The following is a 115,343-nucleotide window of genomic DNA, read 5'->3' on the forward strand; positions in this document are numbered from 1 at the left end:
CCGGCACGGGACGTTCGCGGCCGGGCAGACCTTCTACAAGGACGTGAAGTCCCGGCTGGCGAAGTACGGCCGGAGTGACGAGTCGCTGAAGATCATGCCGGCCGTGACGGTGGTGGTCGCGGACACGGACGCCGAGGCGATCGAGAAGGCGGCGTACATCCGGGAGCAGCAGGTTTCCGGGCCGACCGCTCTGGTCCTAGCGGAACTGCTGTGGGGCCGCGACCTGTCGGCGTACGACCCGGACGGGCCGTTGCCGGCCGAGGACCCGGTCGTCGGGTCGTCGGTGACGCAGGGCCGGGTCGGGTACAACGACCCGTTCCCGATCGTCGCGGAATGGCGGGCGCAGGCCGAGGCCAACGGATGGTCGCTGCGGCAGACGGTCATCAACCAGCAGAACCGGCAGACGTTCGTCGGTTCGCCGACCACGGTCGCGGAGGCGGTCAACCGGCACGTCCAGGAAAATGCGGCAGACGGTTTCGTACTCGTTCCGCATCTCACTCCGGGCGGCCTCGACGACTTCGTCGACCGGGTCATCCCGCTGCTCCGCGAGTACGGCGTCTTCCGCTCGGAGTACAGCGGTACGACGTTGCGCGATCACCTCGGACTGTCGCGATGACGGTTTCGGAAATGCGTCCGTGGAAGGTTCCGCCGGCGACCGTGGTGTTCGTCGGCGGGGGTCCGCGGACGGTGGGGCTGCTGGAGCGGTTCGCGGCCGGCGCGGAGGAGCTGCTCGAGGGTCGCGACGTACACATCCATGTCGTAGATCCGTACCCGGTGGGTGGCGGGCGGATCTGGCGGCGGGAACAGTCGCGGCTGCTCTGGATGAACTCGATGACGTCCGACATCACGATCTTCACCGACGAGTCGGTGGAGTGCGAGGGGCCGATCGTGCCGGGTCCGGACCTCGCGAGCTGGGTCGCCGGTGAGGGCGCGGTGATCCTCGAGAAGGCCGGGCTGGAGCCGCCCGGGCCGATGGACTTCCCACCGCGGCTGGTGCAGGCGGAGTACCTGGCGTGGGTGTGGGAGCGCGTCGTCCGCGATCTCCCCGCAACCGTCAGCACGCACCGGGAGCGGGCCGTCGAGCTCACCGCGGACCAGCGGGTGATCCTCGAGTCCGGTACGGAGATCGCGGCCGACGCGGTGGTCCTTGCCCTCGGCTACCTGGATCGGTTGCCGACGGCATCGGAATCGGCGTGGGCCGCGCAGGCCGCGGACGCGGGGCTGACCTACATTCCGCCGGGGTACACCGCGGACGTCGACCTGGACGGGCTGTGGCCACAGGCGCCGGTGATCGTGCGCGGGTTCGGCCAGGCGTTCGTCGACCTGATGGTGCTGCTCACCGAGGGCCGCGGCGGCTGGTACGACGAGTGCGACGGGCTGCTCACGTACCGCCCGTCCGGCGACGAGCCGATCCTGTACGTCGGCTCCCGCCGCGGCGTCCCGTACCACGCGAAACTCGGCTACACCGTTGCCGGCACCAAGCCGGTCCCCACGCACTACCTGACGAAGGAAGCGCTGGGCGACGGTCCGCTCGACTTCGATCGCGACGTACTGCCGTTGATCGAGAAAGAGCTCGCCTACGCCCACTACAAGCAACTGTTCGGTGCGCATTCCGAACGAGTACGCATGCCTTGGGAGGAGTTCGCAAAGGCGCTGGACAGCTGGACGCCCGTGACAGCCCAGGACTGGGGGCACAGCGGATTCGATGTCGAGCCTGTTGCGGCGCCCTCGGCCGCCCCGCCACCGGCGCGCGGCACCACCGCAGCCCCGCCCTCGGCGTGGGGGCAGTTGACGGATGCTGCGTTCGCGGCGGTGGTTGCTGGGGCGGTGCCTGATCCGGTGGATCGGTTCGTTCGGCGCGAGGTGGATCGGCCGTTGGACGGACTCCGCTGCGCGGATCGGGAGCGGTTCGAGCAGTTCATGGTCGAGCTGATCGAGGACGATCTGCTGCGGCGGGCGGACCCTTCCTGCTCCGCCGATCTGGCGGTGTTCAACGCCTTGCTCAGCGTCTACAGCGTGTTGTCGCGGGCGATCACCGACGGTCAGCTGTCGGACGAGGACCGGGTGCGGAAGGTGGAGCGCGAGTGGCACGGGTTCTTCTCGTTCGTGGCCAGCGGGCCGCCGCCGCGGCGGCTGGAGGAACTGCTCGCGCTGCATCGCGCCGGGATCGTCCGGTTCGCCGGGCCGGACCTGGATGTTGCCATCGACAACGATGAGTTCGTTGCCCGGAGCCCCGGTGTCGCGGGTGAGATCCGTGCCCGCGCGTTCGTCGAGGCCCGGCTGCCGAGTCCCGACGTACTCGCGGCCTCGGATCCACTGCTGCGCGGCCTGCTGGGATCCGGCGCACTGGCCGCCGACGAGTTGTTCGCTTCCGACGGAACCAGCCTCGGCGGAGGCCAGCTCAAGGCCGACTCGCGGTCCCGCGCGGTCCGCGCCGACGGCTCGGTGCACCCGGCGCTGTTCCTGCTCGGGCCCTCGGTGTCCGGCTCGGCCGGATCGTCCGGGTTCTCTCGCCCGCACTTCAACGGTCCCGGCTTCCGGCAGAACGACGCCGTCGCGCGGGACCTCCTCAAACTGCTCGCCCCGACCGTACGGAAGGAAGAACGCCATGCCAGTTGAGTTCCTGGGCATCGCCGGCACCAACCCGGCCAGTGAGGTCACGCCGCGGACCGGCGGCCCGCTGGACCTGGAGTACACCTCGAAGCTCGCCCGCGCCCACGAGGACAACGGATGGGACCGGATCCTGTTCGCCTACCACTCCGGCTCGCCCGACCCCGCCCAGGTCGCGGCGTACGTCGCAGGCCGCACCGAGCGGATCAACCTGGTGGTCGCGCACCGGCCGAACGTCGCCTATCCGACACTGACCGCGAAAACGTTTTCGACGCTGGATCAGATCAGCAACGGCCGGTTCGAGGTGCACGTGATCACCGGCGGCTCGACCGCGGACCAGGCGGCCGAAGGCGACTACCTGGCGAAGGACGACCGATACGGACGGACCCGCGAGTTCATCCAGATCCTCAAGCAGGCCTGGACGTCGGACGAACGGTTCGACTTCGACGGAAACCACTACCGGTTCGAGCATTTCCTGGCCGACATCAAGCCGGTCCAGCAGCCGCGACCGCGGATCTCCTTCGGCGGCTCGTCCCCGGCCGCGTACGCCGTGGGTGCGGCCGAGGCGGACGTCTTCGCGCTCTGGGGTGAACCGCTGGCCGGGACCCGGGAACAGCTCGCGACCATCGACGCGGCGGCCGCCGCCGCGGGCCGGGCGGACCGGCCGACGATCCAGATCGCGTTCCGGCCGATCATCGCGCCGACCGAGGAACTCGCCTGGGCAAAGGCGGAAAACGTTGTCGGCCGCATCAAGGAAGCCCAGAACCCGCCCCTAGCTTCGCTCGGGGCCGAGGAGGCAACCGGCGGGGTTCGGGCGAGTACCAGGCTGCGCTCGAAGACCCCGGAAAACGCGGGATCGCAGCGGTTGCTGAAGGCAGTCGCGGCCGGTGAGCGGCACGACCGAGCGCTCTGGACCGCGCCGACCGGGCTGACCGGCGGCGGCGGAAACTCCACGGCACTCGTCGGAACGCCGGAAACCGTCGCCGCCGCCCTTCTCGACTACTACGACCTCGGGATCCGGATCTTCTCCGCCCGCGGCTACGACATCTACGACGACGCGATCGACTTCGGGCGGCACGTCATCCCGCTGGTCCGGTCCGAGGTCGCCCACCGCGAGCAGAGGAAAGCGTCATGACGGTTGTTTCCGACCTGGAGCAGGACTGGCACACCTGGCACACCGCCCGCGAGCACGACCTGGACACCGACTACGGCTGGCTGTCGATCGTCGCCTTCGACTGGCTGTCGCCGACGCCGACCGCGATCGAGGGTCTGCCCGGGCGATGGTGGGCCGACCAGCGCGCGTACGTCACGGCCGCCGGCGAGCTGACACTCGGCGGGGAGCCGGTCGAGGGAACGGTTTCCGCAACGGTTCCGGAAGCCGGATCTCTCAGCTGGCTGCTGTACGGCGACCGGCTGGCGGAGCTCGTCCTCCGGGGCGGCCGGTACGCGATCCGCCAACGGGATCCACGCGCCACGACACGCCAGGGCTTCGCCGGCGTACCGGCGTACCCGCTGGACGACGCGTGGATCGTCACCGGGTACTTCAGCCCGTACTCCAAGGCGCAGCGGGTGGAGGTGTCGACCGCGCGCGACGACCTGCGGCAGCACATCACCGCCGTCGGCACGGTGCACGTCGCGCTCGGCGGTACGGCGTACGAGCTGGTCGCGACGTCGGCGGGCGACGACCGGCTGAACGTGTCGTTCCACGACCGGACGAACGGCGAGGAGACGGCGCCGTGGCGGTTCGTCACGACCGGTCCGGTGCAGTCCGACGGGTCGGTGCGGATCGACTTCAACCGGACGATCAACCTGCCGTTCGCGTTCACCGCGTACGGGACCTGCCCGGCTCCGGTGCCGGGTAACCGCCTCGCGCTCCCGGTGACCGCCGGCGAGAAGCGGGTCAGATGAAGTTCTGTACGTACACGCTGATCGACAACTCGCCCGACCCGGTCAGCGGCGTACAGCTCTCGCCGGCCGAGCGGTTCCAGCACGTGGTCCAGCAGGCGCAGTGGGCCGAGGAGCTGGGCTTCGACGCGTACGGCGTGGGGGAGCGGCACGCACAGCGGTTCATCTCCTCGTCGCCGCCGGTCGTGCTGTCGTACATCGCCGCCGTCACGTCGCGGATCCGTTTGCTGACCACGGTGACGGTGCTGTCGTTGCTGGACCCGGTGCGGGTGGCGGAGGACTACGCGACGCTCGACCAGCTGTCGGGCGGGCGGCTCGACATCATCATCGGGAAGGGCAACGACCCGGACCAGAACGCGCTGTTCGGGTACGAGCTCGACGATCAGTGGGACCGAAACCGGGAGAAGTACGAGCTGCTCCGCCGGCTGCTGCGTGAAACCGGGGTCACGTGGTCGGGCAGCTACCGGCCGGCGCTGACGGACGCGACCACGCAGCCGCGGCCGTTCCGGGCGGACGGCATCTCGTTGTGGCACGGGTCGGCGTCGTCCACCGAGTCGACCGAGCTGGCGGCGCGCTGGGGCGATCCGCTGTTTTCCGCAAACGGTTTCCATCCGCTGGCGAAGTACGCCGGACTGATCCGGCACTACCGGGAGCGCTGGGAGGCGTACGGGCGGGACCCGGCGGATGCGGTGGTCGGCGCCGGGTTCAACGGGCTGTACGTGAAGAAGACCTCGCAGCAGGCGGTCGACGGGTACCGGCCGATCTTCGACGCGTTCATGGACTCACCGGGCGCCCGGCACAATCAGTTGCCGTTCCGGACACTGGAGGAGTTCCTCGAGGGCGGGTCCGTCCTGGTCGGGTCGCCGGAACAGGTGATCGACAAGTTCGGCAGGTACCAGGAAAGTTTCCGCCACGAGCTTTCCGGGATTTCCTTGGAGGTCCCCGGACTCCCGGCGGACGAGAACCGGGAGTCGGTTGAGACCTTCGTCACGGAGGTGCTGCCGACCCTGCGCTCGGCGTACCGCAGCCGGGTCTGGAACTAGCCGTACGTTGGCTCCTGCGGCCAGCCTTCGGGGGAGTCCTCCCAGTCCTCCTGGCGGCCGTACGGAGCCAGGTCGCTGACGGTCGTGCTGAACAGCAGCCGGTCGACGCCGCGCTGGCCGGTCGTATACGTCCGGTAGACGGTGTCGCCGTCGCGGAAGAAGACGTTCAGCAGGAACCCGCCGCCCGCGCCGCAGTCCGCGGAAAACGTCGTACCGGCCGAGGACGCGAACGGGACGTGCTCCCAGCCCATCTGCTTCCAGTACCCGGCCATCTGGTCGAGCGGCATGTCGGAAACCGTCGCCCAGGCGATGCCGTTGCGGGCCAGGCCGGAGAGGTTGGCGACGTTCTTGGTGAAGTACGTGCAGCCCGGGCAGAAGTGGTCCGGGCCGGAGTGCATGAACTGGTAGAGCGCGAGCTGCCGCTGGTCGCCGAAGAGCTCCCGGAGCGTGACCGGGCCGTCCGGCCCGGCGAAGGTGTACTCGCCGAACTCCACCATCGGCAGCCGCCGGCGCTGGGCCGCCAGGCGGTCCTCGGCACGGGTGGCCGCCTTCTCGGCGGTCAGCAGTTCGGCGCGGGCCCGTTCCCACTCCGCGGCCGGCACGACCGGGGGCATCGCTGTCTCGGACATGGTGGTTCCTTTCGTAGGTCCTGCCCTGATGACGAAGCGGCTCCGGGGTTCTCGACATCGGATCCGAAAAATGGTCCGGAGCACTGCTGTGGACCCGGTATGCTTTCCGGGACGGACTGAGGGGCCTGCAAGGCGCTCCTGACTCGATTTCACATCGGGCCGGGAGACCGTGTAATCTCTCTCCTCGGCCCGCCCCTTTAGCTCAGTCGGCAGAGCGTCTCCATGGTAAGGAGAAGGTCTACGGTTCGATTCCGTAAAGGGGCTCTGAGCACGGCATCCCATCTCCGGGTGGGATGCTGAACTCACCCGGCGGGGTAGCTCAGGTGGTTAGAGCACACGGCTCATAATCGTGGTGTCGCGGGTTCGACTCCCGCCCCCGCTACCTGGCAAGGCAGTATCTCGAGAGTGCGATCACCTCAGTTGCGCACTCCTGACAGAAGAGGCAGCAGTGGCCAAGTCAACCGACGTTCGCCCGAAGATCACGCTGGCATGCACGGTCTGCAAGGAGCGGAACTACATCACCAAGAAGAACCGGCGGAACGACCCGGATCGTCTTGAGCTGAAGAAGTACTGCGCGCGCTGCAACGACCACACCGAGCACCGCGAAACCCGCTGACCGTAGCTCCCCCGCAAGCCGCTCCGCACGTCGGAGCGGCTTTGTGTTGTGCTCGGGGAAAGCTGGGTGGTGGGCTCGCACCGTGAGACCCGCTGACCGTAGCTTTCCCGCAAGCCGCTCCGCATGTCGGAGCGGCTTTGTGGTGTGTGGTCAGACCGTGAGGATGGGGCGGCCGGACTCGTAGGCCGTGCGGCGGTCGGCTCTAGGGGTTAGGCAGCAGGAGCCGCAGAGGGTGCCGTTGCCGGACTCGCTCGTGTAGTAGAGGCAGCAGGTGTTGCGCAGGTAGACGAGCTTCCCGCCCGCCACCTCCACGTCGCCCAGCCGCCCGAGCCCGCCCGGCGCCTTCGCCGCGAACGTCTGCCACCGTTCGAGCAGGTACCCGGGCTCCACCGTCACCTCCTCACGCGTCGCCGCGCAGAACCCCATCGCGCACCCGGCCGCCACCCCGCCGTACACCTGCCGCAACCCCGCCCGCGTCCGCCGCTGCAGCTCCTCGGACAGCGGGAGCAGATGCTGCCGCAGTACGACGTCGTACAACGTCTCCAGCCCACCGGGGAGGAAGTCGGCCGACCGTACGGCGACCGCCGCGATCCCGTGGCCGTCGTGCGGCCGGACCCAGAGGTTCTGCGGGCGGATGTCGAGGACGTGGCCCTCCAGCGCCCACAGCAGCAGCGCGGTCGCCGGCGCCCGCCCGGCGTAGAACGACATCATGCTGAGCGCGTTCGCATGCGCCGTACGGTGGCGACTGGCCTCGTCGTCGCGCTTGAGCAGCTCGGTCAGCTCCGGGCTGCCGGGCTCCAGGATCCGGTCCACCCGCAGCCACTCGGAGCCCGTCGGCTCGCCGATCTCCACCCGGTACCGAGGCGCGTACTTCGCCAGCGCCGCCACAGCCGTCACGATCTACCTTCCGTCCGGAATCGTGGGCGGCGGAAACCCGCGCCATAGTCTGCCAGTAAGGTTGGCGGATATGACGATCGACGCCACGATGGTCGGCCGGAGCTACGCGGCCGCCGAGTCCTACCAGGTCGGCCGGGAGAAGATCCGGGAGTTCGCCGACGCGATCGGTGACGGTAACCCGGCGTACCGGGGCGCTGACGCGATCGCGCCGCCGACGTTCGCGTTCGTGCTCGGCAGCCGCGCGCTCGAGCAGCTGCTGAACGACAAGGAGCTCGGCCTCCGGCTGGACCGGATCGTGCACGGCGCGCAGAAGTTCAGCTACATCCGCCCGATCAAGGCCGGCGACGACATCGCCGCGACCGCCACCATCACCGCCGTCCGCAAGGCCGGTGACGTCGAGGTGATCATGTACGAGACCGCGCTGACCACCGTCGACGGCGAGCCGATCGCCACGTCGACGTCGACCATCTCGCACAACCGGGCGGACGCATGATCGAGCGGAGCGAGATCATTATCCAGCGCAGTTCGACTCGTGCCTCATCGGCGCCCGGAGTGAAGCGAGGACGTCGATGAGTCTGGCCGGCACCGAGCTTCCGCCGCTGACGATCACGCTGCGGCGCGAGGACCTGGTCCGGTACGCCGGGGCCAGTGGCGACTTCAACCCGATCCACTGGAACGACCGGATGGCCGCCGCGCTCGGGCTACCCGGCGTGATCGCGCACGGGATGCTCACGATGGCGTCCGCGGTGCGGGTGGTGACGGACTGGATCGCGGATCCGGCCGATCTCGTGGAGTACGGCGTACGGTTCACGAAGCCGGTCGTCGTACCGGATGACGACAAGGGCGCGACCGTGACGTTCTCCGCGAAGGTCGACAAGGTCACGGAGGGGCTCGCCGAGATCGACATCACGGCGCTCGCCGGCGAGGAGAAGGTGCTCGGACGCGCCAGGGCGGTCGTGCGGGTCCGGTGAACACCCACGTGTCGCTGGCCGGCTACACCACGCTGCGGGTCGGCGGACCGGCCGACAAGTTCATCGAGGTCACGACCGAGGCGGACCTGATCGCCGCGGTCCGGGACGCGGACGCCGCCGGGGAACCGGTGCTGCTGCTGTCCGGCGGGAGCAACGTGGTGATCGGGGACGACGGGTTCCGCGGGACCGTGGTGAAGGTCGCGACGTCCGGTGTCCGGGTCGACGCGGACGCCTGCTCCGGCGCGATGGTGCACGTCGCGGCCGGCGAGGACTGGGACGGCGTGGTCCAGCGGGCGATCGCGGAGGAGTGGAGCGGGCTCGAGTCGATGTCCGGGATCCCCGGGCTGGCCGGGTCGACGCCGGTGCAGAACGTCGGCGCGTACGGGCACGAGGTCGCGGAGACGGTCGCGTCGGTGCGGGTCTGGGACCGGAGCCACGGCACGGTGCGGACGGTCTTCGCGGCGGACTGCGGGTTCGCGTACCGGAACTCCCGGTTCAAGGCGGATCCTTCGCGGTACGTCGTACTCGAAGTCGCGTTCCAGCTCAGGCTGGGTGACCTGTCGGCGCCGGTCGGGTACGCCGAGCTGGCGCGGGTGCTCGACGTGGAGCCCGGGTCGCGGGCGCCGATGACCGAGGTCCGCGAGGCCGTCCTCGGCCTGCGCCGGAGCAAGGGCATGGTGCTGGACCCCGCCGACCACGACACGTGGAGCGCGGGCTCGTTCTTCACCAACCCGATCCTCGACACGCCCGCCGAGGTCCCCGCCGGCGCACCCCAATGGCCGCAGCCCGACGGCCGCGTGAAGACCAGCGCCGCCTGGCTGATCGAACACGCCGGCGTCTCGAAGGGCTTCACCATCGGCAACGCCGCCGTCTCCAGCAAACACACTCTGGCCCTCACCAACCGCGGCCAAGCCACCGCCAAAGAACTCCTCACCCTCGCCACCCACGTCCGCACCCAGGTCCAGCAGTCCTTCAACATCACCCTGGTCAACGAACCCGTCCTGGTGAACTGCGCCCTCTGAGCCTGTACCGAAGAACTGGCAGTGGTGCCGTTCTGGTTGAGCAGACCCGGCCGGCGCCGCCTACGCTGGTCGCGAGTCCGGGACCACTGCCCGTTCTTCGGTACCTGTGGACAACGCTGCGCACGAACCGGCGCCGCCAGGCAGGATGCTCGGATGACGTCCGTCGTGGAGGTACTGGCCCGGCTGGGAGGCTGGTCCACTGCCGCCGTACTGGTGCAGCTGACGTCGCGCCGGGCGTTGGCGGCGGCCGTCCGGCGAGGGGAGGTCGAGCGCTTGACTCGCGGCATCTACGGACTCCCGGGGATCGCGACGGATCTGGCAACGGCTGTCGCGTACGACGGAGTTCTGTCGCACCTGAGCGCAGCCGCGATCTGGCAGCTGCCGTTGCTGCACACTCCGGAGAAGCCGCATCTCATACTGCCGAGGAACAGGAAGGCCCGGGCGGGGCCGCCCGCGGTGCTGCACTGGGCCGATCTCCCCGGAACCGATCGACGTGCGCGCCGGACGTCACTGCCGCGCACGGTCCTGGATTGTGCCCGGATTCTTCCGTTCGGCGAGGCCTTGGCGGTCGCTGATGCCGCGCTTGCGACCGGCCTGATGAACGCCGACGAACTGGTCGCGTCGGCGGGCGCCATGTCCGGCCCGGGCCGGCCGAATGCGGTCCGGGTGGCCGCTGCCGCGATCAGGTTCGCCGAGAGTTTCCTCGAGTCGATTCTGCGGAGCCTGCTGATCGAGGCGGGCGTCGAGGGCTTCGAGGCGCAAGTGCTGGTGGAGACCGACGGTGGTTGGGTTCGCGTGGATCTCGGGAATCGGGTGGCCCTGATCGCGCTGGAGGCGGAGGGGTTCGAGTTTCATGGCTCAGCCGGGAAGTTCGCCGCTGACTGTCGGCGGTACGACGACCTGGTCGCGGTCGGCTGGCTGGTGCTCCGGTTCACGTATCAGCAGATCTTCGGCGATCCCCGATGGGTCGTGGCGACGGTCATGGGTGCGGTCGCGCAGCGGGTCGGCGTACCGAAGAACGGGTAGTGGTGCCGGCCCCGGCTGCGGCGGCAGGCGGGTCCTGGTCAGGAACCTGGCCTCAAAGCCGACCACTGCCCGCTCTTCGGTACACGGTTCGGGCCCTGAAAAACTTCTGCAGGGGGTCTTCCCAAGCCTGAGTGTGCTCGCTAATCTTTTGCGCAATCTGGTGGGAGGTGAGTTGTGAGGCGCAAAAGATTTTCTCGGCGGGAGGTTTTGGCCGGGGTGGGCGCGGGGCTGGCGGCTGCGGTGGTGCCGGGGTGTTCCGGTGGTGGGGGAGGGCGGTCGGAGGCGCTGCAGGTGTGGGGCGGGGTGCCGGCGGCGTCCGGGCCGGCTGATGTGGTGAAGGCGTTCCAGCAGAAGTTTCCGCAGTACAAGGTGGAGTACACGCGGTTCGTGAACGACGACCGCGGCAACCTGAAGCTCGACACCGCGCTCCAGGGTGGTGTCGACATCGACGTCTACTTCACCTACTCGCAGGGCGCGATGGCGCTGCGGGCCGGGTCCGGGCTGGCGGCGGACCTGACCGACCGGGTGCGGGCGGACCCGGAGCTCCAGGTGTACCTGGACACCGAGAAGCCGCGGTCGTACATCGACAACGGCAAGGTGAAGGCGCTTGCCACCGCGCGTGAGCCGTTCTTCGTGCTGTTCAACGAGAAGCTCCGGCAGCGGGCGGGCGTCGAGTTGCCGCACGCCTGGACGATCGACGAGTTCCGCGCGACGGCTCGCAAATTGACGACGGACAAGACCGTCGGCGTCTACACGGTCCCGGACGTCGCCCGGATCGCCCTCGGCCCGAACTACTGGTACGCCGGCGACCGTTCGAACTTCGGCGACCCGCACTTCGAGCAGGGTTTCCGCCTCGGCCGCGAGATGATCGCCGACGGTACGGCGTTCCCGTGGACCGAGGTGCTGTCCCGGCACCTCGACGCGTACCAGCAGAACGCGTTCCTCGGCGAGGAGTTCCACCTCTGGTCGACCGCGCCGTTCAACCTGCGCTACCTGTACGACGCGAAGAAGTACCCGCACGACTTCAAGGTCGCGTTCGCGCCGTCGCCGACGGTGGACGGCAAGGACTGGAACGGCGGCTCGTTCAGCAACTTCATCATGATCAACCCGAAGTCGCCGAAGTTCGAGGCGGCCTGGGCGTTCGTGAAGTTCTGGCTGACCGAGGGCGCGACGCCGATGCTCAAGGGCGGCAAGATGCCGGCCCTCGGCAACGTCACCGACGACCAGATCGTGTCCGGAATGCTCGGAAAGGAGCCGGAAAAGTACTTCGACCTGGACTCTTTCCGCCGGGTCGTCCTGACCTCCGAGCCGAAGCTCGCGACCGACACCAGGCTGACCGGGTTCCCGGAGATCACGCTCGCGGTCAAGCAGCAGCGCGACCTGTGCTGGATCGGCGAGAAGGACCCGGGTGCCGCGATCCGTGAGGTACGGCGGCTTGCCGACGCCGCGATCGCCCGGAACGAGAGGAGGCCCTGATGGCCACCGCCACACTTGTCTCGGCCGGTACGAAGGCCCGCGTCGAGCAGGGCCGCGGGATCCGCCCGTCCGGGTGGACCGGTTTCCTGTTCATCGCCCCGAACCTGCTCGGCGTGATCGCGTTCACGCTGATCCCGCTGATCAGCGTCCTGGTGCTCGCGTTCACCGACTGGAACCTGGTGTCCGGTATCGGCGGAATCACGTTCAACGGCCTCGGCAACTTCGTCGCGATCGCCCGCGACCCCGGGTTCTGGCACGCGATCGGCCTGACCCTGGTGTACGTCGTGGTGTCCGTCCCGCTGACCGTGATCCTGGGCCTCGGCCTCGGGATCGCGCTGAACCGGCCGCTCCCGGGGCGCGCCGTACTGCGGGCGATCTTCTTCCTGCCGTACATCGTGAACGTGGTCGCGGTCGGTATGACCTGGCTGATGCTGATGAACCCGAAGGCCGGCCTGGTCAACCAGGTGCTGGACGTGTTCGGGATCCGGCCGGGCTGGTTCGCGTCCTCGCACTGGGCGCTGCCTGCGCTGATCGTGATGGCGATCTGGGGCGGCGTCGGGTACTGCTCGCTGATCTACCTGTCCGCGTTGCAGGACGCGCCGCGGCAGCTGTACGAGGCGGCCGACATCGACGGCGCCTCCGCGTGGGCCAAGTTCCGCGTGATCACCTGGCCGTCGTTGCTTCCGACAACGATCTTCCTGCTGGTCACGCTGATCATCGGGGCGTCCCAGGGGTTCGGCCTGATCGCGCTGATCACCGCCGGCGGCCCGGGCGACGCGACCACCACGATCTCGTACTACATGTACCAGACCGGCTTCCAGTTCTACCGGTTCGGCTACGCGTCGGCGATCGGCCTGGTGACGTTCGTCGGCGTACTCGTCCTGACGCTGTTCACCTGGCGGGCGCAGCGAGGGAGGGCTCTGAATGACTAGGTCCAAGTGGCTCTGGGGAATCCCGTTGTGGATTCTCGCCATCGCTTTCCTGGCGCCGTTCGGGTGGATGATCTCGACCGCGCTGAAGCCGGACGTGGACGCGTACAAGATCCCGATGCAGTGGATCCCGCACCCGTTCCAGTGGGACAACTTCACGACCGTGCTGAGCGGTGCGACCTCGGTGCTGCCCGCGTTCGGCCGGTCGGTGTTCGTCGCCGTACTGCGGGTCGCGGGCGAGCTGGTCACCGCGACGATGGCCGGGTACGCGTTCGCGCGGATGTCGTTCAAGGGGCGGGACAAGCTGTTCCTGCTGTACCTGGCGACGGCGATCATCCCGGCGCAGCTGCTGCTGGTACCGCGGTTCATCTATTTCCAGAAGCTCGGGCTGTACGACACCTTGTGGGCGTTGATCCTGCCCGGAATGTTCACCGTGCTCGGCACTTTCCTGATGCGGCAGTTCTTCGTCAGCCAGCCGGCCGAGTTCGCCGAGGCGGCCCGGATGGACGGCGCGAACGAGTGGCGGGTGTTCACCCGGATCTACTTGCCGTTGGCAACACCGGTGATGAGTGCGCTCGGCATCCTGGCGTTCGTCTGGTCCTGGAACGACTACGAGACACCGCTGGTGCTGATCAGCAACCCGGACCGGTACACGCTGCCGCTCAGCCTGACCAACTTCGTCGACGAGCAGGGCCAGATCGCACCGGGCCTGACGATGGCCGCCTCGGTGATCTCGATCGTGCCGGTACTGCTCGTGTTCGTCGTCCTGCAGCGGCGCTTCGTCGCCGCCATGACTCATACAGGAATCAAATGACAACCAGTGTTTCCGGCGTTTTTCCGCATCTCGCCCAGGTCGGCGACTTCGGTCCGCCGCGCAGCGAACTGGGCGTCGGCTCGCTGATGCCGTGGAACGGAAAGCTCTACGTCCAGAACTACAACTCGCACAAGGCGTCCTCCGGGGGCGGCGTGAGCCTGCGCCGGATCGACGCCGACCTCTCGATGGAAACTGTTTCGGAAACCGTTGGCGTGGACGGGACATACACGAACCGGTTCGTGCACTTCCCGACGTCGAGGCTGGTGCTCGGGCCGCACGTGATCACCGCGGACCACAAGATCGTGACGATCCCCGAACTGCAGCCGCTCCGGGTCTGCGGTACGTCGCGGCACCTGACGAAGCCGGACACCCACGTCTACGTTCTCGCGATGGAGGGCGAGCTGTTCGAGCTCGACCTCACGACGTACGAGTGCACGCAGCTCTTCGACCTGAACGACGAGCTCGGCACCGACGGCGAGATGAAGGTCCACTACAAGGACTGCTACACGTCGTTCGGCCGGCTCGTCGTCTGCTCGAACGAGTACTCCGAGCCCGAGTGGTCGGGCGTCCGTTCGCGGGGACGACTTGCCGAGTACGACGGCACCTCGTGGAAGGTGCTGCGGGAGGACCCGTACACCGCGATCGGCGGGCGGCACGAGTTCGGTGGGACGATCTTCGCGACCGGGTGGGACCGGGCGTCGGCGATCCTCGAGGTGTTCACCGAGTCCGACCAGCAGTGGACGCGGTACCGGTTGCCGAAAGCGTCGCACTGCTTCGACCACAAGTGGCAGACCGAGTGGCCGCGGATCCGTGAGGTCGAGCACGAGCGGCTGCTGATGGACCACCACGGCATGTTCTACGAGCTGTCCCCGTGGGCGTACGGCGGCAGGATCTGGGGCGTGCGCCCGATCTCCACGCACCTGTGGGTGCTCGGCGACTTCTGCTCGTGGCGCGGAATGCTCGTCGCCGGTGCGGACAACGCCTCACCGAGCCACGGACTGAACCCGACGACCGCGGAACCGCAGTCCGGGTTGTGGTTCGGGAAGACCGACGACCTGTGGAGTTTCGGCAAGCCGGCCGGCTGGGGCGGGCCGTGGTGGGAAACACCGGTTTCCGCGGGCGTTCCGTCCGATCCGTACCTGATGACCGGCTTCGACGGGAAGTGCCTGCACCTGGAGAACTTCTCGGCCACCGCGATGACGTTCACGGTCGAGATCGACTTCCACGGGCACGGCCGGTTCGGCGCGGTGGAGACGGTGACGGTCGAGCCAGGACAGGTGCGTTCACACGTTTTCCCACCGGGTTTCAGTGCGCACTGGGTGCGGGTGGTCAGCGACACCGACGGTGTGGCGAGTGCGCAGTTCGTCTATACGTGACGATAACGGGATGGCAGACATGGAGAGAGCCGGTAGTCCGAGTCCGTTGCAGCTGGTCAAGCGGGCGCTGCCCGAGCTGAACGGGGCGATGCAGCGAGTCGCCGAGCACATCCTGGCGAACCCGGACGAGGTCGCCCGCGGCTCGATCACCAAGCTGGCCGAAGCCGCACAGACCTCGGCCGCGACCGTGACCCGGCTGTCCACCCACCTCGGGTACGCCGGTTATCCTGCACTCCGGGCCGCGCTGGCGATGGAGGTCGGCCGCGGCCTGGAGGCCGGCTGGACCAGCGACATCGGGCTGGCGATCGGGCCGGCCGACCCGCCCGAGCAGGTGCTCAACGTCCTGGCGTCCACCCAGGCGAACGCGCTCCGGAACGCGCTCGCCGCGATCGACCTGGCCGCGGCGACCCGGGCCGCGGACGCGATCGCGGGCGCCCGCCGTACCCACATCTACGGGGAGTGGGGGGACGCGATCCCGGCGCGCGAGCTGTACATCCGGCTGCTCCGGATCGGCATCCCGGTGTGGTTCTTCGATGGCCCGAACTCGTCGCAGATCGGCGCCGGGCTGCTCGGCGAGGGGGATGTCGCGCTCACCGTGAGCCGCTCCGGGCTGGACCCGACCACGCTGGCGTTCGTCCAGCGGGCGAAGGCCGAGGGTGCGCTGACGGTCACGATCACCGGCGTCGTCGACTCGCCGATCGGGCGGGTCACGGACGTAGTCCTCGACACCGGGACGCTGAACGGCACCGCGTGGACCGAGTTCTTCGCCGGGCGGGCGAGCGACGTACTCACCGCCGGGCTGCTGTTCGTGCTGGTGGCGCAGCGCGTTCCGGACCACCTCACCGCCAACCACCCGAACGGCCCGGGGCAACCGGTCGTGCACCCGGACGCCGTCGTCCGGCCGGACATCTTCGTCCAACCAGACTCCTGAAAGGCTTGTGCATGCAGCAGCTCGAGGTCCAGTCCGACCTGACCGTCGTCGGCGGCGGGCTCGCCGGGATCTGCGCGGCGATCGGGGCCGCGCGCCAGGGCAGCACCGTGGCACTGGTCCAGAACCGGCCGGTGCTCGGCGGCAACTCGTCCAGCGAGGTGCGGGTGTGGGTGTGCGGCGCGACCGCGCACGGCACCCAGAGCTTCGCCCGCGAGACCGGCATCATGGGCGAGCTGTTCGTCGAGAACCAGTTCCGGAATCCGCTCGGAAACCCCTATTACTGGGATCTCGTGCTGCTGGAGGCGGTTCGGGCGGAACCGCGGATAACGCTGTACCTGAACACGGACGTGCGTTCCGTCGAGGCCGAGGACGACGAGATCCGGTCGGTGACCGGCTGGCAAATGGGGTCCGAGAAGGAGATCCGGTTCGTCAGCCCGGTGTTCGTGGACTGCTCCGGCGACGGCCTGGTCGGCGTACTGGCCGGGGCCGACTTCCGCACCGGGCGGGAGCCGCGGTCGCAGTACGACGAGTCCTGGGCGCCCGACGTACCGGACTCGAACACGCTCGGCAGCACGATTCTCTTCTACAGCAAGGACGCGGGGGAGCCGGTCCGGTTCGTGCCGCCGGCGTTCGCGCGGAACGTCACGGAAACCGCGATTCCGGACCGCCGGGTGATCCGGACCGACCTGAACGGCTGCGCGTTCTGGTGGATCGAGTGGGGCGGCGAGCTGGACGTCGTCGACGACAACGAGGCGATCCGCGACGAGCTGCAGGCCGTGGTCTACGGGATCTGGGACTACATCAAGAACAGCGGCAACTTCGACGCGGACAACCTGACCCTGGAATGGATCGGATCGGTGCCCGGAAAACGTGAGTACCGGCGTTTCCTCGGCGACCACGTGCTGACCCAGCACGACGTGCTCGAGCAGCGCGAGTTCGACGACCGGGTCGCGTTCGGCGGCTGGTCGATCGACCTGCACCCGCCCGGCGGCGTGTACGCGTCGGAGCACGGCTCGAAGCACTGGTTCTCCGACGGCGCGTACCACATCCCGTTGCGGTCCCTGTACTCACGGAACGTGCGGAACCTGTGGATGGCCGGGCGGAACATCAGCGCGAGCCACGTCGCGTTCGGGACCACCCGAGTGATGGCCACCTGCGCCGTACTCGGCGAAGCCGCCGGGATCGGCGCGGCCGTTGCCCTGTGCAACGGCTTGACGCCGCGGGAGCTGGCGCGCGACCGGTTCGGCCTGATGCGGAAAGCGTTGACCCGCGCCGACGCGTCGGTCCTCGGCGTCGTCGACGACGACCCGGCGAACCTCGCAGTGACGGCCGCCGTCACCGCGTCGTCCACGCTCACCAGACCGGCCCTCGAGGTCTCGTCCGGCACCCTGCCGCTGACCACCGACCTCGGCATGGTGATCCCGGTCGACCCGGCACTGGACGGTTTCGAACTGCTCGTCGACTCGAACGGCGGCTCGCTCACCGTCGAGCTGCACGACCCGGTGAAGCCACAGAACTACCTGCCCGCCGAGCTCATCGACTCCTGCACCGTCGACCTCCCGGCCGGCGAGAAACGCTGGATCCGGATCCCGCTGTCCTGGCGCCCGTCCCGTCCGTCAAACGTTTTCGTCATCTTGCGGAAAACGCCGGACGTTTCCGTCCACACCGCACCGACGGCCCTCCCCGGCACAGTGCACTTCGCGCACCGCGAGCCGGCCGCGGACGAGCAGTGGACGGAACAGTTCCGTGCCTGGAAACACATCCTCCAGCGCTCCGGTCTGTGTCTCCGCCTGGGCGACACCTCGGCATACGCGCCCGAGAAGGTCCTCGGCGGCTACGCCCGCCCGTACGGCGGACCGAACCTCTGGTCCTCCGAAGACCTGGCCTGGGACCCGAACCCCTGGCTGGAACTCACCTGGCCCGAGCCGGTCGAACTCTCGGAGGTCGTGGTGGTCCTTGACGCCGACGTACAGGAAGACCTGATCAACCTGCACCACCACCGAACCCCCTTCGAATCCCTCCCCACCCTCCTCGCCGACTACTCCCTGGAAGCCCGCAACGGAGACGACGCCCCCTGGCAGCCGATCGCCCAGGTCACCGACAACCATCACCGCACTCAGCACCACCACCTACCAACCCCCACCCAAGCCACCCGCCTCCGCCTGACAGCCCACCGCACCAACGGAGCACCCAGAGCCCACGTCGTCGCGGTCCGCGCCTATGGCGCGCCGGGCTGAGCGCCTGGCTCGAACGGAATCGTGAGGTGCGGAGTCCAGTGGTACACGCGGTCGGTTCGGGTCAGGGAGAGGAGGGTGAGGCCAGTGATCGGGTAGGTCGTCGACCGTGCGGGGTAGGCCAGAAGACGAGCGGCGATCGGCGCTGCCGGGGCCTGAAGGTCGCTGTACGCGAGGGCGACGTGAGGGTCGAGTTCAGGCAGCCTGGGGATGGCTTCTTCGCCCCAGACATCGAAGATTGCGGCCCGGGTGAGGTCGCGGAGGTGCTGGAACGGTTCGATCGGACGGACCGGGAGCTGAAGGGATTCCGGGTCCAGTACGGCGGGTCCGACGCTCACCGGGAAGCTCGCCAGACCGGCCACCCGAAGCCGGGTGGCTTCGACGATGCGAGCCAGATCCGCGTCCGGCACGCGGTCCGTGAATCCGATGCCTTGCACGTCCAGGCGCAACCACTGCGGAGGCACCGGACTGAAACCGGGCAGCTCCTGGAGCAGCGTGGCGTACGACACCTGTAGTGCGGCAATCTCGGGGGAGTCGGCGAACGTGACGTGCCAGGAGTAGAAGGGACGGTCGGGACGGCAGCACCAATGGTCCCGCAGTTCTTCGAACACCGGTGGTTCCTTTCACTTGCCGGTGGCATCCCGGATGGCGGGGTGCCGGGTGAAGACCCGAATCGCGTCGTGCAGCTGCCGGGCCTGCGGGTCGTTCGCGTGCTGGCTCATGCGGGTCAGGGCGGCGACCTCGTTGATCCGGTGGATCAACGGCCGAACGCGGTACTCGACCGGGGTTGTCAGTACGACGGCGACGGCATCGGCCGCGGTACTGAGATCGCCGAGCTGCAGGTGCGCCTTCGCCTGCTGAAGCCTGGTCATGCGTTCGGATCCGAAGTTGCGGACCAGGTGCGGAGACGCCTCGAACAAGGCGATCGCGTGGTCCGCGTGCCGCCGGGTGAGGTGCGCTTCCCCCAATGACAGATGTGCATCGGCCCACATGCCTTCGGCGCGCTCCGGCGTACAGAAGAAGGGCCCGCCCAACTCCGGGACGTCGGCGCGGACTGTGGTGCGCTTGGCGATGGTCAACGCTTCGCGGGCTTCTCCGTGACGCCCGGAACGGGCCAGGTCCAGCGCGAGGACACTGGCCAGATAGAGCGACGAACTTCCGGTCGCGTACCGCAGCCCGTCTTCGGCGTACGACGCCGCGCGGCCGAAGTCGTCCTGCCAGAACGCGGCCCGGTGCTGAGCAGCCCGGGTCCAGGCGCGGACATCGTCCCGATCGGCTGCCTCGCCGCAGGCCCAGGCGGTCCGCGTGTGGTTCTCGGCGATGTCCGGCCGGCCGAGATCCACTGAGATCCAGGCCAGCATGTTCAGTGCCCAGCCTGCCACGGCGTACAGGTCGCGGGTCTGGTTCGGTGGCTGCCGTCCGGAGATCAGGCGGAACGCCCGGTCCCGGATCGCGCGGCTGCGCACGTACAGGGGTTTGGTCGGAGCGCGGAGGTAGTTCTCGGTGATGCGCAGGATGTCGGCCAGCAGTTGCTCGACGGTGAGATCGCCGACATTCGACTCCTCGGCCGGCGCGAGCTGTGCGATCGACTCGTCGCCTGCCTCCAGGAGCTCGTCCTCGATATCGACCACCGAGCTGACGCTGGGCTCAGGCTCTGCGGCGCCGAAACCGCCGGGTGGGACGAAGCCGAGTTCGCTGTCGTCCTCGACGTTCAGGACGTGTCGGAGGCCGGCCCGGTACGCTGCCCCGGGCCAGCGGACGGCACCGCGCTCGAGCTTCGCGAGGTAGTGCCCGTCGAGTTCGTACTTCGCCTCGGTCGTTTCCCACAGCCAGGTGCAGACAGCGTCCGCAAGCTCGGCCCTGGACATCTGCTCGCCGGGTGTACTCCGCGACGGCGTCCGCTCCCGCGCGGCTCGCAGCAGTTCATTGGGCTCTGGCATGCTGGTAACTGTAAGAGTGCGAACACCCGCTGCGACCTCGAATCCGGGCCTGGTGGACGATCTGCCCCAAGCTGCCCCGCGATGCCCCGCCGTGCCCCGGATTCTCTGCTGTGGAAGGGCTTTCCGGCATCGTCGAGCGGAATGACAACTTCGGCTCCGGGCAGATCGCGGGCCACGATGCGACACTGAGCGTGACCATCTGGGGCAGTTGCGGCCAGACCGGGGCAGGACGGGGCAGGAGGGCCTCGACATGGTCGATCGAGGGTGGGCGAATGCCCGAGGAAGCCCTGACGACCTCGTGTACCGGCCCGGATCGGCTCGGGCCGGCCGACGACGCGTACCCGCTCCTGCTCGAGGGGATTGCGCTCAAAAGCCTGCTCCGGACGAAGGTGCGCCGAGCGGGAGACCGGCGTACTTCGTCCACTCGTACTGGCGCTGATCGCGGGTGAGGTTGATCAAGCTGACGTGGGTGACCTCGGTCTTGGCGACACAGTTGCCCAGGGCGTTTACCTGCTGGCGGAGCGGCGCGGCCCGCGGCGCTCCGGTTCCAGTAGCCGAGGGAGACGTGCGGATCGAGCTCAGGCAGCTCGGGAACCGAGTCGCGGCCCCACACGTCCGTGATCGCGGCGCGGAGTTGGCCGCGGAGGCGGCGCAGCCGGTCGACCGGGGACACCGGCAGTTGCAGGCTCTCGACGTCGACGACCGCCGGGCCGAGCGTGATCTCGAACGGGCGGAAGTGTTCGAGCCGACGGTGCGCGGCGTCGATGATCGGGTCGAGATCCGCCTGCGGGACCTTGTCCACGAACCCGATGCCCTGCAGCGTCAGATGCAGCCACTGCACCGGGACCGGTGAGATCCCGGGCAGTGAACCGACCAGGTGCTGGTACCTGGTGTGCAGGTCGCCGAGTGCAGCGTCGTGGGGGAAGACGATGTGCCAGGTGTAGAACGATCGCCCGGGCCGCCAGTTCGGGCCCCAGCACCAGTGATCACGGACTTCCCTGATCATGTCAGCTCCTCTCGGACGCGGCGGCGGCCCGAGCTGCGCGGCGGGCCGGCAGCCCGGGACGTTGGGTGAACTCGGCGATCCGGTCCCGCAGCAGCCGGCCCTTCGGGCTCCGCGCGTACGGCGCGGTCAGCGCCGCGACCTCCGCGACGCGATGGACCAGCGGTCGGACCCGGAACTCCGGTTGCAGTTCGAGCACCGGCTCGACCGCCTCCATCGCGCCGTCGAGCTGACCGAGCAGCAGTCGCGCCTTCGCCTGCTGCAGGCGGGCCATGCGTTCGGATCCGAGGTTCCGGAGCACATACGGGACAGCCTCGAACAGGGCGACGCTGTGATCGGCATGGTCCGCAGTACGTCGGGCGTCGCCGAACGCCAGCTGCGTGTCCGCCCACAGTCCTTCGGCGCGTTCCGACGTACAGAGAAAGACTCCACCAGGCTCGGACTCCGCCGGGCGGACGGTGAACGTCCGGGCCATGTCGAGGAGTTCGCGGGCCTTGTCGGCGCGGCCCGCCCGGGCGAGGTCGACCGAGGCGGCGCTGGCGAGGAAGAGCCGCGAGGTGCCGCCGCCGTACCGCAGTCCGTCCTCGGCGTACACGGCGGCACGGGCGAAGTCCTCCTGCCAGAACGCAGCCGTGTGCTGCGTGGCGCGGATCCAGCCTCGCAGTACGTCGTGATCCGCGGCCTCGGCACATGCCCAGGCCGTCCGGGTGTGGCTTTCGGCGATGTCGGGGCGGCCGAGATCGACGGACATCCAGGCGAGCAGCGTGATCGCCCAGCCGGCTGCGGAGTAGAGGTCCCGGGACTGGCGCGGTGACTGGTTCCCGGCCAGCAGGGTGAACGCCCGGTCCCGGATTGCGAGGCTCTTCACGAACAGTGGACGGATCGGCGTCCGTAGGTAGGACTGTGCGATCCGCTCGATGTCCGCGTGCAACTGCTCGACGGTCAGGTCGCCGACGTTGGACTCCTCGGCGAACGACAGCAGCGCGATCGACTCGTCCCCGGCATGCACCAGGTCGTCGTCGTGGCCGGCCATCGAGGCCGGCGGGGTCGGTTCCGGCTCGCCAAGGACGACGCCGGCCGGCGGGGTGAATCCGAGTTCGTTGTCCCCGGCAACGCCGAGCACGTGGCGCAGGCCGGAGCGGTACGCCGCACCGGGCCAGCGGACGGCGCCACGTTCCAGCTTGGCGATGTAGTGGCCGTCGAGCTCGTACTTGATCTCGGTGGTGTCCCAGAGCCAGATGCAGATGGTGTCGGCGAGTTCGCTCCGGGACATGGGTTCGCCCGGTGCGCGACGTGATGGTGTGCGTTCTCGCGCTTCGCGCAGCAAGTCGTTCGGCCCTGACATGGCGGTAACTGTAAGACGCCGGACACCCTCTGCGACGGCCAAATCGGGGCCTGTGGATGATCTGCCCCACGATGCCCCGAGATGCCCCGAATCGCTGTGCGAAAAGGGCTTCTCGGGCGCAGCGGACCACCTTGTGACGGGCCGGCGGACACGAATTCGTGCTCGCTGAGCGTGAATTCACCGGGGCATTCTGGGGCATTCAGGGGCAGCCCCATCTAGAGTGGCCGCGTGCCCGAGGAAGCTGTCACCACGCTGCGTGCCGAGTTGGAGCGGTTCGGGCGGGCGGAGGAAGGGTTCGCGCTGCTCGAGGTGTTCCTGGAGCTGGCGCGGCCACGGCTCGGTGCGGTGGTGCTGGATCCGGTGGGGCTGCGGTTGCCTGCGGAGCTGACCGATGATCGGGCGCTGGTGCAGACGTTGATCGACGAGATCGAGCAGGAGTCGGTGGGGAAGTCGCGCGTCGTTGAGCGCGGGTACGACATGGAGGACGAACAGGCGCGGTGGGACTATGTTCGGCTTGCGTACAGCTCGAATCAGGCGACGGTGTGGAGTCGCCGGCAGCGCACGACGTACTTCGAGGTGACTGCGCGGGAGCGGGCGACGTACTGGCTTCCGGACAGCTTGAAGTCGGAGTACTTCGACGCGTTGCGCGGGCGTGGGTGGGCGATCCCGGAGGACTGGCTGACCGCGGTGGCCAGGCGGCCCAAGCCTTGGTGGAGGCGGGGGGGCCGCTGACCACTCAGCGGACGTCAGCCGTCGGTGCGAGGTCTCCCGGCCGAGCTGGGATCAGCTGAGGGCGGGGAGGCGGGTCAGGGCTGCGGCGACGGCGGACTGGATGTCGGCGTCCTCCCAGTTGCGGTCGATGATGGTGTTGGACAGGTAGGCGTTGTACGCGGCCAGGTCCAGGTGGCCGTGGCCGCAGAGGGCGGTGAGGATGACCTTCTCCTCGCCGGACTCCTTGCAGTGCAGGGCTTCCTCGACGGCGGCGGCCAGCGCGTGGGTGGGCTCGGGGGCCGGGACGATTCCTTCCGTCCGGGCGAACTGGACGCCCGCGGCGAAGCACTCGGACTGCGGTTTGGCGACGGCCTCGATCTCGCCGGTCTCGTACAGGTGGCTGATCAGCGGGCTCATGCCGTGGTACCGCAGGCCGCCGGCGTGGATCGGGTCCGGCACGAAGTCGTGGCCGAGGGTGTGCATCTTCATCAGTGGCGTCAGCCCGATGGTGTCGCCGAAGTCGTACGCATAGGTGCCCTGGGTCAGCGACGGGCAGGCGGCCGGCTCGACCGCGCGGAGCACCGGAGACATCCGGCCGGCCCACTTCTCCCGCAGGAACGGGAACGCCAGGCCGCCGAAGTTCGACCCGCCGCCGGTGCAGCCGACGATCAGGTCCGGGGTCTCGCCGACCATCGCGAGCTGGATCAGCGCCTCCTCGCCGATCACGGTCTGGTGCAGCAGCACGTGGTTGAGTACCGACCCGAGCGCATAGTGCACCTCGGGATCCTGGACCGCGGCCTCGACCGCCTCGCTGATCGCGATGCCGAGCGACCCGGTGGAGTCCGGGGTCTCGGCGAGGATCTTCCGGCCGGCCGCGGTCAGCTCCGACGGGCTCGGGTGCACGGTCGCGCCGAAGACCTGCATCATCGTCCGCCGGTACGGCTTCTGGTCGTACGACGCGCGCACCTGCCAGACCTCACAGTCCAGCCCGAACTGCGCGCAGGCGAACGCGAGCGCCGTACCCCACTGCCCCGCACCGGTCTCGGTGGTGAGCTTCCGGACGCCGGACTTCGCGTTGTAGTACGCCTGCGGGACCGCCGTGTTCGGCTTGTGCGATCCGGCCGGCGAGACGCCCTCGTACTTGTAGTAGATGCGCGCCGGCGTATCGAGCGCCTTCTCCAGCCGATGCGCCCGGTACAGCGGGCTGGGCCGCCACAGCCGGTAGACGTCGAGCACCTCACCCGGAATGTCGACGTACTGCTCCTGTGAAACCTCCTGCAGGATCAGCTCCATCGGGAACAACGGCGCCAGATCGTCGGGCCCGATCGGCTGCCCCGTCCCCGGGTGCAGCACCGGCGGCGGAGGCGTCGGCAGGTCGTGAAGCACGTTGTACCAACGCGTCGGCAGCTCGTCCTCTGGCAACAGAATCTTCGTCGGCATCATGTACGCAACGTACGACTCGCGCGCCACCCGGACAATGCCCCGAACCGGAACCGAGTCGGCACTTGTTCTGCCCCCCGGGCTGTCCGATCTCGCTCAGGACGGAGTGGTGGCCGCGGTTTCCATCCGCATGATCGTCTCGCGCTCAGGCCAGTGGGACCAGAAGGCGCCCTTGTAGCCGAGCTCGGTCAGGCGGAGGAGAAACGGATTGTCCGCGTAGTTGTTGTCCTCCTGGGTCAGGCCGGTGGCTGTAGGCAACATCACCCGGTGACGGTCCCGCTCGGGCACCCACTTCCACAGCAGCTCCAGGCTGGTCAGCCAACGGTCGCCTGGACCGATGTCGCCGCGCCCCTCTGGGAGGTCGGGCGAGAAGAAGTAGATGGGCCGGAAGTTGCCGTGCGCATCGAACATGAACTGCCGCTCGTAGTCGAGAACGCTCCTGCACCGATCGGCCGGGGTGAGGAGGATCTCCTCGGTCGCGGTGTTGGACTGGACCCCGGGAACGGGACGCACACCACCACTACCTGCGGCGAGACGCCTCCCCAACGGCGAGTACGGAAACGCGCGAATGCCGAGCGTGAACCCGACGACGGTGGCATCGAGTTCCATCAGCTTGTCCACGCATTCGTGCATGGTCGCCTCGGTCTCGCCCGGCATGCCCAGGAGGGCCTCGACCATGGTGAGCATGCCGTACTGCTTCGCCAGGCCGCACAGCTTCCCCACGTCGTCGGACGTGTAGAACCTGGTGCCCTTCCCGCTGACCTTCCAGCCGTCGAGAACGTCGTCGCGGACGTGATCAGGTGCCACGTTGATGCCTGCGCAACCCGCTGCGGCCAGCAGTTCGGCGTACTCCTGGTCAAACGGGGCCGGCTGGACGTAGATCCACAACCGGAGGTCGTGCAAGGGCGACGACGCATCGTTCGTCTTCCGCCGGACGATCTCGCGAAGCACGGCCTTGCTGTGGCTGATGCTGAGGTTGAACTCGCTGTCGGTGGTGTGCAGGTCACGCACCCCTTGAGCCGTCAGCATCTCCATCTCGTCGACAACCGCCGTCTCGGCGCGGCGGGCGAACTGTGTCCCCTTGGCGTCAGGTTCGACGCAATGGGTGCAGGCGTAGGTACATCCGTTCTTGGTCAGGATGTTTCCGAGACCTCCACGGTGGTAGTAGTCGAGGTTGTCCACCTTGTAGGGCGTGCCGGACCGCCGTGTGTACGGCGTCCTCCGGTTCACCAATGTCGCGCGGCCGACCGCGGTGAGCCGATCGCGATGCGGGACCTGGTGTACCTCGCCGTCGCCGTCGTTGATGATCAGACCGGGTACGTCCGACACCGGTGTCCCGGAAGCCAGCGCCTGGGCCAGGTCGACGATCGTCACCTCCCCCGGGCCTTTGACGCCGAATTCGATGTCGAAGAAGTCGACCAGTGCGAACGGCATCGAGGAGAACCCGACGCCACCGCCGACGACCGGTGCGGCGCAGTAGTGGCGAATCTCGCTGATGACGTCCCGGTGCGAGTCCAGGAAGACCCGCTGCTCCTGGGGATAGATGGTGTCGGTGTTGCGGATGGTAATGCCCACCAAGAGTGGTTCGCGGTGCTGGAAGTAGGACGCGATCGTGGTGCGCCAACGATCCCGGACGAGGGTCAGGTCGAGCACCTCGACATCAAATCCGGAATCCTCGAGCGAGGTCGTCAGAATGTCCAGCGCATATGGCGTGATCGGAGGATGAACAAGGTTCGGGTTCACCAGCGTTACGAGCCTATCGGTCACCACTGTCTCCTTCGTCCGAGTCGGATCGACGGTGAGATCGTGACAGCGGCGGCGACCTGGCGGCAGGGGCCAGTAGGTCCGGCACGGCCGGCGACGGGCGCGACCGGGCAGCGGTTCGCGAAGTGCACAGGACGGTGCGCATTGTGGATCGGCCGGATCACTCCGCGCTTCTAACCTGATTCTGAGAGTGAGGATCGATCCCGGTGAGGTCGATGTAGGAGCGTCATGGAGCACCAGGTGCTGGTCGGAGAAATGCTTCGGCAAGCGCGTCACAGACTTGGACTCAGCCAGTATGTGATTGCGGACGAGTTGGCCAGGGTCTCGGGAAACGACTCGCTGACCCGCGAGGAAGTAGCCCGCTGGGAACGCGGGAAGAGACTCCCAGGCCCGTACTGGCGGCGGTGGATCTGTGTGGTTCTGCGGCTGCCGACGAGTGACCTGGAGCTGGCGATCCGTTCCCAGCAGGAGGATCGGCGGCTCGCTCGTGAGCGGTTGCCTCACACGAGCGGCATCAGCGCCGCCGTGAAGTGACGCAAGGCCGACTCTTGCTCGACGATCCGGTAACCAGGGATCTGCGCAGCTTTGGCGGCCACGCCGGCTGCCACCTCCGAGACGTACTCGAGATGGCTCTTGGTGTAGACCCTGCGAGGTAGGGCGAAGCGTACGAGCTCACGGGGTGCCGCGATGTCCACACCGCCGTGGGGGTCGACCCGCCCGAAGGCCAAGGTGCCAAGGTCGGACACGCGCACGGCTCCGCTCAGGTAGAGCTCGTTGGCGAGTGCGGTAGCGGGCAGCTGCTCGGGACGGATGTGCGGCAGAAGTTCCGCGGCATCGACGTACACGGCATGGCAACCCGTCGGCTGCAGCACCGGAAGCCCGGCGTCGGCGAGTTGTTCGCCGAACCAGCGGGCCGTCGACGCCCGATACCGCAGGTACGCCGGATCGGTGACCTCGAGGAGTCCCTGCGCCAGAGCCTCCAGATCGCGGCCGGCCAGTCCGCCGTAGGTGGGAAATCCCTCGAACGCAATCAGTTGCTGCCGGCAACGGCGGGCGAGGTCGGGATCCCGTAACGCGATCATCCCACCGATGTTGGCGATGCCGTCCTTCTTCAGGCTTGCCCAGCATCCGTCCGCCAGCGAGAACACGGCCTGCGCGATCTCGCGTGGGCTCCGGCCGGACTGGCCGGGGTCGCGTTCGCTGATCAGGTAGGCGTTCTCGGCGAATCTGGATGCGTCCAGGAGGAGCATCACCTGATGACGGTCGCACAGTTCGCGGACGACGCCGACGTTCGCGAGTGAGACCGGCTGACCACCGCTTGCGTTGTTGGTAATGGTCAGTACCACGCAGCGCACCCGGTGAGCCTGCGTTCCGCTGAGCCATTCGGAAAGCCGACCGGGATCGATGTCGCCGCCGAAGGCCGACGACGTCTGGTCGACCGGCAGATCAACAGCCGAGGCGCCCTTGGATTCGATCGCCGCTCTGGTCGTGTCGAAATGCGTATTGCTGATGGAAAAATGTCCGGGCCCCAGCAACTCACCCAGCAGGATCCGCTCGGCAGCGCGGCCCTGGTGCACCGGTATTACCTCGTCGAATCCCGTCAGATCGCGTACGACTGTCTGGAAATGCTCGAACGAGGTCGCACCGGCGTACGACTCGTCGCCGCTGACCAGCGCCGCCCACTGCGCGGCCGACATCGCATTCGTTCCCGAGTCGGTGAGCAGGTCGATGGTGATCGCGCGCGACGGCACCCGGAACAGGTTGTGACCGGCGTCGACGAGCGCCGTACGTCGTTGCCCGGCGGTCGGGAAGGGGATCGGTTCGACGCTCTTGATCCGGAACGGCTCCATGAACGCGGGCACAGGCGTCGTCCTCCAAGTGGCGGGACCGGATGTCGGCACGTCAAGTCTGTGCACTCCCCGGCGCCACCGGAAGGGGCCAGTTGCCGAGGAGGGCGATTTCCACCGGCCGCCGCAGCACTGGCCCGGTCAGCCCGCGTGGGTGCAACGTTAACCAATGCCACCCGTCCTGTCCGGAGCTGTGCGGCGGCACGCGCAACTGATGCTGACACTCGGTTAAGCGGTTATCGTTTTTTCAACATCATTGTCAAAGGGGGTGTTGGCGCTCCGCGCGCGGACGGCCGACAGAAGATGCAACTACTGGAACACTACGAGCTGTTTCATTCACAGGATCTGGACGACGTTCGTGATTCGGTCGGACGCGTCTTCGTTCCACATCGCCTGGACCTGACACAGAAGGCCGGCCACCTGGACGCGCGGATGTGCACTCGCCGCATCGCGAAGGTCGCCGCGAATTACGTCAGCTACGGTGCGGATGTGTTGATCGAGCCGGGTGAGCTCGGCTCGTTCTTCGTCGTACAGGTGCCACTGTCCGGTCACAGTCACGTTCGCTGCGGCCGGGAGGAGGTCTTCTCCACGCCGAGACTCGTCTCCGTGGTCTCACCTACCGAGTCGCTCAGCATGCGCTGGTCGGCCGACTGCGCCAAGCTGATCCTCCGCGTCGACCGGCTCGCGGTGGAGTCGGAGCTGAGCGAGATGCTGTCCGCGCCACTGCCCGTGCCCGTGCGATTCCGCCCGGGCATGGACGTGAGCACCGGCTACGGCCGAAGCTGGCTGGCGATGATGCGAACCTTCGTCGACGAGCTCGACCGTGCCGACGACAGCCTCATCGACCACGCGCTGACGGCCTCCGGCTACGAGGATGTCCTGATCAGGGGTCTGCTGCTCGCCCAGCCGCACAACTACTCCGACAAGCTCGCCGGCACGAGCCAGCCCCTGGTGCCGTCGCGGGCGGTCAGCATGGCGCGGGACATCATCGAGAACCACCCGGAGTGGGACCACACCATCACGAGTCTGGCTCGTGAAGCCGGTGTCAGCCCCCGCGCTCTCCAAAAGGGGTTCGCCCGGCATCTCGGCGTCGCTCCCAAGGAGTACCTGACGTCGGTTCGCATGCAACGAGCACACAGCGAGCTCCGCGCCAAACAGCGTGACACAACCACCGTGCACGAGATCGCCAGCCGGTGGCGCCTGGGCCACGTCGGCCGCTTCGCCGGCGAGTACCGAAAACGTTTCGGTGAGCTCCCCTCGGAGACGCTCGCGAAGTAGGCGCTCACCCGACGCAACATGGATCGAGCGGGTCGTAAATCGGCCCGTCCTCGCACAGTTCTGCTCCGTAGTGTTACGGGTCTGGCGGAAGGCGCGTGGACAGTTGCGGAAGTGAGGCGTCGATGGACTTGAGCGGTCCCGCGACGGTCGGCGAACTCATCAGGAAGGCCCGCGAGGCGAGAGGGCTGAGCCAAACGCGACTCGCGAAAGCACTTGCAACGCTGTCCGGCAGGCACACCATCAATCGAGACCTGATCTCGCACTGGGAGCGTGGCGCACAGGTCCCCAGAGCCGAGACGCGACAGTGGCTGTCGGTCTTCTTCGAGATCCCCCAGGAACGCTTCGAGGAAGCGGCGGCGCTGTCGAAGCGCCGCATGAAGACCGGCAATGCCGTGGTCGCCCACAACCCTCCGGCGAGGACAGGCCCGGTACGGCGGGCTCAGGGCACCCCAGAGCTGCTGCCTGTACTGCGATCACGCGTGCAGGCCGGGATCCTCGCAACGGTGCTCCTCAACCCGGACCGCTGGTTCTCCCTCAGCGAACTCGGCGAGACGGCGGGCGCCGCGCTGGCATCCGTCGACAAGGAAGTCCAGCTACTGGAGACATCCGGAATAGTCAGCAGCCGAACCGAAGGCACGATGCGCCTGTACCACGCTTCTCACCTGGGACCGGGTCTCGCGCCGTTGGTCGACCTGATCCGTCAGACTTACGGGGTCCCCCAGGTAATCGGTGAAGAGTTCGGCCGAGTACGCGGCGCCGGGCGCCTTGTCCTGGCCGGCACCTGGGCGCAACGCTTCGCCGGCGTCCCCGGCCCGGCCCCGGAGAACATCGAGCTGATTGTCGTACCCAAACCGGACCAGCCCGCCGACGAAAATGAGCTCCGTCTAGCGGGAGATCGTGCTGAGCACCGCCTGAAACGACCAGTGCGCTGGCATGCGGGCGAGTACGGCCCTGGGCGAACGCTGACGACACCGAGCCACTGGGAAGGCCAGCCCATCGTCGAAGTCCGACTGGTCAGGTCCCGAGACCCGGCCGGCGGGCGCGAACGCGTCACCACGGGACGCGAGGCCATAGCCGAATTCCTCGAGTCAGGTCAGCTGACCATGACCAACGACCGCGACGCTCGTGCGGAACCAGCCCTGGACCTGGCCGAGAAGCACCTCGCTGCCGCCGATCAGATCGTCGATGGCGCCCCTGAGTCGGCGTACCTCCTCCTGGCAGAGGCCGGCCAACGCATCGCCGAAGGTCTGCTCGCCCAGCAAGGTCTCCGCGTCGATCTTGCAGCCCATCCCAACGCCGCCGGCGAGGCGGTCACCGCGCAGTTCGGTCACAGGTACTCGCACGTCGTCCAACTGCGTGAACGTGCGACGGCCCTGCACGTCCGCGCGAACGGCCTGACTCCCGAAGAAGCCCGGATTAGTACCGCGACCGTTCACGCACTCCTCGTCGACGCTCGAACCAGGGCCCGCGAACTTCCCCTGTACGAGCCATAGCGCTGACGAACTCCCGGAGACCGGCCCCGGCAGAACTCGCCACCTGGCACCTCACTACCACCTGACCAGACACTCAACAAGTAGCCCGCCAAAGCGAAAGGCCAAGCAGTGTCAGCAGATGCGCCAGACCCCCCAATTACGGTCATCACCGCCGACAACGCCGGGTTCGAGAACGCCGGCATGGTGACCGTGGACTTGGCCTTCGAATCGGTACGCAAGCAACTCGGCCCGGATGTCGGAGTCGAATGGCGCACTCTGCACCTGCCATCGGTGGCGCGGATGCGCGACTATCTCAGCGACGACGACCTGCCCTTCACGTTCCAACCGCTCGGAGATGCCGCTTCGCCGCCCGGAACGGTACGGGTCATCTGGGGCGACTTCCTACAGACCCGGCACTACATCGAACAAGATGCGACGATCAAGCTTCTCAGATTCTGCGGTGTCACGAAGCGCTCGGAAGCCAGAGATCTGCTGCACCGGCGGCTACTGCTACGGGACGAGCCGACGGATTCGCTGCGCCGCACCGTGCTGTACGGCGGCACGCTCCTCCACAACACACAATCGGACTACCAGGATTCAGGCTACTTCCGCGCGTTCTCCCGGCTGATGGCCGAATGCCACTCGATCTGGCTGCGAGATCCCGTCTCGGTGGCCAAAGCCGGCCACCTCCGCGCGGCCGGCCGGCCGGCGTTGTTCGGCGCAGATGCAGCCCTGCTGCTCGAGTCCGCCGAACTGGCCGGACTGGAGCGCACCGGCTGGGGGGAGGAGATCGTCGACGGAACAGCGGCGGGCGTCTTCGTCGGCGAACGAACCAAGCGGCCGCCGTGGCTGCCCCGATTCTGTGAGGAGATCGCGGCTCGTACTGGGGTTCGGCTCGACTGGCTGCCGTGGTCGGAGACTCAAGCAGCCGGCCAGTTGCCAGTGGATGTACGCCCGGGCCGGCCCCGGCTCGGCGATCTACTGGCGGCACTACCGAAGTACCGCTTCGTCATCAGCGACACCTATCACCTGTGCGTCAACGCTTGGCGGGCTGGCACTCCCGCGATCTGCATCGGCTCGCCGCAACCCGGTCCATCGCCGGATGGACTCCTGTCCCTGAACGACTGGAAGAAGCACGTCTTCTACGCTGCGTACGACGCCATGGACCTCTATCTGTCCACCAGCATGGACACAGAGGAAGTCACCAAGCAACACGTGGAACGCATTGCGTGGTTCATGGAACGTGGCGAATTCGAGCCAGTCGTGGCCCGGATACGCCAGCATGCGGCTCGGTCCCGGGCTGCGCTGACAGAAACCCTGCGATCCGTGCTGCGATGACCCTCGACGAGAGCGCGAAACAGGCGACTGCGCGCCGTCCTTGGATCGCGCTGGGCGTTCTCGGCCTGGGCGCGCTTCTGGTGTCGCTGCACGCCTTCGTGCTGCTGCTGGCCGTGCCGGCCTTGACGGCGGCGCTTGGGGCCAGCAGCAGTCAGCAGTTGTGGATCCTCGATGTGTACGGGTTCATGGTGGCGGGCCTGATGATCACCATGGGCAACTTGGGTGACCGCGTGGGTCGTCGGCGGTTGTTGCTGGTCGCGGCGGCGGTGTTCGGGTTCGCGTCGGTCGCGGCGGCGTACTCGGTCAGCCCCGGGATGTTGATCGGTGCGCGGGCGGTGCTGGGTATTGCCGCTGCGGCGATCGCGCCATGCACGCTGTCGCTCATCTCGACGCTGTTCCCGGACGAGCGGGAGCGGACGATTGCATTGGGTGTCTGGGCGGGCTGTTTCACGGTCGGCGCGGTGGTCGGGCCGATCGTCGGTGGTGTGCTGCTCGACCACTTCTGGTGGGGTTCCGCCTTCCTGGTCGGCGTGCCGGCGATGGTCGTGCTGCTGGTGGTCGGGCCGATCCTCTTGCCGGAGTACCGCAACGAGGAGGCCGGGCGGATCGACGTTCCCAGCGTTGTGTTGTCGCTGGCCGCGATCCTGCCGGCGATCTACGGCCTCAAGCGCCTGGCCGCGCACGGTGCGGGGACGGATTCGGTCGGGGCGCTGGTGGCGGGGGTGGCGTTCGGATGGATCTTCGTACGGCGACAGTTGCGGCTGACAGATCCGCTTGTCGACGTCCGGCTGTTCGTCCGGCGGACGTTCAGCGTGACCCTGGTCAGCATGCTGTCGTACTCGATGCTGTCGAGCGGGGTGATGGTCTTCCTCGCCCAATACTTCCAACTGGTGCGAGGGATGACCCCTCTGGCAGCCGGCCTCGCGCTGATCCCCGGCATGATCGCCTCGACGATCGCCTTCCAGTTGGCACCACGGCTGGCTCACCACATCCGCCCGGGAGTGCTGATTCCAGCCGGAATAGCGTTGACCGCCACGGGCTGCATCGCAATTGCGCTGACGACGTCCCCCGCAGTCCTGGTAATCGCGTTCGCTGTCGAGTGCCTTGGTGCCGCGCCTGTCGTCACGCTCGGCACGAGCTTGATCATCGGCTTTGTCGCGCGGGAGAAGGCCGGCTCGGCAGGCGCCCTGGCCCAGACGAGCAACGAACTCGGCATCGCACTTGGCGTCGCGGTCCTGGGCAGCGTCGTGACCGCGGTCTACCGCAGTCGCATGGGCGGTCGTGGCGGCAGCTCACTCGGGGAGACCGTCGACGCGGCTGCACCCGCGGTTCTGGACGAGGCCCGTTCCGCTTTCACCGCGGGATTTCAGGTGGTTGCCGGAATCTCGGCGGTGGGCCTGACGATCGTCTGCGTTCTGTTGGCTCGTGTCCTCCGTGGCGTGCCTGCACTGGCCACAGACGACGTCGACGGTCTCAGTTCACCAGGTCGACAAAGCGCTTCTTGAACGCTCCCTCGAGTGAGGTTGTCTTAAGGACGTGCAGGATCCGGACCGCGGCGTGGCCGTCGCCGTAGGGCGACGTACCGGCCGCAGCTCGGGCTCTGTGTTCCGGGGCGAGGGCCTGCTGGATGGCGATGAGGATGGCTTCTGCGTCGTCGCTGCAGCTGATGGTCGACTCCGAGATCGGCCTGCCCTCCTGGCGGGTACCGATGTTGACTGTCGGGGTGCCCAGGGCAGGGACCTCGATGAGCGCGCTCGACGAGTTCCCGACGACGACATCGGCATGCTGTGCCAGGCTGAGGTAGCCGGATTGGCCGAGAGACGGGCAGATCAGCATCCGATCGGAATGCCGCGCGACGAAGCGCTCAAGGTCGTGGCCCGTGGACGGTCCGCCGAGATCGACGTTCGAACCGGTGAATACCACCGTCGCCTGGTCGAGGCGGTCCAGCGCCGCCAGCAGGCCCCTGATTCCAGCCTCACTGCCCACCGGATCTGCCGTGGCCGGGTGGTAGGTCACCGCAATGGTCGGCGTGGCGAGCTTCATGCCCAGCTTCTGCGACAACGACAGCTTGTCCAGCAACTGGATGGTTCGTACCGTGTCCAGTCCAGGCGAGCCGACCGTGTACACCCTTCGCGGATCCTCACCCATCTGGACGACCCGGCGGCTGAACTCTTCGGTTGCGGTGAAGTGAAGGTGCGAAAGCTTGGTGATCGCGTGCCGCATCCCCTCGTCGGTCGAGCCGGCGGTGACTTCTCCACCGCAGATATGCGCGATAGGGATCCGCAGAAACGCCGCCGCCACGGCAGCGGCCAGCACCTCGTAGCGGTCGCCGAGAAGTACGACGATGTCCGGCGCGATCCGCTCGAGCGCCTCGGCATACCCGATGGCCCCGAGCCCGAACGACTTGGCGACGCCAGTGGGCGTGTCGCTCGCAACGACAACCGGAACCCGCTCGCTGATCGGATGGCCATCGTCCGCGATGACGTCGATGGTCATGCCCTGCTCAGCAACGAGGTGTGATCCGCTGACGAGCAGGCGGAGGTCGATGCCGGGCTCGTGGTTCAACGCAGTCAGGACAGCAGATAGTGGCCCGTAGTCGGCTCGCGAGCCGGTGAACACGCAGATTCGCCGTACCATCAGCCGGGCACCGTCAGCGCCGCACTCAGCCCGGCGGACACCCTGCGCTGTTGCTCGGTCGTCAGATGTGCCGAACTGGGCAGGGAAATCCCGAGGTCATGAAGACGATCGGCGATCGAGCCGTTCAGTCGATCAGCTGTGGCGTACGGTGGCTGTCGGTGCATCGGCCGCCAGACGAGTCGCGCCTCCACGCCGTCAGCCGCAAGCCGCGCGACGACGGTCTCCGGTTCCGAACGACTCGGATCGACAAGTACCGAGTAGAGCCAGAACGTCGGATCGGCCCACTGCGCGTGCGGCGGCAAGGTCAGTGGAAGTTCCCTGAGTTGCTCGGCGTAGTGCCGGGCGATCTGCCGCTTTCGGTGGATCCGCCCAGGGAGTTGCTCGAGTTGAGCGACCCCGAGCGCGGCCGACAAATTGCTGAGCCGGTAGTTGTACCCCACGTCGTCGTGCAGGTACGACGATGCCTGAACCTTCGCCTGGGTCGTGAGATGTTTTGCGCGCGCCGCGTCATCAGGATCGTCGGTGGTGATCATTCCGCCGGCCCCGGTGGTGATGATCTTGTTGCCGTTGAACGAGTAACAGCCGAATTCTCCGAGCGTCCCGGTCTGCCGACCGGAGAGCGGCCCGCCTGACCAGCCCGCGCCGAGGGACTCGGCGGCGTCCTCGACGATCCGGATTCCGAACCTCTCGCGCAGTTCCAGTAATGGTTCCAGGTCAGCCGGATGTCCGAGGGCGTGCACGACCTCTACGATGTCGGGCAGTCGGCCACCGCGCGTCGCCCGTCGGACGACGTGATCACGCAGCATTTCGGTGTCCATGTTCCACGTCCGCGGCTCGCTGTCGACGAGCAGCACATCGGCGCCGGTGTAGCGGATCGCATTGACCGAGGCGATGAAGGTGAAGTCCGACACCGCGACCAGGCGGCCGGGGGCCCTGCTCCGGCAACCTGCAAGGCCACGTGCAGCGCGGCTGTTCCGCTGGCGCAGGCGACTGCGTACTTGGCGCCGGTGAACGCCGCGAACTCGCGCTCGAATCGCTCCACGAACGGCCCGACGGACGACACGTACCCGCTCTCGAGGCACTCCTGCACATAGCGTCCTTCATTGCTACCGAAACTCGGCTCGCTCAATCGGATCACGTCGGACCCTCGCCTCTTGTCTGCGCACCCTGATCGATGAATCAGATTGCCAGAACCGAGAATCGACGTGCCAGGGGCGTATTACACCGTCATTCGGTGGAACCAGCCCACCAGTTGACGGATTGCCGAACATCGTCCGGCATTGCCAGACTCGCAGTCGAGCCGATTCCTCGTTGTTCCGTCAAGAGAGGGAAAACATGACCTTGGAATCACGAGAAATGCCTAAGGTCGGCGTCGTCGGGCTGGGCTACGTGGGCGTGACACTGATGGCCGCGCTGGCGCTCGCCGGGTTCGAGGTCCACGGCGTCGACGTTCTGCCGGCGGTGCTCGAGTCGCTGCGGCGAGGCAAGCCGCACCTCTTCGAGCCCGGCGTCGAAGAGGTCTTCAATCAGCACGTCGGCAAGAGTATCTTCGTGTCCACGGAGCTGCCCGAGGATCTCGATGTCGCGGTGATCTCGGTGTCGACTCCGGTCAACGCGTCGACGCGCGAACCCGATCTCCGCAACCTCGCGGCCGCCGCGGAGTCGATCGCGAAGCGTTGCTCTCCCGGCACGCTGGTTGTTGTCCGAAGCACCGTTCCGATCGGTGCGAGTCGCGAGATCGTGCTCCCGGCGTTGCTGGCCGGCATGGGGTCCGCTCAGCTCGTCATGGCGCCGGAACGAACTATCCAGGGCCAGGCGCTGCGCGAACTGGTGGAGCTGCCGCAGATCGTCGGTGGGCTCGACGCAGCCAGCCTCGACCGCGGCCTGCGGCTGTTCGGCCGACTGTGCAAACACGTCGTCCCGGTGACCTCTCTGGAGACCGCCGAACTGGTGAAGCTCACGAACAACTGCCACACCGACGTCATCTATGCCTTTGGCAACGAAGTCGCGATGCTCACGGAGAGCCTTGGTCTGGACCCTCTCGAAGTCGTCAGAGCGACGAACCTCGACTATCCCCGGCCGGACATCGCCAGGCCCGGCTACGTGGGCGGCGGTTGCCTCTCGAAAGACCCGTACATCATGATCTCCGCGGCCAAGCGCACCGGACATCTCCCACGTCTTGTGCGCGCGGCCAGGACTCTCAACGAGGCGCTGCCCGCGCACGTTGCGCAGCGCGTCGCAGATCTGATGCACCGCAACGACGCCACAACCCTGGCAGTCCTCGGCTGGGCGTACAAGGGCCGGCCGCCGACCGACGACATGCGCGGGACACCGATCGCGGAGATGATGCCAGTGTTCAGGGAGGCGAACATCCAGGTGCTCGGGCACGATCCGATCGTCCGCGAGGACGTCATCCATGCTTACGGCGGTGAGCCGGTCGGCTTGGAGGCCGCCTTCCAGGTCGCCGACGCCGTACTGGTGATCACCGACCATCCTCGGTACCGCGAGCTCGACATAGCGCAGCTGCTCACGGACTCGCCGGTTCGGCTGGTGTACGACTCGTGGCGCGTCCTTGACGCCGAGCAGATCCTTGCCCGGGGCGTACGGTACGCCGGTATCGGATACGAGGCGGCAGCATGAAGGCGCTCGTACTCGGCGGCGCGGGGTTCATCGGACTACACCTCGTCCGGGCGCTCGCTGCCGAAGGCAACGACGTGATGATCGTCGACGACTTCTCGCGAGGCCGCGACGATCGGGAACTAGCTGAGCTCGGAGTGCCGGTGGTGCACGCGGATCTGACCGATCCCACGTCCTACCAGCGCCTCCCGCGTCCGTGGGATCAGATCTTCATGCTTGCCGCGGTCGTCGGGGTCCGCAACGTCGAAGCCGATCCCGCGCGGGTGGTCAGGATCAATACCCTGTCGTTGCTGCACCTGCTGGACTGGATGCGGCCCGGAGAGCGACTCTTCTTCGCCTCGACGAGCGAGGTGTACGCCGGGGGTGTCAGCGCAGGCGTGGTGCCAGTTCCCACTCCGGAGTCGGTGCCGTTGATGATCGGCGACATCTCTGCACCGCGTTTTGCCTATGGTGCCAGCAAGCTGCTCGGCGAGAGCGCTGTCGTGCACACCGCGCGGTCGAAGCAGATCCCCTTTGTCGTCGGACGCTTCCACAACGTGTACGGCGCGCGGATGGGAGCCGACCACGTGATCCCCGAGCTGTCGCTGCGGGCCCTGCGTAAGGAGGACCCGTTCAAGCTGTACGGCGCGGACCAGTCCCGAGCGTTCTGCCACGTCGACGATGCGGTCACAGCGACAGTCCGCCTGATGGCCAGCGAGGATGCCGCCGGTCAGATAGTCCATGTCGGCAACGACACGCGTGAGATCGCGATCGGGGACCTGGCCAAGCTGATTCTGCGGGTCGCGGGCCATGAACCCCGGATGGAGTGGCTCCCGGCGCCTCTAGGATCCGTCGCCCGGCGATGCCCTGATCTGTCCACCCTCCGACGGCTCACCGGCTTCGAACCGGTCGTTTCCCTGGAGGACGGCATACGCAGAACTTTCGACTGGTACCGAGACAGTGGACGGACAGAATCTCGAGGATCCCGATGGACGTGCTGATCCTCACCCACGGGACGCGCGGCGACGTGCAGCCCTTTGTCGCTCTGGCCACGGCGTTGATCAGTGCCGGGCACTCCGTCAGACTCGGTGGCCCGGCGGCGTCGGCGGGGCTGGCAGAGTCGTACGACGTACCCTTCGTAGCGCTGGCTGACGGTCCGAACGAACTGTACGGTGATGCGGCCGTCCGTGAAGTCCTGGAGACCAACTACCGCGGTCTCCGCGGGAAGCGTCTAGCGATCACGGTTGCGCGAAGGTATCGCGACAAGATGGATGCGGTTCTGGACGGCATGGCCGACGTTGCCCGGCAAGGTGCGGACGTCATAGTCCATGACATCGTCCTGCCTGGCCGGCAGCTGGGAGAGTGGCTGGGCATCCCGACCATCAGGGTGTGCCTGCAGCCGTTCTGGATACCGACGCGGGCCTTCCCCAACCCAATGCACGCGTTGCCGCTGCCGGCGGCGTGCAATCGGCTCACGTATCTGACGACGAACATCTGGTACCAGATACTTGCCGGGCATACGAGAAGGTGGCGCGCGAGGAAGCTGCGGCTGTCGAGACTCGGCGGCTACCTGGACATGTTGCGCATGCCTGGTGGCGGCACGACACCGTTGCTCCAGGCATTCAGTTCCTACCTCGTTGCTCCCGAACCGGGGGACTACCCTCCGTGGGTCCACACGACCGGCCCGTGGCTGCTCGCTGCGCCACCTCGCTGGACTCCTCCGGCCGGCCTGGAGGAGTTCCTCGACGCTGACGGCCCGGTCATCTACGTGGGTTTCGGCAGCATGGCGGGACTAAACCCTGAGCGGACGGGCGCAATGATCATGGAGGCTGTGCGGCGGTCAGGCGTGCGCGCTGTCGTCGGCACTGGGTGGGGCGGTATCGGCATCAGTGGGACGGAAGAACGCATCCTGCCGGTCCGAGAGGTGCCACACGGTTGGCTCTTCGACCGCGTGACCGCCGTGGTTCACCACGGCGGTAGTGGTACCACTGCCGCCGCTCTCTCGGCCGGCCGGCCACAGGTCGTCTGCCCTTTCGTCTTGGATCAGCCGTTCTTCGCCCGCCGGATCCACGAACTGGGAGCTGCTCCGGCCCCGCTGCCACAGCGATACCTGGATGCACAGAAGCTCGCTGATGCCATCGTGTGCGCGGTCGAAGACCCGGCGATGACCGCCGCCGCCCGCGCTGTCGGGGATCGGATCCGCTCCGATCGGAGCCTCGACCGCGCCGTGCGCCTCATCGAAGAAGCCGCCAGGGCAAGTCGGCCGACGATCCGTCTCACGGGCTCTCGAGGATTTGGCCCCGCTCCTTGAGCCGCGAGCGCAGTGCCTCGAGGTTCAAGTCCTGGACAGAGCTCGACTGTTTGGCGGCGAGCGCGGCGGCGACCCCGGCGGATTCGCCGAGAACGGAGAAGACGGGCTCCATCCGGGTCGCAGCGTAGGCGATGTGCGTGGCCGAAAGACTGACGGGCACGAGCAGGTTGCGGCACTCGTGTTGTTGCGGAGTGATTGCTCGGTAGGGGACCTCGAACGCCTGTCCGGTGCCCATCGGGCCGCCGATGAACATGTTGCCCTCGGTGGCCACCCCGATCCCTGGTGCACCGGGTACGGTGCACGCGTAACGCCGGGCCGGATAGGTGTCGACGCCGTACAGCGCCAGTCCCACGCCGTCCTCGACCGCGACCTGGTTGAGGACGTCCTTGTGGGTAAGGGTGTAACGGCCGGCGAGACGCCGTGCCACCCGGACGTACAGCTGATTCGGCCAGCCATCTGTGTCCTGGTGCATCGTTCGGTCGAGCCCCAGCTCCGCGGTCCGCTCGCGGAAGCCGAGGGGAACTCGTGGGTCGGTGCAGAGGAAATGGTGGAGTCCACGGAGGTAGTCGATGTGCGTTCGCCAGATAGCCGAGCGCTTGTCCCACCCGGCATCTTGGTAGAAGCGGCTCTCACCCAGCGGCGCGATGGTCATGAGAGAGTCGCGCTGGTAGTTGTACTCGACGTCGTTCACCCAGCCCGGAAAGATCCCGCTCAGGCGCTCCATCGCTGCGTCGTCGTCGCTACTGCTTCCGAGGATGTACTCGACGAATCGCCCGACCAGCTCGTACTGCTCGGCGCGATAGTCCGCAGGCGGCGTGAAGGGCACGGCACGTTGCGGATCGGTGGTCACATAGAACCGAAAGTTGTAAGCCTGCGTGTAGTCGTCAGCCGCACCGATCGACTTGCCGTGATCGGCGTCGATCATCGGGAGCAGTCCGGACTCCGGGCGACCCGGCTCGATGTAGGGGTCGATAGGAGTCCAGTTCGTCGGTTCCCGGACGCCGGCTGGCTCCTCGTTGTACTCACGGACCGATTCACGGCCTGTTCGGTAGCTCGCTCCCGAGGCCGCCATCAGGTCACCCTCGTACGACGCGTCGACGAAGACCCGGGCGGTGACTTCCTCCCAGCGCCCGTCGAGGACCGCCGGTGAGGGCACACCCCAGCGATCCGGAGGGGCGTAACCGAACCGCACACGGGAGATGCGGCCGTCGTGTCGTTCGACCGCATCGACACGGTGCTCGTCGATCACCGTGATTCCTTCGTCACGGATCCAGTCGGCGAAACCCGCGCGGATCTCCGGCGGTGTCTTACCTAGCTCGAACACTCGCTGACGGGTCAGACCTCCGACTCCATCGGGCAACGAACAGTCCTGCCGCGGTTTGATGCCTGCGCCCAGGATGCCGCCGAGCCAGCGACTTGGCTCGACCAGGACCACCGAGGCCCCCTCCTGACGGGCGGCCACGGCCGCCGTACATCCAGCCGGGGTTCCGCCGTACACGCAAACGTCGACGCTAAGGGCCATTAGCTCGCTTCCTCCTCGATGAGACTGTCAAGTTCTGCCGCTGCCAGCAGTTGCCGGCTGTACGGTGTCTTCGGGTCGCCGAGGACTTCGGCGGTGGGACCTGCTTCGACGATCGAGCCGGACAGCATCACTGCGATTTGGTCGCAGACCCTGCTGACGAGACCAAGGTCGTGGGACACGACGACCAGAGTGAGGCCGAGCGACCGTTGGAGATCCATCAGGAGATTCAGCACCTGGGCCTGGACCGAGACGTCCAGAGCGCTCGTGGGCTCGTCGGCGTACAGAACCCGCGGGCCGACCAGCAGCGCGCGGGCGATCGCGATCCGCTGCACCTGACCGCCGGAGAGCTGGCGGGGGTGACGGCCGAGAACCCCGGCGTTGAGCCCGACCTGCTCGAGGCGGTCGACCAGCTCACTCGTTGGCGGAGAACGTCGCTCGAGCGCCTTCACCGGCTCGGCGAGCGCCGTGGCGATCGTCATCCGCGGATCGAAGGAACTCGCCGGATTCTGGAACACGATCTGGTTCTGCCTCCTGAACGCCCGGCCGTCGTGACGGAGCCAGTCGCTGACGGCTCGATCCTGATAGCGAACCGTGCCAGGTGGCGTGGGCAGTAGGCCGCACATCCCGCGGATCAACGTGGACTTACCAGAACCCGACTCGCCGACCAGGCCGAGCGTTGTGCCGGGTTCGACGAGTAGATCGACGTTCTCGAGTGCCGGCGCCGTCGTTGCCCGGTAGCGGTACGAGAGCTGCCGGGTCTCAACGATATAGCTCATGTGCCTCAGCTCCACAGGTCGCCGGATTCCAGCACCGGTACAAGTGACCGTCGCCCGCGTCGGTTGCCGCAGGCCCGGACGCGCACGCCTCGACCGCGTGTGTGCAGCGGTTCCGGAAGGTGCATCCGGACGGGAATTCCCCGGCGGGCCGGCACAGTTCCGGGGATCGTCGTGAACGGGACACCGAGCAGTGCGGTCGATTCCTTCAATCGGCGTCTGGTCGGGCTGGCCGCGACCAACGCCTCGGTGTAGCGATGATGAGGGAGTCGGAGCACTCTCTCGACGGGGCCGGACTCGACCAGTTGTCCTCCGTACATCACCGCGATCCGGTCGCTGACAGCCCTGACGACGCCGAGATCGTGGGTGATGAAGAGCAGCGCCATGTCATGCCGGCGGCTCAGCTCGAGGAGCAGTTCCAGGATGCCTTTCTGCACGGTTACATCCAGCGCAGTCGTCGGCTCGTCGGCGACGAGCAGGCGCGGGCGCCGGGCGATTGCCATCGCGATCAACGCGCGTTGCCGCTGGCCCCCTGACAACTGGTGTGGGTATCGCCTCGCCAGCGCCTCAGGATCGGGTAGGTGCACCTGCTCGAGCAGTTCCAGCGCTCGTCCGCGGACGTCGCGCCGGGCGACGCCGGACCGGATTCGCACGGCCTCTGCCACCTGGCGTCCGATCCGCATCACAGGATTCAGGGCCTTGAGCGGATCCTGGAAGATCATGCCGATCTCACTCCCACGGACTTTGGCACGCTGTCGATCGGACATACCGACGAGCTCGCGACCGTCGAGCCGGATCGAGCCCCGAACCACACTGTCCGCCGGCAGCAGACCGGCGATCGAGGTGGCCATCATCGTCTTCCCGGATCCTGATTCGCCGACGAGTCCCATCCTCCGGCCAGGCAGGATCTGGAACTCCTCGATTCCCAGGATGCGATGCGGTCCGATCGTGACGGACAGGTCATGAATCTCCAGCATCAGGCTGCCACCGCCTTCGTCCGCGATTGTGGGTCGAGCCAGGCACGGAGGCCGTCACTGAGGAAGTTGAAGCCGAGAACGGCGGTGACGATGGCGAGTCCTGGCGGGATGATCAGGTACGTCGACAGGCCGATGAAATGCTGTGCGTCGTTCAGCATCCGGCCCCACGAAACAGTCGGAGGCTGAGTGCCGACACCAAGGTAGGACAAGGCCGCCTCGAGCAGGATCGCCGACGCGAACATGACCGAGGTCTGGGCGAGAACAAGCGGTCCGATGTTGGGCAGCACGTGCCTGAAGAGAACGAAGCGCCTGCTCCTGCCGTAGGCGAGGGCCGCCTCCACGAAGTCGAGCGCGAGGACTTGCCGAGCCGGACCGATCGTGACCCGCGTCGCCACCGGCACGAACCAGGTGATGATCGCCACGATCGATGTCGTGGTGCCGGGGCCGATCGCGGTGGCGAGGACCAGTGCCAGGAGAAGTCCGGGCAGCGCGATGCCGATGTCGGTGACTCGGCTGAAGAAGCCCTGGAATGTCCGGCGGCTGCCGGCGATCAGCAGGCCGAGCAGCACTCCTGGCACCACCGCGGCAAGTGTCGCAGCCCCTGCGACGGTGAGTGACGTTCGAGCTCCGGCGAGAATCATGCTGAGCACGTCACGGCCGAGCCCGTCGGTCCCGAGAAGATGACCGCTCGTTCCGGGCGGAGCGAGCCGATGGGCGACGTCGATCTCGCCTGGGTCGGCTGGTGTCCAAACCAGCGAGAGCAGGCCGGCGCCGACGAACAGGGTGAGCAGTGTGGCTCCGATGATCAAGGACGGTGTGCTGGCGGCCCGGGCCGCCCGGCGATCAGTCGACACTGGCGACCCTCCTCTCGGCGTCCCGAATCCGCGGATCGAGGACGCCGTACGAGATGTCCATCAGGAAGTTCAGCGTGAGGATCATGAACAGGATCACGAAGGCCACTGATTGGACGACGAGCGCTTCGCGTCCGTCGATCGCGGACACCAGCAAGCTGCCGAGGCCTGGCAGATCGAAGACGTTCTCGACCACTACAGTGCCGGCGAGCAACCCGCCCAGCATCAGTGTGCCCACCGTGACGATGGACACCGACGCGTTCCGGACCCCGTGCACCAGCGCCGCGCCGGACAAAGTTCGGCCCTTTGCCATCGCGGTAAGGATGTAGGGCTCACCGAGCACGTCGAGCATCGCCGACTTGACGTAGCGCGTCAGAACGGCCGAGACGAAGAGCGACAGGGACGCGACCAGAAGGACGAGGCACCTGGCTGCCTGCAGGGGATCCTGTGACCAGGGCACGTAACCGCCCGCGGGGAACCATCCGAGACGTACCGAGAAGACACTCACGAAAACCAGGCCGGCCCAGAAGGTAGGTACCGCAAGCCCGAGTTGGGTGAGCAGGTCGACCGCACCGGACCGCAGCTTGCGGGCATGCAGAGCCGAGTACGAACCTGCCGCGACCGAGACGACGACCGAGACGGCCATCGACACGAGTGCCAACGACAACGTCAGCCCCATTCGGGACCGGATCTCGTCGGAGATGTTGTACCCGGCGGCGTACGACTGGCCCAGATTTCCGCGGAGCAGATCACCGAGCCAGTCGACGTACTGAACCACCCAAGGCCGGTTGAGGCCCAGTTCCGTCCGCAGGTCGGCGAGGGACTGGGTTGTCGCCGACCGTCCGAGGATGACGGTCGCCACATCGCCACCGAGCAGACGCAACAGAAGAAAGACGACCAACGAACCGGCGAGTGCCGACAACGCGAGCACAGCGGCCGACCTCACGACGAGCCAGCGCATCGAACCTCCTTCGCCTCACGCCTGACCGGACAGCCCGTCCGCCGGCCCATCAGCTCGTGCCCCAGCGGACGTTGCGAACATCCGCCTCGCCGGCCACCGTGTAGGTCTTCAGCCCCTCCAAGCCCTTCCGGTACAGGTCGACCACATTTGTCGTCCAGGCCGGGATCAGGTAGGCCCGTTCTGCGTCCAGCTCGACGGACTGGCGCCTGAGATCGGCCCACTCGGTCCGGTTGGTCGCCCGATCGGCGCGAGCCAGCAGCGCGTCCATCGCCGGATAGCAGTCATGGGTGAACCACCCGGGGCATTTCCAGGTGTCAATTTGTTGGGGTCCGGCAATATGCGTGAATTGGTATTGGCCTTTTGTTAGCACCCGGTCGAGATATACCGGCCATTGGAGCGCCTGGGTCTTGACCTTGAATCCGGCTTGTTCCAGTCCCTGCGAGACGACGGCTACACCGTCCTCGGTGCCGGCCAGATAGGTGTAGTTCAGCGTGAGGCCCTGCCTGCCGGCTTCGGTGAGTAGCTGCTTGGCCTTCGCCGGATCGTGTGGGTAAGGACACTTGTCGCTCTTCCAGGGTTCGTTCGGCGGATTGACGAACACGCAGGTCGGCGAGCCGCTGGAGTTGGTGCCGTCGATGAACGCCTGCCGGTCGAGCGAAAAGGCGATTGCCCGGCGTACGCGCGCATCTGCGAAGACGGGGTCGTTGGCGTTGAGGCTGATGTAGACCATCGTGGGCCCTGCGATCACGTTCTTCGCGAAACCTGACGCCTTCCCGACGACGCTGTCGGTCTGAGCCTTGCTTCCCCAGAAGCCGCCGATCATGTCGATGTCCCCAGCGCGTAGTGCGTTGACCGCTGTTGTCGCGTCGCCGATGAACCGCCAGGTGATCGTGCGCAGTGCCGGTCGTTGGCCCCAGTAATGATCGTTGCGCTCGAAGTCGACCTGTGCACCGTGCTTCCAGGAGGCGAAGACGAAGGGACCGGTGCCGATCGGTCCGGTCTTCAGCCGGCTGGCCGATCCCTTCGGAATCACGGCCCCGCTGTCGGTCGACATCGCATCGAGGAACCGTTGACTCGGCGTACTGAGTGTCACGGTGACCGTCTGGTCACCGGTCTTCGAAATCTCTTTGACAGCCTTCAGCCGCCCGGACACGTCCTGAAGCTGGGTGGTCCTGCTCTGCTCCAGCGAGTAGACGACATCGTCGGCAGTGACCGGCGCGCCGTTGCTGAACGTTGCCTTGCGGATGTGGAACGTGTAGACCAGCCCGTCTTTGCTCACTGTGTAGGACTCAGCAAGCAAAGGTGTGAGTGTGCCGTCCACGCGCTTGTCGAGCAGAGGTTCGAGCACGTTGAACATCAGCAGCTGGCGGATGGTCAGCGCCGGATTGCGCAGGTAGTTCCAGTCGGTCGGTTCGAGAGTGACGGCGACCTTGAGACCGTCCTTCGTCTCCTGGCTGCCGGCTCCGCTCGTGGGGGCCGCCTCCGCAGGCTGCGGCCAGCAGGCCGAAGCACAGCGCGGCGACGAAGGATGCCAGAAATCGCGGTGACTGCTTGCAGACGAAGCACGCACGCCGTACAGGGGCCATCACCGACCACCTCCTCAGGGCTGGAGTTGCGGATCGATACGACGACCGGGGTCAGCGGTCTGGCCTGCGTTCGACACTCGAAGCAGGGGATCGAGGCCGTGGGTTCATCTGATGAACCGTATGTTTCATTCCAGTTAACGAAGTCGGCAGAGTCCTGTCAAGATCAGAACGTGGGGCAGATTGCAAGGGGGCCAATCGGGGCAGATGGTTCCCTGTTGGTCCCCGCACTGGCCGATCCAGGGTTGCTCACGGCAATCAGCGGACAGCATCCGCGCGCTCGCAGACAGGGGCGTGCCCCGTTGCCCAATCGGGGTCCCGACTACTGCAGGTCAGTTCGCCACGGCGGTGTAGTCGTCGAAGGCAACGGATTCCTGGAATGCGTACCCGGTCCGGAGCAGCAGTGCTTCTTCGAACTTGCGGGCGACCAGTTGCATGCTGACCGGCAGGCCGTTGGATTTCCCACAAGGAATGGCAACGGCAGGATGGCCCGTGAAATTGAACGGCAAGGTGTTTGTCAGACCCAACCGGTGTGCAGCGGCCGGATAATCAAGAGGAAGCGTGTCATCGGCGGCTTTGGACAGTGGTGCCGGGAATAGACAGGTTGGCATCAGGAGCAGGTCGAAATCACGCAGCGCCCGGTCGTAAGCAGCGGCGAACCTCGGTCGGACATTCTGTGCAATCGCGTACGCTCGGCCCTCATGCATCCGCCAGGCAGCCTCGCCCATCACGCGGGAGTACTTTTCCGCCGTCGCGGCGTGGCCCGCCCAGGCGCGGTTGAGGGCTGCGACCAGAGTCGGTGAATACCACGTCGACGACGCCATACCCAGCGGCCCGGTCCGATCCGTGAGCCGCGCACCTTCCGCGGCCAGCGCCAGGCAGGGTGCGAGGACACGCCGATGCTCAGGGATCGACACCTCACGGATCTCGGCGCCTGCCTGACCTAACGCATCGGCCGCGGTCCGGACCAGGTTGGACACCTCGTCGTCGGCACCGGCGAATCCCTCCGACAGGAGACCGACCCGCACACCCTGGATGCCGTCACTCAATTGCGTCAACACATCGACAGTCAGGGGTACGTCGCGCCGCTGTCGCGGGTCCAAAGGGTCGTATCCGGCGACCGCCTGCAGTGCCGCCGCAGCATCCTGAACCGTCCGGGTGATCGGGCCGACATGGTCGACAGACGGATCGGCGCCACTGACAGCACCGAAACTCGAGACGAGTCCGAACGTCGGTTTCAGGCCTACCGCTCCGCACCACGCCGCAGGAACTCTGATGGAGCCGCCCTGGTCGCCACCGAAGGCCACATCGACGTCTCCAGAGACGACCGCGACAGCGGAACCCGACGAACTGCCACCGGTCAGGTGATCCGGCGAATGCGGATTACGCGGCCGCCGTTCCGCGCTCGATTCGCCGAATCCACCGAGGATCGTGTTCTTGCCCGCAACTGTCGCGCCTGCCAGCAGCGCACGATCGACCACCGTCGCATCGAACTCGGCGACGTAGTCCTCCATTCCCCTGATGCCGCAGGTGAGCGGAATGCCGGCCACTGCGATTGTGTCTTTGAAGGACACTGTCAGGCCGGCCAGGAGGCCCTCCGCCGAGCCCTTGATCAAGCATCTCGACAGCCACGCATTGAGCGGGTCGTCGGCTGCCGAGGCCGGCCAGAACCCACGCTTGCCGTATGTGCGCTGATTTGGCGGTTCGGTCGCTGCGTTGTCCGCGAGAAACTCGCGCAGGATCGCGAGATTGGTGCGCAGTCCCGCCCGGAGGGACAGCGTCTCCTGTGGGGTCAGGTCGAGTCCGAGTTCGGCGGCCAGAAGCGCTACGTCGATCGTTGCCGGTGAGGCGAACGAGCCGTCGGTGCCGTCGTGACGTTTCCCCATGTGTCTCTCCCCGTATGACTGGCCTGCACGGCGATCACAGTAGGCTCATGATAGAAACGCAGGTTTCACCAGGCAATACAATGTCGTGCCGGATGCGCCACCGCTCCGTCGGCTGGACGTACTTGTATCCCGGCCCCGCGGGCGACGTCGACTCTGAGGTCGCTGGTTCGTCAGTCGGCGAATGCGTCGTGCGTGGTCACGAGCTCGATGCCACGCTCGTCAATTGCTGCGCGGACTTCCGGGTGCGTGACGACGGACAGATCCGATGTCCGGTACTCCTCTGCCCAGCGATAGGTGTTCGTGCCTGGTGCGGTCAGCCCCGCGAGCTCAGGTGTTGCGACCGCGCAGTGGGTGATCAGGAGGTGGACTCCCGGCGTCAGGTCGGCGATGTAGGCGAGCGTCCAGGGCTTCTTGGCTGTCGCTTCGCGTTCGCTCAAGAACGTGATCGATGCGAACCGCTGTGAGTCCGGACAACCATAGATGTACGGCTTGCCGGTGGCGCTCGAGATCTCGGCGTACGCTTCCGGCGCTACCTCGCCCATGTGGAAGTCCAGGTAGTCGACAGTAAGCCCTTCCGCAGCGAAGCGCGCCAGCTGAGTAGACAGTTCGCGTACGGCATCGACGTGGGTGATCGAAACTTGAGCCTCGGCCACCGTGCGGAAGCACGTTCCGTCACCACCCACCAAGGAGGGCCCGTCGGTCAGTGGGCGCCAGCGCAGGTGATCCCATTCGCACGTCAGCGTCTGATGCATGCCGAGCGGAATCCCGGATTCCCTCGCCAGGGCCGCGGCCTCGGGAAACCATGGGCATGGGGCCATGGCCGAGGCTTGCGTGAGGATGCCCTCCCGGAACGCCTGCATTGTGCCGATGTTCACGGCATGACACATGCCGAAGTCATCGCCTTGAACGATCAGCCTGATATCGCCAGCCATCTGCACCCCCGTGCTCACTGAACGATTTTGGGACATACCGTACCGCCGCCCGGCCGATCCGGTCATCCCTCCCTTGACCGGGTTTCGATCTTTGGCTCATGATCGATGACCATGACAGCGCCGGCTCACGACCTGCCGTTCGACCCCAGCTATGGGTACGGCCTGGACGACCTGCTGTCGGTGCCCGCGCCGGATAGACCTGACGACTTCGAAACGTTTTGGCGGCTCAAGTACGACGACGCGCGGCAGGTCGAGGTAGCGCCCGACCTTGGGCAACTCGAGATCGCAGAGGACGGGGTCCGCGTCTTCGGATTGACGTTCAGTTCGGTCGGCGTCCGGCTCGGCGGCTGGCTTGCGATTCCTGACGGTCCCGTCTCGCACGGCATTGTCGTAGGCCACGGTTACCGCGGTCGCGACGCGATCGACCTTCCGCTGCCGGTCCCCGGGATGGCGGCGATCTTTCCGTGCGCGAGAGGAATTGGCGCGCGTAGCTACGTTGGCGGAATCCCTGCTGAACCGATGCGCCATGTCCTGCACGGGATCCAGGCACGCGAGCGCTATGCGATCGGTGGCTGCGTGGCGGACGTCTGGTGTGCAGCGTCCGCGTTGCTGCAACTCGTTCCCTCGATCAAGGGGCGACTCGGCTATGTCGGCTCGAGCTTCGGCGGCGGCATCGGGGCGCTGGCATTGCCATGGGACGAGCGCTTCGGTGCGGCCCAGTTGACCGTGCCGACCTTCGGCCAGCACCCGCTTCGGCTGACCATGCAGAGCATCGGCAGTGGCGAGGCCCTGCGGCAGTACCACGCCACTCATCCTGCGGTGACCGAAGTACTGCGCTACTTCGACGCAGCTGCAGCGGCCACCCTGATCGGCATCCCTGTCCAGGTTGCCGCCGCGCTGTTCGATCCGGCGGTGCCGCCACCTGGGCAGTTCGCGATCTACAACGCACTCAGCGCAGAGCGAAGCCTTGTCATCTTGTCAGCCGGTCACTTCGAGTACGCCAACGCGGACGCGGAGAACCAAGCCGTACTGAATGCGCAGCAGATCTTCCTGGCCGATCATCTGGATTGCGGCGGGCGGTGAGCGCAGCTGCGGACCACGGCGACAGCTCGTATGGTCAGTCGCGACAGCCTGAGCGTGTGCTGGCGATCTGGTCGATGGACGACGTCAGTCGTTTGCCCAACTCCAGCACCTGCTGTTCAGACACCGCCGTCACATTCGCGAAGATGCCGGTGTCGATACCACCATCGCCCGTCGCCGAGAATGTGTAGTTCAGCAATCCGCCGATCTTCCACCAGTCATCGATCTCGAAGACCGGGGCGCGCAGCTTCCATGGCAGAACCTCGTCCCGGACGAGTCGGCGTGCCTCGTCGTTCCGTGCGGCGAGCCGGCCGGCGGCTGGTACGTAGTTCACCGTGATGTCGAGCGCCGACGCTGTCGCCCGGTCCGGGCCTTCTCGTAACAGGCCTTCGAGGACACCGTACGGGAGTCTGTGCTGGTACGCGTCGTCGAGTGCTCGATCGAACCGCGCAAGGAGTTCCCCGAAGCTCGGGTTGTCGGCAAGCTCGACGCGAACCGGCACCAGGTCGGCCAGGTCGCCAACGACACTCAGGAGTTCTGGGCGGTCACGGTTTGCCGTGACGAAACCGATCGTGGCCCTCGCCCGGAGGTAGTCCCGAACCGAAGCGATGACAATCGCCGCCAGGATTCGCGCGCGAGTCGTTTCGTGAACGGCTGCCAGGCCGTCCAGCCTGCGGGTCATGGCCGGCGAGACCTCGGCGACAGGGAACACTTGCATCCGTCCGGGCGCGTGGGCCGACTCGCCAAGTCCTTCCAGTTCCAGGAGAGGATTGGCACCGTCGAGGTGGGCGCGCCAATACTCCGACGGGCCACGCCGGATGACGCTCCGCTCCCAGCGCGCGTAGTCACCGACCTGGAGCGTCAGGCGGGGAAGCTTCGGTGCGCGCCCCTCCGAGCGCGCCCGGTAGAGCTCCGCGAGGTCGCGGTACAGGATTCCAGCCGACCAGCCGTCGCAGACCGCATGATGGGTGCTGAGGACCAGAACGTCGAGTTCGGCATCGATGTGGCAGATCCGGGCACGTGCCAGCCACCCGCCGCGGACCTCGAATGGTTCGTATGCCGCAACGTCGACTGTCCGACTGGCATGCTCGGCCGCAATCGCCGTAGCGTCGACATCCGCTGTCTCCAGCCGTAGCGTGCCCTTCATGTGCACCTGCTGCACGATGGTGCCGGCGACCCGCGCCAGTGTTGTCCGCAGCGCCTCGTGCCGCTCGACCAGATCATCGAGGGCCAGCTGCAACACGCTTCGGTCGTAGTGTGGCTCGAGCGGGATGACAAGCGGCACCGTGAGGTCCGACCATCCGCTGCCCGTCGCGTCGTAATGCAGGTCCTGCGAGTACTTGGTCGGGAGTAGCCAGGCGTCGCCGAGTCGTTTCGTGCGAGCTGCCGGCCGGACTTCGCGATGATGCCGGGTGGTGCTTGCAGGAGCAGCCTCCACTCGCGCTGCGAATTCGACCACCCCGATCGCCTCGAACACGTCGCGTTGGCTGATCTCGCGACCGACTTCACTCCGAACCCGCGCCACGAGGTCCAGAGCCCCGAGTGACGTCCCACCGAGATCCACGAACCGAACCTTTCGATCCACCACCTCCTCGCCGATCGCGTCCGACCAGAGGTTCCTCAGGTGCATTTCCAAGCCACTTGCTTGCGGCTCGCTTCCGCCGTCGTCGACGCGCGACAGTGCCAGCTCCCGCAGTTCGTTCTTCAGCACCTTGCCCATCGGGTTGTGAGGCAACTGATCCAGTACGTCGACGCGCTTCGGAGCCTTCGCCGGGCCGAGCCGTCGTTCGAGGAAGGTGCCGAGCTCGGAGTGGGAGAATCCATCGGTGGTCTGGACGGCGGCAGCCAGATACTCCCCGAGCGTTGGATGCGGCAGTCCGAACACCGCCACGGCGACAATCGACGGGAACTCCAACATGGCGGCCTCGACTTCGATGGTCGACACATTCAGACCGCCGGTGATCACGAGGTCGGCGTTGCGATCCACGAGATAGAGGTAGCCCTCACGGTCCAAGTAGCCTGTGTCGCCGGTACGCACCCAGCCGTCCGCCCGAAAGACCTGTTGAGACTGCCCGCTGCCGTCGAGGTAGCGACGGCGGGGAGCGCCATCGAGCGCGAGCTCGACGTATCCGGTCGATCCGGCGTCAACCGGCCGGCCGGCGCTGTCGACGACTCTCACCGATCCCGACATGCCGGCGCGCCCCACGGAGTTCGGGTGATCTGGAGAGTAGCGAATGCGCGTCCGCGCCGGCCACGCTTCTGTTGTTGTGTACATGTTTACGATGGCGGCGTTCTCGAACACTTTGTCGAGCTTCTCCAAGGTGACCGGAGCAACCGGGGCACTCATCGTTCGGACGATCTCGACACTGGACAGATCGAAAGTTCGGGTACCGGGGTACCGCATCAGCGAGAGCGCCAGCGCAGGGACCAGAACGAGGTCTGTTACCTGGTAGAGCTCGACTGCTGCAAGCAAGGCCCGATCGTCGTACCTGGGCAACGTAATGACCCTCTGTGGCGTTGTATCGAGAGGTTGCAGAAGCAGCCCCTGCGTAGCGAGGGTTCCCGGAGGGAGCGCGTGCAATATCTGTCGTAGACCTGTTGCGCGGCCGGCTTGGAGTGGGTGTACAGAAGATTCCCATGGGTGGCCGCTACACCTTTTGGTACGCCTGTCGTGCCGGACGTGAAGAGAATCTCCGCGTCGTCCACAGGACTTGGACTCATGCTCACCGGTGTCTGTGGTTGCCCATGCTCCAGTTCCCGTACGTCGGTACACCACCACGTTGATGACGGCAGATCCGCGAGTCTGCCGATGATGCCCACGGCCTCGGCCTCCCGAGCGACCCGGGCGACATGCTCGTTCCCGAACTGCTGCGGCACCGGCACGGCCGTTGCCCCCGCCTTCTGAGTGCCGATATAGGCGACTGCATAGTCGAGCCATCCCCATGCCGTACACGGCAGCACGATGCGACGGCCGGGCTTCGCACCGCGTGCAATGAGCCCGTGGGCTACGGCATTCGAGCGATGCTCCCACTCCTTCAATGTCAGTTGCCCGACGCCGATCACCACGTGAGCAATGTCGTCGGGGCGTTCGGACGAGCGTTGCGCGAGGCGCGCCGGCACGGTGTCGCCAGTTGAGTGATCAGTCATGCGTACAGCCTGCTCTCGTGTTCGTCGATAGCAGACGGGGTGAATTTCACCTCGTCAGCGTCGGAGGGTGCGTTTCGCGGGTACGCCGGCGACACGTGTCAGTGGAGGGACGTCCTCAGTGACGACAGCACCCGCGCCCACAGTCGCACCGAACCCGATGACGCGTTCCGGCAGAACTGTCGCGCCCGCTCCGATGAAGGCCCCGCCCTCCACGACGACGCCACCGCTCAGCATCGCCATCGGGCTGAGTACACAGTGATTGTGGACAACACAGTCATGCCCGACCACCGCGTTGGCGTTGACCAGGACATGCCGGCCGAGGTGTGCATCCGCCTGGATGCGTACGCCGGGAAGGAGGATGGTGCCGGCCCCGAGAACGACTCCGTGGTCCAGCGTGGAACTCGGGTGCACGAGCGACACCGGATGCCTCCTCCAGGCTTCGGCCGAGATGTCGATCCGTCGCCGTACCTGCGGGTTGCCGATGGCAATCACATAGGCGGTGTCGGCGCCGGCGAGTACCTCGTCGCCGCCGAGCAGCGGAACACAGACCATCGAACCCGTCGGAACGCCCGTATCGAGATAGCCGACGATCCGGAACGGTGTGCCGGTGAGATCGGCGACGAGGGACCTGACCTGGCGAGCCACGGCGCCAGCGCCGACGACAAGGAGGGGCTGGGTATCGACGTCCTGGACAGCCATGACCCTGATCGTGCCGATCGGGTCTTCCGTGGACCAGCGAGTCTCCTTACGCCGGCACTGTCGGCCGCCGCCTGAAATCGTCTCCTGGTTGGCGTCCGTCGGGGTCTGTAATCCTCGCTTTGATGGCGCTTGACAGGACGTGAGGGGAAAATGCGTATCGCTGAGGTGCTTGTCGGACAGAACGACTCGATGCGTGCGGTGCTACGGGCGATCGATCGGAGCGGGTTTTCGCGGGCGTTCGTCGCCGATTCGAGCGGCCGACTGGTGGGTGCGATCTGTGAGGCCGACGTTCGCCGCGCGCTGCTGAACGGCGCGGTACTCGAATCGCCGGCGCACCCGCTGGTGCTGGATGTGGGTATCTCCACGAAACCCGAGGTAGGGCGAGCGGAAGCGATCGATCTGATGCACGCGCTCGGTGTACGAGAGTTGCCGGTCGTCGACGACACCGGACGTGTCGTCGGAGTACATACCGAGCATGCGTTGGCCGGAGCCTTGCAGCGGCACAATGCCGCGGTCATCATGGCCGGCGGCAGAGGAACGAGGCTCGCTCCATTGACCGACCACCTGCCGAAGCCAATGGTGACGGTGGCCGGCCGGCCGATTCTCGAACGGTTGGTGCTGCACCTGGTCGGATCAGGTATCAACCGGATCTTCATCTCGGTCAATTATCTCGGTGAGGTGATCGAGGAGCACTTCGGCGACGGCAGCAGCTTCGGCTGCCAGATCGAGTATCTGCGCGAGGATCGAGCGGTCCCGCTCGGCACAGGCGGATCGCTACGTCTGCTGACGAGGTTCGGCGTGATCGACGAGCCGCTGCTGGTGATGAACGGCGACCTCGTCACCGACTTCTCCGTCGGCGGACTGCTCGACGCACACTCCGGCGGCAACGTGGTCGCGACCATCGCGACCGCAAGCTACGAGCACCAGGTGCCGTTCGGTGTACTGGAGCAAACCGACGGCCGTCTGGTCCGGGTTGTCGAGAAGCCGGTTTCCTCGTGGCCGGTGAACGCGGGGATCTATGTACTCGAGCCCGAGCTGATCTCGACGATCCCGCCGGGACGGTTGTTCCCGATCACCGAACTGCTGGATCAGTGTCTCGAGCGCGGTCGGCCTGTCGGGCTGTGGCCCCTCCGCGAGCACTGGCAGGACATCGGCATGCCTGTCGAGCTCGCACAGGCGAGAGGTCAGGCATAACCCATGTGCGGCTTCACCGGCTGGCTCTCCCGAGCTCGCGACCTGACGCGCGAGCTCGGCGTCATCGACTCCATGACGGCGACGATGACCTGCCGTGGCCCCGATGAATCGGGCACCTGGGTCCGACCCTCGATCGCGTTGGGCCATCGCCGGCTGGCGGTCATCGATCTTCCCGGTGGCAAACAGCCGATGACAGTAGAGACCCCGGCGGGCACTGTGGCGATGGTCTTCGCCGGCGAGATCTACAACTTCACGGAGGTCCGCCATCTGCTCGAGCTGCGCGGCCATCGGTTTCACACAGACAGCGACACCGAAGTTCTGCTCCGTGGCTACCTCGAGTGGGGCGACGAGATGGTCGAGCGAATGAACGGCATGTTCGCAGCCGCGGTCTGGGACAGCGCACGGCGTCGGCTGGTTCTGGTGCGTGACCGCCTCGGGGTCAAGCCCCTCTACTACTTCCCGACCCCCGATGGTGTGGTGTTCGGATCCGAGCCGAAGGCGATCCTGGCGAATCCATGTGTCGATCCGGCCGTGGATGCCGACGGGCTGCGGGAGCTTCTGGAGGTGACGCAACCGCCAGGATGGTCGTTGTGGAAGGGGATGCGGAGCGTACCGCCCGGCTCATTGGTGATCGCCGACGAGTCGGGTATCCGGGCGGCGCGGTACTGGCAGCTCCGCGCGTCAATGCATGGTGAGGACCAACAGTCCACAGTCGACACAGTCCGGACGTTGTTCACCGACTCGGTACGACGGCAGCTCGTGTCCGACGTTCCACGATGTGTGCTGCTCTCCGGCGGGCTCGACTCGAGCGCGATCACCGGCGTCGCAGCTGCGGATCTCCGCGATCGGGGTGAGCAGCTCCGGACGTTCTCGGTGGAACTGATCAATCACCAGCACAACTTCGTCGCGGACCGGATCCATGCCGCTCCGGACACACCGTACGCGATCGAGATGGCATCGCACGCGGGGACCCGGCACGAAGTCGTTCATGTCAGTGCTGAGGAGATGGCTGATCCGGCAGTTCGGCGGGCGATCGTGACCGCACGGGATGCACCGACGTTCGGCCAGATGGATGCGTCGCTCTATCTGCTCTTCAAGGCGATCCGCGCCGAATCCACGGTGGCATTGTCCGGCGAGTCCGCCGACGAGTTGTTCGGTGGATATCGATGGTTCCATGAACCTGGCATCGGCGGGACTCGGTCGTTTCCTTGGCTCGCGGCCTCGCTCGGGACCGCGGACATCCGCGGTGCGGCTTTGGATCCCGGGCTGGTTCGGACGCTCGATATCGCCGGCTACGTGTCGGACCAGTACGCGACGGCCGTCGCTGAAGTCGACCCCCTGGACGGCGAGTCCGAGGAGCGCAGGCAGATGCGGACCCTGTGCCACCTCGCGCTGCGCCGGTTTCTGCCGATGTGGCTCGAGCGTAAGGACCGGATGTCGATGGCGGTCGGACTCGAGGTACGCGTTCCCTTCTGTGACCATCGCCTCATCGAGTACGTTTTCAACGTTCCCTGGGCGTTGAAGAGTTTCGACAATCGCGAGAAGAGCCTGCTTCGCCATGCGACCGCGCACGTCCTACCGGAGTCGATAGCTATGCGGGAGAAGAGTGGCTATCCGTGGACTCACGACCGCAGCTATGAGGACAAGGTTCGGGCACAAGCTCAGGAGCTCGCACACGACCGATCGTCAGACGTGTTCTCCATCGTCTCGCGGAAGTGGTTGCAGGCAGCAACGTCGGGACCCGGCGGACTCGGTATCGCCGGTGCGGCGTCACTGGAGTGGGTGCTAGACCTGCACCACTGGTTCGACATCTATCACCCGACGATCACTGTCTAGCTGACGCCGTCACAAAACTCGCACTGCCCATCTCGGCTGAGTGGCTCTATATTTGGAACTCGAGTTTCAGTCTATGGTGAGGGGTGTGGGGACTTGCCGACAGAGAGCGGGACACGTCTGGAACGCGAGGTACTGCCCGGCGGGGCCGTGATGAGCACCCTGCGCGGTGGCGCGCCGGGACCCACCTTGGCATTGCTAGGCGGTGTGCACGGTGACGAGGACGAAGGTGTGCTGGCTGTCTGGCGCGTTCTTCGTGAGGTGCGAGGCGTCGCGCTGCGAGGCGTTGTCCGGGCGGTGGCGCCGGCGAATCCGGCCGCGTGGGCGGCGCGTGGTCGCACCTCGCCGTACGACGATGGCGACCTGGCGCGGTCCTTTCCCGGCGACCCGGAGGCTGGGCCGACTGCTGCTCTTGCCGACGGAATTGCCCACCAGGTCATCGCCGGTTCGGATTTGCTGATCGACCTGCACTCGGCCGGGCTGCGCTACAGCATGCCGCTGTTCTGTGGGGTGAACCAGGAGCCCGTCGACGGGGTGGCTCTGCGTGCCGCAGTCGTGTTCGAGGCGCCGATGATCTGGCTGCACGAGTCGTGGCCGCCCGGGCGAAGTCTGACCGCGGCGATGGAGCTCGGCGTTCCGGCTGTGTACGTCGAGTGCGGGGGCGGTGGAGGAATTCGGTCTGCCGAGCTGGACGCCTATGTGACCGGTGTGCTGTCGGTGATGGGGGATCTCGGAATGGTGCCGACGTGCCGTGCCGATCGGCGCCCGACTCGATGGGTGAGTGGCTCGGGAGACCTGGACTCCGGCGTAGCGTCGCCATGCGCAGGCCTGTTCTCGACGACGGCTGTTGCGGGTGAACTCATGGCGGAGGGCAGCGAAGTGGGCCGGTTGTTCAACTACCAGGGTGATCTGCTCGAGGTGGTTCGCGCGCCGCGTCCGGGCGTCCTGATGTTTCTGCGCAGGCACGCCCGGGTCAAGTTGGGGGATGTCCTGTTCGTGCTGGCAGTTCCGTGCGACGGGCCGTGACCATGGCGGGCGATCGGAGTGGGTTGAGTCGGTTCGCGCACGGGCTTCCGGCGGTACGGGAGTTCGTGTGTTTGGGGGAAGGTGGGACGCCGGTCGTCGACCTGCCTGCGCTGGCGCGGCGTTTGGGCGTGCGGTCGGTATCGGCGAAGCTGGAGACCTCGAATCCCACCGGGTCGTACAAGGACCGGGTGGCGGCACTTTCGATGTCGCTGGCGCGGAGCCAGGGATATCGCGGGTGGATCGCGACGTCGTCAGGGAACGCCGGGATGGCGATGGCGGCGTACGGCGCGCGAGCGGGGATTCCCGGGTTCCTCTGCCTGGCGGGATCGGTTCCTCCGGAGAAGTCGCTGCCGTTGCTTGCCTTCGGCGCCGACGCCGTCCGGGTGGTCAGGGTCAACGGCGCGGGGCGCCCCGAGGTCGACGGCGACATGTTCGACCAGGTCCGGGATGCAGCGGCCAGACACAGGCTGTATTTAGGCGTCACCCTGCACGCCTTTAACCCGCAGGGTATGCGCGGAATCGACACGATCGCCTACGAGCTCGCCGAGCAGGTGCCGAAGGCAACCCACGTGTATGCCCCTGTGGGCGGCGGCGGACTGGTGGTCGCGCTCGCCCGCGGCCTCGCCGCACGAGGTCTGGACCCGCGACTCGTCGCATGTCAGCCGTCCGGTTGTGCGCCGGTTGTCCGCTTCCTGGCCGGTGAGATCCCAGCGGTCGCGATCGAACGCAGCGAGAGCGAGATCTCTGCGCTGCAGTTGCCGCGTCCGCCCGACGGCGAGGCCGCAGCCGAGGCGGTGGCTCGTTCGCAGGGCTGGGGAACGGCAATTGACGATGCGACGATCTTGGTGGCACAGCGCTGGCTGGCCGCCGCGGAAGGCCTGTTCGTCGAGCCGGCGGCGGCCGTCACGGTGGCAGCATTGGTCGCCGATGCGGACAGCGAGCGTCTCGGACCGGACGCCCGGCCGGTACTGATCCTCACCGGCGGCGGTTGGAAGGACCTCGGCCGATTCGCCCCGGACGCGGCGCGTCTGAAGGCGATCGACATCGGCCGCGTCTCCCGGGACATCGATGAGTGGGTCGACTCTGGCGGTGCGGATTGACGATTGGCCGGAGCGCTGCCAAGCTGACTTTGAAACGGCGGTTCCAAACCCAGCCCAGGTGGCTTTGACTCGACCAGGACGCGTGACCAGTGGTGCGACGCACGGCTCTCGTAACTGGCGGCGCGACCGGAATCGGCGCCGCGATCAGCTTCCGGCTGCTGGCCGAAGGGCTGAACGTGTACGTCGTCCAGCGTTGCGAGGCGGAGGTGGTCGCGGGCGAGCAACTGTTCCACGAATCCTCCGGGATCTGTCTCGGAGCGCATGACCTCGGAGAGGCGAAGGAGTGCGCGTGGGCTGTTCAGGCCTGCGTCGCGCAGTTCGGCGGATTGGATGTCCTGGTCAACAATGCCGGTGTCACCGGCGCGGCTGCGGTCGATGCACTCGGCAACTTCAGCGACCAGCGCATCGATCAGGTGATCGACGTCAACCTGAAGGCTCCGCTCCGTCTGGTTCGCGAAGCGCTCCCGCACTTGACTCACGCCGCCGGCGTCGTGGTGAACATCGGCTCGACGGCCGGGCGGCAAGCCCAAACGAATGCCGCGGCCTACGTGTCGAGCAAAGCTGGCATCGACGGACTGACCCGGGCTCTGGCTCACGACCTTGCCGGTCTGGGAGTGCGGGTCGTCTGCGTCGCGCCCGGAGACGTGGACACCGGGACGAGCCGCGTGCCTGACTACGTTGCCGAGCGAGCCGCGTCCTGGTCGAAGGCGGCACCCTTATCGCGGCCGATCCAGCCGAATGACGTCGCGTCCGCAGTTGCCTGGGTCATCTCCCCCGACGCCGCTGCGGTGACTGGATCGACGATCTACGTCGATGGCGGACTGACGACTTACTGACTCGGTGCTGGGAAGACTTGCCGAGTCCGGCCCTGGCCTACGGTCGGTATCACGAAGGCGCTTCCGGCCTGCCGCCGACCGGCATCCTCGGGAGGAATGTCCATGGCGGCTGTCGTGAGGAAGAGGGCACTCAGCTCCGGCCACCGAAACGTGCAGCTCGATACGTTGGGCGTCGGAAGGAAAGTGGTCGCCACCGGGCGTCTGAGCGGATCGTAGCGGCGGACCTGCGATCGTCCCCAGACGGCGAGCCAGAGGAAGCCATCCGCGTCGACTGTCAGTCCATCGGGTAACCCTTCGGCCTTGGACCGTCGGCCAACCGAGCGATGCTGCCGTTGTTGTCCAGTCGGTGCAGCGCGCCGGGGCACTTGCCGTGGGGGTGCGGCGGCGGTCCCGGCCAGGCACTGCCCCCGCGCGTCTCGCTGTCCGTCATTGAACTGGGTGGGCAGGTCCGGCTCCACTGATCGCCAGAGGCTCGGTCGTTGGCGGACCGGCGTAACCCGCCTCCCTTGACCGCAGCTGTCCGTGTCCGTAGCGTTGCTCGAAGAATAGCATGGTCATTTCACTCAGTGAAACGAGGGTGGAAACAGTGACGACATACGACGAACGTCGGGTGAATGTCCGTTCCGAGGAGCTGCGCGCCCGCGCACTCGGGCGCTCTCCGGGCGGTGTGCATTCCAATGTCCGGCTGCGCGGACCACAGCCGTTCATTCGCTCCGCCAAAGGAGCCTGGCTGTTCGACGTCGACGGGCGTGACTACGTTGACTACCTCCTGGGGCAAGGCCCCAATTTCCTTGGCCATGCTCCGGCTCCTGTCGTCCAGGCGGTCTTCCAGGCCTGCCAAGGTGGGCTGCTGTACGGCGGACAGCACGAGCTCGAGGTGCAAGCCGCAGAGCTGGTGTGCTCGGTCGCGGGCTGGCCCGAGATGGTCCGCTTCTGCAGCAGCGGCACGGAGGCGGTTCAAGCGGCGCTGCGACTCGCCAGGGCCACCACCGGCAGGACCGAGATCCTCCGATTCCAAGGGCACTACCACGGGTGGCTCGACAACGTCCTGACCAGGGAGCGTGGCGGAACGTGGGGAGTCGCGAGCGAAGGTCAGGTCGTGGACCATCTCCGGGAGTCCCACATCGTGCCGTGGAACGAGGCCGATCTGCTGGCCGCCGAGTTCGAGAAGTACGGAGACCGGCTGGCCGCGTTGATCATGGAACCCATCATGATCAACGCCGGCGTGATCGAGCCTTTACCCGGATACCTGCAGAAGGTTCGAGATCTCTGCGACAGCTACGGCGTTGTGCTGATCTTCGACGAGGTCATCTCCGGATTCCGCGTAGGTCTCGGCGGTGCGGTCGAGCGGTACGGCGTGACGCCGGACCTGGCCACCTATGGCAAGGCGTTCGCCGGGGGTTTCCCGGTCGCGGCCGTCGTCGGGCGGGAGGACCTGATGGTCAGGTTCGGCACCGGAGAGGTGAACCACTCCGGTACGTTCAATGCCTCGGTGATGGCCATGGCCGCCGTGACCGCGACGCTCACGGTTCTGCGCGACCAATCGCCGTACACGAGGGTCGACGAGCATGGGCGCGCGCTCATGGCGGGTCTGCTCGACATCACTGCGCGGCACGACGTGGACCTGCGGGTCGCGGGTTTGCCGGCGGCATTCCACGTATCGTTCGGCGACGCCGACGTGAGGGACTACAAGAGCTTGCAGAACCTCGATCTGGCACGCTACGAACGGCTCGCGGCAGCATTGGTGGACAACGGGATCTGGCTGACCGGACGGGGCGTTTGGTATGTATCGGCTGCTCACGGGCAACGAGAGCTGGATGCCGCTCTGACTCGCTTCGACAAGACTCTTGGCGAGTGGAACACGAAGGCTGGCCGGTAGACCATGCGACTTGCGTTGCTGGGGATATACCACGAGACGAACACCTTTTCGCCGATCCACGCGGATCGCGAGTTGTTCAGTGCGGGTGGCGTGTGGCGGGGCGCCGAGATCGTCGAGGCGTACGCCACGTCATCCACGACGAACGGTGGATTTCTCGTCGCCGGCGCCGAGCTGGGTGTCGAAGTCATCCCACTGATGTTCGCGTTTGTCACGCCCACTGGGCCGATCACTGCCGATGCGTTCGACCGGCTCGTCGGCGAGATGATCGACATGTTGCGCGCGCAAGGTCCCTGGGACGGGGTATTGCTGAACCTGCACGGAGCAGCGGTCGCCGAGAACTTCGTGGATGCGGACGCCGAGATCGCGGCAAGAGTTCGTGCTGAGGTCGGGGCCGGCGTACCGGTCGGTGCCGTCCTCGACATGCATGCCAACCTCACCCAGCGACTGCTGGACGCATTGACGGTGACCTTGGTCTACCAGACGAACCCGCATGTCGACGCGAAGCAGCAGGCCATCCGGTGCACGCAGCTGATCGTGCGGGCGATTCGCGGAGAGATCCAGCCGCAGCAGGCCATGATGGCGTTGCCACTGGTTGCCAACATCGCGTGTCAGGACACCGGTGAGCAGCCGATGGCGATGCTGTTGGCGAAGGCCCGGGACATCGCCGCGCGCGCGGGTCTCCTGTCCCTGAGCGTCCTAGAGGGTTTCCCGTACGCCGACGTGCCGCAGCTGGGCATGTCCTGTCTGGCCATCCACGACGGCGATCTCGAGGTCGCCCGGAGATCCGCACACGAGCTTGCCGCGGCTGTGTGGGCACAGCGGCGGGAGCTTCAAGTGACCGGTATGTCCGTCGATGAGGCGCTGGACGCCGCAGCCGCGGAGCGGAGTGGACCAGTGGTGCTGCTCGATGCCGGGGACAACATCGGCGGCGGTTCGCCCGGAGACTCCACGGTCATCCTTGGCGCCGCAGTTCGGTCTGGTCAGCGATCTTTCGTGCAGGTCCTGTGCGATCCGAAGTCGGCGCGACAGTGCATAGATGTCGGAGTCGGCGCGGAGCTGAGTCTCGTGATCGGCGCCTGGCAGTCGCATTCCGCGGGTGAGCCTGTCCCTGTCCACGGTCGAGTGCGCGCGGTTTCCGACGGCCGGTTCGAGGAACCGACACCGACGCATGGCGGATTTCGGTTCTTCGACATGGGGCCTACGGCGGTGCTCGACACCACGGCCGGGCACACCCTGATCCTGACGTCGACGGCCGTCATGAGTACGAGTTGCCAACAGCTGTTGTCGGTCGGCGTCGTCCCGTCGGCGTACCGCATCGTCGTGGCCAAAGGTGTCAACTCGCCTCGGGCGGGCTACGCTCCGATCGCGGCGCGGATGATCGTGGTCGACACCGACGGGATCACCGCGATGGACCTGAGCCGCTTCGACTACCGGCACCGTCGAAGGCCGCTGTATCCCTTTGAGGATGAGGCCTTTCCGACATCCGCATAGGTGGTGGCCGGTGCTCAGGTTCGTGCGGGCTCTTGGGTGGGGTCCGGGCTCAGCGTGATCAGCTCAGCCACTTTCATCAGGGTCTTGGCGGCCTTTTCGACATCGCGCATGGAGAAGCGAGCTTCGGGGGCGCTGACGCTGAGGGCGGCTGGGAGGCGGGTGCCGAGGATGGGGACGGCTACACAGCGGCCGTCGGGTTCGTTCTCGCGGTTGTCTACGGCGTAGCCCAGGCGTCGTACCTTGGCAAGTTCTGCGAGGTAGTCGTCGATGTCGGTGATCGTCTCGGCTGTTCTGGCCAGCATGCCTGCTTGGTTCAGGAGTTCGCGGACCCTGGCCTCGGGCAGGTGAGCGGCGATCGCCTTGCCGAGTGCGGTGGAGTGCAGCGCGTCATGGCCGCCGCGGCTCGCCGCCAGCCGAACACTGCGCCGGCTTTCGATGATTTCGACGTAGATGACGTGGTGACCGTCGAGGACGCCGAGGTTGGTTGTCTCGTCGAGCTCGTCGCGAAGGCTCTCCAGCGAGGGGCGGACTCGTTCGCGTAGTACTTCGAGGTGGCGGGACTGCATGCCGAGGAAACCTAGGCCGATGCGGAAGAGGCCGCTGTCGACGTCGCGCTCGACGTAGCGATGCTTCTCCAACGTCCACAGGTAGCGGAACGCCGATGACTTCGGCAGTTCCGCGGCGTCGGCGACCTCCTTCAGCGTGACGCCGTCGATCGACTCCTGCAGGAGGTTCAGAACGGCGCATACGCGTTCAATGGCTCGGACTGCATACACCCGGCCCCCGGGGATGTCGTTGGCTTCGATCTGCGATGCCGGTGTCAGCGGACTCACCCTCTGTCTACGTGGGCCCCCGTAAGCCCTCGACATGAATTAGTTTCCAAGTTTCATCCTATGAAACCGCATCAAGGCGGGACAAGGGGCCAATTCCGCCTTGGGTCTCCGTTGTCAGGGAAGGTGTGGCGGCGCTTACGCAGGGACTGCGGCTGGGGTGCCTAGCCAGTCGGCTATTTCGGTGAGGAGGGACTTTTGGGTTTCGGGTGGGGCGGTGGAGGCCAGGACCGAGGAGCGGGCCAGGTCGGCCAGTTCGGGGTCGGTGAAGTTGTGGGTGGTGCGGGCGGTTTCGTACTGCTCTGCGAGGCGGGAGCCGAAGAGGAGGGGGTCGTCGGCGCCTAGGGCGATGCGGGCGCCGGCTTCGTAGAGGGTGCGGAGGGGGACGTCTTCGGGGCGGCGGTAGACGCCGAGGGAGACGTTGGAGGCGGGGCAGACTTCGAGGGCGATCTGGGCGTCGACGATGCGCTTCAGCAGATCCGGGTCCTCGACGGACCGTACGCCGTGGCCGATGCGGCCGGCGCCGAGTTCGTCGATGCAGGTGCGGACGGTGGCCGGGCCGCAGAGTTCGCCGCCGTGGGGGGCCGCCAGCAGGCCGGCGTTGCGCGCGATCCGGAAGGCCGGCTCGAACTCCGACGTCGTACCGCGGCGCTCGTCGTTCGACAGGCCGAAGCCGACCACTCCGCGGCCGGCGTACTGCGTGGCGAGGCGGGCCAGGGTGCGGGCGTCCAGCGGGTGCCGGGTGCGGTTCGCGGCGATGATCACCTGGACGTCGATCCCGGTCGACGCCGACGCGTCCCGGGCGGCGTCCAGGACCAGGTCGGTGAACTCGGTGATCCCGTGGAAGCGGTTCGCGTACCCGGACGGATCCACCTGGATCTCCAGCCAGCGTGAGCCGTCCGCCCGGTCGTCCTCGGCTGCCTCGCGGACCAGCCGGCGTACGTCGTCCTCCGTCCGCAGCACCGAGCGCGCGATGTCGTACAGCCGCTGGAACCGGAACCAGCCGCGCTCGTCCGCGGCGGACAGCTCGGGCGGCCAGTCGGTGCGCAGCGCGTCCGGCAGCCGGACGCCGTGCTTGTCGGCCAGCTCGACCAGCGTGAGGTGCCGCATCGACCCGGAGAAGTGCAGATGCAGGTGTGTTTTCGGCAGCACCCGCAGATCCCGCTGCGTCATCACAGAAGGTTACCGATGGACAGCGCCGGGAGAGAAATCGGCCGCGGACCTACGCCACTCACCAAACCCCCCACAGACCGTCGCGCCGAGCGGGAGCGCCGCGCCGCCGGCGTGGTTGGTGAGTGGCGGGCGTCCATCTCAGCTCAGTAGCTTCGCGATCCGGGTGAGGCCTTCGGTGAGGTCGTCGTCGCCGAGGGCGTAGGACAGCCGGAGGTACCCCGGTGCGCCGAACGCCTCGCCCGGTACGACCGCCACCTCGACCTCGTCGAGGATCAGGTCCGCCAGCTCCGCCGACGAAGCAGGAGTCCGGCCGGCGATCTCCTTGCCGAGCACGCCCTTGACCGACGGGTACGCGTAGAACGCGCCGGTCGGCTCCGGGCACTCGACGCCGGGGATCTCGTTGAGCATCCGGACCATGGTCCGGCGCCGCCGGTCGAACGCGACCTTCATCTCGTCGACCGCGCTCAGGTCGCCGGACACCGCCGCGAGCGCGGCCCGCTGGGCGATGTTGCAGACGTTCGAGGTCTGGTGCGACTGCAGATTGGTCGCGGCCTTGATGACGTCCTTCGGGCCGATCATCCAGCCGACCCGCCAGCCGGTCATGGCGTACGTCTTCGCGACACCGTTCAGTACGACGGTCCTGTCCGCGAGCTCCGGCACCGCGACCGGGATCGACGTCGCCCGCACGTCGCCGTACGTCAGGTGCTCGTAGATTTCGTCGGTGATCACCCACAGGTCGTGCTCGAGCGCCCAGCGGCCGATCGCCGCGATCGCGTCCGGGCTGTCGACGGCACCGGTCGGGTTCGACGGCGAGCAGAACAGCAGCGCCTTGGTCCGCGGGGTCCGGGCCGCCTCGAGCTGCTCGACGGTGACGCTGTAGTTCTGCGTCTCGTCGGCCAGCACCTCCACCGATACGCCGCCGGCCAGCCGGATCGCCTCCGGGTACGTCGTCCAGTACGGCGCCGGCAGCAGCACCTCGTCGCCCGGGTCGAGCAGCGTCGCGAACGCGTTGTAGACCGCGTGCTTGCCGCCGTTCGTGACCAGGACCTGCGCGGCCTCGATCTCGTACCCGGAGTCGCGCTTTGTCTTGTCCGCGATCGCCTGCTTCAGCTCCGGCAGGCCGCCGGCCGGGCTGTACCGGTGGTTCTTCGGGTCCCGGGCCGCCGCGACGGCCGCCTCGACGATGTAGTCGGGCGTCGGGAAGTCCGGCTCACCGGCGCCGAACCCGATCACCGGCCGGCCGGCCGCCTTGAGCGCCTTCGCCTTGCTGTCCACCGCCAGCGTCGCCGATTCACTGATGGCGCCGATCCGCGCCGAGATCCTGGAACCCATGCGCCCATCCTGGCACCCCGGCTGACGGCCTCACCCCGGGTATCACCAGGTGACGCGGACGTCCGGCACCGATCAGCCGCCCGCCGGTGTGGACGCAGCTCACGATCCGGGGAACGCGCCGGGGGTGCTGTCCGTTGGGACCTGCTGGAGGCTGTATGGTTCTGACCGCGGTGCGGCGCCCGGCCCGATGGGACGGTACAGGGTCCGTGCGGAGGCTGAGTTCGACCACCTGGCTCAGACCCCGTACACTTCTCTAGTCCGGGCGTTGATGGCCCTGATCCGGCATGCCCGAGATCAGGTCCCACGCGGCGTCCGGATGGATTGCAGAGGGCACTAGCTCAACTGGCAGAGCATCGGTCTCCAAAACCGAAGGTTGGGGGTTCAAGTCCCTCGTGCCCTGCAAATCCTGACCGGCGCAGGGCCGGTCAGGCCGCCGCTAGCGAAAGAGGTAAGTCGTGACGGAGACGCGCACCCCGGCACCGTCCGGCGCCGGCAAGCCTGCGGAGGGCAAGCAGGGCAGGGGCCTGCTGCGCTTCTACCGCCAGGTGGTCGCCGAGCTCCGCAAGGTGGTCTGGCCCACTCGCAAGCAGCTGTCCACCTACTTCGTGGTCGTCCTGACCTTCGTGGTGTTCGTCATCACGATCGTCTCGGTCCTCGACCTCGCCTTCGGCTGGGCGATGTTCAAGGTCTTCGGCTGAGGAACGCCACGATCGACGACCTCCCGTAGGTCCCGGGCTCCCGGCCCGATCCGAAGCAGACAAGACCCCGATGCACAGATGACGGAGTACGACGTGTCCGAGCGCGACGACGAGGTCCTCGATCACGAGGACGAGTTCGACGTATCCGCCTCCGACGACCTGGAGCTCGATTTCGACGAGAACGCCACCGACGACGACCTGTTCGGTGACGACGCCGATGACGATGACGACCCGTTCGCCGGCCTCGACGACGAGGACGAGGGTGACGAGACCAGCGACGAGACCGACGACGACGAGTACTCCGCCGACGACGGTGCCGAGACGCCGAAGCCGGACCCGGACACCTCCGACGACGAGCCGGTCGTGGTGGTCCCCGCGGCCGACGGGGCCGAGGTCGCCGAGGTGGTGACCGCGGCGGACGTCGAGGACGCCGAGGAGGAGCTCGCCGACGAGACCGCGGAGACCGCGCCGCTGACCACCGCCGAGCCGGCCGCCGCGCCGGACGAGGTGGTCTTCTCCAGCGCCGGTGCCACGGACGACGCGGACACCGACGACGACGCAGACACCGACGACGACGCAGACACCGACGACGCAGACACCGACGACGTCGCGGACACCGACGGCGACGGCACCGACGTCGCGGCGGCGGAGCCCGCTGAGCCGGTCGACCCGCTCGAGGAGCTGCGCAGCCGGCTGCGTTCGCAGTTCGGCGACTGGTACGTCGTGCACACGTACTCAGGGATGGAGAACCGGGTCAAGGGCAACCTGGAGAACCGGATCAACTCCCTGAACATGGAGGACTACATCTTCGAGATCATCGTGCCGACCGAGGAGGTCGCCGAGATCAAGAACGGGCAGCGCCGGATGGTGAAGCGCACGGTGCTGCCGGGCTACGTGCTGGTCCGGATGGATCTGACCGACGAGTCCTGGTCGACCGTGCGGCACACGCCGTCGGTGACCGGCTTCGTCGGGAACAGCCAGAAGCCGGTCCCGCTCAGCCTCGAAGAGGTGGAGAAGATGCTCGCTCCGGCCGTCGTGGCGGCGGCCGAGGCGGCGGCAGCCGAAGCCGGTGCCGCACCCGCCAAGACCGCGGCCAAGAAGAAGGTCGAGGTCGCCGACTTCGGTGTCGGAGACTCGGTCATGGTGGTCGACGGGCCGTTCGCGACCCTGCACGCCACAGTCACGGAGATCAATGCCGAGGCCCAGCGGATCAAGGCCCTGGTGGAGATCTTCGGCCGGGAGACCCCGGTGGAACTCAGCTTCAACCAGATCCAGAAAGTCTAAGGACCCGACAGAATGCCTCCCAAGAGTAAGAAGATCGCTGCCCTGGTCAAGGTGCAGCTCCAGGCCGGTGCCGCGACGCCGGCCCCCGCCGGTCGGTACCGCGCTCGGTCCGCACGGCGTCAACATCATGGAGTTCTGCAAGGCGTACAACGCCCAGACGGAGTCCATGCGCGGCAACGTCGTACCGGTCGAGATCACGATCTACGAAGACCGTTCCTTCTCCTTCGTCACCAAGACGCCGCCGGCGCCGGAGATGATCAAGAAGGCCGCCGGTCTGCAGAAGGGCTCGGCCGTCCCGCAGCGGGACAAGGTCGGCAAGATCAGCAAGGACCAGGTGCGCGAGATCGCCACCACGAAGATGCCGGACCTGAACGCCCGCGACATCGACGCCGCGATGAAGATCATCGAAGGTACGGCGCGCTCCATGGGCGTCGTCGTCGACGGCTGATCGCACCCTTTTCATTCGAAGTAGTGGCAGGGCGACGCGCCGCCCGGAGACCACACCCCAGAGAGGAACAGCAGCAATGGCACAGCGCAGCAAGGCTTACCGCGCCGCCGCGGAGAAGATCGACTTCGATCACCTCTACACGCCGCTCGAGGCGATCAAGCTCGCCAAGGAAGCGGCCGGCAGCAAGAAGTTCAACTCCACCGTGGACGTCGCGATGCGTCTCGGGGTCGACCCTCGCAAGGCCGACCAGATGGTGCGCGGCACCGTCAACCTTCCGCACGGTACCGGCAAGACGGCACGGGTCCTCGTCTTCGCCACCGGTGAAAAGGCCGAGGCCGCGAAGGCCGCCGGCGCCGATTTCGTCGGCGACGACGACCTGATCAAGAAGGTGACCGACGGCTGGCTCGACTTCGACGCCGTCGTCGCGACCCCTGACCTGATGGGCAAGGTCGGCCGCCTCGGCCGGGTTCTCGGCCCGCGTGGTCTGATGCCGAACCCGAAGACCGGCACGGTCACCCCGGACGTGGTGAAGGCCGTGAACGACATCAAGGGCGGCAAGATCGAGTTCCGGGTCGACCGGCACGCGAACCTGCACTTCATCATCGGCAAGGCGTCGTTCGACGAGGCCCAGCTGGTGGAGAACTACGGCGCCGCGCTCGACGAGATCCTCCGGCTGAAGCCGGCCAGCTCCAAGGGCCGCTACATCAAGAAGACGGTCTTCTCGACCACGATGGGTCCGGGTGTCCAGGTTGACCCCAACCTGACCCGCAACCTCGCCGAGGACCAGGTCGACGCCTGAGCCTCAGCTTCTTCAGAACGCCCCCGGGTCGACCCGGGGGCGTTTCTGTTTGTCAGCTGCGGGTGGCGACCAGGTCCGGCGTCAGCGACGACGGTGCCGGTACGCCGACCAGGCGCATCGTGTGGTCCAGCTCCTCGGCGAGGTCGGTGAGGAGCCGGGTGACGCCGTCGGCCGAGCCGACGGTCAGCGCCCACAACGCGGGACGGCCGACGAACACCGCGCGGGCGCCGAGGGCCAGCGCGGTGAGAACGTGCTCGCCGCGCCGGATGCCGCCGTCGACGTACACCTCGATGTTGCTGCCGGCAACGGCTTCGGCGACCTCGGGGAGTGCCTGCGCGGTCGGGATCGAGCCGTCGAGCTGACGGCCGCCGTGGTTCGACACGATGATGCCGGCGGCGCCCCCGTCCGCGCAGCGCTTGGCGTCGTCCCCGCGCAGGACGCCTTTGACCACGACCGGCAGGCCGGTGCGTTCGGCGAGCCAGCCGATGGCGTCCGGGTTCAGGTCGTCGGCCTTCGCGAGGTCGTCGTCGGACCAGTCACCGGCGGGCAGGTTGGCGAGCAGCTGGCCGGGTTTCACCAGGTCCCAGACGGTCTCGCCCTCGTCCTCCTTGCGGCCGACGACCGGGGTGTCGACGGTCAGTACGACCGCCCGCGCGCCGCCCGCGACCGCCGCATCGAGCATCCTGCGGGTGATGTCGCGGTTCCGGACGATGTAGATCTGCAGCCACCACGGCACTCCGGTGGCGCCGAGCTCGGCGAACGTCGAGCCGGCGTTGCTGGAGACACCGAGCACGGACCCGGCCGCGCTGACGCCGCGCGCCATCGCGAGCTCGCCGTCCGGGTCGGCCATCCGCTGCATCGTCGACGGCGCCACCAGGACCGGTGCGTCGACCGGCGTGCCGAGCACCGTCGTACCGAGATCGACGCCGGACACGTCGTTCAGCACGCGTGGCCGGAAGCGGTACGCCGACCAGGCCGCGGTGGCCTCGCCGACGCTGACGCCGGCCGCGGAACCCTGCCGGTAGTAGCGGTGCACGGCCTCGGGCAACTTATCGGCGGCCGCGCTCTCCAGAGTGTCGATCCAGCGCATGCGGCCCATCGTCGCACTCTGTCCCGGCCGGCGGGAGTACTTTTCCGGGCGGAAGATCCGGCCGAAGGGTAGAGTCGACGGCATGACGCAGTACGGGCGGCGATTTCTGCGCCCCGGCCGGCACGACGGTGCCGACGGGGTGAGCCGCTGCTGCGCTCTCTCCTGAGGTAACCGCGGCCGACCGGGGTGGACCCCCGTCGAGACCGTCATCCTTGGAGAGCAACCCATGTCTGTCCTCACTGTCGAAGAACTGCACGCTGCCCTCGCGCTCCGCGACCTCAGCGACCCGGCCCAAGGGCCGCACGCCGTCCAGCTCGTCGTCGACGCGATCCGCGCCGCGCTCGGCGCGGCCTGGCCGTACACCGAGATCTGGACCCGCCGCGACCATCCGGTCGTACCGCTGGCGGACAACTACGACAACCTCGGCTACGCGACCGATGCCGTCACCCGGGAGGCCCGCTACACGCGCTACGCCTCGGAGACCGAGGTGCTGCGAAGCCACACGTCGGCGATGATCCCGCCGGCGCTCCGGGAGCTGGCGGGCTCGGAGGCGTCCGACGTACTGATGGTCTGCGCCGGCATCTGTTACCGCCGGGACTCGGTCGACTGGCAGCACACCGGTACGCCGCATCAGCTCGACCTGTGGCGGGTCAGCCGGAACGTCACCCTCGGCGAGCCGGAGCTGGAGGACATGATCGCCCGCCTGGTCGCCACCGTCCTGCCCGGTCAGACCTACCGCACCGTGCCGGCGGTCCACCCGTACACGATCCACGGCCGCCAGATCGACGTACTGCTCGACGACCAATGGATCGAGATCGGTGAGTGCGGGGTCGCGGCGCCGCACGTACTTCGGTTGGCCGGGCTGGACGAGAGCTGGACCGGGCTGGCGATGGGCCCGGGGCTCGACCGGCTGATGATGCTCCGGAAGGGCATCCGCGACATCCGGCTGCTCCGGTCCACCGATCCGCGGGTGGCGGAGCAGATGCTGGACCTGACGCCGTACAAGCCGGTCTCGTCGATGCCGCCGGTCCGCCGCGACCTGTCCGTCGTGGTGGACGGGTCGGCGGACGTGTCGGACGAGGTACTCGGCGACAAGGTCCGGGCCGCGCTAGGCCCGGACGCCGACGCCGCGGAGTCGCTGGAGGTGCTGGGCGAAACGTCGTACGACGACTTGCCGACGAGTGCCCGGACACGTCTCCAGATGACGCCTGGTCAACGGAACCTGCTGGTCAGGCTGGTCCTGCGGCCGGTGGACCGGACCCTCACCGACGCGGAGGCGAATGTCCTGCGGGACAAGGTCTACCGTGCGCTGCACGAGGGGCCGGTGCTGGAGCTGATCAGCGCTTGAGCTCGCGGGCCGCCACCACGAACGCGCACACGGCGAGCGGCAGCTCGACCAGCAGCGCTTCGGTCAGTGAGAGCGTCCGGTCGAACCCGGCGGCCGCTGTGCTCACGTCGAACCAGGCGTCGGCGATCAGCAGCGTCCCGGCGGCCATCGCGGTCAGAACGGCGTGCCTGTTGCGCTTGTGCAGCAGGTACGCCGTGAGCCCGGCGGCGATCGCCGTACCGCAGTCGAGGCCGATCCAGGTCAGCTTCCAATGGCCGACCTCGTAGCTGCTCGGCAGCGTGGCTGCGAGGATCAGGCACCACGGCAGCAGCACCGCCGCGACGCCGGCGGCCACCATCGCGGCCAGACCGCCGGGGGAGTGGCGGGCCCGGAACCGGCCGTCCAGCCGGCCTTCGGCGATGTAGTCCTCAAGCGCGTCGGCAACGCGGTCGTCGATCGCGTCACCGAGCGTCCCCTCCATGGCTCGCCCGATGTCCGCGGGGAGCGTGCTGCCGATCGCTGTCGTCGTCATGCCATCAAGCCTTCCGGGGAACGCCTTTCGAGACAGTCCGGCCAGCCCACGAAGGGGGGTGGGGATAACCCCCGTCCGCTTCCGTGGGCTGTCCTCATGCTGCCTGGCGGCGCCGACCACGTAGGTTGTGACCGCGAGCAGGCGCTGACACGGGGAGGTGATCCGGATGACGGCTGCGGCGAGTCCGGTTCCCCGGACGCCGTGGGGACTCTGGCGGTCGCCGTACTTGTGGTTGGCAACTATCCATCTGCTCGGCGACGCGGTGGTCGTCCTGACCTCCGGTCTGCTCGTGCTCGGCGCGACCGCCGTGGTCCTGGCCGGCTTCCCGCTCGCACTCATCGGGATCCCGCTCAGCCGGTGGGCGAACCGTTGGGTCTACGGCATCGCCGGATGGGAGCGGGCCCGGGCTCGGGTGACCCGTGGTCAGGAGGTGCCCGCGCTGGTGCCGCCGCCGCGCGCCGGGTCGGCTGCCAAGGACGCGGCCCTGGCGGTCAAGGACCCGGGTCTGTGGCGCCAGTTCATCTATTACGTCGTCCTGTTCTGGGCGGCGATCGCGTGGCTGTTCGTGGTTCCGTTCGCCTGGTCGGTGCCGCTGGTGCTGATCGGGCTGCCGGCGTACTACTCGTACTTCGCCGCTGCGCAGGCCCAGCTCGGGCCGTTCGTCATCGACTCGACGACGCGCGCGTCCGTGGTCGCGGTGCTCGCGGCGCTGTTCCTGCTGTTCGTGTCGCCGCTGATGATCCGGGCCGCCTCGTGGTTCGACGGCTGGCTGGTGAAGGAACTGCTCGGGCCGTCGGAGTCCGGCGTCCTGGCCGAGCGTGTGCATCAGTTGGTGCAGAGCCGGCAGCAGGTGGTCGACTCGGTCGAGGCGGAGCGGCGCCGGATGGAGCGCGACCTGCACGACGGCGCCCAGCAGCGGCTGGTCTCGCTGGCGATGAGCCTCGGCCGGGCGAAGAACCGGCTCGGGGACAAGGAGCCGGCGGTCCGCGCGCTGATCGAGGAGGCGCACTCGGAGGCCATGCAGGCGATCGCCGAGATCCGTGACCTGACCCGGGGACTGCACCCGCCGGTGCTCACCGACCGCGGCCTGGACGCGGCACTGTCGGCGGTCGCGGCGCGCTCGCCGGTCCCGGTCCAGCTGCGCGTCGACGTCCCGGTGCGGCCCTCGCTGACGATCGAGTCGATCGCCTACTTCGTGGTGACCGAGGCGCTGGCGAACGTCGCCAAGTACGCCGAGGCCGCGCAGGTGGAGGTGCTGGTGATCCGGGAGGACGACGTACTGCGGGTCGAGGTGCGGGACAACGGCCGCGGCGGCGCGGATCCGGCACGCGGCAGCGGACTCCGGGGGCTGGCCGATCGGGTGGCCGGTGTGGACGGACAGCTGACGGTGGACAGTCCACCGGGCGGCGGCACGACGCTGATCGCGGAGGTGCCCTGTGGCTGAGGAGGCCGAACGGATGCGGGTCGTGATCGCCGAGGACTCGGTGCTGCTGCGGGAAGGCATCGTGCGGCTGCTCGAGGAGCAGAACTGCGTGGTGGTCGCGGCGGTCGGCGACGGCAACGCGTTGCTGACCGCGGTCGAGGAACACCGGCCGGACGTCTGTGTCGTCGACGTCCGGATGCCGCCGACGTTCACCGACGAAGGGCTCCGGGCGGCGCTGGTGATCCGCGACCAGTTCCCGGAGGTCGGCGTCCTGGTGCTCTCGCAGTACGTCGAGGAGCGGTACGCGAGCGAGCTGATCGGTGGGAACCCGGGCGGTGTCGGGTACCTGCTGAAGGACCGGGTGGCGGACGTCGATCAGTTCATCGACGGGCTCCGCCGGGTCGCGGGCGGCGGCGCGGCGCTGGACCCGGAGGTGATCTCGCAGCTGCTGGTGCGGTCCCGGAAGGCGGATCCGCTGGCCGTCCTGAGTCCTCGGGAACAGGACGTTCTCCGCGCGATGGCCGAAGGCAAGTCGAACGCCGGGATCGCGCAGGCGCTGGTCGTCGGCGAAGGTGCGGTCGAGAAGCACATCAGCAACATCTTCCTGAAGCTCCAGCTGTCCCCCACCGACGGCGAGCACCGCCGGGTGCTGGCCGTCCTGAGATATCTGGGGACCTGATGAAACTCACTGTGCTGATGCCGCGACTCCGTCGCGGCGGGCCATGGGGCTGGTGCTCCCGGTCTTCCCTCGTCGCTCCGGTCGCTCCGGTCGCTCCGCTCCCTGCGCTCCTCAGTCCAGACCGGGAGGCCCCATGACCAGGGCGCAGCGGACGATGCTGCTGGTCGGGGTGCTGCCGTTGCTGGCGGTGCTGGTGGTGGGCGGACTGGGGACGGTGGGGGCGATCCGGGGCAAGTTGCCGTACAGCTATACCGCCTCGTTCGCGCCGGCGACGGACGGCGTACAGATCACCTCCGATATCTCCACCCAGATCGTGGCGAGCTACGACGGGCAGGTGCACGTGTCCGTCGACGGGACGTACGCGGCACAGCGGCCGGACGTCCGGGTGTCGACCGTGGGCCGGCTGGTCGTGGTGAAGACGATGTGCCCGGACTCGCACTGCCAGGTCAACCTGACGGTGGACGTTCCGGCGGCCGCCGCGGTCCGGGCGAAGGTCGATGGGTCGTCGATCAACGTCGCCGGGGTGGCGGCGTCGCTGACGGTGGACGTCAGCGACGGCTCGGTGGACATGGCACAGCTGCGCAGCCCGCAGGTGTCGGTGGACGCGCGCGGCGGCTCGATCTCGATGATCTTCGACCGGCCGCCGGAGCAGGTGTCGGCGACGTCCAGCGACGGCTCGATCCACCTGCAGCTGCCGCGATCGACGACGTACGCGATCGACGCGGTCGCCGCGCAGGGGTCGACCAATCTGAACCTGCCGAGCGATGCGTCCGCCACCCACCGCGTGTTCCTGCGCAGCAGCTACGGGAGCATCACGGTGCAATAGCCGCGCAGAAGGCCTTCGCCTTGTCGGTGATCGATGCCCAGTTGGCCGCGGCCACGTCGGCGGGGGCGACGACGTCGGTGCCGGCGCTGACGGCGAGGGCCCCGGCGGTGAGGAAGTCCTTGGCGTTACCGGCGTTGACGCCGCCGGACGGGATCAGCGGTACGCCGGGGAACGGGCCGTTGAGGTCCTTGAAGTACTTCGGGCCGAGCTGGTGCGCCGGGAAGATCTTCACCGCGGCGGAGCCCAGCGCGAGCGCGGTCATCACCTCCGACGGGGTGAACGCGCCGAGGACGACCGGGACGCCGGCGGACCGCGCGGCCTCGGCGATCGCGGCGGCCTCGGGACCCTGACCGGGGGTGACCAGGAACTGCGCACCGGCGTTGATCGCCTGCGTGGCCTGGGCGGCGGTCTGGACGGTTCCGGCACCGACGACCGCGCCGGTCTCGGCCGCAGTGGCAGCGGCCCGTTCCAGGTGCCGGGGGAGGTCCGGCGTGGTGTAGGTGAGCTCGACGACGTGGATGCCGCCGGCCACCAGTGCGGCGCAGAGGTCGCGGGCGTCGGAGATCTCCGGGGCGCGGACGACGGTCAGCACCCGGTCGGCGCGGAGCAGGTCCAGGGTGTTCACAAGGGGTTCCTCTCGGAGCAGGTCGACGAGTCGGAGCAGGTCGACGATCGGGGCAGGTCGACGATCAGGGAGTTCGGCGTACGGCGTGACCGGGGCGGGCCTCGGTGCGGTGGTGGTCGTCGATGACCGGGACCCCGTTGACCAGCACGTACGGAATCCCTTCGGCCGGTTGACGGGGGTCGGGGAAGGTGGCGGCGTCGCGGACCGTGTCCGGGTCGAACAGCACCAGGTCCGCGGCGTACCCGGCGCGGACCAGCCCGCGGTCGGTGAGCCGGAGCCGCCGGGAGGGGCGGCCGGTGAGGTGGTGGATGCAGTCGGTCAGGTCGAGGACGCCGAGCTCGCGGACGTACCGGGAGAGGTACCGCGGGAACGTGCCCCACGAACGCGGATGCGGTTTGCCGCCGACCAGGATCCCGTCCGAACCGCCGGTGTGCGACCGGTGCCGCATGATCGTCCGCACGTTCTCCTCGTGGCCGACGTGCTGCAGGATCGACGTGGCCAGGTCGTCGGCGAGCAGGATCTCGTAGAACACGTCCGCGGCCGGCTTCCCGGACCGCGCGGAAAGTGCCGCGACGGTGTTTCCGACCGTTTCCGAAAGCGCTTGATTGCGCACGCCGCCGATCTCGATCGTGTCCCACTCGACGACGCAGCCGTGGCAGCCGTCGGTGCCGACCTGCTCGAGTTCGTAGGTGATCCGCTCCCGCGCGGCCGGGTCGCGGAGCCGGGCCAGCAGCGCGTCCGGCCCGCCCTCCGCGGTCCAGCTCGGCAGCACCGCGGACAGGGTGGTTGCCCCAGGCAAGTACGGGTAGGTGTCGGTGGTGACGTCGACGCCGGAGTCCAGCGCGGCGTCGATCATCGCGACCAGGTCGGCGCCGCGGCCGGCGTTCGGCGCGAAGTTCATCACCGCGTGGGTCAGGTGCAGTGCGCAGCCCGAGCGGCGCGCCACGTCGACCATCTCGGCGTACGCCGCCAGCGCGCCCTCGCCGTACGAGCGCTGGTGCGGCGCGTAGTACCCGCCGTGCGCGGCGACGACGGAGCACAGCGCGACCAGCTCGTCGGTGCCGGCGAACATGCCCGGCGTGTACGTCAGCCCGCTGCTCATCCCGACCGCGCCGTCCCGCAGCCCGTCGGCCAGCAACTGCTGCATCCGTACCAGCTCGGTCTCGGTCGCCGGACGGTTGGAGGTACCAACGACCATCATCCGCAGCGTCCCCTGCGGGACCAGGTACGCCGCGTTGCACGCGATGCCCTCGTCGAGCCGGTCGAGGTACCCGGCGACGGTGGACCAGGAGAAGTCGAAGTCGTCCGGCTCGCCGTTCCAGCCGGCGATCTGACGGCGTACGACGGCCAGCGTCGGGTCGTCGATCGGGGCGAAGGACAGCCCGTCCTGGCCGAGGACCTCCAATGTGACGCCCTGGCTGACCTTCGCGGTGTGGTCGGGATTCACCAGGATCTGCAGGTCGGAGTGCGAGTGCATGTCGATGAACCCGGGCGACAGCACCAGCCCGTCCGCGGCGATCGTCCGGTGCGCGGCGGGCAGATCGTTGCCGATCGCCACGATCCGGCCGGAGTCGACCGCGACGTCCGCGTGGTACCCCGGCGCCCCCGAGCCGTCGACGATCAGTGCGCCGGTGATGTTCAGCATCTCAGAAGAACGTCCGGACCAGGTCCACCACGACCGGATCGGCGGCGTCCGGGTCGTCGATCACCGGGATCAGCCCCCACTTGTCGAACGCCGTGCACGGGTGCGACAGGCCGACACGCAGCTCGTCGCCGATCACCACCGGTACGGCGTCCTCGAAGTGCAGGAAACCGTGCTGGTCGTTGAGGTTCGTGACCGTCATACCAGTGGCCGGCAGCACCGGTCCGTCATCGGACCGCGGCCGGATCAGCTGCGGCTCCGGCCAGTCCTGGTCGAACGGGAAGTCGCGGCGGCCCGCGTCGAAGATCGCCAGCCCCGGCTCGGGCTGCGACGTGATCCGGATCCACCCGTGCATCGCGGCCACGAGCTGCTCGCCGTCCGTCCGCGGGTGCTCCCCGAGCGGCGACACCCGCCGGTACAGCCCGTCGTCGTGGGAGATGTACGCGCCGGACCGCAGTACCACCCTGGCGCCCTCGCCGGCCTCGGCCGCGAGGACCTTCGCGACCTGCTCGAAGTACTGGCTGCCGCCGGCACTGACCACCGGTACGACGTCGGCGTCGTACAGCGGGCGCAGCCGGTGGTGGACCGACGCCAGCTCGCGCAGGTACCCGCGGACCTCCTCGAGGTTGGCCTCGTCGACGCCGTGCCCGATCGCGCCCTCGTACCCGGCGACGCCGGCCAGCCGCAGCGTCGACGCGTCGGCGATCGCCTGGCCGACCGCCAGCGCGGTCTCCGGGTCGCGCGCGCCGGTCCGGCCGCCGATGCCGCCGACCTCGACCATCACATCGAGCGGGCGGGCGTCCGGGCCGACATACGCCGAGCGGGCCGCCTCCATGATCTCGACAGTGCGTACCGAGTCGGCCCAGACCGACACCTCGAACGACGGGTCGGCGGCGAGCTCGTCCGCGATCCAGCGCAGCTGCAGCGGGGAGATCACCGCGTTCGCGATCAGCACCCGCCGGACGCCGTACGCCCGCGCGACCCCGAGCTGGAACGCGTTGGCGAGCGTGATCGCCCAGGCTCCGGCGTCGAGCTGCATCGCCCAGAGGGCAGGCGCCATCGTGGTCTTGCCGTGCGGTGCGAGCTCCACGCCGTGCCGGGTGCACCAGGTGGTGAGGGTGTCGACGTTGTGCCGCAGGCCGGGTGCCGAAAGCGTCATCAGCGGCGTCGGGAGCTGGGACAGCCGGGGCTGGTCGGCCAGGACCTCCTTGACGGTCCGGCCCCAGAAACCCGGCGGCAGCGCCTTGTCCCGCCAACTCACCTGCTGATCGGCGAGAGCGGCGACGGCGTCGGCATCGTAAGCAGGCATCAGACCCCCTGGGGTTGGGATTGCAGAATACGCAACGCTCATTGCGTATTCTGACTCGTCGGTTGTAGCATCGCGCCCGAAGTCGCGTCAACGCACACCCCTATCCCATCACTTCTCCCGCAAGGAGTGCCGATGCCCGAGACGGCCGCGATCTGCCTGGGTGAGGCGATGATCATGCTGGCGGGTGGTTCCGGACCGCTGGCGGACGTCGAGGTGTTCCGGCGCTCGGTCGGCGGCGCGGAGTGCAACGTGGCCGGCGGGCTGGCCGCGCTCGGCGTGCCGACCGGGTGGATCTCGCGGCTCGGCGACGACGGGTTCGGTCAGCATGTACTGCGGGATCTCCAGACGCGTGGCGTCGACGTCGGGGGAGTGGAGCTGGACCCGGTCCGGCCGACGGCGCTCTATGTGAAGGAGTCGGACGGCGGGCGGTCCCGGATGCACTACTACCGGACCGGGTCGGCGGCTGCTGCGATGGCGCCTGGGTTCCTGGACCGGGCCGAGGTGCGTGAGCGGCTGGCGCAGGCGAAGCTCGTGCACACCACGGGTATTACCGCGGCGATCTCTGCCAGCAGCTCGGACATGTTGGAGCGGTTGGCGACGGAGCCGCGTGAGTTCCTGCTGAGCGTTGACTTGAACTGGCGGCCGGTGTTGTGGCGGGAGCGCGACCCGGAGCCGTTGTGGCGGCTGTTGCGGGCTGCCGACCTCGCGCTGATCGGGGCCGACGAGGCTGAGGTCTTTGCTGGTACGGGGGATGCGGATGAGCTGTACGAGCGGCTGGGCGCCAAGACGCTGGTTGTGAAGGACGACGCGAACACCGCGATCCTGCTGGAGCCAAGCGGTCGCACTGAGGTCCCAGCACTCTCTGTAGACGTTGTAGAGACGGTAGGGGCGGGGGATGCGTTTGCGGCGGGGTTCCTGGCCGGGACGTTGCAGGGGCTTCCTGCGGCGCAGCGGTTGCGGCTGGGGCATCTGACGGCTGCGGCTGTGTTGACCAAGCGCGAGGACCATGCGCCGCCTCCTAGCGCGGCTGAGCGTGAGAGGTTGCTCAACGCGACGGACGCGGAGTGGGCAGCGACGAAGATCGGTTCGGCATGAGTCAGAGCCTGGCCAGGGCACTGCAGATCCTCACCAGTCTCGGTGAGGGGGAGCGGTCGCTGGACCAGCTCGCCGGCGAGCTCGGCGTGCACAAGACCACTGTGCTGCGGTTGCTGCGCACCATGGAGGCCGATCGGTTCGTACGACGGGACGCCGCGCACAGGTACCGCCTGGGCTCGCGGCTGTTCGCGCTGGCGGACGTCGCACGCGAGCAACACGTCGTACTGCAGGTTGCTGCACCGCACCTGCACGAGTTGAACCAGAAGACCGGGCAGACGGTCCACCTGGCGGCATGGGAGAACGGCGAGGCCATCTACGTCGACAAGCTGGACAGCGTGCGCTCGGTACGCATGTACTCGCAGGTCGGCGCACCGGCCGCTCTGCACTGCACCGCGGTCGGCAAGGTGTTGCTGGCGGCACAGCCCAAGCGGCAGCGCGATGCGGTGCTGGCAACCCTGGACTACAAGGCGTACACGCCCAACACGATCACCGACCCGGACCGGTTGCTGGAGGAGCTGGTCATCTCCAAGGAGCGTGGCTGGGCGCAGGACCGGGCGGAACACGAGTCGTTCATCAACTGCATCGGTGCGCCGCTCAAGGACGCCGCAGGGCGCGTCGTCGGGGCCGTGTCGTTGTCCGTACCCGACGTACTGCTGAACTATGAACAGGTGCTCGAGCTGCTCCCCGAGCTGCTCGCCACCGCACAGGCGATCAGTGCCGACTACAACTGAGAGGGTCCTATGTCCGACAAGAGCGCAGTCTCCACCACCGACGCGCCGCCACCGATGCCGGTGTTCTCGCAGGGCGTCCGCAAGGGCAACATCCTGCAGGTGTCCGGCCAGGGCTCGGTCGACCCGGCCAGCGGCGACTTCGTGTTCGCCGGTGACGTGAAGGGCCAGACCACCCGGGTGCTGCAGAACATCGAGGCGATCCTGAAGGCCGGCGGCGCGAGCCTGGACGACGTGGTGATGCTGCGCGTCTACCTGACCCAGCGCGAGGACTTCGGCGCGATGAACGAGGCGTACGCCGAGTTCGTGTCGACCCGGACGCCGAGTGGCGTACTGCCGTCGCGGACCACCGTGTTCACCGGCCTCCCATTGCCGGACATGCTGGTCGAGATCGACGCACTCGCCGTCCTGAGCTGAACCCCTCCCAAGCCCGGGCCCCAGTGGTCCGGGCTTTGGACTGTCCATCGCTGATCCCGTATTGCGGGATATGGTTTCACCATGCAGGAAACACGAGGGTCGGTGCAGTCGATCGATCGCGCCGTGGCGATCCTGCGGTGTTTCGACGCGCGTACGCCGGACCTCGGGATCAGCGATCTGGCCCGGGCGACCGGGTTGTCGACGAGCACCGTGCACCGCCTGCTGCTGGCGATGCAGGAGAACGGGCTCGTCCGCCAGACGGCGCACCGGCGGTACGCGATCGGCCCGCTGGTCGTGCAGCTCGCGCACAGCGGTGGGATACCGACCGGTCTGCGGGACGCCGCCCTGCCGGTCCTCCGTGCACTCCGCGATGACACAGGGGAGACCGCGGCCGTGCACGAGCTGCTGCTGTCCGGGCAGCGCGTCGTCCTCGACCAGGTCGAGAGCTTCCACCAGTTGCGCCGTACCTACACGGAGTTCGGCCTGCCGGTCGCGTTGCCGCTCGGTGCGCCGGGGAAGGCCCTGCTGGCGTTCTTGCCTTTCGAGCGGCAGCAGGACGTGCTGAAGGGTCCGCTGGAACAGGTCCAGCCGGCGACAATCACCGACCCCGAGGTGCTCGCGGAGCAGTTCGCAGACATCCGCCGGCGCGGGTACGCGATGTCGCGGACGGAGCGGACCGCAGGTATCTGCAGCGTGGCTGCACCGGTGTACGGGCACTCCGGTCAGGTCACGGGCTGTCTCAGTGTGTCCGGCCCCGAGATGCGGATGCCGGTCGAGCGGATGGAGGAGTTCGGGATGAGGGTCGCCGCGGGTGCCTGGTCGGTGTCGGAGTTGCTGGGAACCACCCCGGCCGCCCGGGACCGCAGTACGGCGCTGGCCGGCGGCCGGTGATGTCACAGGCCCGGAGTCTCTGGAAGATCGCACCTGCTGTTTATCTGCCCGCCCTGCTGTACGGGATCGGGCAGGGCGCCATCGCGCCGGTTGTGGCGCTGTCGGCCACTCACCTCGGCGCCTCGGTTGCTGTTGCCGGTCTGGTCGTCGCTGCGGCCGGGCTGGGTCAGGTGATCGGTGACATCCCAGCCGGCGCGCTGACGAACCGCATAGGTGAACGCAAGGCGATGCTTGGCGCCACGGTGTTCGTGGCGTTCGCCCTGGCAGCCTGTCTGGTCGTCCCGAACGTGTGGGGTCTGGCTGTTTCCATCGGTTGTACCGGGCTCGCTGGTGCGGTCTGGGGCCTTGCCAGGCAGGCGTATCTGAGTGAAGCGGTCCCTGTCGAGCTTCGGGCGCGGGCGCTGTCCACACTGGGCGGCGTACAGCGCATCGGCTCCTTCATCGGCCCGTTCCTCGGTGCTGGCGCGATGAAGTTCCTTGGTACGGACGGTGCGTACTGGGTGCACCTGGTGGCCGCGCTACTCGCCTGTGGCGTGCTGTTGAGCCTTCCGGACGTCGAGCACCGGCGTGGGCGAGGCCCTGTCGCAGCCCAGTCCACCTGGGTCGTCATCCGCGACCACCTCCCGGTACTGCGGACTCTTGGCGTCGGAGCGCTACTTGTCGGCGCGGTGCGGGCGTCACGCCAGGTCGTGATTCCCCTGTGGGCGTTGCACATCGGGCTGGATCCGCAGACGACCAGCGTGATCTTCGGGTTGTCCGGGGCGGTGGACATGTTGCTGTTCTATCCGGCCGGTTCGGTGATGGATCGGCTCGGGCGGAAGTGGGTCGCCGTACCGTCGATGCTCGTGCTGGGGCTGGCGCACCTGCTGCTGCCGTTGACGCACACGACGGCGACGCTGACCGCTGTCGCGTTGCTGATGGGGATCGGGAACGGGCTGGGTGCCGGGGTGATCATGACGCTGGGGGCGGATGCGTCGCCGTCGGTCGGCAGGGCGCAGTTCCTCGGGGCGTTCCGGCTGTTCGCGGATACCGGGAACGGCGCGGGTCCGTTGCTGCTGGCGGGCGCGACGGCGTTGCTGGGGCTGGGCCCGGCGATCGTGATCATGGCCGGGACGGGATGGGCTGCAGCGACGGCCATGCACCGCTGGATCCCACCGCACCCGGCTGCCGAGCGACCAGCCTGAACGGGTACCGGCAGCGTCTCGCCAATCCGGACGGGCGTGGTCAGCTGGAGGCCTGGAGTATCTGGTCGATCGCCGACCGAAGCGCCTTGAGCAGCTCATCGCCAAGCGCGAGGGCATCCTCGACGTCGGCAGCACTGACTGTTTCGGCGCGGCACTCGGCACCGTGACGAACGTATCGGAGCTGGGCCGCGTCGGTGACGATCTGACGGCCGCCGAAGTTGGATGCGATCGCCGCAGCGGCGTCGAAGGTGGTCACGTGGGCGGATTGGCCCTTCGGGCGGAGGCCGGTGGCCATCACCAGCGCCAGGCTGGTCTTGCGGCACGCATCGTAGGCCAACTGGAAGGCACCCTCGGGGTCGTCATCGGCCGCGCCGGCCGCCGCCGTACGCAGATGGTTGCCGGCTTGCCGTAGGAGATTGGTGATGACCTCCTTGTCGACCGGGACTCGTTCGATTTCTCCCGCACTGATCAGGCTGGCGATCGTCGCGCGGGTTGCTGCGTTCACTGTTCGGCTCCGGTGTTGTCAAGAACGGTCAGGTAAGGACTGCTGTGGACGGTTTGGAGGAAGCCGGTAGGTTGCTCGGCCCAGTCCTCCGGGGTAACAACGGTGATCTGGACAGGAACCCCGAGCTGCTCCTCGAGGCGCGCGTTGGCTCGGCGCAGCGCCCTTGGTTGCGGGGAGCCGACCACGATCACATCGACGTCGTTCGGAGGAGGTCCGGCCTCTCCCTGGTATCGACGTGCCCACGAGCCGATGATGACGGCGAGCTCGATGCCGGGAATCTCGGCCAGTTCCTGCGGCACCATGACAGCGGGGCCGTAGGCTCGTCCCAGGATCTGCACCAGAGGCTCGAAGTAGGGGCTGGCAGTGTTGGCAGCAACCAGCCGGGTGTTCCCGGCGCGGCGCTCGCGCAGCAGTCCGCCCTCCACCAGCCGGTTGACCTCGCGAAGCGTGTTCGGCTGCGCAACCTCGGCGACCGAGGCAAGTGTCGCGATGGGCTGCTCGCGATCAGGTACGAGGAGCAGCCAGGCGAGGATCCTCGCCTGCGCTTCAGAGCGGAAGATCGGCATCAACACCGGTGGGGGAGTAGCCACATTTCGTATTGTACTATACGGTGAACGTATAGCGTGATGTGGGTCATGCCGCCCGGCCGAGGCGGAATCTCGGTTCCGCCTACTGCATGAACCAGGTGCGCGATGCCGAGCCCGACGGTACGCGCCGCTGCCGCGGATCGCGGATTTGGTCAACCGGACTCTGAACCTTACTATGGACCAGCCGAAGACCGCTGGTTGTCACCCTCGGGTGACTGAAGGTCCCACTCAGGTGGGCGGCCCGCGTAGGTGACTTGGACAGTGACACAGTATGTTTCACGCCCTTGCGCCTGCGCAGGGGCGTTTCTTCTTTTCAGGGGTCCGAGGCGTGGAAGCCGATAGAAGGAGACCCCCATGGCGAGGCCGGACAAGGCAGCCGCTGTCGCGGAGCTGACGGACGAGTTCCGTAGTTCCAACGGCGCCGTGCTGACCGAGTACCGCGGTCTCACCGTTGCGCAGCTCAAGCAGCTTCGAGTTTCGCTCGGTGACGACGTGAACTACGCCGTGGTGAAGAACACGCTGACCAAGATCGCGGCCAAGGATGCCGGTGTCGACTCGTTCGACAGCCTGCTCGAAGGCCCCTCCGCAATCGCCTTCATCAAGGGCGACCCGGTGGTAGCGGCCAAGGGTCTGCGGGACTTCGCCAAGGCGAACCCCCTGCTCGTCATCAAGGGTGGAGTGCTGGACGGTAAGGCACTCGGCTCTGACGAGATCACCAAGCTCGCTGACCTGGAGTCGCGTGAGGTTCTCCTCGCGAAGCTCGCAGGTGCGATGAAGGCGGCCCCGCAGCAAGCGGTGTCGCTGTTCGCTGCTCCGCTGTCGCAGGCCGCGCGCCTGTTCGCGGCGCTGCAGGACAAGCTGCCGGCCGCCGGTGCCGACACGGCTGCCCCTGTGCAGGACGCAGTGGCAGAGGTGCAGGACACCGTCGAGGCACCTGCCGAGGCGAGCACCGAGGAGACCGCCGCAGCTGACAGCTGAGGCATCTCACCGCAACACCCCATCAGTGATCACCAGCAACATTTGTCAGGAAGGACCGCCATCATGGCGAAGCTCAGCACCGAAGAGCTCCTCGGCCAGTTCAAGGAACTGACCCTGCTGGAGCTGTCGGAGTTCGTTAAGGCATTCGAGGAGGAGTTCGGCGTCACCGCCGCCGCCCCGGTCGCCGTTGCCCCGGGAGCCCCGGCTGCGGGTGCCCCGGTCGAAGAGGCCGCCGAGCAGGACGAGTTCGACGTCGTTCTCGAGAGCGCCGGCGACAAGAAGATCCAGGTCATCAAGGAGGTGCGCGGTCTCACCAGCCTTGGGCTGAAGGAGGCCAAGGACCTCGTCGAGTCGGCCCCGAAGGCCGTCCTGGAGAAGGTCGACAAGGCTGCCGCGGAGAAGGCCAAGGAGGCCCTCGAGGGCGCCGGCGCCACCGTCACCCTGAAGTGACCTCCGTTACGCCCGGCTCCCGGACGTAACGAATGTGTAGAGAAGGGCGGTCCCCGCTTGGGGGGCCGCCCTTCCTGCATTTCAGCCTGGCTAGTATCACAACCGCTTGACTTCCAGGGGTTACGCAAAACCGTACTCGTGCGTAACCTAGGCCACTGCCCCGTCGTTGGGACGGCAGAACGTCGTCGGTCGGGGACCAGCAGACATCCCGTGAGGAGGGCCGGTGGGCGTAGAAGTCCGCGTCGAAGGTCTCACCAAGTCCTTCGGCAGCCAGCTGATCTGGGGCGACGTGTCCCTGACCCTGCCGGCCGGTGAGATCTGCGTGATGCTCGGTCCGTCCGGTACCGGCAAGTCCGTGTTCCTGAAGACGCTGATCGGCCTGCTCAAGCCCGACAAGGGCCACGTGTACATCGAGGGCACCGACATCGCGACCTGCAGCGAGCGCGAGCTCTACGACATCCGCCGGCTGTTCGGCGTGCTGTTCCAGGACGGCGCGATGTTCGGCTCGATGAACCTCTACGACAACGTCGCGTTCCCGCTCCGCGAGCACACCAAGAAGTCCGAGTCCGACATCCGCTCCATCGTGATGGAGAAGATGGAGATGGTCGGCCTGGTCGGCGCCGAGCGGAAGCTGCCCGGCGAGATCTCCGGCGGTATGCGCAAAAGAGCCGGCCTGGCCCGGGCGCTGGTGCTGGACCCGCAGATCCTGCTGGTCGACGAGCCCGACTCCGGCCTGGACCCGGTCCGTACGTCGTTCCTGAACCAGGTGATGATCGATCTGAACGAGGCGTTCAGCCCGACGTTCCTGATCGTCACCCATGACGTGAACACCGCCCGGACCGTGCCGGACAACATCGGCATGCTGTACCACCGGCACCTGGCGATGTTCGGCCCGCGGGAGATGCTGCTGTCCAGCGAGGAGCCGGTCGTCCGGCAGTTCCTGAACGCGCAGATGGTCGGCCCGATCGGCATGTCCGAAGAGAAGGACGCCGAGGAACTGGCGGCCGAGGCGGGCCAGGAGCTGCCGCCGCTGCCGCCGATCCCGATCCAGCAGCTGCCCAGCAGCGGCATGCTCCGGCCGACCCAGCGCCCGCCGGGCGAATGGTGCCGCGACAACGGCGTCACCCCGCCCCCGGGTTCGTTCGCCACGTCCACCGTGGGGGCCAGGTGACCGTACTGAATGCCGCGCTGCCGCGCGGCGGGTCACGGGGCTGTGCCTCCCGGTCTTCCCTCATCGCTCCGGTCGCTCCGGTCGCTTCGCTCCCTGTGCTCCTCGGTCCAGACCGGGGGGCCCCGTGACCATTTCCGCCACCGCTCCGCTGAAGCATGCGGGGTCGCTGTTCGCTTTTGCTCTCGACACGTTCCGGGCGATGTTCCGGCGGCCGTTCCAGCTCAAGGAGTTCCTGCAGCAGGCCTGGTTCGTGGCCAGCGTGACGATCATCCCGACCGCGCTGGTCGCGATCCCGTTCGGTGCGGTGATCGCGCTGCAGGTCGGCGGGCTGATCAAGCAGTTCGGTGCGCAGGCGTTCACCGGTTCGGCCGCCGTACTGGCGGTGGTCCGGGAGGCGTCGCCGATCGCGACCGCGCTGCTGATCGCGGGTGCCGGCGGTTCGGCGATCTGCGCGGACCTCGGCTCCCGGAAGATCCGCGAGGAGCTGGACGCGATGATGGTGCTCGGGATCGACCCGATCCAGCGCCTCGTGGTGCCGAGGGTGCTGGCCACGATGCTGGTCGCGTTCTTCCTGAACGGGTTCGTCAGCGTGGTCGGCGTGATGGGCGGTTACATCTTCAACGTCGTCCTGCAGGACGGTACGCCGGGCAGCTACATCGCGAGCTTCACCGCCTTGGCGCATCTCCCGGACCTCTGGCAGGGCCAGGCGAAGGCGCTCGTCTTCGGGGCGATCGCCGCGATCGTGGCGGCGTACAAGGGGGTCAACGCGGGCGGTGGGCCGAAGGGTGTCGGCGACGCGGTGAACCAGTCCGTGGTGATCACGTTCATGCTGCTGTTCGTCGCGAACTTCTCGATGACCGCGATCTACTTCCAGCTCGTTCCGCCGAAGGGGGCCTGACATGTCGGCCCTTGTGGACACCCTGGTGAAGAAGCCGCTGAACTCGCTCGACAAGCTCGGCGAGCAGCTGGCGTTCTACATCAAGGCGCTGGCCTGGTCCGGCAAGTCCGTCACGCGGTACCGCAAGGAGATCCTCCGGCTGCTCGCCGAGGTCACGCTCGGCACCGGTGCGCTCGCGGTGATCGGCGGCACCGTCGGCGTGATCACGTTCCTGGCCTTCTTCACCGGCACCGAGGTCGGCCTGCAGGGTTACTCGGCGCTGAACCAGATCGGTACGTCGGCGTTCGCCGGTTTCGTGTCGGCGTACATCAACACCCGCGAGATCGGCCCGCTGATCGCCGGGATCGCGCTCGCCGCGACCGTCGGCTGCGGGTTCACCGCGCAGCTCGGCGCGATGCGGATCAGCGAGGAGATCGACGCCCTCGAGGTGATGGCGATCCCGTCGCTGCCGTTCCTGGTCACCACCCGGATCATCGCCGGCCTGGTCGCGGTCGTCCCGCTGTACGTCGTCGGCCTGCTGTCGTCGTACTTCGCCACCAGGCTGACCGTGACCACGTTCTACGGGCAGAGCACCGGCACGTACGACCACTACTTCCACCTGTTCCTGCCACCCGGAGACGTGCTCTGGTCGTTCGGCAAGGTGCTGGTGTTCTCGGTACTGGTGATCCTGGTGCACTGCTACCACGGGTACCACGCCACCGGCGGTCCGGCCGGTGTGGGCGTCGCCGTCGGCCGCGCGGTCCGGACGTCGATCGTCGTGATCAACGTCGTCGACCTGCTGCTCTCGATGGCGATCTGGGGTACGACGACCACGGTCAGGCTGGCGGGTTGACGTGGCCAAACTCATCTCGCACAAGGTCCTGGGCGTCGCGTTCATCGGCGTACTGGTCTTCCTGCTCTGGCTGACGTACGCGTTCTACGCCAAGATCTTCGTCAAGACCGTCAACGTCGAGCTGAAGACCAGCCACATCGGCCTGCAGCTGAACCGGCATGCGGATGTGAAGCTGCGCGGCATCATCGTCGGCGAGGTCACCGGCATCTCCACCAACGGCGACGAGGCGACCGTCAACCTCGCGCTCAAGCCGGACCAGGTGGACGAGATCTCCGCCGCGGTCAGCGCCCGGATCCTGCCGAAGACGCTGTTCGGCGAGAAGTACGTCGCCCTGGTGCCGCCGACAGGCGCAGGAGGCCCGCACATCAAGGCCGGCGACGTCATCAACCGGGACAAGACCGCGGTCGGCATCGAGATCGAGAAGGTGCTGAACGACGCGTTGCCGCTGCTCCAGGCGGTCGACCCGGCCGACCTGAACGCCACGCTGAACACCCTCGCGACCGCGCTCGAGGGCCGCGGTACCGAGATCGCCGGCACGCTGACCCAACTGGACGCGTACCTGAAGAAGCTGAACCCGAGCGTCCCGAAGCTGATGGACGCGCTCGCCAAGCTCAGCCAGGTCGCGGACCTGTACGGCGACGCGACCCCGGACCTCGTCCGCGCGCTGCGCAACCTGACCATCACCGGCAACACGGTGGTCGAGAAGCAGCAGCAACTGCAGGCGTTCTTCGCCAACGTCCAGCAGCTGTCCACCACGGGTGACGCGTTCCTGAAGGCGAACGAGGACCGGGTGATCCGGCTCGGACAGGTCAGCCGCCCGGTGCTCGACCTGCTGGAGAAGTACGCACCCGAGGTGCCGTGCTTCCTGCAGGTGATGACCGAGACCGCCCCGATCCTGAACGACACGTTCCGCGACGGCCGGCTGAACATCAACCTCGAGCTGATCACCAACCAGCCGACGCCGTACGCGCCGAACGAGAAGCCGGCCTATCTCGACCACCGTGGCCCGACCTGCGTCGGCCGGAACTACAGCGTCCCCGGCGCGAAGCCCGGCCCGTACAACCAGCAGAACCCGGCGCCGTACGTCACCGGGGTCGACGGTGTGATCGGCGACCACAACAAGAACCAGCGCTTCCCGGTCAACCTGAAGCTGAACAGCGCGATGCCGGGTGCGGCGATGGACACCCAGGGCGTCGGTACGCCGGCCGAGCAGCAGGTGATCGACTCGGTCGTCGGCCCCGCGATGGGCGTACCCGCGAACGACGTACCGGACCTGACCACCCTGATCGTCGGCCCCCTCCTCCGCGGCGGGCAGGTGAATCTCAGATGAGCTTCTTCGACAAGAAGACCACGCTCGACACCGTCCGGCTCGGGATCTTCGTGGTGGTGACCACGATCGCGACCGCGCTGCTCGCGGTGACGATCGGGAACATCAGCTTCAACTCGACCACGAAGTACCGCGCGGTGTTCACCGACGCGGTCGGGCTGAACCAGGGCGACGACATCCGGATCGCCGGCGTCAAGGTCGGGCAGGTCGACAAGATCCAGCTCTACCAGACAGCTGCCGGTCAGAGCGGACTCGCGATGATCACGTTCAGCGTCGACTCCAACCAGGTCCTGGACGCCTCGACGCACGCGACACTGCGCTACCGGAACCTGGTCGGCAACCGGTACATCGCGCTCACCGACGGCGTCGGCGGCGGCCCGCGGCTGAAGAAGAACGGCATCATCCCGAAGGAGCGGACGACGCCGGCGCTCGACCTGTCGGTGCTGTTCAACGGGTTCAAGCCGCTGTTCACCGCGCTCACCCCGGCGGATGTCAACCAGTTCGCGTTCGAGGTGATCAAGGTGCTGCAGGGCGAGGGCGGCACGATCGAGTCGCTGCTGGCCAAGACCGCGTCGCTGACCACCACGCTGGCGAACGCCGACCAGGTGATCGGCGACCTGATCACGAACCTCACCTCGACGTTGCAGATCGTCTCCCAGCGGCAGCAGAACTTCTCCCAGCTGCTGATCAACCTGCAGCAGTTCATCACCGGCCTGAGCCAGGACATCAACCCGATCCTCAGCTCGCTGACCTCGATCAACTCGCTGAACACCAAGACCGCCGGGCTGCTGCAGCAGACCCGGGTGCCGATCAAGGCCGACCTGGACAAGCTCCGCACGGTCGCCAGCACTCTCGACGACACCCAGTCGATCTGGGTGAAGACCCTGCAGTTCATGCCGCAGAAGCTGAACTCGATGACCCGGACCGCGTCGTACGGCTCCTGGTTCAACTTCTACCTGTGCAACTTCGACGGCAACGTCACACTGCCCACCGGCACCCGCATCCCGGTCGCGTACGACCTGAACTCGGCGAGGTGCAAGAAGTGAAGCCCTTCCGCGAGCAGAACCAGGTGACGATCGGTGTCGTCGGGCTGACGGTGATCGCGCTGATCATGCTGGCCGCGTTCAAGGCGCAGGACCTGCCGCTGATCGGCGGCGGAACGAAGTACTCCGCGCAGTTCTCCGAGGCCGGCGGGCTGAAGGCGAACGACGAGATCCGGGTGGCCGGCGTCCGCGTCGGCAAGGTCCGCGGCGTCGTCCTCGAGGGCACCCACGTCCGGGTCGACTTCGTCGTCGACAAAGGCGTCAAGCTCGGCGACCAGACCAGCGCCGAGATGAAGATCAAGACGCTGCTCGGTCAGAAGTACCTGAAGCTCGACCCGGCCGGTTCGGGACAGCTGAAGCCCGGCTCGGAGATCCCGCTGGATCGCACGACCTCGGCGTACGACGTGGTGACCGCGTTCACCGACCTGGCCAACACCACCGACCGGATCAACACCGCGCAGCTGGCGAAGGCCCTGGACACGTTGTCGGCGACGTTCCAGAACACACCCGAAGAGGTGCAGGCCTCGCTGACCGGCCTCTCCAGGCTCTCGGAGAACGTGGCCAAGCGCGACGCGCAGCTGAAGCTCCTGCTGCAGCACTCGAACGTGGTCACCAAGGTGCTTGCCGACCGCAACCAGCAGCTGATCAAGCTGATGAAGGACGGCAACAAGGTCTTCCAGGCGGTGCAGGCCCGGCGCGCGCTGATCCACCAGCTGCTGGTGTCGACTCAGCAGCTGTCGGCCCAGATCACCGCGCTGGTCCGGGAGAACCGCAAGGACCTCGCGCCGACCCTGCAGAAGGTGAACGCGGTGCTCGCGGTCCTGCTGCAGAACCAGAACTCGCTGGACGCCAGCCTCAAGGGTCTCGCGCCGTTCGTCCGCGTCTTCACGAACACGCTCGGCACCGGGCCGTGGTTCGACACGTACCTGCAGAACCTCGCGCCGGTACCGGAGATCCCGTTGCCCAAGGTGCTGCCCACCGGGCTGCCCCCGATCCTGGGAGGTGGCGGCTGATGAAGGTGAACGCACTGTCCCGGCTGATCGCGGTGGCGGTGGTCCTGGTGATCATCGTGGTCAGCGCCGTGACCCTCTGGCCGAAGCCGAAGCGGGTCACCGCGACGGCGTACTTCCCGCGGGCGGTCTCGATCTACCCGGGGTCGGACGTCCGGATCCTCGGCATCAAGGTCGGTCAGGTGGAGAGCATCACGCCGGCCGGGCGCTCGGTCCGGGTGAAGTTCTGGTGGGACGCGAAGAACAAGGTGCCTGCGTCCGCGAAGGCCGTGATCGCGTCGCCGTCGATCGTCGCGGACCGGTACCTGCAGCTCACCCCGGCGTACTCCAAGGGCGTCGCGATGGCCGACGGCGCCGAGATCCCGCTGGACCGGACCGCCGTACCGCTGGAGCTCGACCAGATCTACCAGAGCCTCAACGACCTGTCGGTGGCGCTCGGCCCGAAGGGCGCGAACGACCAGGGGGCGCTGGCCCGCCTGCTGGACGTCTCGGCGAAGAACCTGAACGGCCAGGGCGCGAAGATCAACCAGACCATCACCGACGTGTCGAAGCTGACCAGCACGCTGTCGGGGAACTCGTCGGCGCTGTTCAACACGATCCGGCAGCTGCAGACGTTCGTGTCGGCGCTGGCGGCGAACGACCAGCTGGTGAAGCAGTTCAACACGAACTTCGCCCAGACCACGACCACGCTGGCCGGTGAACGCAAGGACCTGGGTACGGCGCTGGCGCTGCTGGCGACCGCGCTCGGCGAGGTCGCGTCGTTCGTGAAGGACAACCGGGGCCTGGTGAAGACGACGGTCTCCGGCGCGACCCAGCTGTCGCAGATCCTGGTCAAGGAGAAGGCCGCGATCGCCGAGGTACTGGACACCGCGCCGCTCGGCCTCGGCAACCTGGCCCGGATCTACAACCCGCAGTTCGGCACGCTGGACCAGCGCATCAACGCCGCCCAGCTCGACGACCCCGCGACGTTCATCTGCTCGCTGCTGGTCCAGGCGGGCCAGGGGCTCTCGACCTGCTCGGCGCTGAAGCCGGTCCTGGACGCGCTCTCCAAGCTCCCGCTGCTGACGTCGCTGACCGGAGGAGCTCCGGCCAGCGGCGGACCGGCCGGTACGCCGTGGGCGCCCGCGCCGCAGGCACAGCGGGCCCCGTTGAACCGCCCCGACCCGGTGGACCCGACGCTCGGGGGGCTGGTCAAGTGAGGCCCAGAATCCTGCGGGGTACGTCGTTCGTCGCCGGGATCGCCGCGCTCGCGATGCTGCTCACCGGATGCGACTTCTCCGTCTACTCGCTGCCGCTCCCGGGCGGCGCGAAGATCAAGGGGCCGTCGTACTCCGTCACCGTGGAGTTCGCGGACGTCCTGGACCTGGTACCGAAGTCGACGGTGAAGGTCGACGACGTCACGGTCGGCACGGTCGAGAAGGTCTGGCTGGACGGGTACATCGCCAAGGTGCGGATCCGGCTGCCGAAGAGCCTCGACCTGCCGGACAACACGCACGCCACGATCCGCCAGACCAGCCTGCTCGGTGAGAAGTTCGTGTCGTTGTCCCGGCCGACCGGGTCCGAGCAGCCGCACGGGAAACTCGAGAACGGCGAGCTGATCCCGCTGTCCCGGACGACCAGCAACGTCGAGGTCGAGGAAGTCCTGTCGGCGCTGTCGCTGCTGCTGAACGGCGGTGGCGTGGCCCAGCTGCAGATCATCACCCAGGAGCTGAACAAGGCCCTGACCGGGAACGAGCCGGCCATCCGCAGCGTGCTGACGCAGCTGAACATCTTCGTCGGGACCCTGGACCAGAACAAGAACCGGATCATCACCGCGATCAAGTCGGTGGACGCGCTGGCCAAGAAGCTGAACGCGCAGAAGGCGACGCTGGCGACCGCGATCGACTCCCTGCCGAACTCGATCAAGGTGCTGGACCAGCAGCGGGCCGCACTGGTCAAGACGCTGCAGGCGCTGGCCACGCTGGGGAACACGGCGACCCGGGTGATCACCTCCGCGCAGCAGGACCTGGTGGCGAACCTCAAGTCGCTGTTCCCGATCCTGACCAAGCTGGCCGAGGCGGGCGCGAACCTGCCGAAGTCGCTGGAGCTGCTGTTCACCTACCCGTTCCCCGACCAGGCCGCCAACGCCGCGAAGGGCGACTACACCAACCTCGGGATCACGCTGGACGTGGACACCCAGAAGGCGCTCAAGAGCCTGATCGGGATCAGCCTCCCGACCGTCGGCCCGACCGGCCTTCCGACCCTCGGGATCAGCCTCCCGGTCCACCTGCCGACCAGCGCGGGCGCCGGCACCACCTCCGGGCCGGCGCTGCCGGTGCCGACCGGTACGGCGACGACCTGCATCACGCTGCTCGGGCAGCCGATCTGCACACCAAAGCTCAACCGGTCCGGGTTCGATCCCGACCTGGCCCGGGCCCTGATGCCGGGAGCGGTCTCATGATCACCAGAGCGGTCCGGATCCAGCTGATGGTGTTCCTGCTGATCACCGTCGTCGGCGTCGCGTTCGTCGGCGCCCGGTACGCCCAGGTCGACCAGCTGGTGGTGACCAGGAACTACACGGTCAGCGCCAGCTTCGCGGAGTCCGGAGGGATCTTCTCCGGCGCCGAGGTGACGTACCGCGGCCAGCCGGTCGGCCGGGTCGGTGAGCTCAAGCTGCTGCCCGACGGCGTCGACGTGAACCTGGAGATCGACAAGAAGTTCAAGATCCCGAACGACCTGCTCGCGGTGGTCGCGGACCGGTCCGCGATCGGTGAGCAGTACGTCGACCTGCAGCCGCGCCGCGAGGGTGCGCCGTACCTGCAGGACAACTCGAAGATCGCCCGCCAGGACACCGCGATCCCGATCGACACCACCGAGCTGCTGCTGAACCTCGACCAGCTGGTGAACTCGGTCGACAAGCGGAGCCTGAAGACCACGGTGCACGAGCTCGGCGCCGCGCTGAAGGGCAAGGGCACCGACCTGCAGAAGATCATCGACAGCTCCGGCAAGCTGATCAACGACGCGGACGCGAACGTGCTGCAGACCATCAAGCTGATCAACGACGGCGACACCGTGCTGGCCACCCAGGTCGCGAGCGGCGACGCGATCAAGACCTGGGCGAAGAACCTCGCGCTGCTGTCCGACACCCTGGTCAGCTCCGACACGAACCTGCGGACCGTGATCGACCAGGGCTCGCTGGCGTCCACCCAGCTCACCGGGCTGATCCGGGACAACAGCGCGGACGTCGCGGTGCTGCTCGGTAACCTGCTGACGGTGAGCCAACTGACCGCGGTCCGGCTGGATGCCGTCGAACAGCTGATGGTGGTCTACCCGGCGGTCGCGATGGGCGGGTACGTCGTACCGGCCAAGGACCCGGGGACCGGGCACTACGACGCTCACTTCGGGCTGGTCGTCGGGCTCAGCCCGCACGCCTGCACGGCCGGGTACGGCGGCACCGACAGGCGGGTCCCGCAGCTCGTCACGAACACACCGGCGAACGCCGAGGCCGGATGTACGGCGAACCCGTCGACCGGCGTCAACGTCCGCGGCTCGCAGAACAAGCCGGCTCCGTCGTCGCGGTACCTGAACCGAACCGGGTACGGCGTCAGCTACGACCCGGCGACCGGCCAGGCGGGCGGTACCGGCGGAATGCCGGACATCGTGCTCGGCTCGACCGGCGGACAGCAGGAGCTGCTCGGCAGCGACTCCTGGAAGGCTCTAATCCTCGGACCGGTGACCGGCAAGTGATCGCACGGAACGGCCGGCTCTTGCTGGCGTGGGGGCTCAGCGTGTTGCTCGTGGTGGCACTCGTGGGGCTGACGCTGTCGGTGGTGGCGCTGGGCAAACAGCGGGCCGCCGACTCGGAGCGGGCCGGCGCGACGAAGGCGGCGCGGCAGTTGGCGCTGGACTTCACGACGTACGACTACCAGACCTGGGACGCGGACTCGAAGCGGGTCGTCGACGAGTCCACCGGGCAGTTCAAGCAGGAGTTCCAGGCCGGGATCGACGCGGTGAAGACCGACGTGGTGTCGAACAAGGCGACCTCGAAGGGGGACGTGAAGGAGGCCGGCGTGGTGTCGAACGACAAGGACTCCGCCCAGGTGCTGGTGATCGTGAACGCGGTGGTGACGAACACCGCCTCGACCACCGGGACCGAGCGCCGGTACCGGATCAAGCTGGACATGGTCCGCGAGAAGGACCGCTGGCTGACCGCCGACCTGCAGGTGGTGGGCTGATGCCGGCACCGCGCAACCGTCCCCGGATCGCCGGCCAGCGGCGGCCGGCCAAACCGCCCGAGCCGGACCTCGTGGAGACCGAAGCCGAGGAAGAAGGGCGTCTCCAGGATGTGACCCCGGCCACAGTGAAGCCGGAAACGGCCGTACTAGCCGGGCCGGCCATCCCGAAATCAGCTACGGAGAGTGACCGTTCGCGCGGTCTCGGGAACCTGCTGACGGCCGCCCTCGGCGTGGTCGTCGTCCTCACCCTGGCCGTCGCCGCCGTCCTCGGCATCAAGGCCTGGCACGGCAAGCAGGCCGAGGATGCCCGGGACCAGGCCGCCGCGGCCGGCCGGAAGGCCGCCGAGACCGCCCTCAGCTACGACTACCAGCACCTGGACGCGAGCTTCGCCGCCGCGCGGGCGACGATGACGCCGGACTTCGCCGCGAAGTTCGACGAGACCGCGAAGGTGGCCGGTGAGCTCGCCACCAAGACCAAGGCCACTGTGAAGGCCGACGTCCGTGAGGTGGCGGTCCGCGACGGCGACGCCGACCGGGTCACGCTGATCATCTTCGTGAACCAGACCACCACCAGCACGATCACGAAGGGTAGTCCCCGGGTGGACCTGAACCGGACCCGGTTCACGATGGTCCGAAATGGTGACCGATGGCTGGTCCAGGAGATCGCCGGACTGTAATCTCTACCTAACTCCGCACCGAGGGGCGCCGGAGGTCTCGTGGGTGATCTGCTCACTGGAGATCCCGGGTCGGTCCTTGACGGAGAGGGTGGTCCGACGGCAAACTATTGGACCCCATTGGACAGGCTTGCCTGGATCATGTAGCCTATTGCTTTGCGCTGCCTTTTCTCTCGCCCTCGCTCGGGTCTCCGACTTGACTGGGGCGGCTTGGCGTGCGCTCCCAGCACCGATGTGATTTTGCGAGCCCGTGGAAGGACGCCCCTTGGTCGCCTCGCGCAACCCCCAGTCCGACAGCATTTCCAACGTCACCGGCCCCCGCCGCATCTCCTTCGCAAAGATCTCCGAGCCGCTCCAGGTTCCGGATCTGCTTGCGCTTCAGGTGGATAGTTTCGACTGGCTGGTCGGTAACGAAACGTGGCAGGCCCGCGTGGCCGCCGCCGAGGCCGAGGGGCGGTCGGACCTGTCCGGCCCCAGCGGCCTGGAAGAGATTTTCGAGGAGATCTCCCCGATCGAGGACTTCAGCGGCACCATGTCGCTGTCGTTCCGCGACCACCGGTTCGAGCCGCCGAAGAACACGGTCGACGAGTGCAAGGAACGGGACGTCACCTACTCCGCTCCGCTGTTCGTCACCGCCGAGTTCATGAACAACGAGACCGGCGAGATCAAGAGCCAGACCGTGTTCATGGGCGACTTCCCGCTGATGACCCGCAAGGGCACGTTCGTGATCAACGGCACCGAGCGTGTCGTCGTCTCGCAGCTTGTCCGCTCGCCCGGTGTGTACTTCGAGCGCACCCCGGACAAGACGTCCGACAAGGACATCTTCACCGCCAAGATCATCCCGTCGCGCGGCGCGTGGCTGGAGTTCGAGGTGGACAAGCGCGACATGGTCGGCGTCCGCCTCGACCGCAAGCGCAAGCAGAACGTCACCGTCCTGCTGAAGGCGCTCGGCTGGACCGACGCGCAGATCCTCGAGGAGTTCGGCGACTACGAGTCGATCCGCCTCACCCTGGAGAAGGACCACACCTCCGGGCAGGACGACGCGCTGCTGGACATCTACCGCAAGCTGCGTCCGGGTGAGCCGCCGACCCGCGAGGCCGCGCAGGCGCTGCTGGAGAACTACTACTTCAACGGCAAGCGTTACGACCTGGCCAAGGTCGGCCGCTACAAGATCAACAAGAAGCTCGGCCGGGACGAGGCGCACGACCAGGCGGTGCTGACCGTCGACGACATCGTCGCCACGATCAAGTACCTGGTCGCGCTGCACGAGGGCAAGACCGAGCTGCCGGCTCCGCGCGGCGAGATCGTGGTCGAAGAGGACGACATCGACCACTTCGGCAACCGTCGCCTGCGGACCGTCGGCGAGCTGATCCAGAACCAGCTGCGCACCGGCCTGGCCCGGATGGAGCGCGTGGTCCGGGAGCGGATGACGACCCAGGACGTCGAGGCGATCACGCCGCAGACCCTGATCAACATCCGTCCGGTGGTCGCTGCGCTGAAGGAGTTCTTCGGCACCTCGCAGCTGTCCCAGTTCATGGACCAGACCAACCCGGTCGCGGGCCTGACCCACAAGCGCCGGCTGAACGCGCTCGGCCCGGGTGGTCTGAGCCGTGAGCGGGCCGGCTTCGAGGTCCGCGACGTACACCCGTCGCACTACGGCCGGATGTGCCCGATCGAGACGCCGGAAGGCCCGAACATCGGGCTGATCGGTTCGCTCGCGTCGTACGGCCGGGTGAACGCGTTCGGCTTCGTCGAGACGCCGTACCGGAAGGTCGTCGACGGCCAGGTCACCGACCAGGTGGACTACCTGACCGCGGACGAGGAGGACCGGTTCGTCATCGCGCAGGCGAACGCCGCGCTGAACGAGGACAACCGGTTCGCCGAGGAGCGCGTGCTGGTCCGCCGCCGCCACGGCGAGGTCGAGCTCGTCCCGGTCGACGACGTCGACTACATGGACGTCTCGCCGCGCCAGATGGTGTCGGTGGCGACCGCGCTGATCCCGTTCCTCGAGCACGACGACGCCAACCGCGCGCTGATGGGTTCGAACATGCAGCGCCAGGCGGTGCCGCTGATCACCTCGGACGCCCCGCTGGTCGGTACCGGCATGGAGTTCCGCGGTGCGGTCGACGCCGGAGACGTGGTCGTCTCCGACAAGGCCGGCGTGGTCAAGGAGGTCTCGGCCGACCTGATCGAGATCGCCGCCGACGACGGCACGTACCAGACCTACCGGATGGCGAAGTTCCGCCGCTCGAACCAGGGCACCTGCATCAACCAGCGCCCGCTGGTGGACGCCGGGCAGCGGGTCGAGATCGGTACGCCGCTGGCCGACGGTCCGTGCACCGACGAGGGCGAGATGGCCCTCGGCCGGAACATGCTGGTCGCGTTCATGACGTGGGAGGGCTACAACTACGAGGACGCGATCATCCTCAGCCAGCGCGTCGTGCAGCAGGACCTGCTGACCTCGATCCACATCGAGGAGCACGAGGTCGACGCCCGCGACACCAAGCTGGGCCCGGAGGAGATCACCCGGGACATCCCGAACGTCTCCGACGAGATGCTGTCCGACCTGGACGAGCGCGGCATCATCCGGATCGGCGCCGAGGTCACCACCGGTGACATCCTGGTCGGCAAGGTCACCCCGAAGGGCGAGACCGAGCTGACCCCGGAGGAGCGGCTGCTGCGCGCGATCTTCGGTGAGAAGGCGCGCGAGGTCCGCGACACGTCGCTGAAGGTGCCGCACGGCGAGGAGGGCACCGTCATCGGTGTCCGGGTCTTCGACCGCGACAACGGCGACGAGCTGCCGCCGGGCGTCAACCAGCTGGTCCGGGTGTACGTCGCCCAGAAGCGGAAGATCTCGGTCGGCGACAAGCTGGCCGGCCGGCACGGCAACAAGGGCGTCATCTCCAAGATCCTGCCGGTCGAGGACATGCCGTTCCTCGAGGACGGCACCCACGTCGACGTGATCCTGAACCCGCTGGGCGTGCCCGGCCGGATGAACGTCGGCCAGGTGCTGGAGACCCACCTCGGGTGGATCGCCAGCCGCGGCTGGGAGGTCGACCCGGAGAACCATGAGGAGTGGGCGCAGCGGCTGATCAAGATCGGCGCCGGTGCGGCCGAGCCGATGACGAACGTCGCCACGCCGGTCTTCGACGGCGCGACGGAGGACGAGGTCACCGGCCTGCTCAGCTCCACGCTGCCGAACCGGGACGGTGTCCGGATGGTCAACGGGCAGGGCAAGGCGCGCCTGTTCGACGGTCGTTCGGGTGAGCCGTTCCCGGAACCGGTCGGTGTCGGCTACATGTACATCCTGAAGCTGCACCACCTGGTCGACGACAAGATCCACGCTCGTTCGACCGGTCCGTACTCGATGATCACCCAGCAGCCGCTGGGCGGTAAGGCCCAGTTCGGTGGCCAGCGGTTCGGCGAGATGGAGGTGTGGGCCCTGGAGGCCTACGGTGCCGCCTTCGCGCTGCAGGAACTGCTGACCATCAAGTCCGACGATGTTGTCGGCCGGGTCAAGGTGTACGAAGCGATCGTCAAGGGCGAGAACATTCCGGAGCCGGGTATCCCGGAGTCGTTCAAGGTTCTGGTCAAGGAAATGCAGTCCCTCTGCCTCAATGTCGAGGTGCTCTCGTCCGACGGAAGCCGGGTCGAGATGCGCGACAGCGAGGAGGACGTCTTCCGGGCGGCGGAGGAACTGGGCATCGACCTGTCCCGGCGCGAGCCGAACAGTGTCGAGGAGGTCTGAGCGGGTTGCCGCTTGACATCAACAACCAACTCACTCAGACCACCCCTTCGGGGGTCTGGGGGTCGCCCCCCAGAACAACACTTAGCAACGGGAGATAACACATCGTGCTCGACGTGAATTTCTTCGACGAGCTTCGGATCGGCCTGGCCACCGCGGACGAGATCCGCCAGTGGTCTCACGGCGAGGTCAAGAAGCCGGAGACGATCAACTACCGAACCCTCAAGCCCGAGCGTGACGGTCTGTTCTGCGAGAAGATCTTCGGTCCCACCCGGGACTGGGAGTGCTACTGCGGCAAGTACAAGCGCGTTCGCTTCAAGGGCATCATCTGCGAGCGGTGTGGCGTCGAGGTCACCCGCTCCAAGGTGCGCCGCGAGCGGATGGGCCACATCGAGCTGGCCGCGCCGGTCACCCACATCTGGTACTTCAAGGGTGTCCCGTCGCGGCTCGGCTACCTGCTCGACCTCGCCCCGAAGGACCTGGAGAAGGTCATCTACTTCGCGGCGTACATGATCACCGACGTCGACGACGAGGCGCGGCACCGCGACCTCTCGTCGTTGGAGGGCCGGACGGACGTCGAGCGCAAGCAGCTCGAGAACCGGCGCGACAACGACATCGAGACCCGGATGAAGAAGCTCGAGGAGGACCTGGCGCAGCTCGAGGCCGAGGGCGCCAAGGCCGACGTACGACGCAAGGTCAAGGAAGGCGCCGAGCGTGAGGTCAAGCAGCTGCGCGACCGTGCGCAGCGCGAGATCGACCGCCTCGACGAGGTCTGGACCCGGTTCAAGAACCTGAAGGTCCAGGACCTCGAGGGCGACGAGATTCTCTACCGCGCCATGAAGGAGCGGTTCGGCAAGTACTTCGAGGGCGCCATGGGCGCCGCCGCGATCCAGCGCCGGCTGGAGACCTTCGACCTGAAGGCCGAGGCGGACAACCTGCGCGAGACGATCAAGACCGGTAAGGGCCAGCGCAAGACCCGCGCCCTGAAGCGGCTCAAGGTCGTCACCGCGTTCCTTGCGACGAACAACAGCCCGATGGGCATGGTGCTCGACTGCGTCCCGGTGATCCCGCCGGACCTGCGGCCGATGGTCCAGCTGGACGGTGGCCGGTTCGCCACCTCGGACCTGAACGACCTGTACCGCCGGGTGATCAACCGGAACAACCGGCTCAAGCGGCTGCTCGACCTGGGCGCGCCGGAGATCATCGTCAACAACGAGAAGCGGATGCTGCAGGAGGCCGTCGACGCGCTGTTCGACAACGGCCGTCGTGGCCGTCCGGTCACCGGCCCGGGCAACCGGCCGCTGAAGTCGCTGTCCGACATGCTCAAGGGCAAGCAGGGTCGTTTCCGTCAGAACCTGCTCGGCAAGCGCGTCGACTACTCCGGCCGTTCGGTCATCGTGGTCGGCCCGCAGCTGAAGCTGCACCAGTGCGGTCTGCCGAAGGCGATGGCGCTGGAGCTGTTCAAGCCGTTCGTGATGAAGCGGCTGGTCGACCTCAACCACGCGCAGAACATCAAGTCCGCCAAGCGGATGGTCGAGCGTCAGCGCGCCCAGGTCTGGGACGTGCTGGAAGAGGTCATCACCGAGCACCCGGTGCTGCTCAACCGTGCACCAACCCTGCACCGGCTGGGCATCCAGGCGTTCGAGCCGCAGCTGATCGAGGGCAAGGCGATCCAGATCCACCCGCTCGTCTGCTCCGCGTTCAACGCGGACTTCGACGGTGACCAGATGGCGGTGCACCTGCCGCTGTCGGCCGAGGCGCAGGCCGAGGCCCGGATCCTGATGCTGTCGACGAACAACATCCTGAAGCCGGCCGACGGCCGTCCGGTCACGATGCCGACCCAGGACATGATCATCGGCATCTACTTCCTGACCATGCTGAAGGACGGCGTGAAGGGTGAGGGCCGGGCGTTCAGCTCGGTCGCCGAGGCGATCATGGCCTTCGACCACGGCGAGCTGGCACTGCAGGCGAAGATCACGCTCCGGCTGAGCGGTTCGGCCGCTCCGGCGAACGCGCTCGAGCTGGCCGGTGGCGGCTTCAGCCTGGAGACCACGCTGGGCCGGGCGCTGTTCAACGAGGCGCTGCCGGCGGACTACCCGTTCGTCGACACCGAGGTGGGCAAGAAGCAGCTCGGCGGGATCGTCAACGACCTGGCCGAGCGGTACACCAAGGTCGAGGTCGCGCACGCGCTGGACGCGCTGAAGGACCTGGGCTACTACTGGTCCACCCGGTCCGGTGTCACGGTGTCGATCGACGACTTCAGCACGCCGCCGTCGAAGCCCGAGATCATGGCCCGGTACGAGTCCCAGGCCGAGAAGGTCCAGAAGCAGTTCGAGCGGGGTCTGATCACCTCGTCCGAGCGGCGTCAGGAGCTGATCGAGATCTGGACCGGCGCCAACGCCGAGGTCGGTAAGGCGATGGAGGAGAACTTCGCCAAGGACAACCCGATCTGGATGATGGTGCACTCCGGTGCCCGAGGCAACATGATGCAGATCCGGCAGATCTCCGGTATGCGTGGTCTGGTGGCCAACCCGAAGGGCGAGATCATCGCCCGGCCGATCAAGTCCAACTTCCGTGAGGGCCTGTCGGTGGTCGAGTACTTCATCGCCACCCACGGTGCCCGGAAGGGTCTTGCCGACACCGCGCTGCGGACCGCCGACTCGGGGTACCTGACCCGTCGTCTGGTGGACGTCTCGCAGGACGTGATCATCCGCGAGGAGGACTGCGGTACCGAGCGCGGCCCTGCCGAAGAAGATCGGCGAGAAGGGCCCGGACGGCAAGGTCGTGCACGCCGAGAACGTGGAGACCAGCGCCTACGCCCGGACCCTGGCGACCGACGCCTTCGACCCGGACGGCAACCTGGTCCTGGCGGCCGGCAGCGACCTCGGCGACGTCTCGATCGCGAAGCTGGTCGAGGCCGGGCTCGAGGAGGTCAAGGTCCGGTCGGTGCTCACCTGTGACGCCAAGACCGGTACCTGCGCGAAGTGCTACGGCCGTTCGCTGGCCACCGGTAAGCCGGTCGACATCGGTGAGGCGGTCGGCATCATCGCCGCCCAGTCCATCGGTGAGCCGGGGACCCAGCTGACCATGCGGACCTTCCACACCGGTGGTGTCGCGGGTGATGACATCACCCACGGTCTGCCGCGTGTGGTCGAGCTCTTCGAGGCCCGCCAGCCCAAGGGCAAGGCGCCGATCTCGGAGGCCGCCGGGCGGATCTCGATCGAGGACACCGACAAGACCCGGAAGCTGGTGCTCACCCCGGACGACGGTTCCGAGGAGGTCGCCTACCCGGTGTCGAAGCGTGGCCGCCTGCTGATCGAAGAGGGTCAGCACGTCGAGGTCGGTCAGCAACTGACGCAGGGTACGCCGGACCCGCAGGAGGTTCTGCGGATCCTGGGTGTCCGCAAGGCGCAGGAGCACCTGGTGGACGAGGTCCAGGAGGTGTACCGGTCGCAGGGTGTGGCCATCCACGACAAGCACATCGAGATCATCGTCCGGCAGATGCTGCGCCGGGTCACGGTGATCGAGTCCGGCGAGGCGAACCTGCTGCCGGGTGAGCTCGCGGACCGGATCATGTTCGAGGCGGAGAACCGCCGCGTCGTGGCCGAGGGCGGTACGCCGGCCTCTGGTCGTCCGGTGCTGATGGGTATCACCAAGGCCTCGCTGGCCACCGAGTCCTGGCTGTCGGCCGCCTCCTTCCAGGAGACGACCCGGGTCCTGACCGAGGCCGCGATCCACGGCAAGTCCGACTCCCTGGTCGGTCTGAAGGAGAACGTCATCATCGGAAAGCTGATCCCGGCGGGTACCGGCATGGACCGTTACCGCAACATCCGGGTGGAGCCCACCGAGGAGGCGAAGGCCGCGATGTACTCGATGGTCGGCTACGAGTCGTACGACTACGACTTCGGCCCGTCCAGCGGTCAGTCGGTCCCGCTCGACGACTTCGACCTCGGTTCGTACCAGAACTGAGTTCAGTCACCCCGCCGAGGGCGGCACTTCCCATCCCGGGAGGTGCCGCCCTCGCGGCATTTACCAGCCGGTACGGCGGGTGCCGGAAAAGACACTCGGGGTGGCGGCACAAAGTGTGGGTGGGATACGCCAAGATTGGTGCATGACGGATCTGCCGGCCTACCTGCGGCCTTTCGTCTTGGGGGTTCTGGAAGGTTCTGATGTACGCGTCGATCGCCTGGGGGAGATCGACCTGTACCGCCCGCCCGGTACCGCCCGAGGCGGCGCAATTCTCTTCGTGCACGGGGGACCCGGACCGGAAGGCCTCGAGGTGATGCCTCGGGACTGGCCGGTCTACAAGGGCTACGCGACCGCTGCCGCCAGGCGAGGCCTGGTGGCCGCAGTCGTCGACCACAGCCTGATCCACGGCCTCGACCGCCTGGTCGTGGCCGCGGACGAGGTGGAGGCCGCGGTCGCCGTACTGCGTTCGGATCCGCGGGTCGACCCCGATCGGGTCGGCCTGTGGTTCTTCTCGGGCGCCGGCCTGCTGGCCGGGGAGTGGCTGGACAGCCGCCCCGACTGGCTGCGCTTCGTGGCCCTCAGCTACCCCTTGCTCGTCACCCCGCCCGGTGTCGACGATCTGGTAACCGCTGCTGAAGTAGTTGGTAAACACAAGGACCTGCCGGTGCTGCTGACCAGAGCTGGACTCGAGCGTGAGGAGCTCGCCGGTCCGGTAGCGGAGTTCGTCTCCGCGGGTGGCGCCGCGCTGGACATCATCGACGTACCGAAAGGGCACCACGGGTTCGACATGCTCGACCACACCGAAGAATCACGCGCCGCCGTGACCAAGGCTCTCGACTGGGCGATCGCCCACCTCGGCGAGCAGCCCGGGGACGACGGCAAGCTCCTCGTCCCACCACCTCCGGCCCGTAAGAAGGCCACCACGCCCCGCCGCCGGACGCCGGCGGCCAAGGCCGCTGTTGCCGTGCAGGACGCGCCAGTGGCTGCTGAGCCCGCTGTTCAGCAGGCACCCAAGGCCGCTCCGGCATCGGTCCCACCGGTCCCACCGGTCCCGCCGACCGTCACCACCATCACCACCGGCACCGCAGCAGCGCGGGCGATCAGCCGGGAGCACGCGGCGTACGCCGCCCACGACCTCGAGGCGTTCCTGGCGATGTACTCGCCGACCGCCCGGATCGAGCTCGCGGACGGCTCCGAGCTGAAGGGCCGCCGGTTCCTGCGCGAGTACTACCGCCCGCGCTTCGACGCCGGTCGCTGCAAGAACGAGGTCGTCCAGAAGATCATGGTGGGGGAGTGGGTGGTGGAACACGTGAACAGCTACGAGGACGACGGCTCCAGCGCACACCTGGCCCTCTACCGGGTCGTCGACGGACTGATCACCGACGTCGAGTTCCGCGCCTGAGAACAGGGCCGCTGCAAGCGCTTGCCACAAGCTGTTCCAGCGGCCCTGTACACTTGCTGCGCGGATGTTTCTCAGCCTCGGTCGATTACTCATTTTGACCGTACTTGAGGCACCCGCTAGTCTTAACGATCGTGCCCGGGGTCTTTCCTGGGCCGTCATGCGTGCCCCGAGTCCTTCGGGTCGGGCCGCGTGGCACGGGACTCCTGCCGACAGTCTGGAAGATTACGGCTTCGGTCTGCTCGTGCGCACGCGACACACCCGACCGCGGGGGTCAGGTAAAGCTACAAACCCAGCCGGACGACAGAAAGAGACCCACGCGGTGCCCACCATTAACCAGCTGGTCCGCAAGGGCCGCCAGGACAAGGTGTCCAAGAACAAGACACCGGCCCTGAAGGGTTCCCCTCAGCGTCGTGGTGTGTGCACGCGCGTCTACACGACCACGCCGAAGAAGCCGAACTCCGCTCTTCGTAAGGTTGCACGTGTCCGCCTGACCAGCGGCATCGAGGTCACCGCCTACATCCCGGGCGTCGGCCACAACCTGCAGGAGCACTCGATCGTGCTCGTTCGTGGCGGCCGGGTGAAGGACCTCCCGGGTGTCCGGTACAAGATCATCCGCGGTTCGCTCGACACCCAGGGTGTGAAGAACCGGAAGCAGGCTCGCAGCCTGTACGGCGCGAAGAAGGAGAAGAGCTAATGCCGCGCAAGGGCCCCGCCCCGAAGCGCCCGGTCATCATCGACCCGGTCTACAGTTCGCCGCTCGTCACCCAGCTGATCTCCAAGATCCTGGTCGACGGCAAGAAGCAGATCGCGCAGAGCATCGTCTACAACGCGCTCGAGGGCACTCGCACCAAGACCGGCACCGACCCGGTGATCACGCTGAAGCGTGCGCTGGACAACGTGAAGCCGAGCATCGAGGTGAAGAGCCGCCGCGTCGGTGGAGCCACCTACCAGGTGCCGATCGAGGTCAAGCCGGGTCGCTCGACCACGCTCGCCCTGCGCTGGCTGACGTCGTACTCCCGGGCCCGTCGCGAGAAGACCATGTCCGAGCGGCTGATGAACGAGATCCTGGACGCGTCCAACGGTCTCGGCGCGTCGGTCAAGCGCCGCGAGGACACGCACAAGATGGCCGAAGCCAACAAGGCTTTCGCCCACTACCGCTGGTGATCCGGGGTCCGATCCGGATCCCCACGTTCACCCTTTTGACGCAGTACAGAATCGAGAGGTAGACCACCGAGGTGGCCGTACAAATCACCACCGACCTGGCCAAGGTCCGCAACATCGGGATCATGGCCCACATCGACGCCGGCAAGACGACGACGACGGAGCGGATCCTCTTCTACACCGGTATCACTTACAAGATCGGTGAGGTCCACGACGGCGCCGCCACGATGGACTGGATGGAGCAGGAGCAGGAGCGCGGCATCACGATCACGTCCGCCGCGACGACCTGCACCTGGAAAGACCACACCATCAACATCATCGACACCCCGGGCCACGTCGACTTCACCGTCGAGGTGGAGCGCTCGCTGCGCGTCCTCGACGGTGCCGTCGCGGTGTTCGACGGTGTCGCCGGCGTGGAGCCGCAGTCGGAAACGGTCTGGCGCCAGGCCGACCGGTACGGCGTACCCCGGATCTGCTTCGTGAACAAGCTGGACCGGACCGGCGCCGAGTTCATGCGCTGTGTCGACATGATCGTCGACCGGCTGGCCGCGGTGCCGCTGGTGCTGCAGCTGCCGATCGGGTCCGAGGCCGACTTCATCGGCGTCGTCGACCTGATCGGGATGCGCGCGCTGACCTGGCGTGGCGAGACCACGATGGGTGAGGACTACACCGTCGAGGAGATCCCGGCGACCCACACCGAGATCGCCGCCGAGTGGCGCGACAAGCTGATCGAGACGCTGGCCGAGGCCGACGACGAGATCATGGAGATGTACCTGGAGGGCGACGAGCCGACCCAGGAGCAGATCGTCGCGGCCATCCGCCGGGCGACCATCGCCAGCAAGCTGACCCCGGTCCTGACCGGCACCGCGTTCAAGAACAAGGGCGTCCAGCCGCTGCTCGACGCGATCAACGCCTACCTGCCGAGCCCGATCGACGTACCGGCCATCGAGGGCCACGACGTCAAGGACCCGGAGAAGGTCGTGCTGCGCAAGCCGGCCGACGACGAGCCGTTCTCGGCGCTGGCGTTCAAGATCGCGGCCGACCCGCACCTGGGCAAGCTGACCTTCATCCGGGTGTACTCGGGCAAGCTCGAGACCGGCACCCAGGTGCTGAACCCGACGAAGGGCCGCAAGGAGCGGATCGGCAAGATCTACCGGATGCACGCGAACAAGCGTGAGGAGATCGCGTCGATCGGCGCCGGCCACATCGTCGCCGTGATGGGCCTGAAGGACACCACCACCGGTGAGACCCTGTGCGACCCGGCCAAGCCGGTCGTGCTGGAGTCCATGCAGTTCCCGGCCCCGGTCATCTCGGTCGCCATCGAGCCCAAGTCGAAGGCCGACCAGGAGAAGCTGGGCGTCGCGATCCAGCGGCTCGCCGAGGAGGACCCGACCTTCCAGGTCCGGACCGACGAGGACACCGGCCAGACCATCATCGCCGGTATGGGCGAGCTGCACCTCGAGGTGCTGGTCGACCGGATGAAGCGCGAGTTCCGCGTCGAGGCCAACGTCGGCAAGCCGCAGGTCGCCTACCGCGAGACCATCAAGAAGAAGGTCGAGAAGGTCGACTACACGCACAAGAAGCAGACCGGTGGTTCGGGTCAGTTCGCGCGTGTGATCATCAACATCGAGCCGACGTCGGTCGAGGCCGGCGGCGAAGGCGGCTACGAGTTCGTCAACGCCGTCACCGGTGGCCGCATCCCCCGGGAGTACATCCCGTCGGTGGACGAAGGCGCCCAGGAGGCGATGGAGTTCGGCGTACTGGCCGGCTACCCGATGGTGGACGTCAAGGTCACGCTGACCGACGGCGCCTACCACGACGTCGACTCCTCCGAGCTCGCGTTCAAGATCGCCGGTTCGATGGCCTTCAAGGATGCCGCCCGGCGGGCGACGCCGGTCATCCTCGAGCCGATGTTCGCGGTCGAGGTCATCACCCCCGAGGACTACATGGGTGAAGTGATCGGTGACCTCAACTCGCGCCGCGGCCAGATCCAGTCGATGGACGAAGGCCCCGGTGGCAGCCGGGCCATCAAGGCCCTGGTGCCGTTGTCCGAGATGTTCGGGTATGTCGGTGACCTGCGGTCCAAGACCCAGGGCCGCGCGTCCTACTCGATGCAGTTCGATTCCTACGCCGAGGTTCCGAAGAACGTGGCGGAAGAGATCATCAAGAAGGCCCGGGGCGAGTAACTTCTCGCTCCTGACCACCACACCCACAGCGCGTCGGCGTACGGCGTAGTCAACATTTATCCAGGAGGGCCCCAGTGGCGAAGGCGAAGTTCGAGCGGACCAAGCCGCACGTCAACATCGGTACCATCGGTCACATCGACCACGGTAAGACCACGCTTACCGCGGCGATCACCAAGGTGCTGCACGACAAGTACCCGACCCTCAACGAGGCGTCGGCCTTCGATCAGATCGACAAGGCGCCGGAAGAGCGTCAGCGCGGTATCACCATCTCGATCGCGCACGTCGAGTACCAGACCGAGGCTCGGCACTACGCCCACGTCGACTGCCCGGGTCACGCGGACTACATCAAGAACATGATCACCGGTGCGGCTCAGATGGACGGCGCGATCCTGGTCGTCGCCGCCACCGACGGCCCGATGCCGCAGACGCGTGAGCACGTGCTGCTCGCCCGTCAGGTCGGCGTGCCGGCGATGGTCGTCGCCCTGAACAAGTGCGACATGGTCGACGACGAGGAGATCCTGGAGCTCGTCGAGCTCGAGGTCCGCGAGCTGCTTTCGGAGCAGGAGTTCGACGGCGACAACGCGCCGATCGTCCGCGTCGCCGCTCACCCGGCGCTGCAGGGCGACGCCAAGTGGGGCGAGTCGATCCTCGAGCTGATGAACGCCGTGGACGAGTACATCCCGCAGCCGGAGCGCGAGATCGACAAGCCGTTCCTGATGCCGGTGGAGGACGTCTTCACCATCACGGGTCGCGGTACGGTCGTCACCGGCCGGATCGAGCGCGGTGTCGTCAAGGTCAACGAGACCGTCGACATCGTCGGCATCCACGAGACCAAGCTGACCACCACGGTCACCGGTATCGAGATGTTCCGCAAGCTGCTCGACGAGGGCCAGGCCGGTGAGAACGTCGGTCTGCTGCTTCGTGGCACCAAGCGCGAGGAGGTGGAGCGCGGCATGGTCGTGATCAAGCCGGGCACCACGACCCCGCACACGAACTTCGAGGCGTCGGTCTACATCCTTTCCAAGGAGGAGGGCGGCCGTCACACGCCGTTCTTCCAGAACTACCGCCCGCAGTTCTACTTCCGCACCACCGATGTCACCGGTGTCGTCACGCTGCCCGAGGGCACCGAGATGGTCATGCCGGGCGACAACACCGACATGTCGGTCGAGCTGATCCAGCCGATCGCCATGGAGGACGGTCTGAAGTTCGCGATCCGTGAAGGTGGCCGCACCGTCGGCGCCGGCCGGGTCACCAAGATCATCAAGTGATCTGATGAGGTCCGCGAGGGCTCGGAACTGAGCCCCGCGGACCTCTGCTTTACGCTCGATCCGGCGCTCAGGTGGCGCCGGATCGGGCACAAAGCCACCCGATTGGCGTTTCGGCGCCGATCTCTGGCACAATATTCAGGTTGCTCAGGCGAGGCCGCCGGGGTGCGCCCCAGATCTTCTTGATCTGGCTGGTGCGCCGGACCGGAGACCATGCCGAGGTTCCGGTCCGAGACCGGGGCCCCGATCCCCAACCAGGTCGAAAGCGGTAGGTCACGCGTGTGCCGTGTACGCGACACACCCGACCGCGGGGGTCGGAGCAACGCAATGGAAGACGATAGAGAAGGACGAAGCGAAGCGATGGCGGGACAGAAGATCCGCATCCGGCTGAAGGCCTACGACCACGAGGTCATCGACAGCTCGGCACGCAAGATTGTCGACACGGTGACGCGTACTGGTGCGAAGGTTGCTGGCCCGGTGCCGTTGCCGACGGAAAAGAACGTGTTCTGCGTCATCCGCTCGCCGCACAAGTACAAGGACAGCCGCGAGCACTTCGAGATGCGCACCCACAAGCGGCTCATCGACATCATCGACCCCACGCCGAAGACCGTCGACTCGCTGATGCGTCTCGACCTGCCGGCCGGTGTCGACATCGAGATCAAGCTCTGAGGGACGCGAACAAGCCAATGAGCACTGTCAAGAACACGCGCGGTCTGCTGGGCACCAAGCTCGGCATGACCCAGACCTGGGACGAGAACAACCGAGTCGTCCCCGTCACCGTGATCCAGGCCGGCCCCTGCGTCGTCACCGGTGTCCGTACTTCGGACCGTGACGGCTACGACGGCGTCCAGATCGCCTTCGGCGACATCGACCCGCGCAAGGTGACCAAGCCCCTGCGCGGCCACTTCGACAAGGCCGGCGTGACGCCGCGGCGGCACCTGCTGGAGCTGCGCACCGCCGACGCCAGCGAGTACACGCTGGGCCAGGAGATCAAGGCCGAGGCCTTCGAGGCCGGTGAGCGGGTCGACGTTTCCGCGACCAGCAAGGGCAAGGGCTTCGCCGGTGTGATGAAGCGGCACGGCTTCCACGGCCTGCGCGCCACCCACGGTGTGCACAAGAAGCACCGCTCGCCGGGTTCCATCGGCGGCTGCGCCACCCCGGGCCGGGTCTTCAAGGGCCTGCGGATGGCCGGCCGGATGGGTCACGAGCAGGTCACCACCCAGAACATCTCCGTGCACGCGGTGGACACCGAGCGCGGCCTGATCCTGCTGAAGGGCGCGGTTCCCGGCCCCAAGGGCGGCCTGGTGCTGATCCGCAACGCCGCGAAGGGAGCTGCCAAGTGAGCACCGTCGACGTCGTCGCCGTGAAGGGCGACAAGGTCACCAAGTTGGGTTCCGCCGAGCTTCCGGCCGAGCTGTTCGACGTCCAGGTCAACATCCCGCTGATCCACCAGGTCGTGGTGGCCCAGCTGGCCGCGGCCCGCCAGGGTACGCACAGCACCAAGACCCGGGGCGAGGTGTCCGGCGGTGGCGCCAAGCCGTACCGCCAGAAGGGCACCGGTCGCGCCCGCCAGGGTTCGACCCGCGCGCCGCAGTTCACCGGTGGTGGCGTCGTCTTCGGCCCCACGCCGCGCGACTACAGCCAGCGGACCCCGAAGAAGATGATCGCCGCCGCGCTCCGCGGTGCGCTGTCCGACCGGGCCCGTGACGGTCAGGTGTTCGTGGTCGAGAGCTTCGTGGACGGCGACGCGCCGTCCACCAAGTCGGCCCTCAAGGTGCTGAGCGGGGTGACCGAGCCGGGTAAGGCGCTGGTCGTCGTCAGCCGCGCCGACGAGCTCACCTGGCTGAGCCTGCGCAACGTGCAGCACGTGCACCTGATCGCCGCCGACCAGCTGAACGCGTACGACGTTCTCTGCAGCGACGCGGTCGTATTCACCAAGGACGCGCTCGACGCCTTCGTCGCCGGCGCGCCCCGAGGCAAGTCCGTCAAGGCCGTCGCTACGTCGACTGAGGCCGAGGAGGTAGAAGCATGAGCCACGGAGTCAACAAGGACCCCCGCGACGTGCTGCTCCGGCCGGTCGTGAGCGAGAAGAGCTACGGCCTGCTGGACGAGCAGAAGTACACGTTCGAGGTCGCACCGGACGCCAACAAGACCGAGATCAAGCTCGCGGTCGAGAAGGTCTTCAAGGTCAAGGTCAGTGACGTCAACACCCTCAACCGCAAGGGCAAGCGCCGCCGGACCCGTGCCGGCTTCGGTAAGCGCCCGGACACCAAGCGAGCGATCGTGACCCTCAAGGGCGACGACCGTATCGACATCTTCGGAGGCCAGTCGTAATGGGAATCCGCAAGTACAAGCCGACAACGCCGGGCCGCCGTGGCTCGAGCGTGGCCGACTTCGTCGAGCTCACCCGTTCGACCCCCGAGAAGTCGTTGCTGCGTCCGCTGCCGAAGAAGGGCGGCCGGAACAGCTCCGGCAAGATCACCACCCGGCACCACGGTGGCGGTCACAAGCGGGCGTACCGGCTGATCGACTTCAAGCGCTACGACAAGGACGGCGTGCCGGCCAAGGTCGCGCACATCGAGTACGACCCGAACCGCACCGCGCGGATCGCGTTGCTGCACTACGTGGACGGCGAGAAGCGCTACATCCTCGCCCCCTCCAACCTGCAGCAGGGCACGATCGTCGAGAACGGCCCGGCCGCCGACATCAAGGTGGGCAACAACCTGCCGCTGCGCAACATCCCGGTCGGTTCGACGGTGCACGCGGTCGAGCTGCGGCCGGGCGGCGGCGCCAAGATGGCCCGCTCCGCCGGTTCCAGCATCCAGCTGGTCGCGAAGGAAGGCCGGATGGCCACCCTGCGGATGCCGTCCGGCGAGGTCCGGATGGTCGACGTGCGCTGCCGCGCCACCCTCGGTGAGGTCGGCAACGGCGAGCAGTCGAACATCAACTGGGGCAAGGCGGGCCGGATGCGCTGGAAGGGCAAGCGCCCGACCGTCCGCGGTGTCGCGATGAACCCGGTCGACCACCCGCACGGTGGTGGTGAGGGTAAGACCTCGGGTGGTCGTCACCCGGTGTCCCCGTGGGGCCAGCCGGAGGGCCGGACCCGCACCCGCAAGGAAAGCGACCGCATGATCGTCCGGCGCCGCAAGGCCGGCAAGAAGCGCTGATAGGAGCCGGCCAGAATGCCACGCAGCCTCAAGAAGGGCCCGTTCGTCGACCACCACCTGGCTAAGAAGGTGGAGGTGCAGAACGAGAAGGGCACCCACAACGTCATCAAGACCTGGTCCCGCCGATCGATGATCGTGCCGGACATGATCGGCCACACGATTGCGGTGCACGACGGCCGCAAGCATGTGCCGGTGTTCGTCACGGACTCGATGGTCGGGCACAAGCTCGGCGAGTTCGCGCCGACCCGGACGTTCAAGGGTCACGAGAAGGACGACCGGAAGTCACGGCGTCGCTGACCCGCCAGGGACAGTGACGAAGCGAAAGCAATCTACGGAGAGATTCGAACATCATGAGCGTTCAAGAGCGTAGGGCGATCAGCGCCCGTCGCGAGAGCCTGCTGGGCGAGCAGCCCGGGGCCTTCGCGGTCGCGCGCTTCGTCCGCGTGACGCCGATGAAGGCGCGCCGCGTGGTCGAC

At 67.4% G+C, this 115,343-nt stretch carries 103 protein-coding genes, 3 tRNA genes and 5 pseudogenes (2 of these 111 only partly in view); 77 read left to right on the forward strand and 34 right to left on the reverse strand.

The features are described 5' to 3' along the window. The 5 genes in view from JOF29_RS03335 to JOF29_RS03355 are tightly spaced (each overlapping or abutting the next) and all read left to right on the forward strand, a layout consistent with a single transcriptional unit that may run on beyond the window. On the forward strand, positions 1-616 hold the 3' portion of the coding sequence (locus JOF29_RS03335; protein WP_209692750.1) for an NtaA/DmoA family FMN-dependent monooxygenase. 701 nt of this gene lie to the left of the window's left edge; 616 of the gene's 1,317 nt are visible here — the last part of the coding sequence; its start codon lies beyond the left edge, outside the window; it ends in the stop codon at positions 614-616. Continuing rightward, positions 613-2,619 carry an FAD/NAD(P)-binding protein gene (locus tag JOF29_RS03340; protein ID WP_209692751.1) on the forward strand — a complete coding sequence of 669 codons (2,007 nt, stop codon included), beginning with the start codon at positions 613-615 and terminating at the stop codon, positions 2,617-2,619. The genes JOF29_RS03335 and JOF29_RS03340 overlap by 4 nt, the downstream gene beginning before the upstream one ends. After that, complete coding sequence (locus JOF29_RS03345) at positions 2,609-3,745, forward strand: LLM class flavin-dependent oxidoreductase (protein WP_209692752.1); 1,137 nt, start codon at positions 2,609-2,611, stop codon at positions 3,743-3,745. Before JOF29_RS03340 ends, JOF29_RS03345 begins: the two co-directional genes overlap by 11 nt. Beyond that, the gene (locus tag JOF29_RS03350; RefSeq protein ID WP_209692753.1) at positions 3,742-4,518 is read left to right on the forward strand and encodes a DUF1684 domain-containing protein; all 777 of its coding nucleotides are present in this window, start codon (positions 3,742-3,744) and stop codon (positions 4,516-4,518) included. Before JOF29_RS03345 ends, JOF29_RS03350 begins: the two co-directional genes overlap by 4 nt. Further along, complete coding sequence (locus JOF29_RS03355) at positions 4,515-5,558, forward strand: LLM class flavin-dependent oxidoreductase (protein ID WP_209692754.1); 1,044 nt, start codon at positions 4,515-4,517, stop codon at positions 5,556-5,558. Before JOF29_RS03350 ends, JOF29_RS03355 begins: the two co-directional genes overlap by 4 nt. On the opposite strand, the gene JOF29_RS03360 is transcribed toward JOF29_RS03355, so the two are convergent. Next, entirely contained in the window at positions 5,555-6,187 is a 633-nt protein-coding gene (locus tag JOF29_RS03360) for a DUF899 family protein (RefSeq protein WP_245357428.1), read from the reverse strand. The genes JOF29_RS03355 and JOF29_RS03360 overlap by 4 nt on opposite strands. A 191-nt stretch (positions 6,188-6,378) precedes the next feature. On the opposite strand from JOF29_RS03360, the gene JOF29_RS03365 reads away from it, so the two are divergent. The 3 genes from JOF29_RS03365 to rpmG all read left to right on the forward strand — a co-directional run bounded on the left by JOF29_RS03365 (position 6,379) and on the right by rpmG (position 6,803). Further along, positions 6,379-6,451: transfer RNA gene (locus JOF29_RS03365), tRNA-Thr, on the forward strand. Between the two features lie 44 nt (positions 6,452-6,495). Beyond that, positions 6,496-6,569: transfer RNA gene (locus tag JOF29_RS03370), tRNA-Met, on the forward strand. A 66-nt stretch (positions 6,570-6,635) separates the two neighbouring features. Next, complete coding sequence (rpmG, locus tag JOF29_RS03375) at positions 6,636-6,803, forward strand: 50S ribosomal protein L33 (RefSeq protein ID WP_209692755.1); 168 nt, start codon at positions 6,636-6,638, stop codon at positions 6,801-6,803. 150 nt (positions 6,804-6,953) lie between these two features. On the opposite strand, the gene JOF29_RS03380 is transcribed toward rpmG, so the two are convergent. After that, positions 6,954-7,700: a (2Fe-2S)-binding protein gene (locus JOF29_RS03380; RefSeq protein WP_307863127.1), complete on the reverse strand. Its 747-nt coding sequence runs from the start codon at positions 7,698-7,700 to the stop codon at positions 6,954-6,956. 70 nt (positions 7,701-7,770) lie between these two features. Here JOF29_RS03380 and JOF29_RS03385 point away from each other — a divergent pair, with 70 nt between their 5' ends. The 10 genes from JOF29_RS03385 (at position 7,771) to JOF29_RS03430 (ending at position 18,482) form a co-directional block, all read left to right on the forward strand. Further along, the gene (locus JOF29_RS03385; RefSeq protein ID WP_209692756.1) at positions 7,771-8,193 is read left to right on the forward strand and encodes an FAS1-like dehydratase domain-containing protein; all 423 of its coding nucleotides are present in this window, start codon (positions 7,771-7,773) and stop codon (positions 8,191-8,193) included. 76 nt (positions 8,194-8,269) lie between these two features. After that, entirely contained in the window at positions 8,270-8,671 is a 402-nt protein-coding gene (locus JOF29_RS03390) for a MaoC family dehydratase (RefSeq protein WP_209692757.1), read from the forward strand. Further along, on the forward strand, positions 8,668-9,693 hold the full coding sequence (locus tag JOF29_RS03395; protein ID WP_307863128.1) for a UDP-N-acetylmuramate dehydrogenase: 1,026 nt from the start codon (positions 8,668-8,670) through the stop codon (positions 9,691-9,693). The genes JOF29_RS03390 and JOF29_RS03395 overlap by 4 nt, the downstream gene beginning before the upstream one ends. Positions 9,694-9,846: 153 nt before the next feature. Then, the gene (locus JOF29_RS03400; protein WP_209692758.1) at positions 9,847-10,719 is read left to right on the forward strand and encodes a hypothetical protein; all 873 of its coding nucleotides are present in this window, start codon (positions 9,847-9,849) and stop codon (positions 10,717-10,719) included. A gap of 216 nt (positions 10,720-10,935) precedes the next feature. After that, positions 10,936-12,195: an ABC transporter substrate-binding protein gene (locus JOF29_RS03405; RefSeq protein WP_307863129.1), complete on the forward strand. Its 1,260-nt coding sequence runs from the start codon at positions 10,936-10,938 to the stop codon at positions 12,193-12,195. Continuing rightward, positions 12,195-13,127 carry a carbohydrate ABC transporter permease gene (locus JOF29_RS03410; protein WP_209692759.1) on the forward strand — a complete coding sequence of 311 codons (933 nt, stop codon included), beginning with the start codon at positions 12,195-12,197 and terminating at the stop codon, positions 13,125-13,127. Before JOF29_RS03405 ends, JOF29_RS03410 begins: the two co-directional genes overlap by 1 nt. Continuing rightward, positions 13,120-13,938 (forward strand): carbohydrate ABC transporter permease, encoded by an 819-nt coding sequence (locus JOF29_RS03415; protein WP_209692760.1) that lies wholly within the window; start codon positions 13,120-13,122, stop codon positions 13,936-13,938. The genes JOF29_RS03410 and JOF29_RS03415 overlap by 8 nt, the downstream gene beginning before the upstream one ends. Beyond that, the gene (locus JOF29_RS03420; RefSeq protein ID WP_209692761.1) at positions 13,935-15,314 is read left to right on the forward strand and encodes a hypothetical protein; all 1,380 of its coding nucleotides are present in this window, start codon (positions 13,935-13,937) and stop codon (positions 15,312-15,314) included. Before JOF29_RS03415 ends, JOF29_RS03420 begins: the two co-directional genes overlap by 4 nt. A gap of 10 nt (positions 15,315-15,324) precedes the next feature. Then, positions 15,325-16,245 (forward strand): MurR/RpiR family transcriptional regulator, encoded by a 921-nt coding sequence (locus JOF29_RS03425; RefSeq protein WP_209692762.1) that lies wholly within the window; start codon positions 15,325-15,327, stop codon positions 16,243-16,245. 11 nt (positions 16,246-16,256) lie between these two features. Then, on the forward strand, positions 16,257-18,482 hold the full coding sequence (locus JOF29_RS03430) for an FAD-dependent oxidoreductase (RefSeq protein WP_209692763.1): 2,226 nt from the start codon (positions 16,257-16,259) through the stop codon (positions 18,480-18,482). On the opposite strand, the gene JOF29_RS03435 is transcribed toward JOF29_RS03430, so the two are convergent. Then, positions 18,464-19,090: a 2'-5' RNA ligase family protein gene (locus JOF29_RS03435; protein WP_209692764.1), complete on the reverse strand. Its 627-nt coding sequence runs from the start codon at positions 19,088-19,090 to the stop codon at positions 18,464-18,466. The two genes, JOF29_RS03430 and JOF29_RS03435, sit on opposite strands and share 19 nt — an antisense overlap. A 12-nt stretch (positions 19,091-19,102) precedes the next feature. Further along, positions 19,103-20,419: an NsdA family TPR-like regulatory protein gene (locus JOF29_RS03440; RefSeq protein ID WP_245357429.1), complete on the reverse strand. Its 1,317-nt coding sequence runs from the start codon at positions 20,417-20,419 to the stop codon at positions 19,103-19,105. 272 nt (positions 20,420-20,691) lie between these two features. Between JOF29_RS03440 and JOF29_RS42680 the strand changes: the two genes are divergently transcribed. Continuing rightward, a complete protein-coding gene (locus JOF29_RS42680) occupies positions 20,692-20,868 on the forward strand; it encodes a hypothetical protein (protein WP_245357430.1) in 177 nt (58 codons plus the stop codon). 134 nt (positions 20,869-21,002) lie between these two features. Here the strand turns inward: JOF29_RS42680 and JOF29_RS45850 are convergent. Together JOF29_RS45850 and JOF29_RS03450 are read right to left on the reverse strand one after the other, a co-directional pair. Further along, positions 21,003-21,425, reverse strand: a pseudogene (locus tag JOF29_RS45850) (2'-5' RNA ligase family protein); the annotation flags it as partial. 1 nt (position 21,426) lies between these two features. Next, on the reverse strand, positions 21,427-22,695 hold the full coding sequence (locus tag JOF29_RS03450; RefSeq protein WP_245357432.1) for an NsdA family TPR-like regulatory protein: 1,269 nt from the start codon (positions 22,693-22,695) through the stop codon (positions 21,427-21,429). Between the two features lie 300 nt (positions 22,696-22,995). On the opposite strand from JOF29_RS03450, the gene JOF29_RS03455 reads away from it, so the two are divergent. Further along, positions 22,996-23,499, forward strand: a complete 504-nt coding sequence (locus JOF29_RS03455; RefSeq protein ID WP_209692767.1) for a hypothetical protein — start codon at positions 22,996-22,998, stop codon at positions 23,497-23,499. A gap of 51 nt (positions 23,500-23,550) precedes the next feature. On the opposite strand, the gene JOF29_RS03460 is transcribed toward JOF29_RS03455, so the two are convergent. Both JOF29_RS03460 and tsrT read right to left on the reverse strand, forming a co-directional pair. Then, the gene (locus JOF29_RS03460) at positions 23,551-24,921 is read right to left on the reverse strand and encodes a TrpB-like pyridoxal phosphate-dependent enzyme (protein WP_209692768.1); all 1,371 of its coding nucleotides are present in this window, start codon (positions 24,919-24,921) and stop codon (positions 23,551-23,553) included. Between the two features lie 93 nt (positions 24,922-25,014). After that, positions 25,015-26,958, reverse strand: a complete 1,944-nt coding sequence (gene tsrT, locus JOF29_RS03465; RefSeq protein WP_307863130.1) for a tryptophan 2-C-methyltransferase — start codon at positions 26,956-26,958, stop codon at positions 25,015-25,017. Here tsrT and JOF29_RS45855 point away from each other — a divergent pair. Next, a complete protein-coding gene (locus JOF29_RS45855) occupies positions 26,938-27,216 on the forward strand; it encodes a helix-turn-helix domain-containing protein (protein ID WP_372446222.1) in 279 nt (92 codons plus the stop codon). The genes tsrT and JOF29_RS45855 overlap by 21 nt on opposite strands. Here JOF29_RS45855 and JOF29_RS03475 read toward each other — a convergent pair. Next, positions 27,183-28,544, reverse strand: coding sequence for a tryptophanase (locus JOF29_RS03475; protein ID WP_307863131.1), 1,362 nt, complete (start codon positions 28,542-28,544; stop codon positions 27,183-27,185). The two genes, JOF29_RS45855 and JOF29_RS03475, sit on opposite strands and share 34 nt — an antisense overlap. A 135-nt stretch (positions 28,545-28,679) precedes the next feature. Here JOF29_RS03475 and JOF29_RS03480 point away from each other — a divergent pair, with 135 nt between their 5' ends. The 4 genes from JOF29_RS03480 (at position 28,680) to JOF29_RS03495 (ending at position 34,122) form a co-directional block, all read left to right on the forward strand. Then, positions 28,680-29,807: an AraC family transcriptional regulator gene (locus JOF29_RS03480; protein WP_209692771.1), complete on the forward strand. Its 1,128-nt coding sequence runs from the start codon at positions 28,680-28,682 to the stop codon at positions 29,805-29,807. Positions 29,808-29,929: 122 nt separating this feature from the next. Continuing rightward, positions 29,930-31,300, forward strand: a complete 1,371-nt coding sequence (locus JOF29_RS03485) for a helix-turn-helix domain-containing protein (protein WP_209692772.1) — start codon at positions 29,930-29,932, stop codon at positions 31,298-31,300. A gap of 108 nt (positions 31,301-31,408) precedes the next feature. Continuing rightward, positions 31,409-32,617, forward strand: a complete 1,209-nt coding sequence (locus JOF29_RS03490) for a polysaccharide pyruvyl transferase family protein (RefSeq protein WP_209692773.1) — start codon at positions 31,409-31,411, stop codon at positions 32,615-32,617. Then, complete coding sequence (locus JOF29_RS03495) at positions 32,614-34,122, forward strand: MFS transporter (RefSeq protein ID WP_209692774.1); 1,509 nt, start codon at positions 32,614-32,616, stop codon at positions 34,120-34,122. Before JOF29_RS03490 ends, JOF29_RS03495 begins: the two co-directional genes overlap by 4 nt. Here JOF29_RS03495 and neuC read toward each other — a convergent pair. From neuC to JOF29_RS45860, 3 genes and pseudogenes are all read right to left on the reverse strand, one after another. Further along, entirely contained in the window at positions 34,091-35,254 is a 1,164-nt protein-coding gene (gene neuC / locus JOF29_RS03500) for a UDP-N-acetylglucosamine 2-epimerase (RefSeq protein ID WP_209692775.1), read from the reverse strand. The genes JOF29_RS03495 and neuC overlap by 32 nt on opposite strands. After that, the gene (locus JOF29_RS03505) at positions 35,254-36,288 is read right to left on the reverse strand and encodes a DegT/DnrJ/EryC1/StrS family aminotransferase (RefSeq protein WP_372446328.1); all 1,035 of its coding nucleotides are present in this window, start codon (positions 36,286-36,288) and stop codon (positions 35,254-35,256) included. Before JOF29_RS03505 ends, neuC begins: the two co-directional genes overlap by 1 nt. Continuing rightward, positions 36,195-36,392: pseudogene (locus tag JOF29_RS45860) on the reverse strand (DegT/DnrJ/EryC1/StrS family aminotransferase); the annotation flags it as partial. The pseudogene JOF29_RS45860 and the gene JOF29_RS03505, both read right to left, overlap by 94 nt. A gap of 218 nt (positions 36,393-36,610) precedes the next feature. On the opposite strand from JOF29_RS45860, the gene JOF29_RS03510 reads away from it, so the two are divergent. From JOF29_RS03510 to JOF29_RS03520, 3 genes are read left to right on the forward strand one after another with little or no spacing between them, the layout of a single operon-like run. Then, positions 36,611-37,894: a nucleotide sugar dehydrogenase gene (locus tag JOF29_RS03510; protein WP_209692777.1), complete on the forward strand. Its 1,284-nt coding sequence runs from the start codon at positions 36,611-36,613 to the stop codon at positions 37,892-37,894. Further along, a complete protein-coding gene (locus tag JOF29_RS03515) occupies positions 37,891-38,871 on the forward strand; it encodes an NAD-dependent epimerase/dehydratase family protein (RefSeq protein WP_209692778.1) in 981 nt (326 codons plus the stop codon). Before JOF29_RS03510 ends, JOF29_RS03515 begins: the two co-directional genes overlap by 4 nt. Continuing rightward, the gene (locus tag JOF29_RS03520; protein ID WP_209692779.1) at positions 38,859-40,181 is read left to right on the forward strand and encodes a glycosyltransferase; all 1,323 of its coding nucleotides are present in this window, start codon (positions 38,859-38,861) and stop codon (positions 40,179-40,181) included. Before JOF29_RS03515 ends, JOF29_RS03520 begins: the two co-directional genes overlap by 13 nt. Here JOF29_RS03520 and JOF29_RS03525 read toward each other — a convergent pair. The 8 genes from JOF29_RS03525 to JOF29_RS03560 all read right to left on the reverse strand — a co-directional run bounded on the left by JOF29_RS03525 (position 40,147) and on the right by JOF29_RS03560 (position 49,684). Next, positions 40,147-41,703 carry an FAD-dependent oxidoreductase gene (locus tag JOF29_RS03525; RefSeq protein ID WP_209692780.1) on the reverse strand — a complete coding sequence of 519 codons (1,557 nt, stop codon included), beginning with the start codon at positions 41,701-41,703 and terminating at the stop codon, positions 40,147-40,149. The genes JOF29_RS03520 and JOF29_RS03525 overlap by 35 nt on opposite strands. Next, the gene (locus JOF29_RS03530) at positions 41,703-42,479 is read right to left on the reverse strand and encodes an ABC transporter ATP-binding protein (RefSeq protein WP_209692781.1); all 777 of its coding nucleotides are present in this window, start codon (positions 42,477-42,479) and stop codon (positions 41,703-41,705) included. Before JOF29_RS03530 ends, JOF29_RS03525 begins: the two co-directional genes overlap by 1 nt. A gap of 5 nt (positions 42,480-42,484) precedes the next feature. Then, complete coding sequence (locus JOF29_RS03535; RefSeq protein ID WP_209692782.1) at positions 42,485-43,453, reverse strand: ABC transporter ATP-binding protein; 969 nt, start codon at positions 43,451-43,453, stop codon at positions 42,485-42,487. Then, entirely contained in the window at positions 43,453-44,307 is an 855-nt protein-coding gene (locus JOF29_RS03540; protein WP_209692783.1) for an ABC transporter permease, read from the reverse strand. Before JOF29_RS03540 ends, JOF29_RS03535 begins: the two co-directional genes overlap by 1 nt. Further along, the gene (locus JOF29_RS03545; protein WP_209692784.1) at positions 44,297-45,265 is read right to left on the reverse strand and encodes an ABC transporter permease; all 969 of its coding nucleotides are present in this window, start codon (positions 45,263-45,265) and stop codon (positions 44,297-44,299) included. Before JOF29_RS03545 ends, JOF29_RS03540 begins: the two co-directional genes overlap by 11 nt. Positions 45,266-45,314: 49 nt before the next feature. Continuing rightward, positions 45,315-46,835, reverse strand: coding sequence for an ABC transporter substrate-binding protein (locus JOF29_RS03550; protein ID WP_209692785.1), 1,521 nt, complete (start codon positions 46,833-46,835; stop codon positions 45,315-45,317). Between the two features lie 345 nt (positions 46,836-47,180). Further along, positions 47,181-48,734: an amidase family protein gene (locus tag JOF29_RS03555; RefSeq protein WP_209692786.1), complete on the reverse strand. Its 1,554-nt coding sequence runs from the start codon at positions 48,732-48,734 to the stop codon at positions 47,181-47,183. Positions 48,735-48,904: 170 nt separating this feature from the next. Further along, complete coding sequence (locus JOF29_RS03560) at positions 48,905-49,684, reverse strand: carbohydrate deacetylase (protein WP_209692787.1); 780 nt, start codon at positions 49,682-49,684, stop codon at positions 48,905-48,907. Between the two features lie 87 nt (positions 49,685-49,771). On the opposite strand from JOF29_RS03560, the gene JOF29_RS03565 reads away from it, so the two are divergent. Next, a complete protein-coding gene (locus tag JOF29_RS03565; RefSeq protein ID WP_209692788.1) occupies positions 49,772-50,749 on the forward strand; it encodes an acetylxylan esterase in 978 nt (325 codons plus the stop codon). Between the two features lie 34 nt (positions 50,750-50,783). Here JOF29_RS03565 and JOF29_RS03570 read toward each other — a convergent pair whose 3' ends face one another. From JOF29_RS03570 to JOF29_RS03580, 3 genes are read right to left on the reverse strand one after another with little or no spacing between them, the layout of a single operon-like run. After that, a complete protein-coding gene (locus tag JOF29_RS03570) occupies positions 50,784-53,219 on the reverse strand; it encodes a class I adenylate-forming enzyme family protein (protein ID WP_209692789.1) in 2,436 nt (811 codons plus the stop codon). Continuing rightward, positions 53,189-53,893, reverse strand: a complete 705-nt coding sequence (locus JOF29_RS44310; protein ID WP_209692790.1) for a class I adenylate-forming enzyme family protein — start codon at positions 53,891-53,893, stop codon at positions 53,189-53,191. Before JOF29_RS44310 ends, JOF29_RS03570 begins: the two co-directional genes overlap by 31 nt. Before the next feature lie 54 nt (positions 53,894-53,947). Further along, entirely contained in the window at positions 53,948-54,592 is a 645-nt protein-coding gene (locus JOF29_RS03580) for a NeuD/PglB/VioB family sugar acetyltransferase (RefSeq protein WP_209692791.1), read from the reverse strand. A 150-nt stretch (positions 54,593-54,742) separates the two neighbouring features. Here JOF29_RS03580 and JOF29_RS03585 point away from each other — a divergent pair, with 150 nt between their 5' ends. The 5 genes from JOF29_RS03585 to JOF29_RS03605 all read left to right on the forward strand — a co-directional run bounded on the left by JOF29_RS03585 (position 54,743) and on the right by JOF29_RS03605 (position 60,581). Further along, entirely contained in the window at positions 54,743-55,786 is a 1,044-nt protein-coding gene (locus JOF29_RS03585) for a nucleotidyltransferase family protein (protein ID WP_209692792.1), read from the forward strand. 3 nt (positions 55,787-55,789) lie between these two features. Beyond that, positions 55,790-57,622 carry an asparagine synthase (glutamine-hydrolyzing) gene (gene asnB / locus JOF29_RS03590; RefSeq protein WP_209692793.1) on the forward strand — a complete coding sequence of 611 codons (1,833 nt, stop codon included), beginning with the start codon at positions 55,790-55,792 and terminating at the stop codon, positions 57,620-57,622. Positions 57,623-57,715: 93 nt separating this feature from the next. Then, positions 57,716-58,645, forward strand: a complete 930-nt coding sequence (locus JOF29_RS03595; RefSeq protein ID WP_209692794.1) for a succinylglutamate desuccinylase/aspartoacylase family protein — start codon at positions 57,716-57,718, stop codon at positions 58,643-58,645. 23 nt (positions 58,646-58,668) lie between these two features. After that, positions 58,669-59,745, forward strand: coding sequence for a pyridoxal-phosphate dependent enzyme (locus JOF29_RS03600; RefSeq protein WP_209692795.1), 1,077 nt, complete (start codon positions 58,669-58,671; stop codon positions 59,743-59,745). Between the two features lie 92 nt (positions 59,746-59,837). Continuing rightward, a complete protein-coding gene (locus JOF29_RS03605) occupies positions 59,838-60,581 on the forward strand; it encodes an SDR family NAD(P)-dependent oxidoreductase (RefSeq protein WP_307863539.1) in 744 nt (247 codons plus the stop codon). Here JOF29_RS03605 and JOF29_RS45865 read toward each other — a convergent pair. Next, a complete protein-coding gene (locus JOF29_RS45865) occupies positions 60,575-61,039 on the reverse strand; it encodes an SMP-30/gluconolactonase/LRE family protein (protein WP_209692797.1) in 465 nt (154 codons plus the stop codon). The genes JOF29_RS03605 and JOF29_RS45865 overlap by 7 nt on opposite strands. A gap of 92 nt (positions 61,040-61,131) precedes the next feature. Between JOF29_RS45865 and JOF29_RS03615 the strand changes: the two genes are divergently transcribed. Together JOF29_RS03615 and JOF29_RS03620 are read left to right on the forward strand one after the other, a co-directional pair. Beyond that, positions 61,132-62,460, forward strand: coding sequence for an aspartate aminotransferase family protein (locus JOF29_RS03615; protein ID WP_209692798.1), 1,329 nt, complete (start codon positions 61,132-61,134; stop codon positions 62,458-62,460). A 3-nt stretch (positions 62,461-62,463) separates the two neighbouring features. Further along, positions 62,464-63,951, forward strand: coding sequence for a M81 family metallopeptidase (locus tag JOF29_RS03620; RefSeq protein ID WP_209692799.1), 1,488 nt, complete (start codon positions 62,464-62,466; stop codon positions 63,949-63,951). Between the two features lie 14 nt (positions 63,952-63,965). On the opposite strand, the gene JOF29_RS03625 is transcribed toward JOF29_RS03620, so the two are convergent. The 3 genes from JOF29_RS03625 to JOF29_RS03635 form a co-directional block, all read right to left on the reverse strand. Next, complete coding sequence (locus JOF29_RS03625; protein WP_209692800.1) at positions 63,966-64,784, reverse strand: IclR family transcriptional regulator; 819 nt, start codon at positions 64,782-64,784, stop codon at positions 63,966-63,968. A gap of 135 nt (positions 64,785-64,919) precedes the next feature. Continuing rightward, positions 64,920-65,954, reverse strand: a complete 1,035-nt coding sequence (locus tag JOF29_RS03630; protein WP_209692801.1) for an adenosine deaminase — start codon at positions 65,952-65,954, stop codon at positions 64,920-64,922. 138 nt (positions 65,955-66,092) lie between these two features. Continuing rightward, entirely contained in the window at positions 66,093-67,286 is a 1,194-nt protein-coding gene (locus tag JOF29_RS03635) for a pyridoxal phosphate-dependent aminotransferase (protein ID WP_209692802.1), read from the reverse strand. A 327-nt stretch (positions 67,287-67,613) separates the two neighbouring features. On the opposite strand from JOF29_RS03635, the gene JOF29_RS03640 reads away from it, so the two are divergent. The 5 genes and pseudogenes from JOF29_RS03640 (at position 67,614) to rplA (ending at position 70,515) form a co-directional block, all read left to right on the forward strand. After that, positions 67,614-67,686: transfer RNA gene (locus JOF29_RS03640), tRNA-Trp, on the forward strand. 55 nt (positions 67,687-67,741) lie between these two features. Further along, positions 67,742-67,984 carry a preprotein translocase subunit SecE gene (gene secE / locus JOF29_RS03645; protein WP_209692803.1) on the forward strand — a complete coding sequence of 81 codons (243 nt, stop codon included), beginning with the start codon at positions 67,742-67,744 and terminating at the stop codon, positions 67,982-67,984. Between the two features lie 78 nt (positions 67,985-68,062). Beyond that, positions 68,063-69,268 carry a transcription termination/antitermination protein NusG gene (nusG, locus tag JOF29_RS45870; RefSeq protein ID WP_209692804.1) on the forward strand — a complete coding sequence of 402 codons (1,206 nt, stop codon included), beginning with the start codon at positions 68,063-68,065 and terminating at the stop codon, positions 69,266-69,268. Between the two features lie 12 nt (positions 69,269-69,280). Further along, positions 69,281-69,716: pseudogene (gene rplK, locus JOF29_RS03655) on the forward strand (50S ribosomal protein L11). Between the two features lie 76 nt (positions 69,717-69,792). Further along, positions 69,793-70,515 carry a 50S ribosomal protein L1 gene (rplA, locus tag JOF29_RS03660; protein WP_209692805.1) on the forward strand — a complete coding sequence of 241 codons (723 nt, stop codon included), beginning with the start codon at positions 69,793-69,795 and terminating at the stop codon, positions 70,513-70,515. Between the two features lie 52 nt (positions 70,516-70,567). Here the strand turns inward: rplA and JOF29_RS03665 are convergent, their stop codons facing one another. Continuing rightward, on the reverse strand, positions 70,568-71,605 hold the full coding sequence (locus tag JOF29_RS03665; RefSeq protein WP_209692806.1) for an alpha-hydroxy acid oxidase: 1,038 nt from the start codon (positions 71,603-71,605) through the stop codon (positions 70,568-70,570). Between the two features lie 226 nt (positions 71,606-71,831). Here JOF29_RS03665 and srmL point away from each other — a divergent pair, with 226 nt between their 5' ends. Beyond that, positions 71,832-72,953, forward strand: a complete 1,122-nt coding sequence (gene srmL / locus JOF29_RS03670) for a PheS-related mystery ligase SrmL (protein WP_209692807.1) — start codon at positions 71,832-71,834, stop codon at positions 72,951-72,953. On the opposite strand, the gene JOF29_RS03675 is transcribed toward srmL, so the two are convergent. Next, complete coding sequence (locus JOF29_RS03675) at positions 72,943-73,464, reverse strand: hypothetical protein (RefSeq protein ID WP_209692808.1); 522 nt, start codon at positions 73,462-73,464, stop codon at positions 72,943-72,945. The two genes, srmL and JOF29_RS03675, sit on opposite strands and share 11 nt — an antisense overlap. 166 nt (positions 73,465-73,630) lie before the next feature. Here JOF29_RS03675 and JOF29_RS03680 point away from each other — a divergent pair, with 166 nt between their 5' ends. From JOF29_RS03680 to JOF29_RS03690, 3 genes are all read left to right on the forward strand, one after another. Continuing rightward, positions 73,631-74,908: a sensor histidine kinase gene (locus JOF29_RS03680; protein WP_209692809.1), complete on the forward strand. Its 1,278-nt coding sequence runs from the start codon at positions 73,631-73,633 to the stop codon at positions 74,906-74,908. 13 nt (positions 74,909-74,921) lie between these two features. Next, entirely contained in the window at positions 74,922-75,566 is a 645-nt protein-coding gene (locus JOF29_RS03685; protein ID WP_209695952.1) for a response regulator transcription factor, read from the forward strand. A 133-nt stretch (positions 75,567-75,699) separates the two neighbouring features. Next, the gene (locus tag JOF29_RS03690; RefSeq protein WP_209692810.1) at positions 75,700-76,392 is read left to right on the forward strand and encodes a DUF4097 family beta strand repeat-containing protein; all 693 of its coding nucleotides are present in this window, start codon (positions 75,700-75,702) and stop codon (positions 76,390-76,392) included. Here the strand turns inward: JOF29_RS03690 and JOF29_RS03695 are convergent. From JOF29_RS03695 to JOF29_RS03705, 3 genes are all read right to left on the reverse strand, one after another. After that, positions 76,379-77,017 (reverse strand): bifunctional 4-hydroxy-2-oxoglutarate aldolase/2-dehydro-3-deoxy-phosphogluconate aldolase, encoded by a 639-nt coding sequence (locus JOF29_RS03695; protein ID WP_209692811.1) that lies wholly within the window; start codon positions 77,015-77,017, stop codon positions 76,379-76,381. The two genes, JOF29_RS03690 and JOF29_RS03695, sit on opposite strands and share 14 nt — an antisense overlap. 64 nt (positions 77,018-77,081) lie before the next feature. Beyond that, entirely contained in the window at positions 77,082-78,662 is a 1,581-nt protein-coding gene (locus tag JOF29_RS03700; RefSeq protein ID WP_209692812.1) for an N-acyl-D-amino-acid deacylase family protein, read from the reverse strand. A 1-nt stretch (position 78,663) separates the two neighbouring features. Beyond that, positions 78,664-79,968, reverse strand: coding sequence for a type III PLP-dependent enzyme domain-containing protein (locus tag JOF29_RS03705; protein WP_209692813.1), 1,305 nt, complete (start codon positions 79,966-79,968; stop codon positions 78,664-78,666). Positions 79,969-80,100: 132 nt separating this feature from the next. Here JOF29_RS03705 and JOF29_RS03710 point away from each other — a divergent pair, with 132 nt between their 5' ends. From JOF29_RS03710 to JOF29_RS03730, 5 genes are all read left to right on the forward strand, one after another. Continuing rightward, positions 80,101-81,063, forward strand: coding sequence for a sugar kinase (locus tag JOF29_RS03710; protein ID WP_209692814.1), 963 nt, complete (start codon positions 80,101-80,103; stop codon positions 81,061-81,063). Then, entirely contained in the window at positions 81,060-81,794 is a 735-nt protein-coding gene (locus JOF29_RS03715) for an IclR family transcriptional regulator (protein ID WP_209692815.1), read from the forward strand. The genes JOF29_RS03710 and JOF29_RS03715 overlap by 4 nt, the downstream gene beginning before the upstream one ends. A 9-nt stretch (positions 81,795-81,803) precedes the next feature. Beyond that, positions 81,804-82,208 carry a RidA family protein gene (locus tag JOF29_RS03720; protein WP_209692816.1) on the forward strand — a complete coding sequence of 135 codons (405 nt, stop codon included), beginning with the start codon at positions 81,804-81,806 and terminating at the stop codon, positions 82,206-82,208. An 81-nt stretch (positions 82,209-82,289) separates the two neighbouring features. Continuing rightward, positions 82,290-83,099 carry an IclR family transcriptional regulator gene (locus JOF29_RS03725; RefSeq protein WP_209692817.1) on the forward strand — a complete coding sequence of 270 codons (810 nt, stop codon included), beginning with the start codon at positions 82,290-82,292 and terminating at the stop codon, positions 83,097-83,099. Next, on the forward strand, positions 83,099-84,283 hold the full coding sequence (locus JOF29_RS03730) for an MFS transporter (RefSeq protein WP_209692818.1): 1,185 nt from the start codon (positions 83,099-83,101) through the stop codon (positions 84,281-84,283). The genes JOF29_RS03725 and JOF29_RS03730 overlap by 1 nt, the downstream gene beginning before the upstream one ends. Positions 84,284-84,323: 40 nt before the next feature. On the opposite strand, the gene JOF29_RS03735 is transcribed toward JOF29_RS03730, so the two are convergent. Together JOF29_RS03735 and JOF29_RS03740 are read right to left on the reverse strand one after the other, a co-directional pair. Beyond that, the gene (locus tag JOF29_RS03735) at positions 84,324-84,788 is read right to left on the reverse strand and encodes a hypothetical protein (protein ID WP_209692819.1); all 465 of its coding nucleotides are present in this window, start codon (positions 84,786-84,788) and stop codon (positions 84,324-84,326) included. Continuing rightward, on the reverse strand, positions 84,785-85,360 hold the full coding sequence (locus JOF29_RS03740; protein ID WP_209692820.1) for a helix-turn-helix domain-containing protein: 576 nt from the start codon (positions 85,358-85,360) through the stop codon (positions 84,785-84,787). Before JOF29_RS03740 ends, JOF29_RS03735 begins: the two co-directional genes overlap by 4 nt. Before the next feature lie 369 nt (positions 85,361-85,729). Between JOF29_RS03740 and rplJ the strand changes: the two genes are divergently transcribed. From rplJ to rplV, 27 genes and pseudogenes are all read left to right on the forward strand, one after another. After that, positions 85,730-86,353, forward strand: a complete 624-nt coding sequence (gene rplJ, locus JOF29_RS03745; RefSeq protein ID WP_209692821.1) for a 50S ribosomal protein L10 — start codon at positions 85,730-85,732, stop codon at positions 86,351-86,353. A 63-nt stretch (positions 86,354-86,416) separates the two neighbouring features. Further along, positions 86,417-86,803: a 50S ribosomal protein L7/L12 gene (gene rplL / locus JOF29_RS03750; protein WP_209692822.1), complete on the forward strand. Its 387-nt coding sequence runs from the start codon at positions 86,417-86,419 to the stop codon at positions 86,801-86,803. Positions 86,804-87,026: 223 nt separating this feature from the next. Further along, positions 87,027-87,974, forward strand: a complete 948-nt coding sequence (locus tag JOF29_RS03755) for an ABC transporter ATP-binding protein (RefSeq protein WP_209692823.1) — start codon at positions 87,027-87,029, stop codon at positions 87,972-87,974. Positions 87,975-88,098: 124 nt separating this feature from the next. After that, positions 88,099-88,872, forward strand: coding sequence for an MlaE family ABC transporter permease (locus tag JOF29_RS03760; protein ID WP_209692824.1), 774 nt, complete (start codon positions 88,099-88,101; stop codon positions 88,870-88,872). A 1-nt stretch (position 88,873) separates the two neighbouring features. After that, the gene (locus tag JOF29_RS03765; protein WP_209692825.1) at positions 88,874-89,704 is read left to right on the forward strand and encodes an MlaE family ABC transporter permease; all 831 of its coding nucleotides are present in this window, start codon (positions 88,874-88,876) and stop codon (positions 89,702-89,704) included. A 1-nt stretch (position 89,705) separates the two neighbouring features. After that, positions 89,706-91,034 carry an MCE family protein gene (locus JOF29_RS03770; protein ID WP_307863133.1) on the forward strand — a complete coding sequence of 443 codons (1,329 nt, stop codon included), beginning with the start codon at positions 89,706-89,708 and terminating at the stop codon, positions 91,032-91,034. After that, positions 91,031-92,077, forward strand: a complete 1,047-nt coding sequence (locus tag JOF29_RS03775; RefSeq protein ID WP_209692826.1) for an MCE family protein — start codon at positions 91,031-91,033, stop codon at positions 92,075-92,077. The genes JOF29_RS03770 and JOF29_RS03775 overlap by 4 nt, the downstream gene beginning before the upstream one ends. Further along, positions 92,074-93,087, forward strand: a complete 1,014-nt coding sequence (locus JOF29_RS03780) for an MCE family protein (RefSeq protein ID WP_209692827.1) — start codon at positions 92,074-92,076, stop codon at positions 93,085-93,087. Before JOF29_RS03775 ends, JOF29_RS03780 begins: the two co-directional genes overlap by 4 nt. Next, positions 93,087-94,283, forward strand: coding sequence for an MCE family protein (locus JOF29_RS03785; RefSeq protein ID WP_209692828.1), 1,197 nt, complete (start codon positions 93,087-93,089; stop codon positions 94,281-94,283). Before JOF29_RS03780 ends, JOF29_RS03785 begins: the two co-directional genes overlap by 1 nt. Then, positions 94,280-95,524: an MCE family protein gene (locus JOF29_RS03790; RefSeq protein ID WP_209692829.1), complete on the forward strand. Its 1,245-nt coding sequence runs from the start codon at positions 94,280-94,282 to the stop codon at positions 95,522-95,524. Before JOF29_RS03785 ends, JOF29_RS03790 begins: the two co-directional genes overlap by 4 nt. Then, a complete protein-coding gene (locus JOF29_RS03795) occupies positions 95,521-96,810 on the forward strand; it encodes an MCE family protein (RefSeq protein ID WP_209692830.1) in 1,290 nt (429 codons plus the stop codon). The genes JOF29_RS03790 and JOF29_RS03795 overlap by 4 nt, the downstream gene beginning before the upstream one ends. Beyond that, positions 96,807-97,298, forward strand: coding sequence for an Rv1363c family protein (locus JOF29_RS03800; protein WP_209692831.1), 492 nt, complete (start codon positions 96,807-96,809; stop codon positions 97,296-97,298). The genes JOF29_RS03795 and JOF29_RS03800 overlap by 4 nt, the downstream gene beginning before the upstream one ends. Beyond that, positions 97,298-97,975, forward strand: a complete 678-nt coding sequence (locus tag JOF29_RS03805) for a hypothetical protein (RefSeq protein ID WP_209692832.1) — start codon at positions 97,298-97,300, stop codon at positions 97,973-97,975. Before JOF29_RS03800 ends, JOF29_RS03805 begins: the two co-directional genes overlap by 1 nt. 262 nt (positions 97,976-98,237) lie before the next feature. Then, positions 98,238-101,720, forward strand: coding sequence for a DNA-directed RNA polymerase subunit beta (rpoB, locus tag JOF29_RS03810; RefSeq protein ID WP_209692833.1), 3,483 nt, complete (start codon positions 98,238-98,240; stop codon positions 101,718-101,720). 104 nt (positions 101,721-101,824) lie between these two features. Beyond that, positions 101,825-105,686 (forward strand): annotated as a pseudogene (locus JOF29_RS03815) (DNA-directed RNA polymerase subunit beta'). Between the two features lie 142 nt (positions 105,687-105,828). Beyond that, the gene (locus tag JOF29_RS03820) at positions 105,829-107,088 is read left to right on the forward strand and encodes a nuclear transport factor 2 family protein (protein WP_209692834.1); all 1,260 of its coding nucleotides are present in this window, start codon (positions 105,829-105,831) and stop codon (positions 107,086-107,088) included. Positions 107,089-107,407: 319 nt separating this feature from the next. After that, a complete protein-coding gene (gene rpsL, locus JOF29_RS03825) occupies positions 107,408-107,782 on the forward strand; it encodes a 30S ribosomal protein S12 (RefSeq protein ID WP_130384649.1) in 375 nt (124 codons plus the stop codon). After that, on the forward strand, positions 107,782-108,252 hold the full coding sequence (rpsG, locus tag JOF29_RS03830) for a 30S ribosomal protein S7 (RefSeq protein ID WP_130384648.1): 471 nt from the start codon (positions 107,782-107,784) through the stop codon (positions 108,250-108,252). Before rpsL ends, rpsG begins: the two co-directional genes overlap by 1 nt. Before the next feature lie 71 nt (positions 108,253-108,323). Next, the gene (fusA, locus tag JOF29_RS03835) at positions 108,324-110,435 is read left to right on the forward strand and encodes an elongation factor G (protein WP_209692835.1); all 2,112 of its coding nucleotides are present in this window, start codon (positions 108,324-108,326) and stop codon (positions 110,433-110,435) included. Between the two features lie 74 nt (positions 110,436-110,509). Continuing rightward, positions 110,510-111,703, forward strand: a complete 1,194-nt coding sequence (gene tuf, locus JOF29_RS03840) for an elongation factor Tu (RefSeq protein WP_209692836.1) — start codon at positions 110,510-110,512, stop codon at positions 111,701-111,703. Between the two features lie 357 nt (positions 111,704-112,060). After that, positions 112,061-112,369, forward strand: a complete 309-nt coding sequence (rpsJ, locus tag JOF29_RS03845) for a 30S ribosomal protein S10 (protein WP_012923688.1) — start codon at positions 112,061-112,063, stop codon at positions 112,367-112,369. 17 nt (positions 112,370-112,386) lie between these two features. After that, positions 112,387-113,043, forward strand: a complete 657-nt coding sequence (gene rplC / locus JOF29_RS03850; RefSeq protein ID WP_209692837.1) for a 50S ribosomal protein L3 — start codon at positions 112,387-112,389, stop codon at positions 113,041-113,043. Further along, positions 113,040-113,732, forward strand: coding sequence for a 50S ribosomal protein L4 (gene rplD / locus JOF29_RS03855; protein WP_209692838.1), 693 nt, complete (start codon positions 113,040-113,042; stop codon positions 113,730-113,732). The genes rplC and rplD overlap by 4 nt, the downstream gene beginning before the upstream one ends. Then, positions 113,729-114,034 carry a 50S ribosomal protein L23 gene (gene rplW, locus JOF29_RS03860; protein ID WP_209692839.1) on the forward strand — a complete coding sequence of 102 codons (306 nt, stop codon included), beginning with the start codon at positions 113,729-113,731 and terminating at the stop codon, positions 114,032-114,034. The genes rplD and rplW overlap by 4 nt, the downstream gene beginning before the upstream one ends. Continuing rightward, positions 114,034-114,867, forward strand: coding sequence for a 50S ribosomal protein L2 (gene rplB / locus JOF29_RS03865; RefSeq protein WP_209692840.1), 834 nt, complete (start codon positions 114,034-114,036; stop codon positions 114,865-114,867). The genes rplW and rplB overlap by 1 nt, the downstream gene beginning before the upstream one ends. 15 nt (positions 114,868-114,882) lie before the next feature. After that, a complete protein-coding gene (gene rpsS / locus JOF29_RS03870) occupies positions 114,883-115,164 on the forward strand; it encodes a 30S ribosomal protein S19 (RefSeq protein WP_209692841.1) in 282 nt (93 codons plus the stop codon). 53 nt (positions 115,165-115,217) lie between these two features. Continuing rightward, positions 115,218-115,343: pseudogene (gene rplV / locus JOF29_RS45150) on the forward strand (50S ribosomal protein L22) (its annotated part continues 330 nt past the right edge of the window); the annotation flags it as partial.

Source organism: Kribbella aluminosa (assembly GCF_017876295.1).
GTDB lineage: Bacteria > Actinomycetota > Actinomycetes > Propionibacteriales > Kribbellaceae > Kribbella > Kribbella aluminosa.

Bases quoted from the DNA above. Each gene is read 5' to 3' on its own strand.
- JOF29_RS03340 (WP_209692751.1), top strand. From the start codon at position 613: ATGACGGTTTCGGAAATGCGTCCGTGGAAGGTTCCGCCGGCGACCGTG.
- JOF29_RS03345 (WP_209692752.1), top strand. From the start codon at position 2,609: ATGCCAGTTGAGTTCCTGGGCATCGCCGGCACCAACCCGGCCAGTGAG.
- JOF29_RS03350 (WP_209692753.1), top strand. From the start codon at position 3,742: ATGACGGTTGTTTCCGACCTGGAGCAGGACTGGCACACCTGGCACACC.
- JOF29_RS03355 (WP_209692754.1), top strand. From the start codon at position 4,515: ATGAAGTTCTGTACGTACACGCTGATCGACAACTCGCCCGACCCGGTC.
- JOF29_RS03360 (WP_245357428.1), bottom strand. From the start codon at position 6,187: ATGTCCGAGACAGCGATGCCCCCGGTCGTGCCGGCCGCGGAGTGGGAA.
- JOF29_RS03385 (WP_209692756.1), top strand. From the start codon at position 7,771: ATGACGATCGACGCCACGATGGTCGGCCGGAGCTACGCGGCCGCCGAG.
- JOF29_RS03390 (WP_209692757.1), top strand. From the start codon at position 8,270: ATGAGTCTGGCCGGCACCGAGCTTCCGCCGCTGACGATCACGCTGCGG.
- JOF29_RS03400 (WP_209692758.1), top strand. From the start codon at position 9,847: ATGACGTCCGTCGTGGAGGTACTGGCCCGGCTGGGAGGCTGGTCCACT.
- JOF29_RS03410 (WP_209692759.1), top strand. From the start codon at position 12,195: ATGGCCACCGCCACACTTGTCTCGGCCGGTACGAAGGCCCGCGTCGAG.
- JOF29_RS03415 (WP_209692760.1), top strand. From the start codon at position 13,120: ATGACTAGGTCCAAGTGGCTCTGGGGAATCCCGTTGTGGATTCTCGCC.
- JOF29_RS03420 (WP_209692761.1), top strand. From the start codon at position 13,935: ATGACAACCAGTGTTTCCGGCGTTTTTCCGCATCTCGCCCAGGTCGGC.
- JOF29_RS03425 (WP_209692762.1), top strand. From the start codon at position 15,325: ATGGCAGACATGGAGAGAGCCGGTAGTCCGAGTCCGTTGCAGCTGGTC.
- JOF29_RS03430 (WP_209692763.1), top strand. From the start codon at position 16,257: ATGCAGCAGCTCGAGGTCCAGTCCGACCTGACCGTCGTCGGCGGCGGG.
- JOF29_RS03440 (WP_245357429.1), bottom strand. From the start codon at position 20,419: ATGCCAGAGCCCAATGAACTGCTGCGAGCCGCGCGGGAGCGGACGCCG.
- JOF29_RS42680 (WP_245357430.1), top strand. From the start codon at position 20,692: ATGCCCGAGGAAGCCCTGACGACCTCGTGTACCGGCCCGGATCGGCTC.
- JOF29_RS03450 (WP_245357432.1), bottom strand. From the start codon at position 22,695: ATGTCCCGGAGCGAACTCGCCGACACCATCTGCATCTGGCTCTGGGAC.
- JOF29_RS03460 (WP_209692768.1), bottom strand. From the start codon at position 24,921: ATGATGCCGACGAAGATTCTGTTGCCAGAGGACGAGCTGCCGACGCGT.
- JOF29_RS45855 (WP_372446222.1), top strand. From the start codon at position 26,938: ATGCTTCGGCAAGCGCGTCACAGACTTGGACTCAGCCAGTATGTGATT.
- JOF29_RS03485 (WP_209692772.1), top strand. From the start codon at position 29,930: ATGGACTTGAGCGGTCCCGCGACGGTCGGCGAACTCATCAGGAAGGCC.
- JOF29_RS03495 (WP_209692774.1), top strand. From the start codon at position 32,614: ATGACCCTCGACGAGAGCGCGAAACAGGCGACTGCGCGCCGTCCTTGG.
- neuC (WP_209692775.1), bottom strand. From the start codon at position 35,254: ATGGTACGGCGAATCTGCGTGTTCACCGGCTCGCGAGCCGACTACGGG.
- JOF29_RS03510 (WP_209692777.1), top strand. From the start codon at position 36,611: ATGCCTAAGGTCGGCGTCGTCGGGCTGGGCTACGTGGGCGTGACACTG.
- JOF29_RS03515 (WP_209692778.1), top strand. From the start codon at position 37,891: ATGAAGGCGCTCGTACTCGGCGGCGCGGGGTTCATCGGACTACACCTC.
- JOF29_RS03520 (WP_209692779.1), top strand. From the start codon at position 38,859: ATGGACGTGCTGATCCTCACCCACGGGACGCGCGGCGACGTGCAGCCC.
- JOF29_RS03525 (WP_209692780.1), bottom strand. From the start codon at position 41,703: ATGGCCCTTAGCGTCGACGTTTGCGTGTACGGCGGAACCCCGGCTGGA.
- JOF29_RS03530 (WP_209692781.1), bottom strand. From the start codon at position 42,479: ATGAGCTATATCGTTGAGACCCGGCAGCTCTCGTACCGCTACCGGGCA.
- JOF29_RS03535 (WP_209692782.1), bottom strand. From the start codon at position 43,453: ATGCTGGAGATTCATGACCTGTCCGTCACGATCGGACCGCATCGCATC.
- JOF29_RS03545 (WP_209692784.1), bottom strand. From the start codon at position 45,265: ATGCGCTGGCTCGTCGTGAGGTCGGCCGCTGTGCTCGCGTTGTCGGCA.
- JOF29_RS03555 (WP_209692786.1), bottom strand. From the start codon at position 48,734: ATGGGGAAACGTCACGACGGCACCGACGGCTCGTTCGCCTCACCGGCA.
- JOF29_RS03565 (WP_209692788.1), top strand. From the start codon at position 49,772: ATGACCATGACAGCGCCGGCTCACGACCTGCCGTTCGACCCCAGCTAT.
- JOF29_RS44310 (WP_209692790.1), bottom strand. From the start codon at position 53,893: ATGACTGATCACTCAACTGGCGACACCGTGCCGGCGCGCCTCGCGCAA.
- JOF29_RS03580 (WP_209692791.1), bottom strand. From the start codon at position 54,592: ATGGCTGTCCAGGACGTCGATACCCAGCCCCTCCTTGTCGTCGGCGCT.
- JOF29_RS03585 (WP_209692792.1), top strand. From the start codon at position 54,743: ATGCGTATCGCTGAGGTGCTTGTCGGACAGAACGACTCGATGCGTGCG.
- asnB (WP_209692793.1), top strand. From the start codon at position 55,790: ATGTGCGGCTTCACCGGCTGGCTCTCCCGAGCTCGCGACCTGACGCGC.
- JOF29_RS03615 (WP_209692798.1), top strand. From the start codon at position 61,132: ATGGTCATTTCACTCAGTGAAACGAGGGTGGAAACAGTGACGACATAC.
- JOF29_RS03620 (WP_209692799.1), top strand. From the start codon at position 62,464: ATGCGACTTGCGTTGCTGGGGATATACCACGAGACGAACACCTTTTCG.
- JOF29_RS03630 (WP_209692801.1), bottom strand. From the start codon at position 65,954: ATGACGCAGCGGGATCTGCGGGTGCTGCCGAAAACACACCTGCATCTG.
- JOF29_RS03635 (WP_209692802.1), bottom strand. From the start codon at position 67,286: ATGGGTTCCAGGATCTCGGCGCGGATCGGCGCCATCAGTGAATCGGCG.
- nusG (WP_209692804.1), top strand. From the start codon at position 68,063: ATGACGGAGTACGACGTGTCCGAGCGCGACGACGAGGTCCTCGATCAC.
- rplA (WP_209692805.1), top strand. From the start codon at position 69,793: ATGGCACAGCGCAGCAAGGCTTACCGCGCCGCCGCGGAGAAGATCGAC.
- JOF29_RS03665 (WP_209692806.1), bottom strand. From the start codon at position 71,605: ATGCGCTGGATCGACACTCTGGAGAGCGCGGCCGCCGATAAGTTGCCC.
- srmL (WP_209692807.1), top strand. From the start codon at position 71,832: ATGTCTGTCCTCACTGTCGAAGAACTGCACGCTGCCCTCGCGCTCCGC.
- JOF29_RS03675 (WP_209692808.1), bottom strand. From the start codon at position 73,464: ATGACGACGACAGCGATCGGCAGCACGCTCCCCGCGGACATCGGGCGA.
- JOF29_RS03680 (WP_209692809.1), top strand. From the start codon at position 73,631: ATGACGGCTGCGGCGAGTCCGGTTCCCCGGACGCCGTGGGGACTCTGG.
- JOF29_RS03685 (WP_209695952.1), top strand. From the start codon at position 74,922: ATGCGGGTCGTGATCGCCGAGGACTCGGTGCTGCTGCGGGAAGGCATC.
- JOF29_RS03690 (WP_209692810.1), top strand. From the start codon at position 75,700: ATGACCAGGGCGCAGCGGACGATGCTGCTGGTCGGGGTGCTGCCGTTG.
- JOF29_RS03700 (WP_209692812.1), bottom strand. From the start codon at position 78,662: ATGCTGAACATCACCGGCGCACTGATCGTCGACGGCTCGGGGGCGCCG.
- JOF29_RS03705 (WP_209692813.1), bottom strand. From the start codon at position 79,968: ATGCCTGCTTACGATGCCGACGCCGTCGCCGCTCTCGCCGATCAGCAG.
- JOF29_RS03710 (WP_209692814.1), top strand. From the start codon at position 80,101: ATGCCCGAGACGGCCGCGATCTGCCTGGGTGAGGCGATGATCATGCTG.
- JOF29_RS03715 (WP_209692815.1), top strand. From the start codon at position 81,060: ATGAGTCAGAGCCTGGCCAGGGCACTGCAGATCCTCACCAGTCTCGGT.
- JOF29_RS03720 (WP_209692816.1), top strand. From the start codon at position 81,804: ATGTCCGACAAGAGCGCAGTCTCCACCACCGACGCGCCGCCACCGATG.
- JOF29_RS03725 (WP_209692817.1), top strand. From the start codon at position 82,290: ATGCAGGAAACACGAGGGTCGGTGCAGTCGATCGATCGCGCCGTGGCG.
- JOF29_RS03730 (WP_209692818.1), top strand. From the start codon at position 83,099: ATGTCACAGGCCCGGAGTCTCTGGAAGATCGCACCTGCTGTTTATCTG.
- rplJ (WP_209692821.1), top strand. From the start codon at position 85,730: ATGGCGAGGCCGGACAAGGCAGCCGCTGTCGCGGAGCTGACGGACGAG.
- rplL (WP_209692822.1), top strand. From the start codon at position 86,417: ATGGCGAAGCTCAGCACCGAAGAGCTCCTCGGCCAGTTCAAGGAACTG.
- JOF29_RS03765 (WP_209692825.1), top strand. From the start codon at position 88,874: ATGTCGGCCCTTGTGGACACCCTGGTGAAGAAGCCGCTGAACTCGCTC.
- JOF29_RS03775 (WP_209692826.1), top strand. From the start codon at position 91,031: ATGAGCTTCTTCGACAAGAAGACCACGCTCGACACCGTCCGGCTCGGG.
- JOF29_RS03785 (WP_209692828.1), top strand. From the start codon at position 93,087: ATGAAGGTGAACGCACTGTCCCGGCTGATCGCGGTGGCGGTGGTCCTG.
- JOF29_RS03795 (WP_209692830.1), top strand. From the start codon at position 95,521: ATGATCACCAGAGCGGTCCGGATCCAGCTGATGGTGTTCCTGCTGATC.
- JOF29_RS03805 (WP_209692832.1), top strand. From the start codon at position 97,298: ATGCCGGCACCGCGCAACCGTCCCCGGATCGCCGGCCAGCGGCGGCCG.
- JOF29_RS03820 (WP_209692834.1), top strand. From the start codon at position 105,829: ATGACGGATCTGCCGGCCTACCTGCGGCCTTTCGTCTTGGGGGTTCTG.
- rpsG (WP_130384648.1), top strand. From the start codon at position 107,782: ATGCCGCGCAAGGGCCCCGCCCCGAAGCGCCCGGTCATCATCGACCCG.
- rpsJ (WP_012923688.1), top strand. From the start codon at position 112,061: ATGGCGGGACAGAAGATCCGCATCCGGCTGAAGGCCTACGACCACGAG.
- rplC (WP_209692837.1), top strand. From the start codon at position 112,387: ATGAGCACTGTCAAGAACACGCGCGGTCTGCTGGGCACCAAGCTCGGC.
- rplW (WP_209692839.1), top strand. From the start codon at position 113,729: ATGAGCCACGGAGTCAACAAGGACCCCCGCGACGTGCTGCTCCGGCCG.
- rplB (WP_209692840.1), top strand. From the start codon at position 114,034: ATGGGAATCCGCAAGTACAAGCCGACAACGCCGGGCCGCCGTGGCTCG.
- rpsS (WP_209692841.1), top strand. From the start codon at position 114,883: ATGCCACGCAGCCTCAAGAAGGGCCCGTTCGTCGACCACCACCTGGCT.